Annotated in this window: 94 protein-coding genes, 1 tRNA gene, 3 rRNA genes, 1 pseudogene and 2 riboswitches; of the genes and pseudogenes, 67 read left to right on the top strand and 32 right to left on the bottom strand. The window is 53.8% G+C overall.

The window, feature by feature from the left end; translation table 11 throughout:
• The 3 genes from D6M16_RS00505 to D6M16_RS00495 all read left to right on the top strand — a co-directional run.
• Positions 1-89: ribosomal RNA gene (locus D6M16_RS00505) — 23S ribosomal RNA — on the top strand; the annotation flags it as partial.
• A gap of 241 nt (positions 90-330) precedes the next feature.
• Positions 331-446 (top strand): 5S ribosomal RNA (gene rrf / locus D6M16_RS00500).
• Between the two features lie 253 nt (positions 447-699).
• Positions 700-776 (top strand) — tRNA-Trp (locus tag D6M16_RS00495).
• Between the two features lie 339 nt (positions 777-1,115).
• Here the strand turns inward: D6M16_RS00495 and crcB are convergent.
• On the bottom strand, positions 1,116-1,499 hold the full coding sequence (gene crcB / locus D6M16_RS00485; RefSeq protein WP_120510114.1) for a fluoride efflux transporter CrcB: 384 nt from the start codon (positions 1,497-1,499) through the stop codon (positions 1,116-1,118).
• Between the two features lie 130 nt (positions 1,500-1,629).
• On the opposite strand from crcB, the gene D6M16_RS00480 reads away from it, so the two are divergent.
• From D6M16_RS00480 to thiH, 7 genes are all read left to right on the top strand, one after another.
• Positions 1,630-2,070 carry a universal stress protein gene (locus tag D6M16_RS00480; protein ID WP_240435498.1) on the top strand — a complete coding sequence of 147 codons (441 nt, stop codon included), beginning with the start codon at positions 1,630-1,632 and terminating at the stop codon, positions 2,068-2,070.
• 60 nt (positions 2,071-2,130) lie between these two features.
• A riboswitch (TPP riboswitch) is annotated at positions 2,131-2,228 on the top strand.
• Between the two features lie 125 nt (positions 2,229-2,353).
• The gene (thiC, locus tag D6M16_RS00475; RefSeq protein ID WP_120510113.1) at positions 2,354-4,282 is read left to right on the top strand and encodes a phosphomethylpyrimidine synthase ThiC; all 1,929 of its coding nucleotides are present in this window, start codon (positions 2,354-2,356) and stop codon (positions 4,280-4,282) included.
• Complete coding sequence (thiE, locus tag D6M16_RS00470) at positions 4,279-4,920, top strand: thiamine phosphate synthase (protein ID WP_205576810.1); 642 nt, start codon at positions 4,279-4,281, stop codon at positions 4,918-4,920. The genes thiC and thiE overlap by 4 nt, the downstream gene beginning before the upstream one ends.
• A gap of 2 nt (positions 4,921-4,922) precedes the next feature.
• The gene (locus D6M16_RS00465) at positions 4,923-5,681 is read left to right on the top strand and encodes a HesA/MoeB/ThiF family protein (protein WP_120510112.1); all 759 of its coding nucleotides are present in this window, start codon (positions 4,923-4,925) and stop codon (positions 5,679-5,681) included.
• Positions 5,678-5,887 (top strand): sulfur carrier protein ThiS, encoded by a 210-nt coding sequence (thiS, locus tag D6M16_RS00460; RefSeq protein WP_120510111.1) that lies wholly within the window; start codon positions 5,678-5,680, stop codon positions 5,885-5,887. Before D6M16_RS00465 ends, thiS begins: the two co-directional genes overlap by 4 nt.
• Before the next feature lies 1 nt (position 5,888).
• Positions 5,889-6,659, top strand: coding sequence for a thiazole synthase (locus tag D6M16_RS00455; RefSeq protein WP_120510110.1), 771 nt, complete (start codon positions 5,889-5,891; stop codon positions 6,657-6,659).
• Positions 6,660-6,668: 9 nt separating this feature from the next.
• Positions 6,669-7,790: a 2-iminoacetate synthase ThiH gene (gene thiH, locus D6M16_RS00450; protein WP_120510109.1), complete on the top strand. Its 1,122-nt coding sequence runs from the start codon at positions 6,669-6,671 to the stop codon at positions 7,788-7,790.
• Positions 7,791-7,859: 69 nt separating this feature from the next.
• On the opposite strand, the gene D6M16_RS00445 is transcribed toward thiH, so the two are convergent.
• The 3 genes from D6M16_RS00445 to D6M16_RS00435 all read right to left on the bottom strand — a co-directional run bounded on the left by D6M16_RS00445 (position 7,860) and on the right by D6M16_RS00435 (position 11,869).
• The gene (locus D6M16_RS00445) at positions 7,860-8,795 is read right to left on the bottom strand and encodes a hypothetical protein (RefSeq protein WP_120510108.1); all 936 of its coding nucleotides are present in this window, start codon (positions 8,793-8,795) and stop codon (positions 7,860-7,862) included.
• A gap of 203 nt (positions 8,796-8,998) precedes the next feature.
• Complete coding sequence (locus D6M16_RS00440) at positions 8,999-10,786, bottom strand: aminopeptidase P family protein (RefSeq protein WP_120510107.1); 1,788 nt, start codon at positions 10,784-10,786, stop codon at positions 8,999-9,001.
• A 123-nt stretch (positions 10,787-10,909) separates the two neighbouring features.
• Positions 10,910-11,869 carry a LysR substrate-binding domain-containing protein gene (locus tag D6M16_RS00435; RefSeq protein WP_046221816.1) on the bottom strand — a complete coding sequence of 320 codons (960 nt, stop codon included), beginning with the start codon at positions 11,867-11,869 and terminating at the stop codon, positions 10,910-10,912.
• A gap of 122 nt (positions 11,870-11,991) precedes the next feature.
• On the opposite strand from D6M16_RS00435, the gene D6M16_RS00430 reads away from it, so the two are divergent.
• Positions 11,992-13,194, top strand: coding sequence for a multidrug effflux MFS transporter (locus tag D6M16_RS00430; protein WP_120510106.1), 1,203 nt, complete (start codon positions 11,992-11,994; stop codon positions 13,192-13,194).
• A 126-nt stretch (positions 13,195-13,320) separates the two neighbouring features.
• On the opposite strand, the gene D6M16_RS00425 is transcribed toward D6M16_RS00430, so the two are convergent.
• The gene (locus D6M16_RS00425; RefSeq protein ID WP_120510105.1) at positions 13,321-14,226 is read right to left on the bottom strand and encodes a DMT family transporter; all 906 of its coding nucleotides are present in this window, start codon (positions 14,224-14,226) and stop codon (positions 13,321-13,323) included.
• 209 nt (positions 14,227-14,435) lie between these two features.
• On the opposite strand from D6M16_RS00425, the gene rmuC reads away from it, so the two are divergent.
• From rmuC to hemB, 9 genes are all read left to right on the top strand, one after another.
• The gene (gene rmuC / locus D6M16_RS00420) at positions 14,436-15,959 is read left to right on the top strand and encodes a DNA recombination protein RmuC (protein ID WP_420812187.1); all 1,524 of its coding nucleotides are present in this window, start codon (positions 14,436-14,438) and stop codon (positions 15,957-15,959) included.
• Positions 15,960-16,006: 47 nt separating this feature from the next.
• Positions 16,007-16,759, top strand: coding sequence for a bifunctional demethylmenaquinone methyltransferase/2-methoxy-6-polyprenyl-1,4-benzoquinol methylase UbiE (ubiE, locus tag D6M16_RS00415; RefSeq protein WP_120510103.1), 753 nt, complete (start codon positions 16,007-16,009; stop codon positions 16,757-16,759).
• 7 nt (positions 16,760-16,766) lie between these two features.
• Positions 16,767-17,393, top strand: coding sequence for a ubiquinone biosynthesis accessory factor UbiJ (locus tag D6M16_RS00410; RefSeq protein ID WP_120510102.1), 627 nt, complete (start codon positions 16,767-16,769; stop codon positions 17,391-17,393).
• 5 nt (positions 17,394-17,398) lie between these two features.
• Positions 17,399-19,036 (top strand): ubiquinone biosynthesis regulatory protein kinase UbiB, encoded by a 1,638-nt coding sequence (gene ubiB / locus D6M16_RS00405; RefSeq protein ID WP_120510101.1) that lies wholly within the window; start codon positions 17,399-17,401, stop codon positions 19,034-19,036.
• Positions 19,037-19,092: 56 nt separating this feature from the next.
• Positions 19,093-19,338: a Sec-independent protein translocase subunit TatA gene (gene tatA / locus D6M16_RS00400; protein WP_120510100.1), complete on the top strand. Its 246-nt coding sequence runs from the start codon at positions 19,093-19,095 to the stop codon at positions 19,336-19,338.
• Between the two features lie 3 nt (positions 19,339-19,341).
• Positions 19,342-19,749, top strand: a complete 408-nt coding sequence (gene tatB, locus D6M16_RS00395; protein WP_120510099.1) for a Sec-independent protein translocase protein TatB — start codon at positions 19,342-19,344, stop codon at positions 19,747-19,749.
• 9 nt (positions 19,750-19,758) lie between these two features.
• Positions 19,759-20,508 carry a Sec-independent protein translocase subunit TatC gene (gene tatC / locus D6M16_RS00390; protein WP_120510098.1) on the top strand — a complete coding sequence of 250 codons (750 nt, stop codon included), beginning with the start codon at positions 19,759-19,761 and terminating at the stop codon, positions 20,506-20,508.
• Positions 20,509-20,626: 118 nt separating this feature from the next.
• On the top strand, positions 20,627-21,415 hold the full coding sequence (tatD, locus tag D6M16_RS00385; RefSeq protein WP_120510097.1) for a 3'-5' ssDNA/RNA exonuclease TatD: 789 nt from the start codon (positions 20,627-20,629) through the stop codon (positions 21,413-21,415).
• 80 nt (positions 21,416-21,495) lie between these two features.
• The gene (hemB, locus tag D6M16_RS00380; RefSeq protein ID WP_120510096.1) at positions 21,496-22,542 is read left to right on the top strand and encodes a porphobilinogen synthase; all 1,047 of its coding nucleotides are present in this window, start codon (positions 21,496-21,498) and stop codon (positions 22,540-22,542) included.
• Between the two features lie 46 nt (positions 22,543-22,588).
• Here the strand turns inward: hemB and asnC are convergent, their stop codons facing one another.
• Complete coding sequence (gene asnC / locus D6M16_RS00375; RefSeq protein ID WP_027251479.1) at positions 22,589-23,050, bottom strand: transcriptional regulator AsnC; 462 nt, start codon at positions 23,048-23,050, stop codon at positions 22,589-22,591.
• A gap of 115 nt (positions 23,051-23,165) precedes the next feature.
• Between asnC and D6M16_RS00370 the strand changes: the two genes are divergently transcribed.
• The 3 genes from D6M16_RS00370 to D6M16_RS00360 all read left to right on the top strand — a co-directional run bounded on the left by D6M16_RS00370 (position 23,166) and on the right by D6M16_RS00360 (position 27,783).
• Entirely contained in the window at positions 23,166-26,309 is a 3,144-nt protein-coding gene (locus D6M16_RS00370) for a bifunctional diguanylate cyclase/phosphodiesterase (protein WP_120510095.1), read from the top strand.
• A 187-nt stretch (positions 26,310-26,496) separates the two neighbouring features.
• Entirely contained in the window at positions 26,497-27,267 is a 771-nt protein-coding gene (locus D6M16_RS00365; RefSeq protein ID WP_120510094.1) for a class I SAM-dependent methyltransferase, read from the top strand.
• 42 nt (positions 27,268-27,309) lie between these two features.
• The gene (locus tag D6M16_RS00360; RefSeq protein WP_120510093.1) at positions 27,310-27,783 is read left to right on the top strand and encodes a hypothetical protein; all 474 of its coding nucleotides are present in this window, start codon (positions 27,310-27,312) and stop codon (positions 27,781-27,783) included.
• A gap of 360 nt (positions 27,784-28,143) precedes the next feature.
• On the opposite strand, the gene D6M16_RS00355 is transcribed toward D6M16_RS00360, so the two are convergent.
• The 4 genes from D6M16_RS00355 to hemC are packed head-to-tail and all read right to left on the bottom strand — an operon-like array spanning position 28,144 to position 32,180.
• A complete protein-coding gene (locus D6M16_RS00355) occupies positions 28,144-29,331 on the bottom strand; it encodes a heme biosynthesis protein HemY (RefSeq protein ID WP_120510092.1) in 1,188 nt (395 codons plus the stop codon).
• Complete coding sequence (locus D6M16_RS00350) at positions 29,328-30,491, bottom strand: uroporphyrinogen-III C-methyltransferase (RefSeq protein ID WP_120510091.1); 1,164 nt, start codon at positions 30,489-30,491, stop codon at positions 29,328-29,330. The genes D6M16_RS00355 and D6M16_RS00350 overlap by 4 nt, the downstream gene beginning before the upstream one ends.
• 4 nt (positions 30,492-30,495) lie before the next feature.
• Positions 30,496-31,248: a uroporphyrinogen-III synthase gene (locus tag D6M16_RS00345; protein WP_120510090.1), complete on the bottom strand. Its 753-nt coding sequence runs from the start codon at positions 31,246-31,248 to the stop codon at positions 30,496-30,498.
• Positions 31,245-32,180 (bottom strand): hydroxymethylbilane synthase, encoded by a 936-nt coding sequence (hemC, locus tag D6M16_RS00340; RefSeq protein ID WP_120510089.1) that lies wholly within the window; start codon positions 32,178-32,180, stop codon positions 31,245-31,247. Before hemC ends, D6M16_RS00345 begins: the two co-directional genes overlap by 4 nt.
• Positions 32,181-32,569: 389 nt before the next feature.
• On the opposite strand from hemC, the gene D6M16_RS00335 reads away from it, so the two are divergent.
• A complete protein-coding gene (locus D6M16_RS00335) occupies positions 32,570-35,167 on the top strand; it encodes a class I adenylate cyclase (RefSeq protein WP_120510088.1) in 2,598 nt (865 codons plus the stop codon).
• A gap of 72 nt (positions 35,168-35,239) precedes the next feature.
• Here D6M16_RS00335 and cyaY read toward each other — a convergent pair whose 3' ends face one another.
• Positions 35,240-35,551, bottom strand: coding sequence for an iron donor protein CyaY (gene cyaY / locus D6M16_RS00330; RefSeq protein ID WP_046221835.1), 312 nt, complete (start codon positions 35,549-35,551; stop codon positions 35,240-35,242).
• A gap of 76 nt (positions 35,552-35,627) precedes the next feature.
• On the opposite strand from cyaY, the gene lptM reads away from it, so the two are divergent.
• The 6 genes from lptM (at position 35,628) to yigB (ending at position 40,287) form a co-directional block, all read left to right on the top strand.
• Positions 35,628-35,747 carry an LPS translocon maturation chaperone LptM gene (gene lptM, locus D6M16_RS00325; protein WP_036758963.1) on the top strand — a complete coding sequence of 40 codons (120 nt, stop codon included), beginning with the start codon at positions 35,628-35,630 and terminating at the stop codon, positions 35,745-35,747.
• 28 nt (positions 35,748-35,775) lie between these two features.
• Complete coding sequence (gene lysA / locus D6M16_RS00320) at positions 35,776-37,026, top strand: diaminopimelate decarboxylase (RefSeq protein WP_046221836.1); 1,251 nt, start codon at positions 35,776-35,778, stop codon at positions 37,024-37,026.
• A 20-nt stretch (positions 37,027-37,046) separates the two neighbouring features.
• Positions 37,047-37,877, top strand: coding sequence for a diaminopimelate epimerase (gene dapF, locus D6M16_RS00315; RefSeq protein WP_120510087.1), 831 nt, complete (start codon positions 37,047-37,049; stop codon positions 37,875-37,877).
• Positions 37,878-37,954: 77 nt separating this feature from the next.
• On the top strand, positions 37,955-38,653 hold the full coding sequence (locus tag D6M16_RS00310; RefSeq protein WP_240435497.1) for a DUF484 family protein: 699 nt from the start codon (positions 37,955-37,957) through the stop codon (positions 38,651-38,653).
• Entirely contained in the window at positions 38,650-39,558 is a 909-nt protein-coding gene (gene xerC / locus D6M16_RS00305; RefSeq protein ID WP_027251490.1) for a tyrosine recombinase XerC, read from the top strand. The genes D6M16_RS00310 and xerC overlap by 4 nt, the downstream gene beginning before the upstream one ends.
• 12 nt (positions 39,559-39,570) lie before the next feature.
• Positions 39,571-40,287: a 5-amino-6-(5-phospho-D-ribitylamino)uracil phosphatase YigB gene (gene yigB, locus D6M16_RS00300; RefSeq protein WP_120510085.1), complete on the top strand. Its 717-nt coding sequence runs from the start codon at positions 39,571-39,573 to the stop codon at positions 40,285-40,287.
• Between the two features lie 2 nt (positions 40,288-40,289).
• On the opposite strand, the gene D6M16_RS00295 is transcribed toward yigB, so the two are convergent.
• From D6M16_RS00295 to D6M16_RS00280, 4 genes are all read right to left on the bottom strand, one after another.
• The gene (locus tag D6M16_RS00295; protein WP_120510084.1) at positions 40,290-40,748 is read right to left on the bottom strand and encodes a DoxX family protein; all 459 of its coding nucleotides are present in this window, start codon (positions 40,746-40,748) and stop codon (positions 40,290-40,292) included.
• Positions 40,749-40,813: 65 nt separating this feature from the next.
• On the bottom strand, positions 40,814-41,566 hold the full coding sequence (locus tag D6M16_RS00290; RefSeq protein ID WP_120510083.1) for an HvfC/BufC N-terminal domain-containing protein: 753 nt from the start codon (positions 41,564-41,566) through the stop codon (positions 40,814-40,816).
• Entirely contained in the window at positions 41,547-42,419 is an 873-nt protein-coding gene (bufB, locus tag D6M16_RS00285; protein WP_120510082.1) for an MNIO family bufferin maturase, read from the bottom strand. The genes D6M16_RS00290 and bufB overlap by 20 nt, the downstream gene beginning before the upstream one ends.
• A gap of 2 nt (positions 42,420-42,421) precedes the next feature.
• Positions 42,422-42,679 (bottom strand): BufA1 family periplasmic bufferin-type metallophore, encoded by a 258-nt coding sequence (locus D6M16_RS00280; protein ID WP_120510119.1) that lies wholly within the window; start codon positions 42,677-42,679, stop codon positions 42,422-42,424.
• 278 nt (positions 42,680-42,957) lie between these two features.
• Between D6M16_RS00280 and uvrD the strand changes: the two genes are divergently transcribed.
• The gene (uvrD, locus tag D6M16_RS00275) at positions 42,958-45,129 is read left to right on the top strand and encodes a DNA helicase II (RefSeq protein ID WP_120510081.1); all 2,172 of its coding nucleotides are present in this window, start codon (positions 42,958-42,960) and stop codon (positions 45,127-45,129) included.
• An 84-nt stretch (positions 45,130-45,213) separates the two neighbouring features.
• On the opposite strand, the gene ggt is transcribed toward uvrD, so the two are convergent.
• Positions 45,214-46,959 carry a gamma-glutamyltransferase gene (gene ggt, locus D6M16_RS00270; RefSeq protein WP_120510080.1) on the bottom strand — a complete coding sequence of 582 codons (1,746 nt, stop codon included), beginning with the start codon at positions 46,957-46,959 and terminating at the stop codon, positions 45,214-45,216.
• Positions 46,960-47,073: 114 nt separating this feature from the next.
• The gene (rarD, locus tag D6M16_RS00265) at positions 47,074-47,985 is read right to left on the bottom strand and encodes an EamA family transporter RarD (protein WP_120510079.1); all 912 of its coding nucleotides are present in this window, start codon (positions 47,983-47,985) and stop codon (positions 47,074-47,076) included.
• A 199-nt stretch (positions 47,986-48,184) separates the two neighbouring features.
• On the opposite strand from rarD, the gene recQ reads away from it, so the two are divergent.
• The 4 genes from recQ to D6M16_RS00245 all read left to right on the top strand — a co-directional run bounded on the left by recQ (position 48,185) and on the right by D6M16_RS00245 (position 51,970).
• The gene (gene recQ / locus D6M16_RS00260; protein WP_120510078.1) at positions 48,185-50,032 is read left to right on the top strand and encodes an ATP-dependent DNA helicase RecQ; all 1,848 of its coding nucleotides are present in this window, start codon (positions 48,185-48,187) and stop codon (positions 50,030-50,032) included.
• A 293-nt stretch (positions 50,033-50,325) separates the two neighbouring features.
• Positions 50,326-50,643 carry a DUF3630 family protein gene (locus D6M16_RS00255; RefSeq protein ID WP_120510077.1) on the top strand — a complete coding sequence of 106 codons (318 nt, stop codon included), beginning with the start codon at positions 50,326-50,328 and terminating at the stop codon, positions 50,641-50,643.
• A 156-nt stretch (positions 50,644-50,799) separates the two neighbouring features.
• The gene (locus D6M16_RS00250) at positions 50,800-51,477 is read left to right on the top strand and encodes a 7-cyano-7-deazaguanine/7-aminomethyl-7-deazaguanine transporter (RefSeq protein ID WP_120510076.1); all 678 of its coding nucleotides are present in this window, start codon (positions 50,800-50,802) and stop codon (positions 51,475-51,477) included.
• Between the two features lie 58 nt (positions 51,478-51,535).
• Positions 51,536-51,970, top strand: a complete 435-nt coding sequence (locus D6M16_RS00245) for a GNAT family N-acetyltransferase (protein ID WP_120510075.1) — start codon at positions 51,536-51,538, stop codon at positions 51,968-51,970.
• A gap of 507 nt (positions 51,971-52,477) precedes the next feature.
• Here the strand turns inward: D6M16_RS00245 and elbB are convergent.
• Positions 52,478-53,128: an isoprenoid biosynthesis glyoxalase ElbB gene (elbB, locus tag D6M16_RS00240; RefSeq protein WP_120510074.1), complete on the bottom strand. Its 651-nt coding sequence runs from the start codon at positions 53,126-53,128 to the stop codon at positions 52,478-52,480.
• Positions 53,129-53,454: 326 nt separating this feature from the next.
• On the opposite strand from elbB, the gene polA reads away from it, so the two are divergent.
• Positions 53,455-56,241: a DNA polymerase I gene (gene polA / locus D6M16_RS00235; RefSeq protein WP_120510073.1), complete on the top strand. Its 2,787-nt coding sequence runs from the start codon at positions 53,455-53,457 to the stop codon at positions 56,239-56,241.
• A gap of 197 nt (positions 56,242-56,438) precedes the next feature.
• Positions 56,439-56,483, top strand: a pseudogene (gene spfP, locus D6M16_RS22755) (small protein SpfP); the annotation flags it as partial.
• A gap of 753 nt (positions 56,484-57,236) precedes the next feature.
• Here the strand turns inward: spfP and yihA are convergent.
• The gene (gene yihA, locus D6M16_RS00230; RefSeq protein WP_120510072.1) at positions 57,237-57,911 is read right to left on the bottom strand and encodes a ribosome biogenesis GTP-binding protein YihA/YsxC; all 675 of its coding nucleotides are present in this window, start codon (positions 57,909-57,911) and stop codon (positions 57,237-57,239) included.
• Positions 57,912-58,069: 158 nt separating this feature from the next.
• Between yihA and D6M16_RS00225 the strand changes: the two genes are divergently transcribed.
• The 5 genes from D6M16_RS00225 (at position 58,070) to hemN (ending at position 62,056) form a co-directional block, all read left to right on the top strand.
• On the top strand, positions 58,070-58,687 hold the full coding sequence (locus D6M16_RS00225) for a c-type cytochrome (protein ID WP_120510071.1): 618 nt from the start codon (positions 58,070-58,072) through the stop codon (positions 58,685-58,687).
• Positions 58,688-58,853: 166 nt separating this feature from the next.
• A complete protein-coding gene (locus D6M16_RS00220) occupies positions 58,854-59,498 on the top strand; it encodes a class I SAM-dependent methyltransferase (protein WP_120510070.1) in 645 nt (214 codons plus the stop codon).
• Positions 59,495-60,031, top strand: coding sequence for a Der GTPase-activating protein YihI (yihI, locus tag D6M16_RS00215; protein WP_120510069.1), 537 nt, complete (start codon positions 59,495-59,497; stop codon positions 60,029-60,031). The genes D6M16_RS00220 and yihI overlap by 4 nt, the downstream gene beginning before the upstream one ends.
• Before the next feature lie 3 nt (positions 60,032-60,034).
• A complete protein-coding gene (locus tag D6M16_RS00210) occupies positions 60,035-60,517 on the top strand; it encodes a DUF2489 domain-containing protein (RefSeq protein WP_120510068.1) in 483 nt (160 codons plus the stop codon).
• A 165-nt stretch (positions 60,518-60,682) separates the two neighbouring features.
• Entirely contained in the window at positions 60,683-62,056 is a 1,374-nt protein-coding gene (gene hemN, locus D6M16_RS00205; RefSeq protein WP_120510067.1) for an oxygen-independent coproporphyrinogen III oxidase, read from the top strand.
• Between the two features lie 84 nt (positions 62,057-62,140).
• Here the strand turns inward: hemN and add are convergent, their stop codons facing one another.
• From add to glnA, 4 genes are all read right to left on the bottom strand, one after another.
• Positions 62,141-63,142: an adenosine deaminase gene (gene add, locus D6M16_RS00200; protein ID WP_120510118.1), complete on the bottom strand. Its 1,002-nt coding sequence runs from the start codon at positions 63,140-63,142 to the stop codon at positions 62,141-62,143.
• Positions 63,143-63,305: 163 nt separating this feature from the next.
• The gene (gene glnG, locus D6M16_RS00195) at positions 63,306-64,721 is read right to left on the bottom strand and encodes a nitrogen regulation protein NR(I) (protein ID WP_120510066.1); all 1,416 of its coding nucleotides are present in this window, start codon (positions 64,719-64,721) and stop codon (positions 63,306-63,308) included.
• A gap of 75 nt (positions 64,722-64,796) precedes the next feature.
• A complete protein-coding gene (glnL, locus tag D6M16_RS00190; RefSeq protein WP_120510065.1) occupies positions 64,797-65,861 on the bottom strand; it encodes a nitrogen regulation protein NR(II) in 1,065 nt (354 codons plus the stop codon).
• A 422-nt stretch (positions 65,862-66,283) separates the two neighbouring features.
• Positions 66,284-67,693, bottom strand: coding sequence for a glutamate--ammonia ligase (gene glnA, locus D6M16_RS00185; protein ID WP_046221862.1), 1,410 nt, complete (start codon positions 67,691-67,693; stop codon positions 66,284-66,286).
• Between the two features lie 556 nt (positions 67,694-68,249).
• On the opposite strand from glnA, the gene typA reads away from it, so the two are divergent.
• On the top strand, positions 68,250-70,079 hold the full coding sequence (gene typA / locus D6M16_RS00180) for a translational GTPase TypA (RefSeq protein WP_120510064.1): 1,830 nt from the start codon (positions 68,250-68,252) through the stop codon (positions 70,077-70,079).
• Positions 70,080-70,173: 94 nt separating this feature from the next.
• Here the strand turns inward: typA and D6M16_RS00175 are convergent, their stop codons facing one another.
• Positions 70,174-70,815 carry a DUF2959 domain-containing protein gene (locus D6M16_RS00175; protein WP_120510063.1) on the bottom strand — a complete coding sequence of 214 codons (642 nt, stop codon included), beginning with the start codon at positions 70,813-70,815 and terminating at the stop codon, positions 70,174-70,176.
• 199 nt (positions 70,816-71,014) lie between these two features.
• On the opposite strand from D6M16_RS00175, the gene D6M16_RS00170 reads away from it, so the two are divergent.
• The 3 genes from D6M16_RS00170 (at position 71,015) to D6M16_RS00160 (ending at position 73,486) form a co-directional block, all read left to right on the top strand.
• On the top strand, positions 71,015-72,007 hold the full coding sequence (locus D6M16_RS00170) for a virulence factor BrkB family protein (protein WP_240435499.1): 993 nt from the start codon (positions 71,015-71,017) through the stop codon (positions 72,005-72,007).
• The gene (gene dtd / locus D6M16_RS00165) at positions 72,004-72,441 is read left to right on the top strand and encodes a D-aminoacyl-tRNA deacylase (protein ID WP_120510061.1); all 438 of its coding nucleotides are present in this window, start codon (positions 72,004-72,006) and stop codon (positions 72,439-72,441) included. Before D6M16_RS00170 ends, dtd begins: the two co-directional genes overlap by 4 nt.
• 124 nt (positions 72,442-72,565) lie before the next feature.
• Entirely contained in the window at positions 72,566-73,486 is a 921-nt protein-coding gene (locus D6M16_RS00160; RefSeq protein ID WP_120510060.1) for a bifunctional GNAT family N-acetyltransferase/hotdog fold thioesterase, read from the top strand.
• Here the strand turns inward: D6M16_RS00160 and D6M16_RS00155 are convergent.
• The 4 genes from D6M16_RS00155 to hslR form a co-directional block, all read right to left on the bottom strand.
• Positions 73,441-75,459 carry an AsmA family protein gene (locus D6M16_RS00155; RefSeq protein ID WP_162940887.1) on the bottom strand — a complete coding sequence of 673 codons (2,019 nt, stop codon included), beginning with the start codon at positions 75,457-75,459 and terminating at the stop codon, positions 73,441-73,443. The genes D6M16_RS00160 and D6M16_RS00155 overlap by 46 nt on opposite strands.
• A 253-nt stretch (positions 75,460-75,712) precedes the next feature.
• Positions 75,713-77,347, bottom strand: a complete 1,635-nt coding sequence (gene pckA / locus D6M16_RS00150) for a phosphoenolpyruvate carboxykinase (ATP) (RefSeq protein ID WP_120510058.1) — start codon at positions 77,345-77,347, stop codon at positions 75,713-75,715.
• A 309-nt stretch (positions 77,348-77,656) separates the two neighbouring features.
• Positions 77,657-78,535 (bottom strand): Hsp33 family molecular chaperone HslO, encoded by an 879-nt coding sequence (gene hslO, locus D6M16_RS00145; RefSeq protein ID WP_120510117.1) that lies wholly within the window; start codon positions 78,533-78,535, stop codon positions 77,657-77,659.
• A gap of 26 nt (positions 78,536-78,561) precedes the next feature.
• Entirely contained in the window at positions 78,562-78,966 is a 405-nt protein-coding gene (gene hslR / locus D6M16_RS00140; protein WP_036758979.1) for a ribosome-associated heat shock protein Hsp15, read from the bottom strand.
• A 561-nt stretch (positions 78,967-79,527) separates the two neighbouring features.
• Here hslR and gspC point away from each other — a divergent pair.
• The 14 genes from gspC (at position 79,528) to cysQ (ending at position 92,341) form a co-directional block, all read left to right on the top strand.
• On the top strand, positions 79,528-80,451 hold the full coding sequence (gene gspC, locus D6M16_RS00135) for a type II secretion system protein GspC (RefSeq protein WP_120510057.1): 924 nt from the start codon (positions 79,528-79,530) through the stop codon (positions 80,449-80,451).
• A gap of 38 nt (positions 80,452-80,489) precedes the next feature.
• Positions 80,490-82,508 carry a type II secretion system secretin GspD gene (gene gspD, locus D6M16_RS00130; RefSeq protein ID WP_120510056.1) on the top strand — a complete coding sequence of 673 codons (2,019 nt, stop codon included), beginning with the start codon at positions 80,490-80,492 and terminating at the stop codon, positions 82,506-82,508.
• A complete protein-coding gene (gspE, locus tag D6M16_RS00125) occupies positions 82,508-84,004 on the top strand; it encodes a type II secretion system ATPase GspE (RefSeq protein WP_120510055.1) in 1,497 nt (498 codons plus the stop codon). The genes gspD and gspE overlap by 1 nt, the downstream gene beginning before the upstream one ends.
• Positions 84,004-85,224: a type II secretion system inner membrane protein GspF gene (gspF, locus tag D6M16_RS00120; protein ID WP_120510054.1), complete on the top strand. Its 1,221-nt coding sequence runs from the start codon at positions 84,004-84,006 to the stop codon at positions 85,222-85,224. Before gspE ends, gspF begins: the two co-directional genes overlap by 1 nt.
• 23 nt (positions 85,225-85,247) lie before the next feature.
• The gene (gene gspG / locus D6M16_RS00115) at positions 85,248-85,685 is read left to right on the top strand and encodes a type II secretion system major pseudopilin GspG (RefSeq protein WP_120510053.1); all 438 of its coding nucleotides are present in this window, start codon (positions 85,248-85,250) and stop codon (positions 85,683-85,685) included.
• 8 nt (positions 85,686-85,693) lie between these two features.
• Positions 85,694-86,266: a type II secretion system minor pseudopilin GspH gene (gene gspH / locus D6M16_RS00110; protein WP_120510052.1), complete on the top strand. Its 573-nt coding sequence runs from the start codon at positions 85,694-85,696 to the stop codon at positions 86,264-86,266.
• Positions 86,266-86,643, top strand: a complete 378-nt coding sequence (gene gspI, locus D6M16_RS00105; RefSeq protein ID WP_120510051.1) for a type II secretion system minor pseudopilin GspI — start codon at positions 86,266-86,268, stop codon at positions 86,641-86,643. Before gspH ends, gspI begins: the two co-directional genes overlap by 1 nt.
• Complete coding sequence (gene gspJ / locus D6M16_RS00100) at positions 86,633-87,298, top strand: type II secretion system minor pseudopilin GspJ (protein ID WP_120510050.1); 666 nt, start codon at positions 86,633-86,635, stop codon at positions 87,296-87,298. The genes gspI and gspJ overlap by 11 nt, the downstream gene beginning before the upstream one ends.
• The gene (gene gspK / locus D6M16_RS00095) at positions 87,295-88,314 is read left to right on the top strand and encodes a type II secretion system minor pseudopilin GspK (RefSeq protein WP_162940886.1); all 1,020 of its coding nucleotides are present in this window, start codon (positions 87,295-87,297) and stop codon (positions 88,312-88,314) included. Before gspJ ends, gspK begins: the two co-directional genes overlap by 4 nt.
• Positions 88,283-89,581, top strand: coding sequence for a type II secretion system protein GspL (gspL, locus tag D6M16_RS00090; RefSeq protein ID WP_120510049.1), 1,299 nt, complete (start codon positions 88,283-88,285; stop codon positions 89,579-89,581). The genes gspK and gspL overlap by 32 nt, the downstream gene beginning before the upstream one ends.
• Positions 89,578-90,054 carry a type II secretion system protein M gene (locus tag D6M16_RS00085; RefSeq protein WP_046221877.1) on the top strand — a complete coding sequence of 159 codons (477 nt, stop codon included), beginning with the start codon at positions 89,578-89,580 and terminating at the stop codon, positions 90,052-90,054. Before gspL ends, D6M16_RS00085 begins: the two co-directional genes overlap by 4 nt.
• Positions 90,055-90,056: 2 nt before the next feature.
• Positions 90,057-90,815, top strand: coding sequence for a type II secretion system protein N (locus D6M16_RS00080; RefSeq protein ID WP_120510048.1), 759 nt, complete (start codon positions 90,057-90,059; stop codon positions 90,813-90,815).
• 131 nt (positions 90,816-90,946) lie between these two features.
• Positions 90,947-91,495 carry an ADP compounds hydrolase NudE gene (gene nudE, locus D6M16_RS00075; protein WP_120510047.1) on the top strand — a complete coding sequence of 183 codons (549 nt, stop codon included), beginning with the start codon at positions 90,947-90,949 and terminating at the stop codon, positions 91,493-91,495.
• A gap of 12 nt (positions 91,496-91,507) precedes the next feature.
• A complete protein-coding gene (gene cysQ / locus D6M16_RS00070; protein WP_120510046.1) occupies positions 91,508-92,341 on the top strand; it encodes a 3'(2'),5'-bisphosphate nucleotidase CysQ in 834 nt (277 codons plus the stop codon).
• A 69-nt stretch (positions 92,342-92,410) separates the two neighbouring features.
• Here the strand turns inward: cysQ and D6M16_RS00065 are convergent, their stop codons facing one another.
• Positions 92,411-93,286: a LysR substrate-binding domain-containing protein gene (locus D6M16_RS00065; protein ID WP_120510045.1), complete on the bottom strand. Its 876-nt coding sequence runs from the start codon at positions 93,284-93,286 to the stop codon at positions 92,411-92,413.
• Positions 93,287-93,454: 168 nt separating this feature from the next.
• Here D6M16_RS00065 and D6M16_RS00060 point away from each other — a divergent pair, with 168 nt between their 5' ends.
• Positions 93,455-94,306 (top strand): bifunctional allantoicase/(S)-ureidoglycine aminohydrolase, encoded by an 852-nt coding sequence (locus D6M16_RS00060; RefSeq protein ID WP_120510044.1) that lies wholly within the window; start codon positions 93,455-93,457, stop codon positions 94,304-94,306.
• Between the two features lie 88 nt (positions 94,307-94,394).
• Here the strand turns inward: D6M16_RS00060 and sthA are convergent, their stop codons facing one another.
• Positions 94,395-95,810 carry a Si-specific NAD(P)(+) transhydrogenase gene (sthA, locus tag D6M16_RS00055; RefSeq protein WP_120510043.1) on the bottom strand — a complete coding sequence of 472 codons (1,416 nt, stop codon included), beginning with the start codon at positions 95,808-95,810 and terminating at the stop codon, positions 94,395-94,397.
• Positions 95,811-96,109: 299 nt separating this feature from the next.
• Between sthA and fabR the strand changes: the two genes are divergently transcribed.
• Positions 96,110-96,742: an HTH-type transcriptional repressor FabR gene (fabR, locus tag D6M16_RS00050; RefSeq protein ID WP_027251541.1), complete on the top strand. Its 633-nt coding sequence runs from the start codon at positions 96,110-96,112 to the stop codon at positions 96,740-96,742.
• 20 nt (positions 96,743-96,762) lie between these two features.
• Positions 96,763-97,146, top strand: a complete 384-nt coding sequence (locus D6M16_RS00045; RefSeq protein ID WP_120510042.1) for a YijD family membrane protein — start codon at positions 96,763-96,765, stop codon at positions 97,144-97,146.
• A gap of 68 nt (positions 97,147-97,214) precedes the next feature.
• Here D6M16_RS00045 and trmA read toward each other — a convergent pair whose 3' ends face one another.
• Entirely contained in the window at positions 97,215-98,321 is a 1,107-nt protein-coding gene (gene trmA / locus D6M16_RS00040; RefSeq protein WP_120510041.1) for a tRNA (uridine(54)-C5)-methyltransferase TrmA, read from the bottom strand.
• Positions 98,322-98,468: 147 nt separating this feature from the next.
• A riboswitch (cobalamin riboswitch) is annotated at positions 98,469-98,694 on the top strand.
• Between the two features lie 43 nt (positions 98,695-98,737).
• Here trmA and D6M16_RS00035 point away from each other — a divergent pair.
• The 3 genes from D6M16_RS00035 to murI all read left to right on the top strand — a co-directional run bounded on the left by D6M16_RS00035 (position 98,738) and on the right by murI (position 102,142).
• Positions 98,738-100,552 (top strand): TonB-dependent receptor domain-containing protein, encoded by a 1,815-nt coding sequence (locus D6M16_RS00035; protein ID WP_162940885.1) that lies wholly within the window; start codon positions 98,738-98,740, stop codon positions 100,550-100,552.
• 39 nt (positions 100,553-100,591) lie between these two features.
• Complete coding sequence (locus tag D6M16_RS00030; RefSeq protein ID WP_120510039.1) at positions 100,592-101,284, top strand: adenine nucleotide alpha hydrolase; 693 nt, start codon at positions 100,592-100,594, stop codon at positions 101,282-101,284.
• Positions 101,285-101,347: 63 nt separating this feature from the next.
• The gene (gene murI, locus D6M16_RS00025; RefSeq protein ID WP_120510038.1) at positions 101,348-102,142 is read left to right on the top strand and encodes a glutamate racemase; all 795 of its coding nucleotides are present in this window, start codon (positions 101,348-101,350) and stop codon (positions 102,140-102,142) included.
• Here murI and D6M16_RS00020 read toward each other — a convergent pair.
• A complete protein-coding gene (locus tag D6M16_RS00020) occupies positions 102,117-102,566 on the bottom strand; it encodes an RNA recognition motif domain-containing protein (RefSeq protein WP_120510037.1) in 450 nt (149 codons plus the stop codon). The genes murI and D6M16_RS00020 overlap by 26 nt on opposite strands.
• Before the next feature lie 569 nt (positions 102,567-103,135).
• Here D6M16_RS00020 and D6M16_RS00015 point away from each other — a divergent pair.
• Positions 103,136-103,490, top strand: a 16S ribosomal RNA gene (locus tag D6M16_RS00015); the annotation flags it as partial.

The following is a 103,490-nucleotide window of genomic DNA, read 5'->3' as shown; positions in this document are numbered from 1 at the left end:
GTTCGAGACTAGAACGTTGATAGGCAGGGTGTGTAAGCGTTGTGAGGCGCTCAGCTAACCTGTACTAATTGCCCGTGAGGCTTAACCATACAACACCCAAGGGGTTTTACGGACTCCATAAGCACTTGAATGATGTGCTGAGAACAGACTAGTTACTTTCCAGAATTGTGAAAATATCCCCCTGCTCAGGCAGCGCCGGGATAAAGTTCGATAGCAAGGCAAGTTGTGAGTCGAGAGAGGGAGTTTAGTACGCTAAATGACCGAACGAGAGAGCAACTTAACGCTGATAGCGAGCTTTATAACCAGCGGGATATTTTCAAACAGAATTTGCTTGGCGACCATAGCGTTGCGGACCCACCTGATCCCATGCCGAACTCAGACGTGAAACGCAGCAGCGCCGATGGTAGTGTGGGGTCTCCCCATGTGAGAGTAGGACATCGCCAGGCTCCCTATTAAAGAAGGCCACCCTAATGGGTGGCCTTTTTGCTTTTTAATCATTGTTCCAGTGACGTTATCTTTGCTGTTGTTTTTAGAAAATTGCACTTTAGTGATTGTGCAGTAACAGGACAGACATCAGCAAAGAAGATAGGGCTCTTGAATCTACTGATGTTTAAATAAGCGGTTGATCAGGCTGTAACTCATTTTAAGTCTCAAAGACTGGTAATTCTCGTTCAGCTGTATACAATACTTACCAATTCTAGGGGATTAGTTCAGTCCGGTAGAACGTCGGTCTCCAAAACCGAATGTCGGCGGTTCGAATCCGTCATCCCCTGCCACTTTTCAAAAGCCTCGTCATCTGACGAGGTTTTTTCGTTTCAGAAGGTCAGTGCGTTGTGCTGATGTCGGCGGCTGGTTCGCCAGCCCGGTCGATCCGTCATCCCCTGCCACTTTCAAAAGCCTCGTCATCAGACGGGGCTTTTTTGTTTCAGAAGGTCAGCGCGTTGCGCTGATGTCGGCGGCTGGTACGCCAGCCCGGTCGAACCGTCATCTCCTGTCAGTTCCAAAAACCTCGTCACTAGGCGGTTTTTTATGCCTTAATTTCAGTGGCGATAAGCATCAGTAGGGATGTAAAGTGAATCTCACGCCCTTTAAGACATGATTGATCATTCAGCTGCCTATCCACGCTGGAGCAATTGAAATCCAACGAAGCAAGCAAATAGGCTTAGTGTTAAGTTCAGGATTATATTCATACCAGCCTTGATATAGGCACCCTGCTGAAGCAGTATCAGGTTATCCATGGAAAACGTGGAAAAGGTCGTTAAGGCACCCAGCATGCCAAGTCCTATCAACGGGCGCCAAGGCGTCGCCTCTATCATGCCTTGGTTAAGTGCTGAGCTCAGCATACCCATAATCAAGGATCCGATGATGTTTACGGCCAGTGTCCCGTACGGAAACCCCTTGCCCAATAAAATCACCGAGAGTTCAGCAATCAGGTAGCGTGAACAGGCTCCTACCGCCCCGCCAATGGCTACATAGCCCAGAATAATCAGTTGGTTCATAGAAAGCCCAGATGGTGACAGAATCATTGCATGCTATGGTGAAAAGACAGGGTTAAAGCCTGATACCACAAAGCGGCGCGCTTTTTCACATGAAGGTTTACATTGTGCACTAATCCTAGCAGGAGTAGAGATGATTATGGGTATGTACCATACCATTTTACTGGCAATCAACCCTGATGATTTGAATGTAAAACAGGTGGTTGCAAAAGCCGGTGTGATTGCCATGCAAAATAATGCTGATTTGCATCTGGCATATGTAGAGCCGGGCGTAGGGAATGTCAGCTTTCTGGATATCGATTTACAGCTCGACGAGGCGCATAACGAGCAGGAGCTGAGAAGAATGGCTCAGTTGGCTGATCTGGCAAAGCATTCACCACGGCCGATTACGGCGATTCATCTGGCCGACGGTGATATTGCTCAGCACCTGATTGCGCTGGGGAAGACGATTAAAGTCGATTTAGTGATCACGGGTAGCTATAAACCCGGAATACACTGGCTGGGTGATATACGTTATGAGCTGGCGCAACATCTGAAGTGTGATGTGCTGATCTGCCAGCAGAAAACGCTGTAGTTGTGACGGGATGAAAAAGACGACTTGCTGAGCGGGTGATGCTTCCTTATACTCTTTGATTGAAACTTGTCGGAGTGCCAACTGGCTGAGACCGCATTGCGGGATCCGTTGAACCTGATCAGATTAGTATCTGCGAAGGGAACAAGAGAAAATCTTCTGCCTAGCTGTACCTTATTTGTACTGCTGCTGTATCAGACGATGCGACACGCCCTACATGTGTCCGCCTCTTGTTTACGCGCCCATCCGTCAAGCAACTTCCCTAACATTGAAAAAGGAAATTGCTATGTCGAATCGCAAGCAAGCGAGACTGGAAGCGAAACAATTCATTGATTCACTCACCACCCAAGCCTACCCTAATTCACGAAAACTCTATGTTACCGGCAGTCGGGATGATATCCGTGTCGGTATGCGTGAAATCGCCCAGGCCGATTCCCTGGTCGGCGGTGATAAAACTAATCCTATCTTTGAGCCTAATGAACCGATTCGAGTTTATGACACCTCAGGCTTTTATACCGATCCTGATCAATCCATTGATATCTATAACGGGTTGCCAAAACTGCGTGAAAACTGGATCGAGGAGCGTGGCGATACCGAACTGCTGGATGAGCTGAGCTCTGCTTATTCTAAAGAGCGTCTGGCCGATGACACTCTGGACGATCTGCGTTTTGCCCACCGAGCCCGCGTACGCCGTGCTAAAGCTGGCCAGTGTGTGACACAGATGCACTATGCCCGGCAGGGCATTATCACCCCGGAAATGGAATATATCGCGATCCGTGAAAATATGGGCCGCGCTCAATACCGTGATCAAGTGTTAACTCAGCAGCACCCGGGGCAGAACTTTGGTGCCAATCTTCCCAAAGACATCACCCCTGAGTTCGTGCGGCAAGAAGTCGCGGAAGGCCGTGCAATTATTCCGTCTAACATTAACCACCCGGAATCCGAGCCGATGATCATTGGCCGGAATTTTCTGGTTAAGGTCAATGCCAATATCGGTAATTCAGCCGTGACCTCTTCAATCGAAGAAGAAGTGGAGAAACTGGTGTGGTCGACCCGTTGGGGCGGCGATACCGTGATGGATCTGTCAACCGGTCGTAATATTCACGAAACCCGCGAATGGATTATCCGTAACAGCCCGGTCCCCATTGGTACTGTCCCTATGTACCAGGCGCTGGAGAAGGTGAATGGTGTTGCTGAAAACCTGACCTGGGAAGTCTTCCGGGATACTTTGCTGGAGCAAGCAGAACAAGGCGTTGATTATTTTACTATCCACGCCGGTGTATTGTTACGCTTTGTCCCTATGACCGCCAAACGTGTAACCGGGATTGTTTCCCGCGGCGGTTCTATCATGGCGAAATGGTGTCTGGCGCACCATAAAGAAAGCTTTCTGTATGAGCATTTCCGTGAAATCTGCGAGATATGCGCCCAGTACGATATCTCTCTGTCGCTGGGTGACGGTCTGCGCCCCGGCTCAGTCGCTGATGCCAATGATGAAGCCCAGTTCAGTGAGCTGCGTACTTTAGGCGAGCTGACTAAAGTAGCCTGGGAGTACGATGTCCAGGTGATGATTGAAGGCCCGGGACATGTGCCCATGCACTTGATCAAAGAAAACATGGATGAACAGCTCAAGCACTGCCATGAAGCGCCATTTTATACCTTAGGCCCGCTAACAACGGACATTGCCCCGGGTTACGACCACATTACCTCTGGTATCGGTGCGGCGATGATTGGCTGGTTCGGTTGCGCCATGCTGTGCTATGTCACCCCCAAGGAGCACCTTGGCCTGCCTAACAAAGACGATGTCAAAACCGGCCTGATCACCTATAAGCTGTGTGCCCACGCTGCTGATCTGGCCAAAGGCCATCCTGGCGCGCAGGTACGTGATAATGCGTTGTCCAAAGCCCGTTTCGAATTCCGCTGGGAAGATCAGTTCAATCTCGGACTGGACCCGGATACTGCGCGCGCCTTCCATGATGAAACGCTGCCGCAGGAATCGGGTAAAGTAGCCCACTTCTGCTCTATGTGCGGACCGAAATTCTGTTCCATGAAGATCTCTCAGGAAGTACGGGACTACGCCAAAGCGCAAGAGGACGCCCAGGTGATTCAAATGCTTGATGATCCGCTGGAAGGGATGCGCCAGAAAGCGGAGGAGTTTCGTGACAAGGGCAGCGAGCTCTACCATCAGGCAAAAACCCACGAGGAAGAGAAGGCATGAGTGGTGTGATGCAACAGTCATTTCCTGCTATGGAGGGCGGCATCGGGCCGCTCTATCCGGTTGTTGATGATGTCCGCTGGATTGCCAGATTGCTGCCTCTGGGGGTGAAAACCGTTCAGCTGCGGATCAAAGATCCGGCCCACCCTGAGCTGGAAGCGCAGATTATTGAAGCGATTCGCTTGGGGAGGGAGCACAACGCCCAGGTGTTTATTAATGACTACTGGCAGCTGGCGCTCAGGCACGGTGCTTACGGTGTGCACCTGGGGCAGGACGATCTGGCTAGCGCGGATCTTGATGCGCTGCGTCAGGCAAATATCCGCCTGGGGGTGTCGACCCGAACGGCAGCTGAGTTGCAACGCGGCCTGGCACTGGCGCCCAGCTATGTGGCGATCGGCCATATTTTCCCGACCCCGACCAAAGACATGCCGACCCCACCACAAGGGATCGCTCAGTTAAAAGAGCACCTGGACACTGTGGCCGGCCGTTACCCGACCGTTGCCATTGGCGGTATTGATCTCACCAATGTTGCCGGTGTCTGGCAGACAGGTGTGTCTTGTGTGGCTGTCGTGCGTGCCGTGACAGCCGCTGCGGATACCGAGCGGGCGCTGGCGGCATTTGCGGACAAGCTGGTGAGGTAGTCATGCTGACAGACGAGTCTTTCTTGCGCTACCAGCGCCAGGTGCAACTACCGGAAATTGGAGAGCAGGGCCAGCAGGCCCTGCAACAAGCCAGGGTGCTGATTATCGGTGCGGGCGGGCTTGGCGCACCCGCGGCGTTATATCTGGCGGCGGCGGGCGTTGGCAGCCTGGTGATTGCCGATGGCGATCGTGTTGAGCGCTCCAACCTCCAGCGCCAGATTATCTACCGTGATGATAATCAGGGTGAGAGCAAAGCGCAGGCCGCCGTGGCCCAGGTTAAGGCGCTCAATCCGTTGATCCGTGCCCGCGCAGTGACGGCCAGACTGGCCAAGCTGCAACTGGCGATGGAAATCAGTCTGGCGGACGTCGTGCTTGATTGCACCGATAACTTTGCCAGCCGCCATGCCATTAATCAGGCCTGTTTCGAACATGGCAAACGGCTGATTTCTGCCGCGGCAATTCGCTGGCAGGGACAACTGATGAGCTTTGATTTTCGCACACAGCAGGGACCTTGCTACCACTGCTTATTTCCTGAAGGGGAAATGCAAGCGCCGCAAAATTGCAGTGAGAGCGGCATTGCCGGACCAGTTGTCGGCATTATGGGAACTTTTCAGGCGCTGCAAGCGGTGAAAGCCATCACCGACAGCGGTGATCTCTGTGTCCGCCAGTTCCGCCAGTTCGACGGCCTCACCCTGCAATGGCAGCAGTTTGTCTTGCCTGCTAACCCGCAATGTCCTGTATGCAGTAAGGAATCTCTATGACCACGATAACCGTTCTGGTGAACGACAAAGCCATATCGCTGGCGGCGGAAAGTTCGCTGCAGCATCTGCTGGAGCAACTGGCCCTGCCGCTGGATGCGACGGCCGTTGCACTCAACCAGGCCATTTTGGGCCGCGAGTTCTGGGCCGGGCAGCGGCTCAATGACGGCGATGAAATCGCCTTATTTCAAGCGATAGCAGGAGGCTGACATGCTGACCATTGCCGATAAAACCTTTTCATCCCGACTTTTTACCGGTACCGGCAAATATGCCGGCCGGGACGTGATGGCAAAGTCAATTATTGCATCCGGTTCTGAGCTGGTGACCATGGCATTGAAGCGGGTAGATATTGATAACCGAGATGATGACATTCTTGCCCCGTTGCGTGAGGCGGGAGTCAACCTGCTGCCGAATACCTCGGGAGCCAAGAATGCAAAAGAGGCGATTTTTGCCGCCCAGCTGGCCCGTGAAGCGCTGGGAACCAACTGGCTGAAACTGGAAATCCACCCGGATCCGAAATACCTGATGCCGGATCCGATTGAAACGCTGGCGGCGGCAGAAGCGCTCGTCAAGCAAGGTTTCATTGTGCTGCCTTACTGCCATGCCGATCCTGTGTTGTGTAAACGCCTGGAGGAAGTAGGCTGTGCCGCCGTGATGCCACTGGGCGCTCCCATAGGTTCCAATAAAGGGCTGGCCTCGCGTGATTTCCTCGACATCATTATTGATCAGGCCCGGGTGCCTGTGATTGTGGATGCCGGGATCGGCGCACCTTCACATGCGGCTGAAGCCATGGAACGAGGTGCCGATGCTGTGCTGGTGAATACGGCGATTGCGGCAGCGGCGGATCCGATTGCCATGGGGCTGGCCTTTAAACTGGCAGTGGAAAGTGGCCGGATGGCCTACGAAGCTGGCCTGGCCGGCACAGTCAGCCATGCCGTAGCGTCAAGCCCGTTAACGGCGTTTTTAGACGCCAGCGCATAAGGAGACGCCATGAGCTATGTCGATGTATGGCGGCAGCTGGACTGGGACGATGTCCGGATGTCGATCTACAGTAAAACGGCCGCGGATGTGGAGCGGGCACTCAGTAAGCGCAAGCGTGATCTGGAGGATTTCAAAGCGCTGATCTCGCCTGCGGCAGAGCCGTATCTCGAGCAGATGGCGCAGCAGTCGGCCGCACTGACGCGGCAGCGTTTTGGCCGGACAATCGGGTTTTATGTCCCTTTGTACCTGTCGAATCTCTGTGCCAACAGCTGCACCTATTGCGGCTTTACCATGGAAAACAAAATTAAGCGCCGAACCTTAAATCTTGACGAGATTGAGCGCGAATGCGCGGCGATCAAGGCGCTCCAGTTCGATAACGTGCTCCTGGTCACCGGTGAGCATGAACGCAAGGTCGGCATGGCCTATTTCCGCGAATGTGTGCCGGCAATTAAGCGTCACTTCAGTTATCTGTCGATGGAAGTGCAGCCGCTGGATCAGCACGAGTATGCCGAGCTGAAAACCCTGGGACTGGATGCGGTCATGGTGTACCAGGAAACCTACAGCGCCCCGACGTACGCCAAGCACCATTTGCGCGGGAATAAAATGGATTTTGAATACCGGTTGGCAACGCCGGATCGGCTGGCACGTGCCGGGGTCGACAAAATCGGTATTGGTGCTCTGATTGGATTGGAAGAGTGGCGCACTGACTGCTTTTTTACCGCCAGTCACCTGGACTATCTCGAACGCACTTACTGGCAGAGCCGGTATTCGATTTCCTTCCCGCGTCTGCGCCCCTGCACAGGCGGCCTGGAGCCCAAATCCGTGATGAGCGACCGCCAGCTGGTGCAGCTGATTTGTGCCTACCGGTTGTTTAATCCTGAAGTCGAGCTGTCGATGTCGACCCGGGAGTCACCCCATTTTCGCGATAATGTGCTGCCGCTGGGCATTACCAGTATGTCGGCGGGCTCCAAAACCCAGCCTGGCGGCTATGCCGATGATGAGCCTGAGCTGGAGCAGTTTGCGATCAGTGATGAACGCGCCGTGGCCGAGGTGGCAGACGCGGTGAAGCAGCACGGTTTTGAGGTGGTGTGGAAAGACTGGCATCACGCTTATTCCGGACTGTCGTTGTAAGTCGGCATGTAGGTAGATCTGTGATGGTCAAATCAGGCTGATGTATCTATCAGCCTGATTTTTATTTATTTATTCGGTAAAGACCGCATTGACTTTAGCGTCAAAGCGGGCAGTGATACCGGAGGAGTAATGACTGGCCGTCAGCTCCACTTTCAGCGTCTGGACTTCAACCGGCTGGTCAAAAAAGACCGACAGGTTACCGGAGGGATATTTCAGGTAGGTGGGATAAATACGCTCATTATTTTCGTTGTAGAAGAAGGCTACCACAGACTGACCACGGGCATTGGCTGTGGTATCGACCATCAGCTCCAGTGACTTCACTTTCTTATTGTTGTAAGGCGTGATTTCCAGCCATTTGGTGACAGGTTTACCAAAACTGGCATAGATTGAAGTGCCTGCAGTCAGCGTCTCATCAAAATCGATCACCGGGTCGTGATCCGGGAAGCTGCTGGCGTCGTTGGGTTTGCTGTTACCGAAATATTCCTGCATCAGAGTGAAGCCGTCACCGTCGTAGTCGGTATAGGCATCCAGTCCGACAACCTCATAGGTTTTTTTCCACCAGGTAGGCAGGCGATCATTGTCTATGCTGCTGCTTTCGCCAAAGTTAAAGCGGAAGTTACCGTCAAAGTGCTGGCTCGGTTTGCTGAAATCGGCGTTATAGAGGGAAATAACGGCACGGTAGCCATTCTGGTAATACTCATTGGGTGTATCAAAATGTATTTCGCCCCAACCCGGACGACAGTCCAGATAATGCAGTCGCTGGCTGGCGGCATTGTAGATGCTGATTTTACAGTCCATGGCGTTGGGCTGGTTGTTATCAAAGCCCAGTGTGACCAGATGGCGTCGGTCAGCAGGCAGGGAAAAATTAACGGTAACGTTGACACGCTGGCCTTTGCTTAACGTCTGGCTGACCGATTTGGTATAGCTGTCCAAGTGCGGATTGGTATTGGCGAAGGCTGTAAAAGATAACCAGCCTAATGCGGCAGTGAGAAGATATTTTTTCATAGCATAACCTTATGAGCTTTAGTGAGTATAATTTCATCAGGGATGCTAATGGCATTATTATGTTGTGAAAACAATCAATAGCGGTGGTTGTTACTGATTATCCGGCGTTTTTATGTTTGATTAACTGAAGTGTGACTCGGGTAGTGATAAAAAAGCCCAGCACACAGAGGGCTGGGCTCAGAGTATAAAATCGCGTGACCGGATTAACGGCTGAGCGGTGCCGTGGCTTGTTGCAGCCAGCTCAGATCCTCGCCCTGCAGCGAAGGGCCGATGACATCGAATACGGTTTGATGGTAACGATTCAGCCAGTTGAGCTCAGCGTCTGTCAGCAGGCTGAGATCCACCAGGCGACGGTCAATCGGGGCACGGGTCAGCGATTCGAAGCCCAGTACCGTCATGTCGCCATTGGTTTCGACTTCAACCACCAGTTCCAGATTTTCGATGCGGATACCGAACGCATCGGCTCGGTAGTAGCCCGGTTCGTTGGACAGCACCATGCCCGGCAGCAGGGCGGTCGGGTTCGGTGCTTTCGAAATACGCTGCGGTCCTTCATGTACATTGAGGAAATGGCCGACACCATGGCCTGTGCCATGGTCAAAATCAAAGCCATGGGCCCACAGGTGCTGACGAGCCAGGGCATCGAGCTGCGAGCCTGTGGTGCCGCGAGGGAAGCGGGCGGTCGCCAGCGCGATGTGGCCTTTAAGCACCAGGGTAAAAGTCTGCTTCACTTCGGCGTCAGGATTGCCAATGGCAATGGTACGGGTGATATCGGTTGTGCCGTCCGGATACTGACCGCCTGAATCGACCAGGTAGACATTGTCCATTTGCAGGACGCCCGGCTCAGGCTGGTTGTTGTGATTATAGTGACACATGGCTGCGTTGCCGCCGGCTGCAGAAATGGTGTCAAAGCTGACATCCGTACAGCTTGGTTCTTCTATACGGAACTGCCACAGCTGCTCGGCCAGTGTTGCTTCGTCCAGCAAGTTGCCGGCGGCGACCTGGCGGTCGACCCAGGCGAGGAATTTGGACACAGCGACGCCATCACGGATGTGGCTGGCTTTCATGCCGGCCACCTCAGTCGGGTTTTTTGCGGCTTTTGGCAGCATACAAGGGTCGGCACCTTCGATGATGACCGCCCCGGCGTCGTGCAGTGTCTGTCCGGCCCAGGCATTGCTGGTGGCCGGATCGAGCAAGACCCGCTTGCCGTTCAGGGCTTCCAGGCTGTGTTTGAGGGTTTCCGGTGCCTGAACGCGAACACCTTCACCAACGTGTGCTGCAAATTCGGCTGGCAGGCGGGCCTGATCAATAAAGAAATCGACACTGGCGTCCTGGTGCAGAATTGCAGCCGACAGCAGCACAGGCAGGCAGTGCACATCGCTGCCGCGTACGTTGAGCAGCCAGGCGATACTGTCGAGCTGGGTCAGCAGCACGGCATCGGCTTTTTGTTTTTGCAGGCTGGCAGCAATTTGAGCACGCTTCTCGCTGCTGCTCTGACCGACATAATCCAGGCCCATCAGTCTGGCATCGGATAAGGTGGGCGCCGGACGGTCCTGCCACAGGTTGTCGATCGGATTGCTGTTGATAAGGACCAGCTCCAGATCGTTATCGAGATTTTGCTGGATGCGTTTGAGCCAGGCGCCGCTGTGCAGCCGAGGGTCTACCGCGATTTTACTGCCGGCCGGCAAGTGCGCTTGCACCCAGTGCATAGGTGGCTCTTCAATCAGATGACGGTATTCAAACACATCGCCCGGCACTTGCTTGCGAACCTGAACTACATAGCGGCCATCAACGAACATGGCTGCTTTATCACGGCCGATCACCGCCGCCCCGGCAGAGCCGGTAAAGCCGGTGGCCCAAAGCAGACGCTCGTTGTGGTCGGGAATGTATTCGCCCAGGTATTCGTCTTCATGCGGAATCACCAGGGCGTCGAGCTGTTCCGCTTCCAGCCACTGGCGAATCTGTGCCACGCGTTGTGAGATCACTGATTGCATCTGTATCTATTCCTTTCTGTTGTTGTCATCCGAATGGGGATGATCCAAACCTGCCCCTTGGTCACCCTGACGGCAGCAGCAGGCCGATCCGGTAACGGTAGCGCTTTTAAAGAGAGGCTGCAATTATCGACTGGACAATTCGCGGCATCCGTTAATGATTATCTGCCGCAGCCAGCAATGGCCAGGATCATTCTCTTGATGCTGCGGCCAGAACAGGGTGTAGGCCATTGCCGGCAGCGGGGTCGGCAGCGGCAGTACCACCAGGTTGAGCTGAGCGGCGACATAGTCGGCAAAATGGCTCGGCGCAGTAAAAATCAGATCCGTATGGGTACATAAGCTTGCGGCACTATTAAAGTCTGGCACATACATGGCAATGTCGCGCTGCAGGCCTTGCTCTGCCAGTTTGTAATCCAGCAGCCAGCGGTCATCACGGCCACAGCGCACCTGGATATGGCGTTGCAGCAGATAATTGGCCTGAGTCCACTCACCTGCCTCAACCAGCGCCAGCACAGGGTGACCGGGGCGGACGATACAGCGCTGGGTATCACGGTGAAGTTCCTGAAAAATGATCCCTTTGGGCGGCATCAGAGTGAGCTGGGCGTCGTGTGGATTAAGATCCTTGCCGGTAATGCCAAAGTCGATTTCCCCGCGCAGCATCTTGTCGAAAGTGTCCGGCTCCCAGGCGTGGGTATCGAGCAGTATGTTGGGGCCCTGGCTGAAGATTTCCCCGAGAAAACGTGGCATGAGCAGCGGGTAGGCACTTTCTACCAGCGACATTTTGAAGTGGCGGTGGCTGTTTTGCGGCACAAACTCAGTCGGTTCGGTCAGGTTTTCAATATCCTGGAGCAGTTTTTCCAGCACCGGCTGCAGCACTTTGGCGCGCGGGGTAGGCAGCAGACCGTGGGCACTGCGGACAAACAGCGCGTCGTCGAACTGTTCGCGCAGCCGGGCCAGACTTTTGCTCACCGCCGACTGGCTGAGAAACAAACGCTGGGCTGCCCGGGTCACGCTGCATTCCTGCAGCAGGACATGGAGGCAGACCAGCAGGTTGAGATCGAGGCGGGCTAATTTATCCACAGTCATATTGCGTCCGTCATGTTAACAGTGATATTCCGGTATGGAATTTTAGTAGTGAATATAAACCATTTTGATTCATATCACTAAGGCCTTAGACTGACGCCGTCTTCTGATAGGAAACCGAGTGAATGAAGCCTGAACCGACAACGTCTCACCGCCGTATCGTGGCGTTAATGGTCCTGCTGGTGCTGTTCAGCCCGCTGGCCATCGATATTTATCTGCCTGCTTTGCCTGCGATGGCTGACAGTTTTGCCGTCGACCCGACTCTGGTGCAGGACACAGTCACCTGGTTCATGTTCAGTTTAGGACTGGGACAGGTTTTTGCCGGCCCGCTGGCGGATCGCTTCGGCCGTCGCCCGATAGCGCTGGCCGGTGTCACTGTCTATGCCTTCAGCTCGGCACTGGCCTATACCGCCCAGTCGCTGGATATCATGCTGCTTGCGCGATTTCTGCAGGGCTTCGGCGCCTGTGCCACCTCAGTGGCAGCGTTTGCGGCAGCCCGTGACAGCTTCGGTCCGGAACGCAGCGGCCGGATGATCAGCTACCTGAACGGGGCAATTTGCTTTATTCCGGCGCTGGCGCCTTTGCTGGGATCCTGGCTGACCCATGAGTTTGGCTGGCGTGCCAACTTCAGCTTTATGGCCGGTTTTGCGCTGGTGGCAGGTGGTTTGCTGAGTGTGTTCTTCCGCGAAACCCGTCCGGCGGATACCTTTGTCAGCGGTGCTATGTTCAGCCCGTCACGGTATTTTTCCGTCTTGCGCGAGCCGGTTTTTGTTTTTCATGCCTCGATGTCTATGCTGGCAATGGCGGTGATCCTGGCGTATGTGACCTCTGCCCCTATGTGGCTGATGGTGCATCTGGGCCTGGATATGGGACAGTTCACGGCCTGGTTCGGTGTGAATGCAGTGCTGAACATTATTGCCTGCATGGTAGCGCCGAAATGCATGGATAAGATGGGCTCCCGCCGCACCCTGATGTCGGGGCTGGCGATGCTGGTGGTCTCGGGCGTGATGATGCTGGCCCTGAAAGATATCGCAGCGGCCTGGGCCTTTATGGTGCCTATCTTTATGAGCTCATTTGGTTTTGCTTTTGTACTCGGCTCGGCGGCCGGTAAAGCGCTGGCGCCGTTTGGTGACAGAGCGGGTACCGCCGCGGCGATGCTGGGTCTGTTTCAGATGAGCGGTGCCGGCCTGATGGTCAGCCTGACCCAGCGGATGGAGCTGTCACCGCCGTTATTGCTGACCTTTCAGATGCTGCTGCTGCTGCCCGGGCTGCTGATTTTGTTATCACGCAAAGGCCGCCAGTGGCATCCGGCGCCGGCGCAGGATTAAACGGCAGCGTTCGATTTTTCGCTCATAACTAGACGCCGCAAAGGCGCAGGGTCTCGACAACCCTTTTGAACTCTCGCTTGGCCTGTTACTGCTGTGACAGGCCTTTTTTTCGTTTGCAGATAAGGGTCAGCACGAGGCGCTGGCGTCGTTGGCTTTGGCTTTACCCCGCCATTGCTGGATAAGCAGGCCTACGATGATCATCACCAGGCCGATCAGAGTCGCCGGATGAATGGTTTCACCGATAATGGTCGCCAGCAGGATCAGCGAGATAAAAGGCGACAGGAAAATCAGATTGCTCAGCTTGGCGGTATTGCGGGTCAGTTTCATGGCATTGAGCCAGAGTACAAAAGTGATCCCCATTTCAAACAGACCGACATAACTGACCGCCAGCCAGCCTTGCCACGGAATGGGCTGCCAGCCGCCAGTGTACAGACTCAGACCGATAGAAAAAGGCAGCGACAGCACAAAGCCCAGCAACACACTGACCACAGGATCGGCCTGGTTTTTGGTATTGAGAATCCAGAACAGCGCCCATAACAGGGTGGAAACCAGCGCCAGCGCCACTCCCAGCGGACTGTCGAACTGCAAGGCCATGATGTCGCCTTTGGTGGCAATCACCACCACTCCCAGATAACCAAACAGGCAGGCGACCCAGTCCTGCGGGCGAATTTTCTGGCCGAGAAACAGGGCGGCCATCAGCGTCAGTGTGATGGCCCAGCTGTAGTTGAGCGGCTGAGCCTGAGAGGCCGGCAGCAAATCATAGGCTTTGAACAACACCAGATAATAGATGCAGGGATTGATCAGCCCGAGCATCAGGTAATACAGCGGACGGGCGCGCAGGGTCGGCAGCAGCTGGCTTAGTTTGCCTTGATAAGCGGCGATGACGAGCAAGGCGATGGTTGATACTGTACTGGCCACCGCCACCATCTGGATCGGCGAAAAATAATCCAGGGTAATTTTAAAGGCGGTGGCGACGGTCGACCATAAGAGCACGGCGGCGAGGCCGAACCCGATCGCTTTCTTTTCCTGCATACTGCGGCTTCCTGCTGCTGGTGTCAGTGTCACTGGCAGGATGAACGCCTGCCCGTTATAAAGAGGCCAGTTTATGCCATTTGCGCTTACTCAGCCAGCCTGAACTTCGGTATCAGCGTGCCTTAATTGATGACAATATCTGGACATTTATCCAGTATCTTTTTAGCCTTATTGTATAAATACAAAAGCATGCAGGAAACAGATCTATGATGGGTGAATGGCTCAGTGATAACGGCCAGTGGCTGGCGGCTGCGATTGCCGGGGCGACCACCGCTGGCGGTGCCACGGCCCTGTGGTTTCAGGGACGTCTACGGCAGCAGGCGGCGATCTGGCAGCAGCAGCTGGCGGCAGAAACCCGGCTGGCCCAGCAGCAGGAACAGCAACTGCGCCACGATCTGCAAGAGCAGCAGCAGGAACTGGATAGCCTGGATGTCGAGCGCGATCGCCTCAGTAATGAGCTGCGGCAGATGCATGCCCGGCTGGCAGCGGCGGTAGAAAAACTGCGTTATCTGGAAACCCTGCGGCAGGAGAACCTGACACTGGCTGAGCGGCTGGAAGCAACCCGTCAGGCGGAATCCGCTCTGGCCGCCGATTTGCGGGAGCTGCAGACCCGATACCGTGAAGAGCAAAAGGCTGCACAGGAAAAAATCACTCTGCTGGAAAATGCCGAGAACCGTCTGCAGCAGCAGTTTGAGAGTCTGGCCAACCGTCTGTTCGAACAAAAAAGCCGCAGCGTGGACGCGCAGAACAAGCTGAGCCTGGATGGCCTGCTCAGTCCGCTCAAAGAGCAACTGGAAGGTTTTCGCAAGCAGATCAATGACAGCTTCAGTCATGAGGCCAGAGAGCGGCATACGCTGGTCCACGAAATCAACAGCCTGAAGCAGCTCAATGAGCAGATGGCCCGTGAGGCCGTCAATCTGACCCAGGCACTGAAAGGCGATAACAAAGCTCAGGGTAACTGGGGGGAAGTGGTACTGGCCCGGGTGCTCAGTGAGTCCGGTCTGCGGGAAGGTCACGAATACCACACTCAGGTGAATCTGGAAGACAGCAGCGGTAAGCGTTATCAGCCGGACGTGGTGGTACACCTGCCGCAGGATAAAGACGTGGTGGTAGACGCCAAAATGTCGCTGGTCGCCTATGAGCGCTATTTTCATGCCCAGAGCCAGGAGGAGCGCGATAAAGCCCTCAGCGATCATCTGGTCTCGCTGCGCAGCCATATTCGCGGCCTGAGCCGCAAAGATTACCATCAGCTGGATGGCGTCCGCAGTCTGGACTACGTGCTGATGTTTATCCCGGTGGAACCGGCGTTTCAGGCCGCCGTCGAAGCCGATCCTGCGCTTATCCGCGACGCCATGGACAGTAATATTATGCTGGTCAGCCCGACCACATTGCTGGTGGCTTTGCGTACCATCAATAACTTGTGGCGCAATGAAAGGCAAAATCAGAATGCCAAACAGATAGCGGAACGGGCCAGCAAGCTGTATGACAAGCTGCGGCTGTTTGTCGCCGATATGGACAATATCGGCACGGCGCTGGAGAAAGCCAGCCATAGCTATCAGGGAGCAATGAACAAGCTGGCGAGCGGACGGGGCAATATTATCCGTCAGGCCGAAAGCTTCAAGGAGCTGGGCGTGGAGGTGAAACGGGATTTATCGGCATCGCTGACCGAGCGGGCGCAGCGTGACAGTGATACTGCCCACATGCTGGCCGAGACGGTGAATGACACACCTTAGCGCTTCAAGTAAACTACGGCAATTAGATGAGAATTGATGGAACGAGCATGACTGAACCCACACAAACCACTGATTTTGGTTACCGTAAGGTCGCTAAAGATGAGAAAGCGCAGCTGGTCGCGGAAGTGTTTCACTCGGTAGCGGACAAGTACGATCTGATGAACGACCTGATGTCTATGGGGATACATCGCATCTGGAAGCGTTTCACCGTGGACTGCAGTGGCGTACGCCGGGGTCACCGGGTGCTGGATCTGGGTGGCGGCACCGGCGATTTAACGGCCAAGTTCTCGCGCATGGTCGGTGAAGACGGTCAGGTGGTGCTGGCGGACATCAATAACTCCATGCTCAAAGTGGGCCGCAGCAAACTGCGTGATCGCGGTATCGTCGGCAACGTGGCCTATGTGCAGGCCAACGCTGAAGAGCTGCCGTTCCCGGATAACTACTTTGACTGCATTACCATCAGTTTCTGTCTGCGTAATGTCACTGATAAAGACAAAGCGCTGCGTTCCATGTTCCGCGTGCTCAAGCCCGGGGGTCGCCTGCTGGTGCTGGAATTCTCCAAGCCAGTCATCGAGCCGCTGTCAAAAATTTATGATGCCTATTCGTTCCACATTTTGCCTCGCGTGGGTGAAATGGTCGTGGGTGATGCGGACAGCTACCGCTATTTGGCTGAATCTATCCGTATGCACCCGGATCAGGCCACGCTGGAAGCGATGATGCAGGAAGCCGGTTTCGAGCAAACCAGTTTCCATAACCTGACGGGCGGGATTGTTGCCCTGCACCGTGGTTATAAATTCTGAGGTCCGGATGCCAGTTGATGCGTTAGTCACCGGAGTGGTGGAAACCACCCTGAATGCTTTGCTGAAAGATGAAGAGGCCAGCCAGCGCCGCTTGGCGCGTCTGCGTGGCAAAGTGATCAGCGTGCAGATAAATGATTTCGGCAAGCAGCTGTTTTTTGTCTTCAGTCAGCAAATTGACGTGCTGGCCGCGTATGAAGGCGAGGCGGACTGCCGCCTGGCTCTGAGCCTGGCCGCACTGCCTGAACTGCGTGAGCAGGCCAATCTCACCCAGCTGATCAAAGCCGATAAACTGGCACTGGAAGGGGATATTCAGCTTGCTCAGCAGTTTTCTGCGCTGCTCAGCGGCCTGAAGCCGGATGTGGCGGAACGTTTGTCGCGTTACTGCGGGGACGTGGTGGCGCATACGGTTGTGAGTGGCGCCAGGCAAAAACTGGCGGGACTGCAGCACTCGCTGGGCCAACGCCGTCGCGATCTGGGTGAAATCGTCACTGAAGAATGGCGGCTGGCCCCGCCAGCGCTGGAGATTGCCCATTTTGCCGACCAGGTCGACGAAGCCGCTTCACAGCTGGCCCGTCTGGAAGCCCGGATTCACAAGCTGGCTGAACGGCTGGCGCAACCCATTACCCCATCCTGATAGCCATGAGCCGTTTTTCCGAAATTAAGCGCCTATACCAGATTACTGCCGTCCAGCTGCGCTACGGGCTGGACGATTTACTGCCGGACGATCCGCGTACCCGGCTGCCGAAACTGATGCGAAAGAGCCTGTTCTGGATCCGTAACCAGCATCCGGACAAACCTTTGGGTGAGCGTCTGCGGCTGGCGCTGCAGACCCTGGGTCCGGTGTGGGTGAAATTCGGTCAGATGATGTCGACCCGGCGAGATCTGTTTCCGCCGCATATCGCTGATCAGCTGGCGTTGCTGCAGGACAGGGTTGCTCCCTTCGACGGTGCCCTGGCCCGGCATCAGATTGAAAAATCGTTAGGCGGGCCGCTGGATACCTGGTTTGCTGATTTTGATCAGACGCCGCTGGCCTCGGCATCCATCGCTCAGGTTCACACTGCTACACTGAAAGAGAACGGCCGTGAAGTGGTGATTAAGGTGATCCGTCCGGATATCCTGCCTGTGATTAAGGCCGACATCAAACTCATGTACCGTATGGCCCGTTTGCTGTCTCGATTTATGCCAGAGGCGCGTCGCCTGCGACCGGTTGAAGTGATCCGGGAATATGAAAAAACCTTGCTCGATGAGTTGGATCTGATGCGTGAAGCGGCCAATGCCATTCAGCTAAGACGTAACTTTGACGGCAGTGACTCACTCTATGTGCCTGAAGTTTTTACCGATTATTCGCACAGTAATCTTCTTGTCATGGAACGCATCTATGGTATCCAGGTTTCTGATGTCGAGGCGCTGAAAGCCAACGGCACAGACATGAAACTGCTGTCGGAAAAAGCCGTGAATGTGTTCTTCACTCAGGTTTTTCGTGACAGCTTCTTTCATGCGGATATGCATCCGGGCAACATTTTTGTGTCGTACAAGAACCCGGTTGATCCGCAGTGGATTGCGCTGGATTTTGGTATTGTAGGTACCCTGAACCGGGAAGATAAGCGCTATCTGGCTGAAAATCTGCTGGCGTTTTTTAACCGGGATTACCGCAAAGTGGCTGAGCTGCATGTGGATTCAGGCTGGGTGCCGGCCGATACCAATGTCGACGAATTTGAATTTGCGATTCGTACCGTGTGCGAGCCGATATTCGAGAAACCGCTGGCCGATATTTCTTTTGGTCACGTGCTGCTGAATCTGTTTAACACAGCACGGCGCTTTAATATGGAAGTCCAGCCTCAATTGGTACTGCTGCAGAAAACCCTGCTGTATGTTGAAGGGTTAGGGCGGCAGTTATATCCGCAGCTGGACCTCTGGGATACCGCCAAGCCGTTTCTGGAAGACTGGATGTCGCGCCAGGTCGGGCCGAAGGCCATTATTGGTGCAGTACGGGATAAAGCGCCCTTCTGGGCAGAGAAGTTACCTGAATTACCGGAACTGCTTTATGACAGTTTGCGCCAGGGCAAGATGATGAATCAGCGGATTGATAAACTGTACGACAATTTCATGACCAGCCGTCGTCAGCAAGCCCAGGCCAGGTTCTGTTTTGGGGTTGGGGCGACGCTGATTATATGCTCTGCCATACTTTTTGGTAATCAGGTGGATGTTTATCCGGTCGTATCGGCCACTGCCGGTGCGATGTTCTGGCTGTTTGGCTGGCGGGCTTACACAAAATAACGGCTGTGCTGCTGTGTGGCATGGCGTTTTATACATCATATTGAGGAAAGGTAAACATGGGTGGAATCAGTATCTGGCAACTCTTAATTGTTGCCCTGATCATCGTCTTATTATTCGGAACCAAGAAGTTACGCTCAATGGGCGGCGACTTGGGGTCGGCGGTCAAAGGCTTTAAAAAAGCCCTGAGTGACGACGACGAAGCAAAAAATAAGGCCGATGCCGATTTTGAGCAAAAGTCGCTGGCGGATAAAAAAGACGCCGCTGAGCCACAGAAGACCCCGAAAGATAAAGAGCAGGTTTAACGCGTGTTTGATATCGGGTTCTGGGAGCTGATATTAATTGCCATAGTCGGTCTGGTCGTTCTTGGGCCGGAGCGGCTGCCCGTGGCGGTACGTTCAGTGTCTCGGTGGATCAATGCAGCCAGAAATATGGCCAGTGCGGTGAAGACTGAGCTGTCTCAGGAACTGAAAATTCATGAACTGCAACAGGACTTGAAAAAGGCCGAGCAGGCGGGAATGAAAGATCTGTCTCCTGAGCTGCAAAAGTCAGTCGACGAACTGAAAGAGGCCGCGGCATCAGTACAGCGCCCTTATGCTAAGGCGGAGCCTGAGAACGCCCCTGAGAGTGTTACGGCAGAGGACCCTCAGCCGGCACCGTCTCATCAGGATGGCTCAGTGCAGCCGCATTCAACTTCATCGCAAAAACAGGATTAATTACGCCTCATGTCGAGTGTGGAAGACACCCAGCCCTTGTTCAGCCACCTGCTGGAACTGCGTAACCGGCTGCTCCGTTCTATCCTGAGTGTCCTGGTGGTATTTCTCTGCCTGGTGTGGTTTGCCAACGACATTTACAGTCTGCTGGCTGCTCCACTGGTGGAAAGGCTGCCGGAAGGCACCAGCATGATTGCCACCGATGTGGCTTCTCCTTTCTTTACGCCGATTAAACTGACTCTGGTCGCTTCGGTGTTTCTGGCTGTGCCTCTGATCCTGTATCAAATCTGGGCCTTTGTTGCGCCCGGGTTATACAAGCACGAACGCCGGCTGGTCATGCCACTGTTGTTTTCCAGCTCGCTGCTGTTCTATTGCGGTGTGGCCTTTGCGTATTTTGTGGTGTTCCCGTTGGTGTTCGGCTTCTTTACCAGTATTGCCCCGGAAGGGGTCCAGGTGGCGACTGATATCGCCAGCTACCTGGACTTTGTGCTGGCGCTGTTCCTGGCTTTTGGTATTGCCTTTGAAATTCCGGTGGCGATTATACTGCTGTGCTGGACTGGCGCGACCGATCCGCAGAGCCTGCGTCAGAAGCGGCCTTATATCATAGTGGCGGCGTTTGTCGTGGGTATGCTACTGACCCCGCCGGATATAATTTCTCAAACCCTGCTGGCGATCCCCATGTGCCTGCTGTTTGAAGTCGGGTTGTTTTTCTCGCGATTCTATATCCGCGCGCATGAACAGGCGCCGTCCGAAGAAGACTGAGTCTCTTTTTGCTGATTGCTGATAAACAGCCGCCCGGTGCGGCTGTTTTTGTCTCCGCGGTTTTTCTTTGTCACCATCCGGTGTGTAGAATGGTTTCTTTTTTGCGGATAGCACAGTGATGATAGATATTGGCGTCAACCTGACTAACAGCCGTTTTGATAAAGACAGGGCAGCTGTCATCGCCCGTGCGCAGCAGGCCGGTGTTAAAGCCCTGATCCTGACCGGCACCAGTGAAGACGAGAGCCGGCAGGCGCTGGCGATGGCACATCAGTGGCCAGGCTACTGCTTCAGTACCGCCGGCGTGCACCCGCACGAGGCCAAATCGGTGTCGGACTTATCTTTACCCGTGATTCGCGAACTGGCGTCTGACCCGGCTGTGGTTGCGGTTGGCGAATGCGGCCTGGATTTCAACCGTGATTTTTCGCCGCGCCCACAGCAGGAAGCTGTCTTTGAGGCGCACCTGGCGCTGGCGGCGGAGCTGCAAAAACCCGTGTTCATGCACTGCCGGGATGCCCATGAGCGCTTTCTGGCGATACTCAAACCCTGGCGCGATAAGCTGCCGGCCGCTGTGCTGCACTGTTTTACCGGCAGTGAGCAGGAGCTGAGAGAGTGCCTGGCGATGGATCTGCATATTGGTATTACCGGGTGGATCTGCGATGAACGCCGGGGAAACGAACTGCGTGATATCGTGCAGCATATTCCGGATCAGCGGTTGATGATAGAAACAGACTGCCCTTATCTGCTGCCGCGCGATCTGCGGCCCAAACCCAAATCCAGCCGCAATGAACCGGCGTATTTGCCCCACATAGCACAAGCGGTGGCAGCGTGCCGGCAACAGCCGCCCGCGGATCTGATGGCTGCAGTATCGGCTACCAGCCGGGCATTTTTTCAGATCGAGCCAGCGTAAAGCTTTGTTCGATGATAATATGAAACGCAACTGTGATTGACTGCGGTACGCGTGGCCGCATAACCAACAAGGAGTGAGCAGTGTCTGTATCTATTCAGGGGGCATTTCCGGCCCGTCGTATGCGCCGTGTGCGCAAGCAAGATTTCAGCCGCCGACTGACGGCAGAGAATCAGATTTCAGTGAACGACCTGATCTATCCCATGTTTATCCTGCTGGGGAAAAACCGCCGGGAGCCGGTGGAATCCATGCCGGGAGTGGAGCGTCTGTCGATTGATCTGATGCTGCTGGAAGCGGAGTACTTATCCAAGCTGGGTGTACCGGCAATTGCTTTATTCCCTGTGGTGTCGCAGGACTTCAAGAGTGTTTGCGCCGCCGAAGCCTATAACCCTGAAGGCCTGGTACAGCGTGCAGTGCGTCTGCTAAAAGAGCATGTGCCTCAGATGGGGGTGATCACGGATGTGGCACTGGACCCGTTCACCACCCATGGCCAGGACGGCATCATTGATGACAACGGCTATGTGATCAACGATGAAACGACTCAGGTATTGGTTAAGCAGGCGCTGTCGCACGCAGAAGCCGGCGCAGATATTGTTGCCCCGTCTGACATGATGGATGGCCGTATCGGTGCTATCCGCGAGGCGTTAGAAGAAGCCGGCTACATCCATACTCAGATCATGGCGTATTCGGCCAAGTATGCGTCTAACTACTACGGCCCGTTTCGTGATGCGGTCGGCTCGGCAAGCAACCTCAAAGGCGGCGACAAGAAAACTTACCAGATGGATCCGGCCAACACAGACGAAGCCCTGCACGAAGTGGCAATGGATGTGCAGGAAGGAGCCGATATGGTAATGGTGAAACCGGGTATGCCGTACCTGGATGTGGTGCGCCGGGTGAAGACAGAGCTGCAGGTGCCGACGTTTGCCTATCAGGTGTCGGGGGAGTATGCCATGCACATGGCGGCGATCCAGAATGGCTGGCTGAAAGAAAAAGAAACCGTGATGGAATCGCTGCTGTGTTTCAAGCGTGCTGGTGCCGACGGTATTCTGACGTACTTTGCCAAATCCGTGGCCGAATGGCTGGCGGCGGAAGCCGCAGAACGTCAGGCCAGTGTGGCCGACAGAAAGTAAACGCTTCAGAAAAGCGAGCCTGGCTCGCTTTTTTCTTGCATGAAGATCAGGGCTTAACGTTGCGATTGATCGGGTTTTGCAGCGAGATCAGGGTTTCTGTCGATTGCACCTCATCAATGGCCTGAAGCTTGTCGATGAGCACATACTGCAACTCTTCAATCGAGCGGCACATCAGCTTGACGAATATGTTGTATGCCCCTGTGGTGTAGTAGGCTTCCACCACTTCGTCGAGCTCATTCAGTTTTGCCAGAGCGGAATGATAATCTCTGGCCGCATTCAAATTGATGCCAATAAAGCAACAGACGTCATATCCCAGAAGCTTAGGGTTGATAATCACTTCAGTTCCAGTAATGATGTTGGCAGCGCGCATTTTTTCGACACGGACATGGACGGTGGCCGGGCTGACATTGAAGCGTTTGGCCATTTCGGCATACGGGATCCGGGCATCGTGCATCAGGGCATTCAGAATATCTCGGTCTAAATCATCAAGACGAGGTAGCGGGGTCATGGCATCTTTCCGTGGTAGTTCGCAACTACTGCATCATATACTGGCTTGACTCATGACGCACGGATTAGGATTGGCTCACAATCACAGCACAAATAAAGGATATCACTGTCTCTTCATGCGCTTAGTTCTCTTGCTACTGGTAATTCTCATACCCAGATTGGCGCTGGCTGAAGCTAATGTACTGGTGATTCATTCCTATCATCAAGGCATGCAATGGACGGATGCCCAGCAGGCCGGGCTGGAAGCCGCCCTGCGTTCAGAGTCGGTGCATCTGCAGGTCGATTATATGGACAGCAAACGCTACCAGTCGCCCTGGTATCTGGATCAGCTGGTGGATTTGTACCGTGCCAAACTCAGCAGTGAAAAGTTTGATGCCATCCTGGTGACCGACGATAACGCCCTGTGGCTGGTCAATCAGCTGTCGGATGAAATTGGCCAGACACCTGTGCTGATGTCCGGCATCAATACCTACAAGCCTGCCAAACATGCCAATCTGACCCGGATCGGCGGTGTACTGGAAGCCAATGATATTTCGGCCAATATTAATTTAATCCAGACCATTCAACCTGATGTCAGGCAGTATTACTTTATTACCGATCACACCGCAACCGGCCGTGAGCTCTGGCAGGATGCCCAGCGCTATCTCAGCCAGCATCCTGAACTGGATTACACTTATCTCAATCCGCAGTCGTTTGCCGACTTGTTCGAGGTGGTCGGCCAGCTACCGCCTCATTCTGCGATTGTTTTCCTCAGCTATTTTGTCGATGGTAACGGCGTGTATATGTCGAGCCGAGAGCTGATGCAGACCCTGACTCGCAAGGCCAACGCGCCGGTTTATGTCTCTTACCGCTTTCTGCTTGAAGGTGAGGCGCTGGGAGGGGTGGTCAGCCGGGGTTACGATCAGGGTATGATACTGGGGCAGTTGTTAAAGCAGGTGCTGCACGATGTGAATACTCAATACCCTGTGTTCCTCAACAGTCCCCGCCAGGTGATGTTTAACTACCCGGCATTGCAACGCTGGAACGTGCCGGTAGATAAGGAGCAGGTGTTGCTGGTGAACCGGCCGCTGAGCTGGTTTGACAAGTACGCCGGGCAGGTCAGGTTGTTCAGTCTGGTACTGGCGGTGATGCTCTCTGTGATACTGCTGCTGATTGTCATTATCCGGCGCTTGCGCCGCAGTGAGAGGAAACTGACCCAAAGCCGGACCATGTTTGAAGGGGTGTTTGATCAGAGCTTCCAGTTTATTGCCATCTTACACCCGAACGGTCAGTTGCAATCGGCCAATCTGGCACTGCAGGATTTGCTCGGCCGCTCTGTGATCAAGTATGACCGTCCATTCTGGGACTGGGGCTGTTGGGAACGCTCCAGTACAGAGCAGTTAAAACAGTCCTTCTTTTCGGCAACGCGCAGCCAGCTGGTGAGATTTGAAACCGGCATCAACAGCAGTGAAGACGGCACGCGGATACTCGATATTTCCATCAAACCCCTGCCTCATACTGACGGTGTCGAGGGGCAGTTACTGCTTGAAGCCCGGGATGTGACTTCCCGCCATCATATGGAAGAAAAATTGCGGGAGCGGGAAATCAGTTACCGCCTGCTCTACGAGCAGCAGCCTGTGATCTTGCTGGCGATCAACCAGCATGGCCGCATCCAGTCTGTGAATCAGTTTGCCACCGAGTTATTGGGCTATAGCAAGCGGGAAATGCTGGGCCATAAAGTGACGGATTTTTACCTGGATGCTGAAGACATTCCCCAGCATTTTATCTCGGCCCATCAGGGCAAAGATGAGCAGAACGTCTGGCGGCGCCAATTGCGTTATACCAGTGCCAGCGGCAAAGCGGTCTGGATTCGGGAAACCATACGCTCTTCTTTATCTCAGCATCAGCTGTTGCTGGTCGGTGAAGACATTACCAGCACCCGCGAGCTGGAAGCCAAACTGGAATACCAAGCCAATCATGATTATCTGACCAACTTGTTCAACCGCAGTTATTTCGAGCGCCAGCTCGACGTGTCGTTGTCGGAAGCCAGAGACAAAGGTGCCCGTCATGCCATGCTCTATCTGGATCTCGACCAGTTTAAAGTCATCAATGATACGGCAGGCCATGAAGCCGGCGATGAAGCGCTCAAGCAAGTGGCCTGGCTGCTGCGGGGGATCATGCCGCATAAGGCGACGCTGGCTCGTCTGGGCGGTGATGAATTTGCCATTATTCTCAGTCACTGCGAGGTGGAAGGGGCGCTGCGACTGGGCGCTGAAATCCTGCATTTGCTGGAAGAAAGCGAGTTCTACTGGCAGAACACCCGCTTCAGCCTCAGCGCTTCGATCGGTATCCGGTTGATTGATAATACTGCTGGCTCCCCTCAGCAGGTGCATGCCCAGGCAGATACGGCGTGCTATGCCGCGAAAGATGAAGGCCGCAACCGCCTGCATTTGTACCGACCGGATGATGAAGAACTGCAGCGGCGCGAGCGGGAAATGGCGTATGTTAGCCATATCCGGCGTGCTCTCGATGAACAGCGGTTTGAGCTTTATGCCCAGGCGATTGCTCCGCTGGCCACGGTATCCACCGGCCATCACTATGAAATTCTGATCCGGATGCGCAGCAGCGACGGGGCAATGATACCGCCCGGGCTGTTCATGCCGGCGGCAGAGCGCTACAACCTGGCCCACCTGATTGATCGCTATGTGGTCAATGCGGTTCTCCTTTGGTTGGAGATGCACCCGGAAGCCGTTACGTCGCTCAAGCTGTGCTCGGTTAACCTGTCCGGACAGTCGATGGGCAATCCTGATTTTGTCGATTTTTTGCTGACGCGCATTGGTCAATCCAGCGTGCCGGCCAGCAAGCTGTGTCTGGAAATTACGGAAACCGCCGCGATAGGCAACATGAGTGAAGCCATAGAGTTATTCACCCAACTGAAATCGCTGGGGTGCCTGATTTCGCTGGATGATTTTGGTGCCGGCCTGTCATCGTTTGGTTACCTGAAACGCTTGCCCGTTGATCTGATCAAAATTGACGGTATGTTTGTCCGTGACATTGCTGATGATGAAGTGGATTTTGCCATGGTGAAAGCCATTAACGATCTGGCAAAGAAAATGGGTAAGCAGACAGTGGCGGAGTTTGTCGAAAATGAAGCCATTTTGCGGCGTCTGGAGCAGCTGGGTGTCGATTATGCACAGGGCTACCAATTTGGCAAACCTATGCCGCTGGCGTTGCTGGTCGACAGCCTGAGCCTCACGCCAAACACAGAGACGGTCCTGTGAATCCGCTGTGATACCTGATATCACCTGGCCGGGGTCAGCGGCCACTTTATCTGCCGTCTTGATGCCGCTTGTCTTCCTTATCAAAAAGTAGACCAATAACGGATCCTGATTGGGTATAATCCGCCACAATATATGGATTCCTGTCTGTCTGCCTCATGGCGGGCGAACATTGTTTGCGGAGACGCCCGTGCAAATCGCTTTACTTTGTGATCAACCTGAACGTCACGCCGAGCTGGCTGAGCTGGCTGCCCGGTGGGGGCTGGAGCATAACGCTCAAGCGCAATTTGCGCTGTCTTTGACGCCAGAGCGCCTGGAATTGCTCAAGCAGGATGAACCCAAGCTAGGGGCGGTTTTTGTCGATCTGGCCGGCGGAGCCGCCGCGCACAGACGCAAGTTTGGTGGCGGGCGTGGTCAGGCTATCGCCAAAGCCGTAGGCTTAAAAAGCGGGGTTACGCCGACTGTACTGGATGCCACGGCGGGGCTGGGCCGTGATGCGTTTGTGCTGGCATCCCTGGGGTGCCGGGTTCAGATGGTTGAGCGCCACCCTGTGGTGGCGGCATTGCTGGAAGACGGTTTGCGCCGGGCTTGTGCCGATGTGGAAATCGGTGACTGGGTACGTGAACGGATGAGCCTGCTGCATGCTACCAGCCAGGATGCGCTCACGGATCTGGCGGCCGAACCTGGCTATGTACTGCCGGATGTGGTGTATCTGGACCCTATGTTTCCCCATAAAAAGAAATCGGCCTTGGTGAAAAAAGAAATGCGCGTGTTCCAGAGCCTGGTCGGTGCCGATATGGATGCCGATCAGTTGTTGACGCCAGCGTTAACGCTGGCGAGCAAACGTGTGGTGGTCAAGCGTCCTGACTATGCGCCCTGGCTGGACGGACAGCCGCCGTCAACCGTGATCAATACCAAGAAGAACCGCTTTGATGTGTACGTCAAAGCGGCAATGAAGTAGCTGCTGACGGCAGCAAGCTGTTGCAGGTTGGAGAAAGCCGCCATGACCAGGTCATTGTGTAAGTACCGTCGTTCAGAGATCAGCGAGAAGATTGCCTCTATTGCTGAACTGGTGAGCGCGCCCCAGTATTTTTGTCGTAGCTGCGCCAGGGTGGCCAATGGCAAATCGTCTCTGTGCAAACCGGGACGCTTACCCGTGCAGGGCAAGCGGACAGCAGCGATCATTCCCTCTGTTACTGTAGCGTCTGTGATGACCCCGCAGCCTGTTTCAGGTCAGGATCCGGCATTGCCGCCTGTGGGTGAGCGATTGGAAAGCGGTGGCATGTCGGGGCTGCCGGTGGGGTTGCTGAGTGTGTCGGTGAAGAAGCTGGATAAGCAGCTGCGCAAGCTGGCTAAAAAGAAACGTAAGCGTCTTAAGAAAGCTGACAAGTATCTGAGGAAAGCGGAAAAGTACCGGAAAAAATCCGAAAAAATACAGCGAAAGTTCGACAAGCTGATCTACAAAGCCAGTGCCTGAGCACCCTCGGCAGCCCGATAAAAGAAGCCTCCGTTTGCGGAGGCTTCTTGGTTTCTGGGGGAAATGAATCTATCAGGATTCTTTAATCAGCACTGCTGTCATCAGGCAAGTGATTACCGCAACAATAATGCCAGAAACAATTAACCAAGGGAGCATAGCCTTACTTCCATCTATAGCGCTAAAAGAGGCCACATTGAATAGTTTTTATATACTTCCATCAATAGCAAATATATATGATGAAATGGCTATTAACAGATGGATACAAAAGCGAATTAAATCCTGTTAATGCAATGTTAAATAGGACAAAAAAGCGCCAATTACGGCGCTTTTTTACATTTAGTAACAGGTATGTCTGCCAGCTTAGATTTTGGACGGCAGGGCCAGGGTTAATCCTTCTTTTGATAAGCGGGCAGCGGCAGCTTTATCGTTCAGGGCTTCCAGCACCTCAACCAGGTAACCGTAATCGGCGACAGTCGGGTGCAGTTCAATTGCGCGTTCAAGGTGCGTGCGGGCTTCTTTGGGTTTTCCTTCACGAAGATACAATTGTCCCAGCGCACTGTGTGTAGCCGCATTATTACTGTCGTATTTCAGCAAATCCTGCAGCGTTACAATGGCGGGGTGATAATCGGTCAGCTTCAGCGTCGGCATCAGGCTGATCAAACGGGAGTCAATCTTTTTGCGCAGCGCTTCACGCAGTATGGTATAGCCTTCACTGTCGGCGTTGCGTGCGCACATTTCACGGACGAAACACGCGACCAGCTCAGGGTTCTGTTTGGCTTTGCGGCTCAGGCTGTTCCAGTGTCCCATCAGGCCATCACTGCCGCTGTGCAGGCTGATCTGCGCCATCAAGCCGCACTCGGCCTGTTCTTCTAATTTATCCAGCTGCTCGTCGGTCAGGCTGCCGTACTTTTTCAGCGGAGTGATCAGACCCAGCAGGGCTGGCCAGTCTTCCAGCTGTACATAGCATTGTTTCAGCAGTTCCAGTAACAGCGGATTGCGAGGATGGCTGCTTTTCATCTCCTGCAGCGTAGCCACAGCTTCTTCATATTGATGCTGCTGGCACTGCAGCCTGGCCCGGGTCAGTGCTACCGCCAGGCTGTCGCTGTCCTGTTCGGCGGCCAGACGCAGGTATTCGTCGCGCTGATGCAGCTGTCCCTGTCCCTGCGCGGCTTCGGCTGCGGCGAGATAGTTCAGTAGCGGGGTGTCACTGTGATTGGCAGATTTGATGACCAGCTTTTCCGCTTGCTTCCAGTCCCCTTCCAGTACCTTGACCAGACCGCTGGAGGTCAGCTCACGTGCTTTGCGGGTTTTGCGACCGGAGAACCAGCCGCGGGTGACGCTGCTCAGTGACAGCAGCCACTTCAGCAGATGCTCAAGCAGAAAAAAAGCACCGAAAAGCACAATAACCAGTAAGAGCAGCGTGGTCAGGCTCATTTCCAGTGTCTGGTTAGCGGCGGAGATCAGCACATAGCCCTGGTTGCCGGCCAGCATCGGGCCGACAACGATGCCGGCGATCAGCGCGGCGACCAGCAGGAGAAGTTTAATCATGCCGGATCCTCCTCAGTCTTGATGGGAGCGATCTGTTGCCGCAGGCGCTGGTTAACCAGATCCGCTAACAGCGAAGGTGATTTCAGTTTGTCCGGGTAGCTGGCTTCAATGTTCTGGCTGGCCATCTCATTGAGGCCTTTAATGAAGCTCTGCGTTTTAACATCGTCAGTGTTGTAGAACTGGCTGGCCCAGTCTTTGGCCATGGTCAGAGACTGGGTGTACAGCTCACCCTGTTCGCGATACACCGCTTTAATCGCCGTTTCCAGCTTGGATTTAATGTTTTCCTGCAGGTAGAAATCCTGCTCCGGGGACAAGAGCGGGATGACATTGCCATCGCGCTTGCGGTAAGTCACAAAGTGTTCGCTGAACTGTTTCAGGGACGTCATCAGGTTGGACTGCCAGTCAGAGACAGACTCGCTGACCGTTTCACTCTGCGGCTGTTCCAGTGAATCGGGCACAATCGCGTTGGCTAGCGGTAATCCGGCGACCATCTCTTGCAGGCTGGTCAGGCGCAATACGATACCGTCACGGTCAACACGGGCCACAGCCTTGAGGCTGGTAATGTCATCGTTCATCGCACTGCGCAGTGCCGTCAGGCTCGGATCATTGAGCTGGGCAAGGCGGTTATCGGCGGTTTCCAGTAATACGGTGGCACTGGCCACATCGTGCTCCAGCCACAGCTTGCGGCCCGCCATACGTGTCAGGTAATCCGCTTCGGCCAGTAACCAGTCATTCGGGCGGCGGCCTTTGACTTCCGACATCGCCAGCTGCAGGCCTTTGATGTCATTGCTCTGCTGCTCCAGTTTGCCTGAGGTGCTCAGTAAGCGCTGTTCGACCTCGCTTCTGACATCCTGGGTATTTTTCGCCAGATCGCTTTTCAGGGTATTGAGCTGGGCTTGCAGCGCAGTCACCTGCGCCAGCTGTTCACGGTTTTGCTGGTGGCCGTGATAGTACAGGCCGGCACCCAACAGGATAACCAGTGCGATGGCGACCCAACCTGTTTTGCTGCCTTTGCCTGATTCGGCGGGGGCAGCAGGTTGGCTGGCGGCAGACGATTTAGGGGGCGTGCCGGCAGTGTGTGGCGTTTCCTTGGCCTTGGAAGAGGCATCAGACTGGTTGTCTGTCTTAGGGGTATCGTTATTGGTTTTCTTCTCAGTCATCCGTTTATCCCGTTGTGCCTGTTGTATTTAGTGTAGCAAGCAGTGTGGCATTGCTGGCACTGCCCACAGTCGTTATATGGCAAAAGCCAATGTCCCTGGCCAGATTGGCGATGCGCTCGCTGGGGACCAGCAAGTGGCAGGCTATCAGCCATGGCTTTGCCTGCGCCGGTACTAATCGGTACAGGTATTCCAGTTGCTGACCACTGGTGACTACCAGTGAGTCCACACCCTGTTGTTGCCACTGCCGGCTCAAAACCGCGCCATTGAGGGCCAGCCAGTGTCGGGCATAAGTTTCACAGTAAGAGACACAGGCCTGACGTTCGGTCAGTGTCTCGAAAATCAGTTCGCGGCCGCCGTTGCCGCGTAATATCAGCACATTGCGCCCTGCCGGGCTAACCAGCGCAGGCAGGGCCAGCAGTCCCTCACTGTCTTCTTGCTGCGGTGCATCGACATGCTGTCCGCAGGCGTTCGCCAGAGAGGCGGCCGTTTGCTGGCCGACGGCGAGATAATGAATACCGGCGGGCCAGCAAATCCCTTTTTCTGTCAGGTAAGTATGTGCCATTTTTACCGCATGGGGGCTGACAGCAATAAGACAATCGCCGTTTTTCAGTCTGGCGAGCTGATCACCCAAGCTCAGCAGGCCGGCACCCGGGGCTATGGTCAGCAGTGGCTGAACCAGCGCCTTGATGCCTTTCGCGGCCAATGCTTGTGCCAGTGCCTCGCCGTGCGGGGCTGGTCGGGTGATCAGAACTGTCATTCGGCCTCGTCGTACAGTCGGGTCAGTATCTCGCGTGCCCCGCGATCGAGCAATTCTTCGGCCAGTTGGGTGCCCAGCTTTTCCGCATCCGAAATCGGGCCGCGAATTTCACCGGCGACGATTTGACTGCCATCCGGCTCACCCACCAGAGCGCGCAGCCAGATTTGATCGCCCTCCAGTTCAGCATAGCTGCCGATAGGTACCTGGCAGCCGCCTTCCAGTCGGTTGTTCATCGCCCGTTCACACAAAACGCGGGTAGTGGTGGTGGTGTCACTTAAGGCCTCAAGCAAGCCTCGGATACGGGTATCGTCCAGGCGGCATTCAATGCCCACGGCGCCCTGGCCGACAGCCGGCAGGCTGACTTCAGGGGCGAGAGCACAACGGATACGGTCGTCCATCTTCAGGCGTTTCAGGCCGGCACAGGCCAGCACGATGGCGTCGTATTCGCCTTCATCCAATTTCCGCAGCCGGGTCGCCACGTTGCCGCGCAGGGTTTTAATCTGCAGATCGGGACGGCTGGCCAGCAGCTGGCACTGACGACGCAGGCTGGAGGTGCCGACTACGGCACCTTGCGGCAGCGCGTCCAGATCGGCGTAGTGATTGGACACGAACGCATCGCGCGGGTCTTCTCGTTCACAGATGGTGACCAGTCCCAGACCTTCCGGGAATTCGACCGGTACATCTTTCATTGAATGCACGGCAATATCAGCCCGGCCTTCCAGCATCGCCTGTTCCAGCTCTTTGACAAACAAACCCTTACCACCCACTTTGGCCAGCGGGGTATCAAGAATGATGTCGCCTTTGGTGACCATAGGGACCAGTTCGACAATAATGCCTGGGTGGGCCTGCTCCAGTGCGGCCTTGACATATTCCGCCTGCCATAGGGCGAGTGGGCTTTTTCGGGTTGCGATCCGGATTGGCATCTCAGTCATAGCTTGGGGGTCCATCTAATTGCTCTAAATATACTAATCGTACCACTCCGGTACGGGTAAGGTAATGTAGATGTTGTTGCCGGTGCGGTGAAGCGCATTTGTCCGGTTCTGTGATATCGCTTATGGGAGATATGTCACATTACTGAATGTGATCTGGCTTCCAAAGTCTAAGGTGCTGGCGATTTCGAGTCATTGTACTATTTTGTGGTGATACTCAATGGAATTGAGCATAACGAAGCAGGCTTCCGCTTGATAGACCGTACAGACTTTACGGAATGCCTGAAAAGTGTTAGATTGATCACGTTTTTGCTCACGAATGGCTCACAGAGTCCCCTAACGATGACAAGATTCGGGCCGCTCTGGATGCTGGTAGCTCTTGGAAGAGTAATTTGCAAAATTATATTAATACCTTAATTGGCAGGTTGGATAAGCATAACCACCGTCGGGTTGAACGTGCGCGTCTTGCCATGAACGCACAATCTGAGCAGGTGTTCAGTTTACTGCCTGTGCTGTTGCATGTTAACCATCCCGCATTGCCTGGCTACCAGGATGCCGAAGTACCGCAAGGTATTGCGTCATTTGTTCCTACGTCACGTCAGTCGACGCTGATCCGTGAGCATTTTGCTTTCGATCTTCCCGCTTCTTTCTTTCACGACTCGCCCGATGGTGACATTCTGGGTCTATACGCGATGGGCAGCACCTCGTCGCTGGGCCAGAGCCTGACCAGTGATCTGGATATCTGGGTTTGTATCCGCACCCGTATGCCCTCAGATGAGCGTGAAGCGCTGCTGACTAAGTGTAAAGCTGTGTCCGGCTGGGCGCAGACACAGGGCGTGGAAGCCAACTTTTTTCTGATCGACGATAACCGTTTCCGCCATAACCGCTCGGAAGCCCTGAGTGGTGATAACTGTGGTTCCAGTCAGCACTTGCTGCTGCTGGACGAGTTTTACCGCTCGGCCGTGCATTTGGCGGGGCAGCGCTTCCTGTGGTATCTGGTGCCGCCGGAAATGGAAGAGTGTTACGACGATTACGTCGCTTATCTGGCGGCGAATGGTTATATCAACCGCGATGAGTGGATTGATTTTGGCGGCCTTTGCCGTATTCCGGCCGAAGAATATTTCGGCTCCAGCCTGTGGCATCTGTACAAAAGTATCGACTCTCCCTATAAATCGGTACTGAAAGCCATTTTGCTGGAAGCTTACTCCTGTGAGTACCCCCACACGCAACTCTTGAGCGTGGACGGCAAACGGCGCTTTTTCTCCGAGCAGTCGTCGCACTACGCGATGGATGCCTACTACCTGATGCTGGAAAAAGTGACCCGTTATCTGGAGCGGATTAATGATCACCGTCGTCTGGATCTGGTGCGTCGCTGTTTCTATCTGAAAACCCACGAAAAACTGACTCGTGAGCCCGGTATTGGCTCAGTCGCGTGGCGCCGTGAGGTCCTGGCGGAGCTGACCACTGAGTGGCAGTGGTCACATGAGGTCATTGAAGAGCTGGATAACCGCCGTAACTGGAAGGTGGAGCAGGTCAAGCGCGCTCACAACGAACTGCTTGATGCCCTGATGCTCAGTTACCGTAACCTGATCCTTTTCGCGCGCCGTAACGACATTACCTCGTCTATCAGCCCGGAAGATATCAGTATTCTGGCCCGCAAGCTGTATGCGGCCTTTGAGGTACTGCCCGGCAAAGTGACCCTGCTCAACCCGCAGGTGTCGCCTGACTTGCACGAAGGGGATCTGACCTTTATTCAGGTGCCTGCCGGCCGGACCAATACCGCGGGCTGGTACCTGTATAAGCAGCCGCTGGATCCGTATGCCATTCTTGGCCAGCCGTCGTTAGAGCACAACCGTTATCTGAGCAAATTGGTGGCCTGGGCGTATTTCAACGGTCTGCTGACTGAAACGACCAACTTGCACACTGTGGTGCGGGATTCCGCCATGGATATCGACAAGCTCTACCAGATGGTGAGTGATATCCGCAATACCTTTTCGATCCGCCGTCCCAAGCCAGGCCTGAAGGCCTTATCCAGCCCGTGTGAAATCCGTCAGTTAGGGATTTTCATCAATCTTGAGCAGGATCCGACGGAAGAAATGAAAAGCCGGGCGGTGAAGTTTGATTTCAAGAACACCGATATTTTCAGCTTTGGCCCAGAGCAGACCTGTCTGGTCGGTAGCGTAGATCTGGTTTACCGTAATTCATGGAATGAAGTGCGTACCCTGAACTTCAAGGGTGAAAACGCCATGATGGATGCGCTGAAAACCATTTTGAGCAAGATGCATCAGGATGCTGTTTCGCCCGAATCGGTCGATGTCTTTTGCTACAGCAAGCACATGCGCGGGATGATCCGCAATCTGGTCTACCAGCTGGTGGCCGAGTGCATAGAGATGCGCCTGATGCCGGTGGAACAGCAGGAGAAGCAGCGCCGTTTTAAAGCGATCCGCATTGGCAGCCAGACCCATGGCCTGTTCTTTGAGCGTCGTGGGGTTTCGGTGCAGAAGCTGGAAAACTCGGTCGATTTTTATCGCTGTATTTCCAGTAATAAGCTGCTGGGCAGTGCCAGTGTGGTGATGGGTAAAACCGATGAGCCGCATCCGCCGTCCATTGTCGATGCTTACGCCAGTGAAGGTCTGATCCAGTTCTTCTTTGAAGACTGCGAAAACCACGGCTTCAATATTTATATCCTGGATGAAACCAACCGGATTGAAGTCTATCGCCAGTGCAGCGGTAACATGGATGAAATGGTCCATGGTGTGAACCGTTTTTATACCTCGGCGCAGGACAGGTTCAGTTACAGCTCGAATTTCATCAATTTTAACCTGCCTCAGTTCTACCATATCGTGTATGGTCAGGAAGGGGAGTGCCAGGTGTTACCTTACAAGAGCGGCTATCAGGCGGAGCGTCGGCTGGCCGCCGACAATGAAGCCAATGCTGCGAATGTGAATGTGGAAGAGGCCGGCAAAGGCGGCCAGATGAGTTTGTCTTAAGGCCGTTTGGTCATACCTGGTATCAGAATGGCGGCGCAGCGGAGAATGTTATCTGCTGCGCCGGCGTTGTTTTTACCAGTCGACACTTTCTTCCGCGTGTACCGAGCACTCGCGCTTAATCAGTGCAATCAGCTCTTCGCCGCTCCGGGTGCAGAGCCAGATCCCGTCGTTATATTTAAAATGATACCCGCCAGATTTGGACGCTACCCAGATTTCATGCAGCGGTTCCTGGCGGTTGATGACGATCTGGCTGCGGTTTTCAAACTCCAGTGTCAGCACGTTGCCTGTCGTCTCATATTCGATGTCAGCGCCGGACTGATCGATGCCTTCCTCGATATGCATAAGTACCTGATCAGCCAGTTTATGAAATTCAGTATCGTTCATCCTGTAAGTCCTATTGCTTTTCCTAGTGTGGGTGCGATTATAGAGGGCATTGCAATCATTATCACTGGCTTTAAAAATGCGTACAGGTTTAATAGCAACATTTATTCTGACAGTACTGACATTGGCAGGCTGCGGCCAGAGTGGTCCGCTGTATATGCCTGCTGATGACACCGAACAGGCAGAGCAAACCGAATAACCGCGGCCATAACAGGGAAGAGACCACATTGGATTATTTTAATTATCAGCAAGACGGCCAGCTATACGCTGAAGATATCGCAGTAACTGACCTGGCTGAACGTTTTGGCACGCCGCTCTATGTCTACTCTCGTGCGACTCTGGAACGCCACTGGCGTGCGTTTGACAGTGCGGTGGCCGATCATCCGCATCTGATCTGTTACGCGGTGAAAGCCAACTCAAACCTCGGGGTACTGAATGTCCTGGCCCGACTGGGATCAGGGTTTGATATTGTGTCTGTCGGCGAGCTGGAGCGGGTGATTGCCGCTGGCGGTGATGCCGGCAAAGTTGTCTTCTCCGGTGTCGGTAAAACCGCCGCAGAAATGCGCCGGGCGCTCGAACTGAACATCAAATGTTTTAATGTTGAATCAGAGCCTGAGCTGGAGCGTCTGAATCAGGTGGCCGCTGAGATGGGCAAAGTGGCGTCTGTGTCGCTGCGTATCAACCCGGATGTGGATGCCAAGACGCACCCCTATATTTCCACCGGCCTGCGCGACAACAAGTTCGGTATTGCCTTTGACCGTGCCCCGGAAGTGTACCGTCTGGCGCACAGCCTGCCGAATCTCAATGTGATTGGCATGGACTGTCATATCGGTTCACAGCTGACAGAGCTGACGCCCTTCATTGATGCCACAGATCGCCTGCTGGCCCTGATTGATACCCTGAAAGCGGAAGGGATTGTGATCCGCCATCTGGATGTCGGCGGCGGTCTGGGCGTGACCTACAACGATGAGCAGCCGCCACTGCCTTCAGATTACGCGAAAGCCCTGCTGGAGCGACTGGAAAATCACATGGATCTGGAGCTGATTTTTGAGCCGGGCCGTGCGATTGCCGCCAACGCCGGCGTGCTGGTGACCCGTGTTGAGTACCTCAAGCATACTGAGCACAAAAACTTCGCCATTGTCGATGCCGCCATGAATGATCTGATCCGTCCGACCCTGTATCACGCCTGGCAGGCGATAGTGCCTGTTGTCCCGCGTGACGGCGAGCCGCTGGAATACGATTTTGTCGGCCCGATTTGTGAAACCGGCGACTACATTGGTAAAGAGCGCCTGCTCAAACTGGAGCAGGGTGATTTGGTTGCCGTGCGTTCTGCCGGTGCCTATGGGTTTGTGATGTCATCTAACTACAACACCCGTCCGCGTGTGGCGGAAATTATGGTGGATGGCGATCAGGCTCATGTGGTGCGCGAACGTGAAACACTGAGTCAGTTGTGGCAGTCTGAGCGCCTGTTGCCTTAACCCATAGCGAGAGAACGCCGATGCAGTTTCAATTTTCTAAGATGCATGGTTTGGGCAATGATTTCATGGTCGTTGACTGTGTGACCCAGAACATCTTCTTCTCCCCGGACGCCATCAGGCGTCTGGCGGATCGGCATCGCGGGGTGGGTTTTGATCAGCTTCTGGTCGTAGAGCCGCCTTATGATCCCGAGACGGATTTTCACTATCGCATTTTTAATGCTGATGGCAGCGAAGTGTCGCAGTGCGGTAACGGGGCACGTTGTTTTGCCCGTTTTGTCTCCATGAAAGGGCTGACCAATAAGTACCGTATCGCGGTCAGTACCAAGTCCGGCAAGATGGTGCTGCAGCTGGAGAACGACAATCAGGTGACGGTCAACATGGGCGTCCCTGAGTTCACCCCGGAAAAAATTCCGTTTAAGGCCAAACAGGAAGAAAAAACCTACATACTGCGCGCGGAAGATAACACCGTATTCTGTGGTGCCGCCAGCATGGGCAATCCGCACTGTGTAACTGTGGTGGATGATGTGGACACGGCGGATGTCGAGACACTCGGGCCGTTGCTGGAAAGCCATGAACGTTTTCCTGAGCGGGTCAATGTCGGCTTCATGCAGGTGGTGTCGCGTGCTGCTGTCCGCCTGCGGGTCTACGAACGCGGTGCGGGCGAAACGCAGGCGTGCGGCAGCGGCGCCTGTGCGGCTGTCGCTATCGGGCAGCGTCAGGGGCTGCTGGACAGCAATGTGACTGTCAGCCTGCCTGGCGGCGACTTGCATATTCGCTGGGCTGGTGATGGTCAGCCTCTGTATATGACCGGGCCTGTTGCTCATGTGTTCGATGGCCAAATCACGCTCTGAAGTGTGGCAAGTGGCAAGTTGCCGATGGGGCTGTTTGGCCCCGTTGAGCCTAACCAAACCTGCAAGTGATGACTGAGATGACCCAACTGAACCAACGCCCTGCGGATGATGAAGGTACAGCGATCAATCCGCAGGCGATTGCGGCCTATTTAACTGCCAATCCTGACTTTTTTATCCAGCAGCCTGAGCTGCTGGAGCAGCTCAGGCTGCCCCATGCCGAGCGAGGATCGGTCTCGCTGGTGGAGCGCCAGATGGAGCGGCTGCGTCTTAAAGTGGCGGAACTGGAAAAGCAAATCGATGGCATGATGTCTGTCGCGGCCAATAACAGTGCGTTATTTGCTGCCTTTGCTCGTGCCCAGCAGCAATTGTTTCAGACCCACAATATTTACCAGGCGCTGAGTGTGCTGACCGCACTGGCGACTGAACTGGATTTGCAGGTCAGTGTGCGCCTGTTCGACAGCATGGACGCCGAGCTGTCACTGAGCCGGCAGGCGTTTGAAGGGTTTCGGCGCGCCCGGCTCAACCCGCAGGATGTTTATCTTGGCCGCCTGCGCAGTGCCGAAAGCGAAATGCTGTTCGAACAGCCCCCCCAACTGGGCTCATTTATCGTGCTCAAGCTGGGTGAATCAGAACGGCCTGACGGCGTACTGTGTTTTGCCAGTCGGGATGGCGGCCATTTTCAGCCTGGGATGGACACCCTGTTCGTGTCACAGTTGGCAGATGTGCTGGGACGCTTGATCCGTCACTGGGAATACAGCCGTGAGGTTATTGAATGAGTTTGCCGGCCAGCCTGACCCGCTCGCTTGACCGCTTCTACGAGTACCTGCGCAGTGAGCGGGAACTGAGTCTGCACACCCAGCAGAACTACAAGCGCCAGCTGACCACTGTGGCTGAGCAACTGCTCGAACTGGGGGTCTCCGACTGGCACACCTTAGATGCCGCTTGGGTCCGACAGGTGGCGAGCAAAGGCATGCGGGACGGGCTCAAGGCCAGCAGCCTGGCTATGCGCTTATCCGCGCTGCGCAGTTTTCTCGATTACCTGGTTCATCAGGGAGAGCTGAAGGCCAATCCGGCCAAAGGGGTGTCGGCCCCGCGCAAATCCCGGCCTCTGCCCAAAAACCTGGATGTCGATGAAATGGACCAGCTGCTCAGCGTCGACGAGAATGATCCCTTGTCGGTCCGGGACCGTGCCATGATGGAGCTCATGTATGGCGCGGGCCTGCGCTTATCTGAGCTGGTTGGACTCAACGTGAAAGATATCAGCCTGAGTAAGGGCGATCTGCGGGTGATAGGTAAAGGTGACAAAGAGCGTATTGTCCCCTTTGCCGGCCTGGCCCGGGAATGGGTGGGGATCTGGCTGAAAATGCGCGGACAACTGGCCGCTCCCGGTGAGCCGGCATTGTTTGTGTCCAAGTTGGGCCAGCGTATCTCCAACCGTAACGTGCAGAAACGCATGGCCGAATGGGGCCAGAAGCAGGCGGTGTCCAGCCATATTAATCCGCATAAGCTGCGCCACAGTTTTGCCACCCACATGCTGGAGTCCAGCGGCGATCTTCGCGCGGTGCAGGAACTGCTGGGTCACGCCAATCTCAGCACCACACAAATCTACACCCATTTAGACTTTCAGCATTTAGCCAAGGTGTACGATCAGGCACACCCGCGTGCCAAAAAAACCAAATAAGGAGCCGGTATCATGCAGTTTTACCGCAGTTTTCGTTCTCCCAAAGCGCTTACCTTCGATCTGGACGATACCCTGTACGATAACTACCCGGTGATTCTGCGCGCCGAACAGGCCATGTATGACTGGCTGGCCGCCGCGCACCCGGCTTCCGACGCCCTGAGTCCCGCCGACTGGCAGCGGCTCAAATACCAATTGGCCAAAGATAATCCCATGTTGCGCCACGATGTCACCGAATGGCGCCGGGTCATGTTGCGCACCGGCCTGATCCGGCTCGGCTATTCGCAGAGTCAGGCCTCTGAGGCCACGGAAGAAGGTTTGCAAATAGTACTCACAGTCAGAAATCAGGTCGATGTGCCTGACCTGACCCATGCCGTGCTGAGCGAACTGGCAAAACGGGTGCCGCTGCTGGCCATTACCAATGGCAATGTTGACGCGGATAAAATCGGTCTGGGTCAGTATTTCTCCCGGGTATTGGTGGCAGGGCGTGACGGCCTGTCCAAACCTGAACCGGATTTATTTATCCAGGCTCAGGCGCTGCTGGGAGTGTCTGCGGCGGATATTCTTCATGTCGGCGATCACCTGATCAGCGATGTGGGGGGCGCGCGCCGCAGCGGTTTTCAGGCCTGCTGGTTTAATGATCAGTCACGCCAGATGCATCAGGAGTCTAACGCGGCCTGGTTGCCGGATGTCGAAATCCACACTCTGGATCAGCTGTTGTCACTGGTGTGAGCTTATTCCAGTAAGCGGCTGGGTCGTCGTGCCTGGCCGGACAGATGATCCAGCGATACCAGTCCCGCCCCCCAGAACACATTGATCAGCAGCATCATGCCCCACAGCTGATGGTCAAAAAAGCCCTTCTCCCACAGCAGCGGATAGGACACCACGGCTATGATGTTGAAGACAAACAGCAGCAGCGCCATCGGCCGGGTCAGCAAACCCAGTACCAGAAAGACCGGCACTATCAGCTCTGTCGCCGTACCCAGATAGGCGGCGATTCGCCAGGGCAGCAGGGGAACCTGATATTCATATTCAAACAGATACAGGGTGCTGTCCCAGCTCTGGTATTTGATCATGCCCGAGTTGAAAAAGACCCAGGCGACCCATAACCGGGTGAATAACAGCAGCAGGGGCGTCAGCGGCGCCAGTATACGGCTGAACCGGGTATCAAGATCTTTAATACGGTAGAGCATGTCAGCCTCCTGATCTTCAGTGCAGCGCCGAGGTGGCGTTGATACTGAAGTGCTGAATATTTTGATTACATATCATCAGCATAGTGGATATCGCAAAAAACCTGTGCCGCAATCAGCTCCCCCAGCACGGCCAGCATCTCCTGGCTGGCCTGTTTCAGTGGCTGATGTTGCCGCGCCAGATGCACCAGTGCGATTCCCGCCTGAGTGGTGGCAATCACGGCCGGTCCGGGCAGCACTATGGCAGATTCACGTGTCTGGATGGTCAATCCGTCCAGTTGATCATCGCGTATTGCCAGCCACAGCGAGGCAACCGCATAGTCGCTGTCCAGTAACCAGCAGGCAGGCTGAGGGAGTAATCTGGCTTCAGCCAGACGCTGCTCTGTCAGCCCCTGTAGTTTTTCCAGCGGAAACGGCGCCAGGGCCGCATCGTACATGGACGCCCGGTCGACCAGCCACTCTAAGGCCGCCAGGTCGGTGAGATAGGGCACAGCATCAACCAGTGATGGCTGAGCACAAATCGTCTGGTCAAAACCGCCGCCATAATGGCTGACATCGCCCTGCTCCAACGGTGTGGTCAGAATATGCTGGCGGGCCAGCGCAGAAAAACACGCCTCACCCACCACGGCTTTTACGGCCGGATAGGTGGCTTCCAGTACTTCGCTCAGGCTGATCACAAAGTTGTTGCGGTAGATTTGCAGCCGTTGTTCGGCGCTGAAAAGGTTATCGCTGATCAGGTCGGCGACATCGCTTGGCCGGTATTGTAAGGCCTGGGCAAAATGCGTCTGCAGGGTGGCCAGATCAGGCACGTCGTCTTTCATGCTCGTCTCCGCCAGGGGGGATTTCACGCAGAATCTGGCGGGCCTTGTCGGCTTCGCCCAGCAGCACTTCGAGCGGGGGAATGTCGAGGTCCCATTCGATCAGGGTTGGCACTGAACCGTGCGTTTGCACCCAGTCCCGGTACAGTTGCCAGACGGGGTCACTGACCGGGCGGCTGTGGGTATCAATCCAGATCTCACCTTCATCAAGTTGTTTGACCGTAAAGCCAGCCAGATGGATTTCTTTGACGGCGTCAGGGTTCAGCGCTGCCAGATAGGTGGCACAGTCAAAACCGTGATTGAAACTGCTGACATAAATGTTATTGAGGTCCAGCAGCAGGCCGCAGCCGGTACGCTGCTGAACAAGATCCAGAAAATCCCACTCGGTGTACGTGGCATGGCTGAAGCTCAGGTAGCTGGACGGGTTTTCAAGCAGTAACCGGCGTCCCAGCGTCTCTTGTACCTGATGAATTTTAGCGCAGACCACATTCAGTGCTTGGTCCGTGTAGGGAATGGGCAGCAGGTCGTTGAAATACTGGCCGTTGATTGAACTCCAGCTTAAATGGTCAGACACGGCGATGGGCTGAATATCGTCGATCAGGCGTTTGAGCTGAGCCAGGTGACGGACATCCAGCGGATCAGCCGAGCCCAGCGACAGGCCGATACCGTGGCAGCTGATCGGGGTATGGTCAGCGATGCGGTTCAGGCTGTGGCGCGACGGGCTGTCGGGGTGGAAATAGTTTTCGCTGTGAATTTCCAGCCAGCCCACTTCAGGCGGGTCGATGGCGGTAAACAGACTCAGGTGGGGCGCTCGCAGGCCAATCCCCACCTGTTGAAAAGCATGATCTCGTATCATGGTTAGCTGCTTTGCGTGCTGCCGCCTGCCAGACGATCACACAGGCCTTTGGGTACCATGATAAAGGCGTCTTTCTGAGCATCTGTTTTGGCAGTGCCGGCACAGGAGCCGGTTTTGGTGGCGCAGTCATTTTTACCGGCTTTGGCGACGCCGTAGCATTTTTCTTTGGCCTCGGCGGCGGTTGCGGGTGCAGAGAGTGTACCGGCCAGAATCAACAGACCGGAGACGGCGGTGGCTAAGGCTAAGTGGCTCTTGTTCATCATCATTCCTCTTTCAGTAGACAGTGAGATGTCACAGTGAACGAACGTCCGTCCTGCAGTATCGGCCACCAGTGAGTGGCTCATTTGCAGAGTAGACCCTCTTATAAAGACTAGAAAGGCAGGCGGGCGGATAAATTTCAGCCGGGAGAGATTTATCGTGAAAATCGGCAACAGCTTTGGGTTTTAGCGGGTGAAGAAAGAAGCAGGCGACAGGGCAGGCATTCTCTGTCTGAGCTGTTATAATCACCGCCAGTGTATAAATAACCAGTAGAAAGGCGATGGACGTTTCACTCTTGTTAGATGGTCTTAATGACAAACAACGCGAAGCGGTGGCGGCACCGCTGGGGAATCATTTGGTACTGGCCGGCGCCGGCAGTGGTAAAACACGGGTGCTGGTGCACCGGATTGCCTGGTTGCTGCGGGTAGAAGAAGCCTCGCCTTTCTCACTGATGTCGGTCACCTTTACCAACAAAGCGGCGGCAGAGATGCGCGGACGTATCAATGCGCTGATGCAGGGTAACTGCGCCGGAATGTGGAACGGTACCTTTCACGGCCTGAGCCACCGCATGCTGCGCGCCCATTATCTCGATGCCAAGCTGCCGGAAGATTTCAATATCATCGATTCTGATGATCAGATGCGCCTGCTGCGCCGCCTGATCAAAGCCCAGAACCTGGATGAAAAGCAGTGGCCGGCCCGTCAGGCGGCCTGGTATATCAATGGTAAGAAAGATGAGGGGCTGCGCCCGTCGCATATCGAAACCTTTAACGACCCGGTTGAACAGACCTGGCTGAAGCTCTATACCGCGTATCAGGAAGCCTGTGATCGCGCCGGTCTGGTCGATTTTGCCGAATTGCTGCTGCGCGCCTTTGAGCTGCTCAAATACAACAAGCATATCCGCGAGCATTATCAGGCCCGCTTCAAGCACATACTGGTGGACGAGTTTCAGGATACCAACAATATCCAGTTTGCCTGGCTGCGCCTGATGGCCGGCCCGGCATGCCATGTAATGATAGTCGGTGATGATGACCAGTCTATCTATGGCTGGCGTGGCGCCAAGGTCGAAAATATCCAACGCTTTCTGCGCGAGTTTTCCAACACCTCCAGTATTTTCCTGGAGCAGAACTACCGTTCAACCGGCAATATTCTTCAGGCCGCCAACGCCCTGATTGCCCATAACAATGAGCGGATGGGCAAGAATCTGTGGACCGACGGCAGCGAAGGGGAAAAAATTTCCGTTTACTCTGCCTTTAACGAACTGGATGAAGCCCGGTTTGTGGTGGGTAAGATCAAAAGCTGGCAGGACAGTGGCGGTGCGCTCAATGACACGGCCATGCTGTATCGCAGCAATGCCCAGTCGCGGGTGTTGGAAGAAGCGTTAATTCAGGCGGGTATGCCGTACCGGATTTACGGTGGCATGCGCTTCTTCGAGCGGCAGGAAATCAAAGATGCGCTGTCGTACCTGCGACTGATCGCCAACCGCAATGATGATGCCTCGTTTGAGCGGGTGGTCAATACCCCGACCCGGGGGCTGGGCGAGCGTACTCTCGATACCATACGTATGGCCGCCCGCGATCGCGGGATGACAATGTGGCGGGCCAGTGTCGAGTTGCTGGACGAAAAAGTGCTGGCAGGTCGGGCTGCCAATTCACTGCGCCGGTTTGTCGAGCTGGTGAATGCACTGGAAGACGATACTCGCGACCTGCCGTTGTATCAGCAGACCGATGAAGTCATTCGCGCGTCGGGGCTGCGGGCCATGTACGAGCAGGAAAAGGGCGAGAAAGCCCAGGCTCGGATTGAAAACCTGGAAGAGCTGGTGACCGCTACCCGGCAGTTTGAAGTGCCGGAAGAAGCCGAAGAAATGAGCCCGCTGGCGGCCTTTCTGTCGCATGCCGCGCTGGAAGCCGGTGAAGGGCAGGCCGATGAATTTGATGATGCCGTGCAGTTGATGACCTTGCACAGTGCCAAAGGGCTGGAATTTCCTGTGGTCTTTATGGTGGGGGTCGAAGAAGGGATGTTCCCGAGCTTTCGCACCTCAGAAGAGCATGGCCGTCTCGAAGAAGAGCGCCGTTTGTGCTACGTCGGAATGACGCGGGCGATGGAAAAACTCTACATTACCCATGCCGAAATGCGGCGTTTGTACGGTAAAGACAATTTCCACAAAGTGTCGCGCTTTGTCCGGGAAATTCCGGAAGAGTTTATCGAAGAAGTGCGGATGAAAGCGCAGGTGTCGCGTCCGTCCACCGGCGGCCGTTTCAGCCAGACCCAGGTCAACGATAACTTTAATCAGACCGGCTTTAATCTGGGCCAGCGGGTCCAGCACCCGAAATTCGGCGAAGGGACCATTATCAATTTTGAAGGCAGTGGCGCCCAGAGCCGGGTTCAGGTGGCTTTCAACGGTGAGGGCATCAAGTGGCTGGTCACTCAGTACGCCAAGCTGGAAGCCATGTAAATTCTCATTGATGGCTTGAAAAAAACGCGCCGCTCTCCTGAGGAGACGGCGCGTTTTTGATCCTGCCTGACGAGATAGGGCCGCTTACTGCGCGACCACTTTGCCTTCCCGGCGAGGATCGGCGGCCCCGTTGAGCTGTCCGCGGAACAGGCCGATCGCCTGAACACCTGAGTTGAGCGGCTTGATCTGAACCTCAAAGCCCAGTTTTTCCAGCTCCGGCGCCCAGTGCTCAGCACTGGTTCCCTGCTCCAGCTCGAACGGGCCGAAGCGATTGTTCATGTTGGGCAGATCAATCGCCTGCTGCAGGCTCAATCCCCAGTCGAGGTGAGCTATCAGAGTTTTGGCGACATAGCCGATGATCTGGCTGCCGCCCGGCGAACCGATGGCCAGTACCGGCTGGTCGTCTTTCAGCACTATGGTTGGCGCCATGGACGAACGCGGCCGTTTACCGGGTTCGACCCGGTTGGCAATCGGGACACCATGGTCGTGGCTGCTGAATGAAAAGTCGGTCAGCTCATTGTTGAGCAGAAAGCCGCGTACCATCAGGCGGGAGCCAAAGCCGTTCTCAATCGTGGTGGTCATCGACAGCACGTTTCTGTCTGTGTCGACGACCACCAGGTGGCTGGTGGAGGGGAGCTCAAGCGCATTATCCTGGCCGTAATTCACGGCGTGCGACCAGGGCGGCAATCCCGCACTGACCTCTTGTAAAGCCTGGCTGCTTTTCAGCAGGCCGGCGCGCTGACTGAGGTAATCTTTGTCCAACAGCCCCTCGGTCGGCATAGGGACATAATCGCTGTCGGCCATATAGCGGCCGCGATCAGCAAAGGCGAGACGGGATGCATCGCCGATCAAATGCCAGCTCAGGGCTTTTTGCGGTCCCAGTTCTTTCATCGGAAAATGACTCAGTATCCCCAGGATCTGACCCAGCGTCAGGGCCCCGGAACTGGGCGGTCCCATGCCGCAGACCTCATACTGGCGATACGGTGCGCAGACCGCCGGGCGTTCTTTGACCTGATAGGTGGCCAGATCCATGGTGTTGAGCACCCCGGGATTGCCTTCAGCGTTGCGCACGGTTTTGACTATGTCTTTGGCAATCTCACCGTGATAAAAGGCACTGGCGCCGCGTTCGGCAATTTGCTGCAGGGTATCGGCATAGGCCGGATTCCTCAGGGTTTCCCCGGCTTTCAGCGCCTGCCCGTTCGGGAAGAAGTAGGCTTTGGTGGTCGGCCAGCGCTGCAGGCGTTCGCTGTCTTCCTGCACTAATTGCGCCAGTCGCGGGCTGACGGTAAAGCCGTCACGGGCCAGGGTAATGGCGGGTTCAAACAGATCTTTCCAGGCCAATTTGCCCAAACGCTGGTGGGTATGCCACATCAGTTTGACTGTGCCTGGTGTGCCGACAGAGCGGCCACCGACCACAGCATCGTAGAAAGCTAAAGGCTTGCCGTTTTCATCCTGGAACAGCTGCGGCGTGACTTCGGCCGGGGCCGTTTCACGGCCGTCGAAGGTGGTCAGGGCTTCTTCTTTATTGTCCCAGTAGACCAGAAATGCCCCGCCTCCCAAACCGGATGATTGCGGCTCGGTCAGCCCCAGCACCAGCTGCGCGGCAATCATGGCATCAATGGCATTGCCGCCTTTGGCCAGCATAGCGGCCCCGGCATCACTGGCATACGGGTTGGCAGTGGCGATCATCCACTCTTTACCTGTGACCTGCGCGTTACGCTGAAAGCCCGTGGCCCCTTCCGGGGCGATGAGATCTGTGGCTTGTTCACTGTAGGCAGAGGCGGAGAGCAAGGCGCAGGTCAGAGCCAGCGCAAGGGAAGTCCTTTTCATGGCTTATCCTTCTGAAAATGGTTTGGAATCAGTCAATAAGATTAGGTGTTTTTAACACAGATTGCCCACGGGTGTGAGCAATCTGTGTGTGAAGTGGCAAGCGGGCGGGCAGCGTCAGGCGATTTGGGCTTTCTTGCGGCTCTGGCGGTGACCCTTGATGCCATCGTAGCTGAACAGCACCAGCGCAACCCAGATGCAGGCAAATGTCAGGCTCTTGTCGGCACTGAATTGCTCACCGTACACGGCGACGGCCAGCAGGAACATCAGGCTGGGACCTATGTACTGGAAAAAACCCAAGGTCGACAGCTTGAGCTTGGTGGCCGCGCCGGTAAAGCACAGCAAGGGCAGTGTGGTGACTATACCTGCCGCCATCAGCAGCAGGTTGGTATCCAGGCTATTCAGCGTCCAGTTTGAGGTCGGGCTGCTGGCGAACAGCAACACATAACCCAGTGCCAGTGGCAGCAGGATGCTGGTTTCCATGAACAGGCCGGTCTGGGCATCCAGATTGACCTTTTTGCGCAGCAGGCCGTAGACACCAAAACTGGCCGCCAGCACCAAGGCGACCCAGGGCAGGGAGCCGAAGTGGATTAACTGTACCAGTACGCCGCCGGCGGCCAGCACCACAGCCAGCCATTGCAGAGGGCGCAGGCGCTCGCCCAGAAACACCATACCCAGCAACACATTCAGCAGCGGATTGATGAAATAGCCCAGGCTGGCATCGAGCATATAGTTGCTGTTGACCGCCCAGATAAAGATCAGCCAGTTGGCCCCTATAATGACTGAGCTGGCGAGCAGCATCAGCAGGACTTTGGGTTGTTTGAGCACCTGGCGGACTTTGCCCCAGCCCTTGCCAAGAAAGAGTAATCCCGCCAGAAAAAAGAAAGACCAGAGAATGCGGTGGCTGAGGATTTCCAGCGGACTGACGCTTTGCAGCATCTTAAAGTAAATCGGTGCAATGCCCCACATGGTGTAGGCGGCGATCGCCAGTATGACCCCGCGTTGGGTCGTTTTTGCTTGCTCGTCCATGCTATTCCAGTACGTTATGGTCAATATTGAGAGGAAGGTATGGGCATTGCGCTAGATATGCCCGGATGGGCAGTATAATGCCAGCCAGATCAAAATGACCAGCGACTTCTTTTGCTGGCGCGGTTACCGTGAGGCTGGCGCTCCCATCCGGGATCTGAATGGTATAGAATAGCCGGCTGTGTCAATCAAGAGTGAAGTCATGTCCGCCTCAACCCCTGATCTCAGCCGTGCCGTTTCATCCGCCAGCAGCGAGCAGATTCTGCAGCAGGTGTTTGGCTACCAGTCTTTCCGGCCCGGCCAGCAGGCAGTGATCGAGGCAGTGGCATCTGGCCGTGATTGCCTGGTGATCTTACCGACCGGGGGCGGCAAGTCGCTCTGTTATCAGATCCCGGCGCTGATGCGTGAAGGGCTGACTCTGGTCATCTCCCCGTTAATTTCACTGATGAAAGATCAGGTCGACCAGCTGCAGGCCAATGGCGTGGCAGCGGGGTGCCTCAATTCCACCATGTCCGCGGACGCAATACAGTCTACCTGGCAGGGGATGGCAGACGGCACGCTCAAGCTGGTGTACGTGTCGCCGGAACGGGTAGTGAGCCGGGATTTTATCGACCGGCTCAGCGGTTTACCGGTCAGCCTGCTTGCCGTGGATGAAGCACACTGTATTTCCCAGTGGGGGCACGATTTTCGGCCAGAGTATGCCTCTTTGGGCATGCTCAAGCAGCACTTTCCCACCATGCCTGTCATTGCCCTGACCGCCACGGCAGACGACACCACCCGGCAGGACATCATGAACCGGCTGGCGCTGGATGCGCCTTTTACGCATCTGGGCAGCTTTGACCGCCCCAATATCCGCTATACCCTGCAGGAAAAGTACAAGCCGATGGCGCAGCTGGTGCGCTTTTTAGCCAGCGTGCGGGGCCAGAGCGGGATTATTTACTGTAACAGCCGCAAGAAAGTGGAACAGGTGGCCGAGAAGCTCACCGAGCAGGGGATACGCGCAGCGGCTTATCATGCCGGGCTGGAACACGACGAGCGGATCCGGGTGCAGGAAGGGTTCCAGCGTGATGACATTCAGGTCGTCGCCGCCACTGTGGCCTTCGGTATGGGGATTAATAAACCCAATGTCCGCTTCGTGGTGCATTTTGATATTCCACGCAATATCGAATCCTATTATCAGGAAACCGGCCGGGCCGGGCGCGATGGCCTGCCCGCCGAAGCTGTGATGTTTTATGACCCGGCAGATCTGGCCTGGTTGCGCCGCTGTCTGGATGAAAAAGAGGAAGGCCCGCAAAAGCAGGTCGAAAGTCATAAGCTCAATGCCATGGGGGCGTTTGCCGAGGCACAGACCTGTCGCCGCCAGGTACTGCTGCATTACTTTGGCGAGCACAGTGAGCACGCCTGTGGTAACTGCGATATCTGTATTGATCCGCCCCAGCATTTTGAGGCACTGGAAATGGCGCAGAAGGCGCTGTCCTGTGTCTATCGGGTGAATCAGCGTTTTGGGGTGCATCATGTGGTCGATGTACTGCGCGGCCTGCAAAATGCCAAAGTCCGGGAGCAGGGGCATGACAAGCTCAGCACCTACGGCATTGGCCGCGAACACAGCCATGAATTCTGGGTCAGTATTGTGCGCCAGCTGATCCACCGCGGCTTCCTGACCCAGAACATAGTCAACAGCTCCACCCTGCAGCTGACTGACAAAGCACGCTCTGTACTGCGGGGGGAGATCAGCCTTCAGCTCGCGGTGCCGCGGATTGACAGCAGCGCGCGCGGCAATAACCGCCAGGACAACCGGCTCAAACGGCAGTATGACAAGAAACTGTTTTCCAAACTGCGGATGGTACGTAAAGCGATTGCCGACGAAGAATCTCTGCCGCCTTATGTGGTCTTCAATGATGCCAGCCTGATGGAAATGGCCGAGCGTTTGCCGACGTCTGAAGGGGAATTGCTGGCCGTCAACGGTGTCGGTCAGCGTAAGCTGGAAAAATACGGCAAGGTATTTTTATCTGTGATCGAAGAGCATTTGCTGGCCGCTGCCGAGTATTAACCGGACCGAGCCTGAGGCAAAAAAATACCGGACAATCCTTGATTATCCGGCAGAGAGTGTAGCAGATACAAAATCCGGGATTTTGTGTACTACAAAACAGCTTGCGTATTGGGGTGAGAATGCAATTCATCACCACAGTGTTACCCGGCTAGGCCTCCTGGCCGTCAAGGCAACCGGGCGATAAGACCACGAATCTTTGCCCATTGCTATGCCTTGCTTATGCTTTGATACGCTAATACACACTTACTTACACCATAACCGCCCGGCAGCGGCGGATATTGGAAGGGCACCCTATGATTTATTCGACTGACATCCGTTTTGGCGTTCGCGAGTTCGACCACGCACAGGGTTGTCTGCATCTGCTGACCCCGGATTTTGACTATGACAGCTTTGCCGATGTCGCGCAGGCGCTGGTCACTGTGCTGGGGGCGAGCGTAGTAGAAAAAGAGGCCAATGCCGATTTACATATCTGGCTGATCGATTTTGAAGGTTGCCGGATGATGCTGAAAGGCGAGCATTACAGTGCGGCGATGTGGCTGGAATTACTCAGCCGGGATGACAGCGACACCCTGGCATTTCTGGCAAGCTGGCTTGAAAAGTTGACTCACTAATCAAATTTTAACAGCAAACGTTTGCCATACCCTGTGGTGTCTTGGCAGTCGGATTGGTTACTGTATAATCAGCGCCTTTGGTGACAGCGCTGTACATAAAATGTGCTGTTGGTGTGTTTGGGTTCCCTCGCCCCCATTTGACAAAAAGGTCTGTTGATGACGACTTCTCCTTTCTCGCCGGCCCAGCAGCGCCAGGCTCTGTGGATTCTGGTACTGTTCCACCTGGTGATCATTGCTTCCAGCAACTATCTGGTTCAGATCCCTTTTACCTTGTTTGGTGTCCATACTACCTGGGGGGCTTTTACCTTCCCGTTTATTTTTCTGGCCACCGATCTGACGGTACGTATTTACGGTGCCAGCATGGCGCGTAAGATTATTACCCGGGTTATGCTGCCGGCTTTGGCCGTGTCTTATTTCCTCTCTGTGGTTTTCTATCAGGGGGCGTTTCAGGGGATCGCGCCGCTGGGCGAGTTTAACCTCTTTGTGGCCCGGATCGCGATTGCCAGCTTTATGGCTTATCTGCTGGGACAGATCCTGGATGTTTCCGTGTTCAACCGCCTGCGCCAATGCAAGCAATGGTGGATAGCGCCCACCTGCTCGACGGTATTCGGTAATGCTATAGATACTATTGCTTTCTTTGCTATCGCCTTTTACCAGAGCCCGGATGCTTTCATGGCTGAGCACTGGGTGGAAATTGCCCTTGTGGATTACGGCGTGAAGCTCATTATCAGCCTGGGTTTGTTCGTGCCTATGTACGGCGTACTGCTCAATTATCTGGTCAAGCGTCTGACCCGGCTGCGGCCTCAGCTTGAGCCCTCGCAGGGGCTGTCATAAACTCAAAGCCGGCAAGCGCCGGCTTTTTTGTGAGCCAAAACTGAGTGTGGGAGCTGTGATGAAAATACGAGAAGCCAGTCTGGCTGAGGCGGCAAGCGTACTGGCCAGAATTCAAGAATTTGATCATCCTGAGACAGAGCACAGCCTGGCAACCCGGGTGCGCGGGCGTTGCCCTTTGATTCTGGTGGCGGAGCAAGAGGGTGAACTGATAGGCGTGAAAATTGGCTATAGCCTGTCGGAAACCTGTTATTACAGCTGGCTTGGCGGCGTGGTCGCCGAAGGGCGTCACAATGGGGTGGCTCAGGCTCTGATGAGCACTCAGGAAGCCTGGGTAAAAGAGCAGGGCTATCTGGAGCTGAGAGTCAAATCCCGTAACCGTTACCCTTCGATGCTGAGATTGTTACTGAGAAACGGTTACCAGATAGAGCATATGGAGAAGAAAGACGGCATTGAGGATTACCGCCTGCATTTCGTGAAAAGTTGGGATAAATAGAGTAAATGAAAATTATTCGCAAATAATGCTTGATCAATAAATGAGAATGGTTATTATTAACTTGCTTTCAGCGAGAAACGAACAGCAAGGCGTTTCTGGTCTGATAGCACGACATTGCTCACATTGCTTCCAGTGTACTTTAGCGAGGGCAGATATTGAGTGTAGGGCTGAATATGCTGTCGACTTTTGCTTAGCGGTGCTTGTTTTCAAGCACCGCTTTTTCTTTTGTATCTGCCAGAAGAGAGCTGGGCAAGTGACAAGCAGATGAAGGTATTGAATTTATTAGTGAATGAAAATTATTATCAATTAATGCTTGCAAAGGTAATGAGAATAGTTATTATTAACTTGCACTCAGCGGGAAGAAAGCAGTAGCAGTTTCCGTATGAAGGCACGACATTGCTCACATTGCTTCCAGTAATACAGCTTGGTCAGGTTTTTGGTGTAGGGCTAAAGACAATGATCTCTTCTGCTGAGCGGCGCTTGTATAAAGCGCCGCTTTTTTCTTTTTCAGGCCATTTTGACCAGTTGCTGCACCAGCTTGTTGATCCCGCTGGCCGCTTCTGAGATTGAGCCTGCCAGCATGTAAGCCGGAGTGCTTAACAAACAGCGTTCCTGATCCAGCACAAACTCATCGACAGGGCAGTCAATATGATCGCCGCCCATGGCGCGAAATGCACTGGCCACTTCTTTTTCATGTCCTATAGTGCCTTTTGCGCCCTTACCATAAATCTGGGGGATCAAGACCGGTGCAATGCACAGATAAGCGGCCGGTTTCTGCGCCCGGGCAAATTCCTGGCAGGCACGTTTGACCTCGGGGTGGATCTGGCAGGATGCGCCGCTGAAGGCGAAGTCTGACAGGTTTTTGGCTGCACCGAAGCCACCCGGCAGCAGCAGGGCATCGAAGTCATGTGCGCTTAATTCAGCCACATCCTGGATCTGTCCCCGGGCAATGCGCGAGGCTTCGATCAGTACATTGCGTGTTTCATCCATGGGCTCGCCGGTAATATGGTTAATCACATGGTGTTGATCCACGTTCGGGGCGAAGCAGTGCCAGCTGGCACCTGCCTGCTCTATGGCGTACAGCGCCAGCACAGCTTCATGGATCTCGCTGCCGTCAAAGACACCGGAACCGCTTAATATCACTGCAACCTTTTTCATCTTGGCCTCCTTTTTGTTCAACCTTGGGGAATTTGACATCGCTTTGACCGATTACACTGCCATCTGATAACTTTTTCCACACTTGATGATCTTTTCAGGATCAAGGGTTATTTTTGGTTATATATTTTAAGTGTATGATTTTTAGTTAATTTAAATCATCTTTCTCAAGTTATTCAAAAAAAGATCATCAGGCTTATTCCAAAAACTCACAAACTTATCCACAGGTGGAGTGAGTCAGGAAGGGAAAAACTTCTGTTAACACTCGGCACATCTCATGGCATCCTAAGACCCTGATCCTTTTATCTTCCAGATACAGACAATCCATTATGGCAACTATTCCAGAAAATCCACTGATCCTGATCGATGGTTCCTCGTATCTTTATCGTGCATATCATGCTTCGCCCAATTTCACTAACTCTGATGGTGAACCAACCGGGGCTGTGTATGGCGTGGTAAATATGTTGCGTAGCATGCTGCGTCAATTTGCGACGGAACATATTGCTGTTGTCTTTGATGCCAAAGGCAAGACTTTCCGCGATGAACTATATCCCGAGTATAAAGCGCATCGCCCGCCTATGCCGGATGATTTGCGTGCTCAGATAGAGCCGTTGCACGCCATTATCAAAGCCATGGGCCTGCCGCTGATTTGCGAGCCCGGGGTCGAGGCTGATGATGTCATCGGTACGCTGGCTCGTCAGGCCTCTCAGGCCGGGATGCCTGTGCTGATCAGCACAGGTGATAAAGACATGGCGCAGCTGGTGGATGAGAATATTACCCTGATCAACACCATGACGGGTGTGGTGATGGATCCTGACGGGGTACGGGAAAAGTTCGGTATCGGTCCGGAACTGATCATTGATTATCTGGCCCTGATGGGAGATAAGGTCGACAACATTCCCGGTGTGCCTGGTGTGGGTGACAAGACAGCCACCGCCTTGCTGACCGGGATTGGCGGCCTGAAAGATCTGTATGACAACCTGGATGCGATTGCGGCACTGGGCTTCCGTGGCTCGAAAACCATGGCCAAGAAACTGGAAGAAAACCGTGAAGCGGCGATGATGTCGTATGAACTGGCGACCATCAAACTGGATGTGGCGCTTGAATTCACGCCGCAGGAGCTGCAAAAAGGCACCCCGGATATTGATGAGCTGACCCGGCTGTTCGGTAAACTGCAATTTCGTCGCTGGCTGGCAGAAATGCTCGACGGCAGCGATGGCCGTATTGTCGCTGATGGCGCAGCCACCATTGCGACTCAAGACAGTGATCCGGCGCCGTCTTCGGCACCGGCCCCTGTGATTGACCGCAGTGGCTATGAAGTGGTGCTGGACGAAGCCCGTTTTAGCGAGTGGCTGGAGATACTCAAACAGTCGGATGTTTTTGCCTTTGATACCGAAACCGACAACCTGGACTACATGGTCGCCAATCTGGTCGGGTTGTCATTTGCGGCGGAAGAAGGCAAAGCGGCTTATGTGCCTGTGGCCCATGATTATCTGGATGCGCCGTCGCAGCTGGACCGCGACTGGGTGATCGCCCAGCTGAAACCTTTGCTGGAGGACCCGACGCAGGCCAAAGTGGGCCAGAACCTGAAATATGACGCCAGTGTCCTGGCGCGTTATGGGGTTGCCATGCAAGGCATACGTTTCGATACCATGCTGGAATCTTATGTGTACAACAGTGTGGTGGGCCGACATGACATGGACAGCCTGTCTCTGCGCTATCTGGAACACAAAACCATCAGTTTCGAAGACATTGCCGGCAAAGGTAAGAAACAGCTGACCTTTAACCAGATCGATCTGGAACAGGCTGGCCCTTATGCAGCGGAAGATGCGGATATCACCCTGCGTTTGCATAACCTGCTGATCAGCAAGCTCAATGCGGACCCTAAACTGAAAAGCGTACTGGAAGATATCGAAATGCCGCTGGTGCCTGTACTGTCTCGCATGGAGCGCACTGGTGTACTGCTTGATGCCAGTAAGCTGACTGCACAGTCGCAGGAAATTGCGGTGCGTTTAGATGAGATTCAGGCGCAAGCATACGAAGTGGCCGGTGAGGAGTTCAATCTCAGCTCACCAAAACAGCTGCAGGCTATCTTGTTTGAGAAAATGGGCTTGCCGGTAGTCAAGAAAACGCCGTCCGGAACTCCTTCGACCAACGAAGAAGTGTTGCAGGAGCTGGCACTGGATTACCCGCTGCCTAAGCTGCTGCTGGAGCACCGCGGGCTGGCGAAACTCAAATCGACTTATACTGACAAGCTGCCGCGCATGATTAACCCGGTTACCAAGCGGGTACATACCTCATACCATCAAGCTGTCGCGGCCACGGGGCGTCTGTCGTCGACCGATCCAAACCTGCAGAATATTCCTATCCGCAACGAACAAGGGCGCCGGATCCGCCAGGCCTTTATCGCACCGGAAGGCTACAAGATTCTGGCGGTCGACTACTCTCAGATTGAGCTGAGGATCATGGCCCACCTGTCCGGGGACAAAGCGCTGCTTGATGCCTTCCGGCATGGCAAGGATATCCATGCCGCGACGGCGGCCGAGATCCTTGGTCTGCCAATCGAAGAAGTCACCAGCGAACAGCGCCGTCGTGCCAAAGCCATCAATTTTGGTTTGATTTACGGCATGAGTGCCTTTGGTCTGGCCAAACAGCTGGGGATGGGCCGGAACGAGGCGCAGCAATACATGAATGTGTATTTTGAGCGATACCCGGGCGTGCTGGAATATATGGAAAGCACCCGTACCCAGGCCAGCGAGCAAGGGTATGTTGAAACCCTGTTCGGCCGTCGTCTCTATCTGCCTGATATTAAATCGCGTAATGCCATTCGCCGCAAAGCGGCGGAGCGGGCGGCGATCAACGCCCCGATGCAGGGTACGGCGGCGGATATTATCAAACGTGCCATGGTGGCCGTCGATAACTGGATCCAGACACAAGACAGCGAACGTGTCCGTCTGCTGATGCAGGTACACGATGAACTGGTGTTTGAAGTGAAAGAATCTGAGCTGGAAAGTGTCGCGAAGTCGGTCTGCGAGCTGATGGAAGCCGCCGCTGAGCTGGATGTGCCACTTATCGCGGACGCAGGCAGTGGTGACAACTGGGATCAGGCGCATTAACCTGCCTTAGCGTGCATTGCTAAACATGTAATTAAATCGTCAAGAACCGGCCAGCAGGCCGGTTTTTTTCAATCTGAATCAGGGTTTATCAAATTTTGTATAATTTAATTACGTCTTGTATGAAAAAAAACTACGAAAAGGGCTTTTTTTCTCTGCACACTTGATATACAGTTAACGGCGTAGGGTACAGAGGTAAGATGTTCTATCTTTCAGACCTTTTGTTTCACGTTATTGGATTTGGCTTTTTTAGCCGCCCTGGTCATTTGGCCAGGGCGTTTTTATTTGTAGCCGGCCAAGTCATTATCCGCTTTCACCTCCCGACAGTTGCTCACCATCTCCAGCACAAATTATCCCTTTACTGACAATATTTGCTGATACTCTGCGCATCTTGGCCAGGAATCGCGGCTAATCTGACTCGTCAGCCCGGCGCTACCGAGGTTGGGGATTATCCGGCAGGCGACTTGATGGATAATAATTAGAGCAATTACTTTAATTATAGTAATGCGGCGTTTATAATGAAGCCTGCTTCTTGTTCATATTTGTCGGGCTGAGTGAATACATTGCCAGCCGACCTATCCATGATCCGGCCACCCGTCTTTTGGGTGGCTTTTTTTTGTCATTTTGCCATGTTTCTGTAATAAAGTTCCAAACTGAAGGGGTCTGAATCTCGCGGATCGACTTAATTTGCAGAATGAAACAATTGGCCGGTCTTTTGGGCTGAGTCGGGCAAAAGTGAATGTTATGTCGGAGGCGAGCTATGGAAAATAAGGAATCAGAGGGGAAAAAACGCCCAGATTTCGTATAAAAAACTTGCGTTGGCTGGTTAAATCATTAATCCTTTCTGAACAAATATAAAAACCTCCTATTTCTCTCCCGTTGCCCCATCGTTCCGGTGGGGACATTTTTATCTGGCGTTTGTAAACGGTCTGATTAGTGCGAAAGTGAGAAAAAGGCGGGTTGATGCCTGATCGGGCGATCAGGCATATTGACTGATATTATTCTGCGTCCGGTTCAATACCGTCCTGTTTACTATTCTCTGCTTCCAGCAGCGCCTGCTGACGGGCCAGTTCCGGGGCAAACCAGGTATCGAGTTTGCGGCGGACCTGATCAACACCTATGCCTTTGAGGGCAGAAAAATTCTCGACTTCCACATCGCCACCAAAGGCCAGTGCGGCTTCGCGAATTTTCAGCAGTTGGGCTTTACGGGCACCGCTTTTGAGTTTGTCTGCTTTGGTCAGCAGCACCAGCACTGGCAGATGGCTTTCCACCGCCCAGTAAATCATTTGCTGGTCGAGATCTTTCATCGGATGGCGGATATCCATTAATACCACCAGTCCCTGCAGGCATTCGCGTTTTTGCAGGTATTCACCCAAGGCGGCCTGCCACTTCTTTTTCATCTCAAGCGGTACCTGAGCGTAGCCATAGCCGGGCAAGTCAATCAGGTTACAGCCGGTTCTGACTTCAAACATGTTGATTAATTGGGTACGCCCCGGCGTTTTTGAGGTACGTGCCAGGCTTTTCTGATCAGTCAGACGATTTAAAGCACTTGATTTACCGGCATTAGATCGGCCAGCAAATGCAATCTCAACGCCTTTATCCAAAGGAAGGTGGCGGATGTCCGGAGCACTGGTAATAAAATGGGTTTGTCTGTAGTTGAGAGGGGAATTCACTGTTAACTCCGTCAAGTCTTCTGGTCGTCGACTAATTACTTTTATGCGAAAGTGTGTAAAATGTACCACTAACCCTGCTTGGTTAGTGGTGCATTGTATACCATGTTGCTAAGCAATACTTGTGGTACTGGAAGCTCAATAATTATAAACGGAATGTCATGAAGAAATTAGCATTGATATTTACACTTCTTGCCAGTTGCACAAGCTGGGCCCAGGGAGATGTTGAAGCTGGAAAAGCAAAAGCAGCGACATGTGCAGCATGTCATGGCGCTGATGGTAAAGGTATCACAGGACAATACCCCAACCTTGCGGGTCAGCACCCACGTTATCTGGAGAAACAGCTGAAGGAATTCAAGCTGGCGATGACGACTGGTGGTGAACAAGGGCGTAATGATCCTGTGATGGGCGGCATGGCGATGCCATTGTCTGAACAAGACATGGCGGATCTGGCGGCTTACTTTAGTTCCCTGCCTGCGATTGAAGGCACGACCACCGAGAGTTCGATCGAAATCGGTCAGCAGCTCTACCGTGTGGGCGATGCCGAACGTGGAATTGCGGCCTGTACGGCGTGCCACGGTCCGCGGGGTAATGGCACCAGCCTGTCTGGTTTCCCGGATATTTCTGGGCAGCCTGCGGAATACATCAAGAAACAGTTGACTATGTTCCGCGAAGGCAAGCGCAACAACGACATGAACGCTATGATGCGTTCAGTGGCGGCGAAACTGAGTGACAAGGAAATCGACGCCTTGTCACAGTACGTTGGCGGTCTTCACTGATCACACACTCAGTATCGCAAGCATCGCAGTGTAATAAAGGCAGCTCAGGCTGCCTTTTTTACTGCCCGGGATTCACCGCGCTGTCCATTTCTCAATCGGCGCAGGTCTGCTATCATACGCGGCTTGATTTTGACCTCGCCGGAATGCCTGGCTCTAGGAGATGCTGATGACGGTTTGTACCTTATGCGACAGTACAGCCATTGAGGTTTATCATCAAGACAACCGGCGGGCCTATTTTCAATGCCGGGCCTGCAGTCTGGTGTTCGCGGATCCGGCCTCGCATTTGACACCGGAGCAGGAAAAAGCGGTCTACGATCAGCATGAAAACCATGTTGATGATGAAGGGTATCGCCGTTTCCTCAGCCGGCTGGCTGCACCGCTTAGCGCACGTTTGCCACAAGGGCCGCTGGCTGGCCTGGATTTTGGCTGCGGCCCTGGCCCTGCTCTGGCAACCATGTTTCGTGAGCAGGGGCATCAGGTCGCTGTTTATGACCCGTATTTTGCCCCGGATACCGGTGCTCTGGCATCTCAGTATGACTTTGTCACCTGTACCGAGGCGATTGAACATTTTTATACCCCGGCCCGTGAATGGCAGTTGCTGCTGTCATTGGTCAAGCCGGGCGGCTGGCTGGGACTGATGACTAAGCTGGCAACCGATGCCGAGGCATTCAGCCGTTGGCATTACAAGAATGATCCCACCCACGTCAGCTTCTTCAGCCGGGAGACGTTCCGTTATCTGGCACAACGAGATGGACTGGCGGTGGAATTTATTGGTAACGATGTAATTATGCTGAGGAAAAATCAGTCATGACCCGTAAGAAAAGAGGCCGTAAACCTGGCTCTGAAGGCCCGGCGCAGTTCGTAGAAAAGAGTGTCAGCCAGCAGGATCTGGATGGCCGAGCCCGTCAGAAAGCCCGAAAGCGTAAAGGCTTGAAAGCGGGCAGCCGTCACTCAGACGCGGATGCTCAGAGTGCGCAGCGTCAGGGACAGGCGAAAGATCCTCGTCACGGCAGTAAAAAGCCGGTACCACTGATTGTCGAGCCGAAGCCAACCAAGCAGGCGCGTCGCATGAGTGCCGAGCAGGAGCTGGCCATGCTGGAGAATGATCCGCAGCTGATGGCGCTGTTGGACCGTCTCGATGCCGGTGAAAAACTGGGTGCCGGCCTGCAGAAGCAGGTTGACCAGAAACTGGATCGTATTGAGCAGCTGATGAAACAGCTGGGTTTGTACGACGACGAGCAGGATGATGCTGAGGATCAAATCGCCGCCGGGGATGCCCGTAGCGAAGAAGATCTGCTCGATGACTTTGAAAATACCCGTTGGGACGATTTCGATAAGGAGTAAGCCTTGCAGGATCTGAAACTCTGGTTGTTAGTGGCAGGAAGCCTGATTGTTGTGGCACTGGCGGTCTATGCCGGTTATCTGCTCTACCAGCTGTATTTGCAAAAGCAGCGCCATAAGGCATTTATTGCCCGCGCAGAGCAGCAGCAGGCCGAAGCAATTGCGCAGCGAAATAGCAATATTCTGGAAAGTGTCTACATCATTGCGGAAGCCGGACGGCAGGAGCAGTGTGACATGTCGGAAATTGCGATTCGTCTGTACAAGTTGATGACAGTCTTACAGGCCGATCGCAGCGTCAACTTTTCCGCTCAGTATCCGGCTTTGTTTGAGCTGTATAAAGTGGTTGAAGAGATGCCGCGCGGCGATGAACGCAAAGCCCTGGCGAAGCAGGACCGCATGAAAGACGACTTGCGGCGAATGAAAGCCGAATCGCGGCTGTTTGATGCGATACAGTCGGAGCTGACTCAGATCCTGGCGCAAAAGGCCTGATCCAGCGCCTGCGAATGAAACGATAAACCCAGTGGCTGGCCACTGGGTTTTTTGTAGGTGGCAGCAGGAATCTGATCGGTTTTTGTTATCGATCAATAATCGGGCTGCGGCCTCGTGCTAGCTTGGCGGATTGACTTGGTAGAGCGCCAGTGAGGTAACGCCGCGATGACAGAGCAGTCCATGATTTGGGATCAGGCACTGATCGAAAAATATAATTACTCAGGCCCCCGCTACACCTCCTATCCGACGGCGCTGGAATTTCAGCCCGACTTTACCGCCGTGGATTTCACCGCTGCCTGTCAGCGCTATCCTGAGCGCCGTTTATCGCTTTATATCCACATTCCTTTCTGCCATACCCTCTGTTACTACTGTGGCTGCAATAAAGTCATTACCCGGCATGCGCATAAGGCCGACATCTATCTGGCGGCACTGGACATTGAAATTCGCCAGCGTGCGGCACTGATGCGAGGCCGGGCAGTGAGTCAGTTGCATCTGGGTGGCGGGACGCCCACCTTCCTGACCAAGTCGCAAATCACCCGGCTGATGGCCCAGTTGCGCGCTTCATTTACTCTGCTACCGGATGCAGAGATCAGTATCGAAGTCGACCCGCGCCGGATGGAACTGGATGTGCTGGATCATTTGCGGGAGGAAGGGTTTAACCGCCTCAGTATCGGGGTGCAGGATTTTGATAAAGAAGTCCAGCGGCTGGTCAACCGTGAGCAGGACAGCGATTTTATTGACGCTTTGGTTAATCGTGCCCGGGAATTGGGTTTCCGCTCGACCAATCTGGATCTGATCTACGGCTTGCCGAAACAGAACAATGCCCGTTTCGTTAACACTCTGGAGCAGGTGCTGGCGATGAAACCGGGGCGCTTGTCTGTGTTTAACTATGCCCATATGCCGTCACTGTTTGCCGCCCAGCGAAAAATTAAAGACGCCGATTTACCGTCGCCGTCAGAAAAGCTGGCGATGTTGCACAGCACGATTGAGACCCTGACCGCTGCCGGTTATCAGTTTATCGGCATGGACCATTTTGCCCTGCCGGAAGATGAACTGGCCGTTGCCCAGCGCCAAGGTAAGTTACACCGCAATTTTCAGGGCTACACCACCCAGGGTGACTGCGATCTACTGGGGCTGGGGGTGTCTGCAATTTCTATGATTGGCGACAGTTATGGTCAGAATCAGAAAGACCTGAAAGCTTACTATGCCGACATTGAATCGCAGCAGCATGCGTTGTGGAAAGGTGTAAACCTGACCGCGGATGATCTGCTGCGCCGCGAGGTAATTAAAACCCTGATCTGCCAGTTTGAGTTGTCGATAACGGATATTGAACAGCACTATGGCATCGACTTTGCTGATTATTTTGCGCAAGACTTGTCACTGCTGCAGACCTTTATTGATGATGGTCTGGTATGTGTGACAAAGGAGCGGATTGAAGTGGCTGCCAAAGGCCGATTGCTGATCCGCAATATCTGCATGTGCTTTGATGTCTATCTGCGCCAGCGTGCCCGCCAGCAGCAATTTTCGCGGGTGATCTGAGCCTTGCGCTGATCAGGTTGAGCCAGAAAAAAGCCCCGCTTGCGATCACAAGCGGGGCTTTTTGCTGTGCAGGCGATGGCGGAATTAACGCTTGGCCGCCATCTCACGCAGGGCGTTCTTCTCGCTGTCAGACAGAAATGCCAGTTCCAGGCCATTGATTTGCGCCTGACGGATTTGCTCCGGTGTCAGACCTGCTTTCGGCGCAGCCACTTCGTACTCGTACGGCAGCTCAATGCCTTCCACGGCCGGGTCATCGGTATTCAGACAGGCCAGAATACCGTGGTCGAGAAACTGCTTGAGCGGGTGACCGGCCAGGCTGGCGACAGTGCTGGTCTGGATATTCGACGTCAGACAGGACTCAATACCGATTTTGTGTTCGGCCAGATAATCCATCAGTCTGGCATCTTCCACTGCTTTGACGCCGTGGCCGATACGCACTGCCCCCAGTTCCTGAATCGCTTGCCACATGCTTTCCGGGCCTGCGGCTTCACCGGCATGCACTGTGACCTGTAGACCGGCATCGCGAACCTGCTTGAAGTGGCCGACAAACTGATCGCCGGGCTGGCCCAACTCATCGCCGGCCAGATCAACGGCCACCAGATGGGCTTTCTGGCTCAGCAGGGCGTCCAGCTCCTGCTGACAGGCCTGGGTGCCGAAAGTCCGGCTCATGATACCGATCAGGTTGGCTTTGATGCCGAAGTCACGGCAACCGGCACGCACACCGTCAACAACGGCTTCGACCACACCGGCAACGGGCAGATTGTGCTTCATCGCCATGTAATACGGTGAGAAGCGCAGCTCAGCGTAGTCAATCTGGGCATTCAGGGCATCTTCGACATTTTCATAAGCGACACGGCGGCAGGCGTCCAGATCGCCCAGTACCGCGACGCCCCAGTCCAGTTTGGACAGGAAAGCGACCAGGCTGGGTTCGGCTTCAACAATCTGAACATGCGGACGCAGCGACTCGAGGTCGTTGGCAGGCAGTGCCATGCCAAACTGCTGGCCCAGCTCAAGAATGGTCTGAATACGGATGTTGCCGTCCAGGTGACGGTGCAAATCGGTCAGTGGCAGGTGTTTGCTTATCATGATCATGGTATCCCGGAAAAACTGTAGCCTCAGTATAAGCAAAGATATCAAGACAATCATTACAGTCAGGGCGAGGATCTGGCCCGATCGTTAAGATCGGGCTGATGTTTACTTCCACTGTTGAAAAAAACAGCAATGCTCTTCAACCGCAGCGGGCGGATAATCAGTCGCTGGCCATGTTGAGCTCTTTGAGTTTCCGGGTCAGGGTGTTACGTCCCCAGCCGAGCAGCTTGGCCGCTTCCTGCTTGTGGCCATGGGTAAATTCCAGAGCGGTATCAAGCAGAATACGTTCAAACTCCGGCATGGCTTCGCCCAGCAGATTCTGGTTGCCCTGCTGCAATGCCTGGCGGGCCCAGTGCTGCAGCGATTGCTGCCAGTGAGGTTCGCTGCCGTCGCCTTTCGGCTGGCTGTCGACCGCGGTCAGTTCGGGCGGCAGATCGGACGGCAGGATTTCGTTGCCGCTGGCCATCACGGTCAGCCAGCGACAGGTATTTTCCAGCTGACGCACATTGCCAGGCCAGGCCAGGCTGGTGAGCAGGGTTTCTGTGTCCGGGTGCAGGGATTTGATTTCCACCCCCAACTCATCGGAGGCCCGCTTTAAGAAATGGCGGGTCAGCTGGGGAATATCCTGCCGGCGGTCTTTCAGGGCAGGCAGATGGACCCGGATGACATTCAGCCGGTGGAACAGGTCTTCCCGGAAATCCCCTTTGGCTACAAGTCGTTCCAGATTCTGATGGGTCGCCGCTATGATGCGGACATCGACATTGATGGGAGAATGACCGCCAACGCGGTAGAACTGACCGTCAGCCAGTACCCGCAGCAGGCGGGTCTGGATATCCAGTGGCATGTCGCCGATTTCATCCAGAAACAGGGTGCCGCCATTGGCCTGCTCAAAACGGCCCTGGCGGATGTTGTTGGCGCCGGTAAACGCGCCTTTTTCATGGCCAAACAGTTCAGATTCAATCAGATCTTTGGGAATGGCCGCCATGTTGAGGGCGATAAATTCTTTTTCCCGTCTGGGGCTGTGGCGGTGCAGCGCCTGAGCAACCAGCTCTTTACCTGTACCGGATTCGCCATTGATCAGCACGGAAATCGAGGAACGGGACAGACGGCCGATGGCACGAAACACTTCCTGCATTGCCGGGGCTTCGCCAATGATCTCCGGGGCCTGTTTGGTGATTTCCTCCGGCTGTTGCTGGCGCTTTTGCTCCTGGCTGTGGGTGACAGCCCGCTCCACCAGGCTCACGGCTTCGTCAATATCAAAAGGCTTGGGCAGGTATTCAAACGCCCCTTCCTGATAGGCGTTAACGGCCGCATCCAGATCCGAGTGCGCCGTCATGATAATCACCGGCAGTGTGGGGTAATCATGATGCAGGTTACGCAGCAGTGTCAGGCCATCCGTGCCCGGCATCCGGATATCAGACACCAGTACATCCGGTACGCTGCGCTCAAGTGCTTCTACGACGCTGTCGGCATCGGCGAAGGTTTCGCAGCGCAGTCCGGCTGCATTCAGGGTGCGCTCCAGTACCCAGCGTATGGAGCTGTCATCGTCGACAACCCAGATTAGTCCTTTGCTCATCGCATGCCCTCCGTTGTGTCCTTGGTGTGCATGCCGGGCGTGTTGGCTGATGTGATTATGTGCCCGGCCGCTTTGTTATTCTGTTGATTGAATGGGTAGATAAATGGAAAATTTTGTCTGCCCTGGCCAGCTCGACACTTCAATTTTGCCGTGGTGCTGGTCAATTAAATTCTGGGCGATGGACAGGCCGAGCCCGTTACCGCCTTCGCGGCCTGTGACCATGGGATAAAACAGGGTGTCCTGTATGTCGGCCGGAATGCCGGGCCCGTTGTCTATGATGTCAATCTTGGCCGCAATCCTGTGCCGCTGACCGTGAATCAGTGCCTGATGTGCGGTGCGTGTCTGCAGTGTGATTAATCCTTCACCCGGCTGCTGGCTCAGCGCCAGTGCGGCATTACTGACGATATTCAGTATCGCCTGCTCCAGCTGCTCCGGATCCATGCTGAAATCGGGCAGGCTGGGGTCATAATCTCGCTGGATGCGCAGCTGTTGTTCCCTGTGATCCAGCGATACCAGCTGGCGCACTTTCTCCAGCACCACATGGATATTGCCTACCGTTCTGATGCCGGGCTTTTGTGGCCCAAGCAGGCGATCAACCAGATTTCGCAGCCGGTCGGCCTGCTCAATGATCATCTGGGTGTATTCGGTATAGCTGGGATCAGGCAGGGCTTTTTCCAGTAACTGTGCGGCACCGCGTAAGCCCCCCAGTGGATTTTTAATCTCATGGGCCAGGCCGCGGACCAGCTCCTTGGCGGCTTGCTGCTGGGCGTGCTGGCTGATTTCCTGACTGATGCGTCTTTGCTGGTCTATAGGTTTCAGCTCCAGCAGGATCAGCACGTCTTTCTGCCAGCTTACCGGGCTGGCATTGATTTCCAGGGTATGGTGGCGGCCATCAATCACCAGAGTCACTTCGCCGTCGGTCAGGCCCTGTCCGCTTTGCACTGTCGACTGAATCAGGCCCAGATCGAGCGAGCTGTGCTGGAGCAGATCCGGAAAGCGACTGCCCAGCAATCGCCGCTGGCTGCAAGACATTAATTGCTCTGCGGCCGGATTGACGTAGCGAATTTTCAGCAGCTCATCGAGCAGTATCACTGCAGTGACCAGGTTGTTCAGGATCAATGGCGTAAAAGCGGCAGTCACAGTCTCATCCTTGTGGTTATTGCCAGTGTGCCCGCTTGCGGAGCAAACACCGCTGGTGCATTGCACTGTTTTGGTGCATTACAGTGTAGCCCGTCTTTTATCACTTGTGCAGCACAAAGTAAGAGAGTCCAGCCTTTTTAGGCTATGAATGACAGCAACCGCTTTGAGACTGACTCATGGCAACGGATAAAGACGGTGAACACTGAAGAACAATGCAATAACCTTGCCGTCTTTTCTGGCACAGTTAAGTCAATGAGCCAGGATGGATTACTGGCAAAGGGGTGAGTCGTTTTGGTGAAAGTGGCTGCGCCAGCCTGGGGCTGTCAGTCGGGGGGCTGAGAAGGTTTGCCCTGCCTTGGTGAAGCAGGTAAAGAAAAGGCCTGCATGCGCAGGCCCTTGTCAGTGAATCTCTGGGGTCAGACTTATACTGAGTAGTACAGGTCGAATTCCAGTGGGTGGGTTGCCATGTTGATGCGCTCAACATCTTTCGATTTCAGGGCGATGTAAGAATCGATGAAATCGTCAGAGAATACACCGCCAGCGGTCAAGAACTCACGGTCCTCATCCAGCGCTTTCAGTGCGATCTCCAGTGACTCGGCCACTTTTGGAATCTCTGCCGCTTCTTCTGCTGGCAGGTCGTACAAGTCTTTGTCCATCGCTTCGCCTGGGTGGATCTTGTTCTTGATACCGTCAAGACCAGCCATCAGCAAACAGGCAAATGCCAGGTATGGGTTGGCTGCCGGATCCGGGAAGCGCGCTTCGATACGGCGTGCTTTCGGGCTTGGTACCACAGGGATACGGATAGACGCAGAGCGGTTACGCGCTGAGTACGCCAGCATCACAGGTGCTTCGAACCCTGGAACCAGACGCTTGTACGAGTTGGTTGACGGGTTAGCGAACGCGTTGATTGCGCGGGCGTGCTTGATGATACCACCGATGTAGTACAGAGCCAGCTCAGACAGACCGCCGTATTTGTCACCGGCAAACAGGTTCTGACCGTCTTTAGCCAGAGACTGGTGAACGTGCATACCAGAACCGTTATCGCCAACCAGTGGTTTAGGCATAAAGGTGGCTGTTTTGCCAAAAGCATGCGCTACGTTATGAACCACATATTTGTAGATCTGGATTTCATCCGCTTTAGAGGTCAGGGTGTTGAAACGGGTCGCGATTTCGTTCTGACCTGCAGTTGCCACTTCGTGGTGGTGTGCTTCAACAACCAGACCCATTTCTTCCATGATCAGACACATGGCAGAACGGATATCTTGTGATGAGTCAACCGGTGCAACCGGGAAGTAACCGCCTTTGACGCCAGGACGGTGACCTTTGTTACCGCCTTCGACGGTAGAACCTGTGTTCCAGGCCGCTTCGATGTCGTCAATTTTGAAGAAAGAACCGGACATATCGGTAGCAAACTTCACGTCGTCGAACAGGAAGAACTCAGGCTCAGGACCAACCAGCACTGTGTCTGCGATGCCGGTGCTGCGCATGTATTCTTCTGCGCGTTTAGCGATAGAGCGCGGGTCACGGTCATAGCCTTGCATGGTGGCAGGCTCAAGGATGTCACAGCGAATGTTCAGCGTGGCATCTTCTGTAAATGGGTCCAGCACAGCGGTAGATGCATCTGGCATCATCACCATGTCTGATTCGTTGATTCCTTTCCAGCCAGCAACCGAAGAACCATCAAACATCTTACCGTCTTCGAAGAAGTCTGCGTCAATCTGGTGAGCGGGGATAGAGATGTGTTGCTCTTTACCTTTGGTATCGGTAAAGCGTAGGTCAACAAATTTAACTTCGTTTTCCTGGATCAACGCGAGTACGTTTTCTACTGACATCTTAAGTAACCTCCGGTGTTAGATTTGGGCAACTGGCCGCAAAAAATTTTGGAAAGGAACAAGCATGTGTTCCGATACAGTAAACTTTGCGAAATCCATGCCAACTTTTTAAATCCCCAAAATTGCCATATTTACGCCCTGTTATGGCGCTCAGTGCAAAAAATCATGGGCTCCATTGCACTGATATGGTGATTTTGTGCACCATAATGGTGCGATTGGGGATTATCTCCCTCTTTGTCACTCCGTTTCACCCGAATGCAAAGACATCGGCTATATTTAGCCCACGCTGATTAATTGTCAATCGTCTGCGTGGCGGATTGCATTCACTTTATTGCACGCCAAAACGCCCGTTGCACAGTCTTGTTTTTAATTGACTGTTTTTATTGATTTTTTATGCTTAATTCTTGTTCTTACTGTCAGTTTTGTTCCGAAGCGATGATATAAATCACATATTTGCTGGGTTTTGACGTAAAATCTGGTAGATTATGAGCCGTTTTTTTAATCAGTGGCTGCCTGTTTTTCAGGGGGTCGCAACATCTGAGTGAATGCCAAATCCATGTCTAATCCACAGATCGATAAATTACGTAATATCGCAATCATTGCGCACGTAGACCACGGTAAAACCACCCTGGTTGATAAACTGCTGCAGCAATCAGGTACCTTGGACTCCCGTGGCGGCGTTGAAGAACGCGTGATGGACTCCAACGATATCGAGAAAGAGCGTGGCATTACCATCCTGGCGAAAAACACTGCCATCAACTGGAATGATTACCGCATCAATATCGTGGACACCCCGGGACACGCCGACTTCGGTGGTGAAGTAGAGCGTATTATGTCGATGGTGGATTCTGTTCTGCTGATCGTTGACGCGGTTGACGGCCCTATGCCGCAAACCCGCTTCGTGACCCAGAAAGCGTTCGCTCACGGTTTGAAGCCAATTGTTGTTATCAACAAAATCGACCGTCCGGGCGCGCGCCCTGACTGGGTTATGGATCAGGTATTCGATCTGTTTGACAATCTGGGTGCGTCTGACGATCAGCTGGACTTCCAGGTGGTTTATGCTTCAGCACTGAATGGCTGGGCGACACGCGAAGAAGGCGAGACTGGCGAGAACATGGAGCCGCTGTTCCAGGCAATCGTGGACAACGTTGCACCACCAGCGGTCGACGTTGACGGCCCGCTGCAGATGCAAATCTCTCAGCTGGACTACAGCTCTTATGTTGGCGTTATCGGTGTTGCCCGTGTGACCCGCGGTTCGGTGAAACCGAATCAGCAAGTGACCATTATTGGTGCAGACGGCAAAACCCGTAACGGTAAAGTCGGCACTGTTATGGGTTATCTGGGTCTGGAGCGTCATGACATCGAACGTGCGACTGCCGGTGACATCATCGCGATCACAGGCCTGGGTGAGCTGAAAATTTCTGACACCATTTGTGACCAGAACGCAGTTGAAGCGCTGCCAGCCCTGAGCGTAGATGAGCCGACCGTAACCATGACCTTCCAGGTGAACACTTCTCCGTTTGCCGGTAAAGAAGGTAAGTTCGTAACCTCGCGTAACATTCTGGAGCGTTTGCAGAAAGAATTGGTGCATAACGTTGCGCTGCGCGTTGAAGAAACGGAAGACCCGGACAAATTCCGCGTGTCAGGTCGTGGTGAGCTTCACCTGTCGATTCTGATCGAAAACATGCGCCGTGAAGGTTTCGAGCTGGCGGTATCGCGTCCTGAAGTTATCGTCAAAGAAGAAAACGGCCAGCTGATGGAACCGTTTGAAACTGTGACCATTGACGTCATGGAAGAGCACCAGGGCGGCATCATGGAGAAAATCGGCCTGCGTAAAGGTGAGCTGAAAGACATGGCGCCTGACGGCAAAGGCCGTGTGCGTATGGACTTCGTGATGCCTTCTCGCGGCCTGATCGGTTTCCAGACTGAATTCATGACGCTGACTTCAGGTTCTGGCCTGATTTACCACACGTTTGACCATTACGGACCGCACAAAGGCGGCGAGATCGGTCAGCGTAACAACGGTGTGCTGATTGCAAACGCCGCGGGTAAAGCGCTGACAAATGCCCTGTTCAACCTGCAGGAGCGTGGTCGTCTGTTTATCGGTCACGGTGTGGAAGTGTACGAAGGCATGGTGATCGGTATTCACAGCCGAGACAATGACCTGACGGTTAACGCCCTGAAAGGCAAGCAGCTGACCAACGTCCGTGCATCGGGTACCGATGATGCGCAGGTGCTGACCACGCCAATCAAGTACACCCTGGAGCAGGCACTGGAATTCATTGATGACGATGAGCTGGTGGAAGTGACGCCGGAAAGCATCCGTATTCGTAAGAAACTGCTGACCGAAACGGATCGTAAGCGTGCGAGCCGTGGTGCGAAGTAAATTCTGAATCTGTGCGCTCTTTGGGCGCACATTTAAAAAATCCCCCGCTGGGTGATCCGGAACGGGGGATTTTTTTATTCAGGCCAAAACACGATTAGCCGCGGTTCAGTTGGGCCACAAAGCGCTCAGACTCACTGATAGCAGCACGCATATCGCTGATTGCCCGCTGGATATCACGTTCAAGTGAGCGGAACTCGCCTTGCAGGGAGCCGATGGCCGCAGCATTGAGGTTGTGTTTCAGGTACAGGCTGTTATCGCGCAAGGTGTCCAGAACCGGTGCCATTTTGGCTTCCGCTCTGTGCATGGCAGCAATCATCTTGCTGTAAGAGGCGCGGGTGGCTTTGAGTTTGGCTTCACTGTCGCGGCGCAGGGCGGCGCTGGAATACAGACTCAGTTCCTCTTGCCATTCATCGAACAAGGCTTGTGAGACATTTTCAATCGCCGCGATGCGGTCGCTGACCTTATCGGCGGCATCGGCACTGGCTTCATACTGCGCATTCACCCGGTTATAGGTCTCTTCCAGCGTCCCCCCCTCAAAGCGGGTGAGTGCCTGTAAAGCGGCCAGCGCTGAGGTAAACTGTTCCTGTGCGTCTTTCTGCGCCTCAGTGGCATCTTCGACGCGATCGACCATGATATCGCGTTTATGAACACCGACCGATTCCATGGCAGAATAGTAGGCGCTCTGGCAACCCGACAGCAGTGTCAGGCTCAGTATCAGGGCAAAAGCATATGGCATAAAAGCTCCTGGCAGGCGACCGGGTTGGTTGTTATTCCCATCCGGACGCACTATGTTGTTGATATACCCTAATATCCATGACACGGCTGTCCAGAACCGGTATACGTCTATTCGAAAGGACTGCAGTTAAGTCTTGTCGCGGGTAGGGTCGTTTGGTAGTTGGACGATAAACAACAAAGATTAATTCAATATGGCTGATATGAAAATAACGTCCGGGCCGGGTTTGCGCCAGACGGTCACAGAACTTTGGCAATTTGCGCAGTATTTGTACCGCCGCATTGATCATGACCGTCTGACGGTGACGGCCGGCTCTATGGCCTATGTGACGCTGCTGTCGCTGGTGCCGATGATCACTGTAGTGCTGTCAGCGCTGTCGAGTTTCCCTGTGTTTGCCTCTTTGGGCGATCAGTTGCAGGCTTTCGTTTTTGAGAATTTTGTGCCGACAGCCGGGGATGTGGTGCAAAGCTACCTCAATCAGTTTGTGGCTAATGCCGGCAAGATGACTGCTGTGGGGATCGGGGCCTTGTTTGTGGTCGCCATACTGCTGATCTCAACCATCGATAAATCACTGAACTATATTTTCCGGGTGCGCCAGCATCGCCGCGTGGTGATCTCTTTTTCGATTTACTGGATGGTGCTGACTCTGGGCCCTATTCTGGTCGGCTCCAGTCTGGCGATCAGCTCTTATCTGGCGTCGCTGAATGTGCTGGGCAGCGAAACCGTGAATGGTTTTGTACAGCAACTATTGCGCGGCCTGCCTGTTCTGATGTCGACCCTGGCCTTTATGGGTCTGTACATGCTGGTGCCTAACACCAAAGTCCGGTTGCGTAATGCGCTGATAGGTGCTCTGATTGCCAGTGCCCTGTTTGAGCTGAGCAAGAAAGCCTTTGCGCTCTACATCACCAATTTCCCGTCTTACCAGCTGATATACGGTGCACTGGCTGTGGTACCTATTTTGTTTGTGTGGGTGTATCTGTGCTGGTGTATTGTGTTGCTGGGCGCAGAAATCACTGCCAGCTTGTGTGAAGAACAGCATTGGCGCCAGCGGGCAAAAACACCGCGCAGTTCAGATGGGGGTGAAAAACAGCACCTGGCCTCAGTGGACACCGAGCATCCGGAAGCGCAGGCATCCCGTGCTGAGCAAACGCCAGAGCGACAAAAAACCGTGAAGACGTACAAGGATACAAAATGATTGCGCTGATACAACGAGTGAGTGAGGCCAGTGTTGCCGTCGATGGTAAAGTGACTGGCGCGATTGGCAAAGGGTTACTGGTTTTACTCGGAGTAGAAAAAGGTGACGATGAAGCCAAAGCCCGCCGGCTGCGTGATAAAGTGCTGGGCTACCGGGTGTTTGAAGATGATGCCGGTAAAATGAATCTCAATGTGCAGCAGGCGGGGGGCAGTGTGCTGGTGGTCTCGCAGTTCACGCTGGCCGCCGATACCAACAGCGGTATGCGGCCCAGCTTTTCGACCGGGGCACACCCGGCTGACGCTGAGCGCTTGTACGACTATTTTGTGGCAGCCTGTCAGGAAAGTGCGGTCCGCACCGAAACGGGGATCTTTGCCGCCGATATGAAAGTGGCGCTTCTTAATGATGGTCCTGTCACTTTCTGGCTGCAGTGCTAGCCTTCATGCTATAGCGTGAACAAGCGGGTTATCTGAATAACCGCCGCCGTTTGCGCCGCAAAGCAGACTAACAGGCGGAGCGTGTGAACGCGCAAATGGAATTGAATGACTGGAGAAGGACGCTATGTTTCGATTGATCACCCCGCAAACTGAGGCGGAACTGGCCCGCTATTTTGACTTTCGCTGGCGGATGTTGCGCCAGCCCTGGCATATGCCAGCGGGATCAGAACGCGATGCCTATGACGCCCTGAGTTGCCATCGGATGATAGTCGATGATGACGGCCAGCCGGTGGCGATTGGCCGGCTGTATATGACGCCTGAAAATGACGGCCAGATCCGCTACATGGCAGTTGATCCTAATTACCGCAATAAAGGCATGGGCGGCTTGCTGCTGATGGCGCTGGAATCGCTGGCCCGGCAGGAAGGGGCCAAGCGGCTGGTCTGTAATGCCCGCGAAGAAGCTATCCGCTTTTATCAGATCAACGGCTTTGCCAATCAGGGAGAATTGAGCGAGGAACGCGGCCCGGTTCGTCATCAGCAGATGCTGAAATACCTGGATCCGTTAACGGAAGTGGTGCGCCATCCGGACTGGTGTCAGGAGCTGCAGGATGTCTGGCAGTCCCACATTCCGATCAGTGAAAAAATGGGCGTCAAAATCAGTCAGTACACAGGGTATAGGTTTGAAGTCAGTGCAGTACTGAACGCTAACCTCAACCCCAGGGCGACCATGTTTGCCGGCAGTATTTTTACCATGGCGACGCTGGCTGGTTGGGGGTTTCTCTGGATGTTGCTGAAAGAGCGCCAGCTTGAGGCCGATATTATGTTGGTTGACAGCCACATCCGTTACTCCGCACCGGTGAAATCACGCCCTCGCGCCGTCGCGGGCGTGGAAACCCTTACCGGCGATCTGGATCGGATCGCCAATGGCCGCAAAGGGCGTATGGTGGTGGAAGTGCAGGTGTTCAGCGATGAATCCCATGCTGCGACCTTCACCGGAACCTATATGCTGTTTCGCTCGCAAGACAAGACTGACATGTCCTGCTGATGGTTGTGCCAGCGCTTGGTGAGCTGCTGGCAGCCATCGCTGGCATTGAGCTCAATTTCACGCCCTGACGGGGTTGCCAGATCCCATTCTCCCTGTAACTCTGCTGTTAACTGCTGGCCCTGCAGAGTTAGCGGCTGCAGAGTAATGCGTCCCCGATCAGCCCGCAGCTTGAGCGGGCTTAGCGTAACCGGTGAGCGCACTGGTGTCTTATCGCTGCTGAGCGGGGTAACGGCCAGTGTTTCGCCATTCTGCCAGCTCTGCAGCAGCGAGGCTTCGCTTGGGATCAGGGCCTGCTGGCGGAATGCCGCATTGAGGTGGCCATCCAAACTGTAAGCCAGCCCGCGGTGGAACTGCCCCAGACCACTTGCCTGGACGCTGATATCCATTTTTCCCTGCAGCGGGAGCGGTAGCCCAAACCAGTGGTGCATCATCTGCGACGGCAGGCTGTCGCCGGTCAGAGACAGTGTCCAGGGCCAGCCTGCTTCGCTGAGCTGGATATCGGCGCTGCCTTCTAACAGGCCTTCTTCAATCGGCAGGTTTAATCGTGTGATTTGCCAGTGTCCTGCCTGGCTGCTCATGGTCAGCAGCGGATCGTGCAGGGTGATTTGACGGACATGGGTGAAACCGGCACCGGCATTGAGTTCACCTTGCCACAGTCCGGGTTGTCCCTGACGCAGCAGCACCAGCCCTGTGCCGTCCAGATTGATATCGTTGATCTGAAAAGGCAGTGGTGCATAAGTGCCGGTCAGCTGACTGTAGCCGACAGAAAGCTGATCCACGGTCAGGGTATCGAGCTTTCGCCACCACTGATCCACATGAGCCTGCAACGGTGTCTGCGGGGTGCTGTCGTGCATCAGCCAGGCCTGGATAGCTTCGGGCATTACCCAGCGAATACCCTTGAGCTCCAGCTGATGCAGCAACATGGCTTCGGGCGTCAGGGTTGCCTCAGCACGCAGGTAGCCTTCAAGCATGCGGGCTGAAAAGCCGTTCAGGCTGATCTGCTCCGGGGTGAAGTGCAGCTCAGTAAGGGGGGCGTCCAGCAGCAGATCATGCCAGCGCAGCGTATCGGCCCCCAGTGACAGACGGGCATCCTGCTGTTGCCAAAGCGTACCGGGCCAGCGCCAGTTTTCCAGCGCCAGATTAGCATTACTGGTACTGTATTCCTGGTGCTCCAGACTGCTGTCCAGGATATCCAGACGGCGTAAATCTACGCTCAGCTCGGACTCGCGTACCTGTGCGCTCAAATCCAATAAGGTTTGGATCGGAAAATCTTGGTCTATCTTCAGGCCGCTGGCGCTGAGTTGATGGATGATCAGGTTATGTGCGTCAGTCTGATATTCGGCCTGGCCGTGGAATCTGGCACCTTGCCAATTCAATGACAAACCATACACAGTCCAGGTCCGTGCATCGCGTTCCCCGTCAATGAGCACCTGTTGCAGGGTCTGATTATGCCAGGTGGCCTGCTCGGCCGACAGACGAAAGTCCCCGCTGAAGTCTCCCCAGGCTTGTGCGCTGTTTTGCCAGTTATCGAGTTCGAGGCGGGCGTTGTCGAGCTGCAGTCCGGGCACCGAGAGTGTCAGCTGGGTGACAGCCAGACGGCGGGCATTGATCAGGCCGTTTTCCAGTTCGAGAGCCGGTACCCGGTTGAGAGTGACGCCTTGAATCAACAGGCTGTCAAAATGCCATCCCCGGCGGTAGAAAGAGGCAGGAGACAGCCAGAGATCAAGCTGCTCAGCAGCTAAGGCGGGCGCATTGTGCTGTTGCCAGCGAGGCTGGATCAGACGTAAATGCAGCGGATCACTTTGCAGAGAATATTGCACAGCGGCAACTTGCGCCCCTTCATAGCCGGCTCCCCTTAAGAGCGTGTTCACCAGGGCGGCGCTGTGGCGGGTATGCAGCAGGATGGCCATAATGGTGGCTGCCATCAGCAGCAGAATAATCAGGGTAGCCAGAATTTTTGCCAAGAAACGCATGCTGAACTCCATATCAGCCGCCAAACCATGTTTAGGCCGCTGCCGGGCAATCGGGCGGTGATGAAAGTCTTGGGAAAAAGGCATGGTCAGGTCGGTGTAAAAAGAGTGAAGGAAATGCGGCTACTTGGCAAGGAATGCGGCTGATTTTTGTCGGCTATTTAGCGTTTAGCCAAGCTTGTTGCACGAGTGTGCGATTGGTTCAGAGACAAGCAAGCCCTGCACTGCAGGGCTTGCTTGGGTTTGACGGCGAATGTTAGTCCAGCTGAGGACCAGCGGCCACCAGAGCAGCACCTTGTTCGTTATCTGTGTATTTTTCGAAGTTGTTAATGAACAGCTTGGCCAGATCGATGGCTTTGGCTTGCCATTCCGCTTCGCTGGTATAGGTATCGCGCGGATCCAGAATATCAGGATTCACGCCCGGCAAGGCTGTCGGCACCGTCAGATTGAAAATAGGCACTTGCTTGGTTTCTGCGTTTTCAATCGAACCGTCGAGAATGGCATCAATAATGGCACGGGTATCCTGGATAGAGATACGTTTGCCTGTGCCGTTCCAGCCTGTGTTGACCAGATAGGCTTCAGCGCCTGCGGCTTCCATGCGCTTGACCAGCACTTCAGCATATTTCGTCGGGTGCAGACTCAGGAAGGCATTACCAAAACAAGCCGAGAAGGTCGGTGTTGGCTCTGTGATGCCACGCTCGGTCCCAGCCAGTTTCGCCGTAAAGCCAGACAAAAAGTGGTACTTGGTCTGCTCAGGCGTCAGCTTGGAGACTGGAGGCAGCACACCGAAGGCGTCGGCCGAGAGGAAGATAACCTTGTTGGCATGGCCACCGCGGGATACCGGCTTCACAATGTTATCAATGTGGTACAGCGGGTAGGATACCCGGGTGTTTTCGGTTTTAGAGCCGTCGTCAAAATCTATGGTGCCGTCATCGCGAACGGTCACGTTTTCCAGCAGGGCATCACGACGGATTGCATTGTAGATGTCCGGTTCGGCTTCTTTCGACAGCTTGATGGTTTTGGCGTAGCAGCCCCCTTCGAAATTGAAGACACCGTTGTCATCCCAGCCATGCTCGTCATCGCCAATCAGTTTGCGCTTAGGATCGGTAGACAGAGTGGTTTTACCTGTGCCGGACAGGCCAAAGAACACAGCGACATCGCCGTTTTCTCCCTGATTTGCCGAGCAGTGCATAGAGGCGATGTCCTGCAGCGGCAGGAAGTAGTTCATCATGGAGAACATACCTTTTTTCATCTCGCCACCGTACCAGGTACCGCCGATCAGCTGCATGCGTTCTGTCAGGTTGAACACGGTGAAGTTTTCAGAGTGCATGCCGTGTTGCTGCCACTGCTTATTGGTGCATTTAGCACCGTTCATCACCACAAAATCAGGCTTGAAGGTGGCCAACTCTTCGTCACTCGGACGGATGAACATGTTCTTGACGAAGTGTGCCTGCCAGGCCACTTCGGTGATCACCCGAATACACAAACGGGTGTCCGGGTTGGCGCCGCAGTAACCGTCGACCACAAACAGACGTTTGCCGGATAGCTGATTGGCGACCAGCGCTTTCAAATCGTTCCAGACTTCTGAACTCAGCGGCTTGTTGTCATTGCTGCCTTGATCTGACCACCACAGGGTATCGCGGGTGGTGTCATCTTTCACTATGTACTTATCTTTTGGAGAACGACCGGTAAAGATCCCTGTGTCCACAGAGACAGCGCCCAGTTCCGTCACTACGCCTTTTTCATAACCTTCCAGACCGGGTCTGGTTTCTTCCTCAAAAAGCACTTCGTAGGAAGGATTACGAAGGACTTCTTTTACGTTATGGATACCGTACTGAGACAAATCCAGCTGTTGGTTGACCTTTTCATCTTCGGCGTGCATGACTGTCATTAGCGACTCCTTGGGGGGTAAGAGGTAGTTAGGCTGTCTTTTTTTACCCTGCGTACAGGGAGGTAACTTTTATAGTAACCACTTACAAAATGTGGTTACTTTCTAGTGTTTTTATCTGTACCTAGCCTAATTTTACCCTGTCTGGAAAGGTTTGTGCCAGTGTAAGTGATTAATATTCCTTGCCAATTAAGCATGAATAAGCTGTGCTTGCATTTCAGAATGCAGCATAAAAGTGTGGAGGAGTTAAAAAAAAAGCCAGCATGTAGCTGGCTTATGTAATTTACTTTCAGTCTTAATAATGGCTGAAAATTAATGAAGCTGCGAATCGTCAGCTTCTGAGCCGGTTTCGAACAGGCTGGTAATATCAAAACTGTCGAAATCGTAGCTGGTACCACAGTAGTCACAATGCAGAGAGACTTTGCCTTCTTCATGCAAAATACGTTCGACTTCATGACGATCCAGCAGTTTAATGGCACCGGCGCTGCGCTCACGGGAGCAGCCGCAGTGGAAAATCACCGGTTGCGGATCGAAGAGTTTCACTTTCTCCTGATGGTACAGTCGGTATAACACGTCCTGAGCAGGCAGGCTGAACAGCTCTTCATTCTTCACCGTCTCAGTTAACTGCTCCAGGTGCTCAAAATCACTGGCATCGCCTTTGCCATCTGGCAGGATCTGCAGCAGCATGCCTGCGGCTTTAGCCTGGCCGTCGGCCTCACCGGTGCGCAGCCAGATGCGGGTCGCCAGTTGCTCTGAGTTGGCAAAGTAGCTTTCCAGACACGCAGCAAGCGTGTCGCCTTCCAGACCGACCACACCCTGATAGCGTTCACCCTGATTTGGCGTGATGGTAATGATCATATGACCTTTACCCATCAGATCGTGGATGTTGCCGTCGGCAACCAGTTCGCCGTCCCAACGAGCGACGCCGCGCATCTGCTGGTTGTGATCGCCATTAATCACCGCCAGTTTCACCGGACCGTCACCTTGCAGTTGTACCGTGATGGAGCCTTCGAATTTCAGAGTGGCAGTCAGCAGGCTGGTGGCGACCAGCAATTCGCCCAATAGGGTTTGCAAAGGCGCAGGGTAGTCCTTGCTGGCAATAATGTGCTGGTAGGTGTCGGTGAGCTGTACGAGTTCACCGCGAACAGACACGTCGTCAAACAGGTAACGGTAAAGATTGTCGCTGGTCATGATTTGGTTTTCTCCGGCACTCACTGTCAGTGATTGCTTTTAAACTTAAGTATATCGCGTCGCTGCTTTTTATCCGGGCGCTTGTCCGGGTGCGGATTGTGCGAATTGAGCTTGCGCATCTGTGCCTGTTGCTCGCGTTGAGTCAGGCTGGCTGCCGTTTCCTGATAAAGGGTTTGGGCTTCTGGTGCGCCTCGGCGTGTACCGGACACTTTGAGGACAGTGACTGTTTTTTCCTCATTGCCCTGCCGAAGTTTGATTTCGGCCCCCAGCTCGACAAGCTTACTGGGTTTGGAACGCTGGCCGTTATAGTGCACTTTTCCACCGTCGATCATATTTCGTGCGATCGAGCGGGTTTTGTAAAAGCGGGCAGCCCACAGCCATTTGTCCAAACGCACTTCTGTTGTATCGGATTCGGAGGGTTGCCGACTCATAAAACAGGCTCCTTACCCAAACGGGCGCTAAAAATATCATAATGGAAATGCCGCGTCAGCTGCATAGGCTGTTTACCTGCCGGATTGTCTCTGAGCGAAAGTGATGGTCATTTGGGGTAGCCACAGATCACCCGCTTCACATTCTGGCTAACGACCCGAAAAGCCTGGGGAAAAATACCCTAGGTTTTGGCTCGAACTGACACAGTGCATTAACAGTATGTGGTTGCTCGGTAGTGCCAAGTGAGTGTCAGACCTTGTTTCGTTGCACAAAAAGTCAGCATTACAGGTACACAGTAGTTATTAAATGGTGATGCCGGATCGCAAATTCAACAATGAATGGGAATTTCCTCACACGAAATAACACACTGCTAAATGAGTAGTATTTTTTCAGTGAGTGGGTTTGCTATATTAACCTGTCATGCAACAAGATGAGCGTCGGGATTGCGGTAAGCAAAAATCCGCTTGAAATAACTGGAACTCAATCCGGGCTTTTCTTGTCATATTATTGATTACAAAGAGTCATGAGGCAGAAAACAGCAAATGGATGTAGCTAGGGTAACAATGCACTGGCGTCAGGCAGTGGCGGGAAAACGTATGCCCTCAATGCAGTCTCTGACCCGAATCGTGACCTGGTGTCTGGTGGTTGTTCTGGCCTGGATGCTGGGGCGTCTTGTGTGGTCGGCATTGCAGCCAGTGGAAGCGCCACCGGCCTGGCAGGCACCCAGCATTAAGTCTGGCGGGGCCAATCAGCAGGGGCTGCAAGTCTCTGAATTACTGACACTTGAGCTGTTTGGCCGTTATCGGGCGGATGCCCCTAAGGTGATTCCCCAGCAACCGGTCAAACAGGATGCGCCAGAGACTAAACTTAACCTGACACTGGTTGGGGTGGTGGCGAGTAACAACCCGCAAACCAGTCTGGCGGTGATCACCAATCGGGGTAAGCAGAATACCTATGGGTTGAATGAAGCCATTGACGGCACGCGCGCGACCTTGCAGGGGGTGTTTGTTGATCGGGTCATTATCCGTAACAACGGGCGCGATGAGACACTGATGCTGGATGGACAAAAGTTTGGCCAGAATGGGTCTTCGGCGTCAGCCCCTTCTACTGCACCGGCTGTACGACAGGCACCCGAGCCGACAGTACAGCCTGATTCTACCGAGTCCGAGGGAGCGGGTGACGATCTGGCGCAGATAAAACAAGAGATCATGGAGAAGCCGCAAAATCTCTTTTCATACATTCGCTTATCTCAGGTAAAGCAGGATGACGAACTGATAGGTTATCGGGTTAATCCAGGGAAAAACCGTGTGCTTTTTGATGCTGTTGGGCTGCAGCCGGAAGATCTGGCAGTGAGTCTTAACGGCAATGATTTGAAAGACCCGGCCGTGATGGCACGGTTGTGGACTGAGCTGTCCTCTGCCACTGAGCTGACATTAACAGTAGAGCGTGACGGGCAGTTACATGACATATTGATAGAGCTGCAATAGCAGCACGAATACATTGCGTACATACGCAGGAGTTTTTTGTGAAGAAATGGATGGGTAAGGGCACCCTGTGGCTGGCGGCCAGCCTGCTGTCGACTCCCCTGATGGCAAGTGAATTCAGCGCCAGTTTCAAAGGAACTGATATTCAAGAGTTTATCAACATTGTTGGGCGTAATCTGCAGAAGACTATCATCGTGGATCCCTCTGTCAGAGGGCAGGTGAATGTGCGCAGCTATGATCTGCTGAACGACGAACAATATTACCAGTTTTTCCTCAACGTGCTGGAAGTGTATGGGTTTGCCGTCGTCGAAATGGAAAACGGCGTACTGAAAGTTATCCGTGACAAAGACGCGAAAATTTCTTCAATTCCTGTGGTTGACAGCAAAACCCAGGCGCAGGGTGACGAAGTGGTGACCCGGGTGGTGGCAGTCCGCAATGTCTCCGTGAGGGAGCTGTCTCCTCTGTTGCGTCAGCTCAACGATAACGCTGGCGCGGGTAACGTGGTGCACTACGACCCGGCAAATATCATCATGATCACAGGCCGTGCGGCCGTCGTTAATCGCCTGGCGGATATTATTGAGCGGGTTGACCGTGCCGGTGATAAAGAGATCGATGTGGTTGAGCTCAATAATGCTTCTGCCGCAGAGATGGTGCGCATTGTCGATGCCCTGAACAAGTCGGCCGATGCCAAGTCGACGCCTGAGTTCCTGCAGCCTAAATTAGTCGCGGATGAGCGCACCAACTCTGTGCTGCTGTCCGGCGATCCTAAAGTTCGTGAGCGTCTTAAGCGCCTGATACGCCAGCTGGATAAAGAAATGGCGAGCTCGGGTAACAACCGTGTCGTTTATCTTAAATATGCCAATGCCGAAGAGCTGGTCGATGTGCTCAAAGGGGTATCCGATAACCTGCAGGCCGAAAAGCAGGGTAATGGTCAGGCTGCTGCGGTTGCTAAGAGCAACGATGTGATGATCGCCGCGCATGCCGACACCAATGCCCTGATCCTGACGGCGCCGCCGGATATCATGCGCGCGCTGGAAAACATTATTGCCCAGTTGGATATCCGCCGCGCTCAGGTGCTGATTGAAGCCATGATAGTGGAACTCTCTGAAGGGGCCGGTATTAACTTCGGTATCCAGTACGGTTCGAAAGAAAATGGGATAGTGCAGTTTAATAACTCCAATGTGCCGGTCGGACAGTATCTGATTGGTCTGGAAGAAGCGAAGGACACCACCCGGACCGAGCAGCGTTTTGACAACAATAACAACCTGGTTGACGTAGAAGTTACTGAAAGCGGCGACTTTTCGACACTGGGCCAGGTACTCTCTGGTGCCAATGGCGCGGTACTGGGCTTGATCATGGGTGACTGGACCATGCTGGTTAATGCGGTGGCCACAGACCGTGAATCGAATATCCTGTCTTCGCCCAGCATTACCGTGATGGACAATGGCGAAGCCTCGTTTATTGTCGGTGAGGAAGTGCCGGTCGTCACAGGCTCAACGGCAAGCTCCAATAACGACAACCCCTTCCAGACCGTGGAACGTAAAGAAGTGGGTATCAAGCTCAAAGTGACCCCGCAGATTAACGAAGGGGATTCTGTCCAGCTCAAGATTGAACAGGAAGTTTCTAACGTACTGGGCGCCAATGGCGCGGTTGACGTGCGTTTCTCCAAGCGACAGCTCACGACCTCAGTGCTGATCCAGGACGGCCAGATGATTGCCCTGGGTGGTCTGATCCAGGATGAGACTAACGAAAATGAATCCAAGATCCCGATTCTTGGCGATATTCCTATCCTGGGCCACCTTTTTAAATCCAACAATACCAGCAAGGGCAGAACCAATCTGATGGTCTTTATCAAGCCGACCATTATTCGGGATGGCGTAACGGCCGATGGTATTACCCAGCGTAAGTACAACTATATCCGGGCAGAGCAGCTGTACAAGGCTGATGAAGGCCTGCGTTTGATGCCGGAGACTAAAACCCCGGTATTGCCGAGATATGGCGAAGACATTTCTCTGCCCCCTGAAGTACGGGCATTCGTATCCCGTCTGGAGGAGAAGTGATGGACACTCTGCGCCCGGCTGATCTGGTGCAGTTCCGTTTGCCGTTTTCTTTCGCCAAGCGTCATAAAGTGGTGCTTGAGACGGGTGAACACGGCAGGGTGCTCTATCATGAAGGCCCGTTAAAAGCGGTGGTGCTGGCGGAAGTGCGCCGGGTGTCCGGCCGCAGTTTCCGCGTTGAAGCGCTGGAGCCCAGCGAATTTGAACAAAGACTGACTGATGCCTATCAGCGTGATTCGTCGGAAGCGCGTCAGTTGATGGAAGATCTGGGCTCTGACAGCGATGACTTTTTCTCGCTGGCTGAAGAATTGCCGCAAACCGAAGACCTGCTGGAATCGGAAGATGACGCGCCAATTATCAAGCTGATCAACGCCATGCTGGCTGAAGCGATCAAGGAAGGGGCGTCGGATATCCATATCGAAACCTTTGAGAAAACCTTATCTATTCGCTTTCGCGTCGATGGCGTGCTGCGCGAGGTGCTGACGCCGAGCCGTAAGCTGGCGCCACTTCTGGTGTCCCGGATCAAAGTCATGGCCCGGCTGGACATCGCCGAGAAGCGTGTGCCCCAGGATGGCCGAATCTCTCTGCGCATCGGGGGCCGGGCGGTGGATGTGCGGGTGTCAACCATGCCGTCCTCGCACGGTGAGCGTGTCGTCTTACGTTTGCTGGATAAAAATGCGACCCGGCTGGATTTACACAGCCTTGGTATGACTCCCCATATTCATAAAAGCTTCCAGTACCTGATTGCACGTCCGCACGGCATCATACTGGTAACCGGTCCGACCGGCTCGGGTAAATCGACCACCTTATATGCCGGCCTGCAGGAGCTGAACAGCCATGAGCGCAATATCCTGACGGTTGAGGATCCGATTGAATTTGATATCGATGGGATCGGTCAGACTCAGGTGAATACCAAAGTGGACATGACCTTTGCCCGGGGGCTGCGGGCGATTCTGCGTCAGGACCCGGATGTGGTGATGGTCGGTGAGATCCGTGATCTGGAAACCGCCTCCATTGCGGTGCAGGCCTCTCTGACCGGTCATATGGTGATGTCGACCCTGCACACCAACACTGCGATTGGTGCGGTGACGCGTTTGCGTGATATGGGCATCGAGCCTTTCCTGGTTTCCTCTTCTTTGCTGGGAGTACTGGCGCAACGTCTGGTACGGACGCTGTGCCCTCATTGCCGCGATCCCTATCAGGCAGACAGTGAACAGAAAAAGCTGTTCGATGTGCAGGAGTATGAGTCATTGACCCTCTACCATGCGGTGGGTTGTGAGCATTGTAATAACAAAGGCTATCGAGGCCGAACCGGGATTCACGAACTGCTGCTGGTGGACGAACAGGTACAGGAGTTGATCCATGCTGATGCCGGTGAGCAGGCGATAGAGAAAGTGATCCGTCAGCACACCCCGAGCATCCGTGATGATGGTCTGGCCAAAGTCCGCCAGGGTATCACCACGCTTGAAGAAGTGATGCGAGTGACCAGGGAGGGCTGATGGCAGCATTTGAATATAAGGCCCTTGATACCAAAGGACGTCAGAAAAAAGGCGTCATGGAGGCCGACACAGCCCGCCAGATCCGCCAGCAACTGCGTGAGCAGGGATTGATCCCGGTTGAAGTCAGCCAGAGCCATGAGCGTGAAAAGCGCAAGGCCGGCGGGCGGATTGCGTTTCGCCGCGGGATCAGCACCAACGAGTTGTCCCTGCTGACCCGTCAGCTGGCCACCTTGGTTCAGGCAGGCATGCCATTAGAAGAATGTCTGCGCGCGGTGGCTGAGCAGAGTGAAAAAGTCCGCCTGAAAAACATGATGCTGGCGGTGCGCTCAAGAGTGGTCGAGGGCTATACGCTGGCAGACAGCATGGCAGAATTCCCGCATATCTTTGATCAGCTGTTTCGGGCCATGGTCTCGGCAGGGGAAAAATCCGGTCATCTGGATACCGTGCTCAACCGCCTGGCCGACTACACCGAAAACCGCCAGAAAATGCGCAGTAAGCTGCAGCAAGCGCTGATTTACCCGACCATGCTGACTCTGGTCGCCGTGTCTGTGGTGGCCTTTCTGCTGGCCACTGTGGTGCCGAAAATTGTGGATCAGTTTGTCCATATGGGGCAGGAATTGCCGCAGATCACCCAAGTGTTGCTGGCCGCCAGTAATTTTGTCCAGCACTGGGGACTGGCTGTCGTGCTGGCCATCATACTGCTGATTGTGGGTATCCGGATGGCGTTGCGTCGTCCGGATTTACGGCTGCGCTGGGACAGACGGATGATGGGCGTCCCTGTGATCGGTAAAGTGGCGCGTGGCCTGAACACGTCCCGCTTCGCCCGCACACTGTCAATTTGTACCTCCAGTGCCATCCCTTTGCTGGATGGTATGAAGGTCGCCTCTCAGGTCATGACCAATACCTGGGTGAATCAGGAAATCCTGGAGGCGGCCGATAAGGTCAGGGAAGGCGCCAGTCTTCGCGTCTCACTGGAACAGACTAAGCTCTTTCCGCCCATGATGCTCCACATGATAGCCAGTGGTGAGCGCAGTGGAGAGCTGGAGCAGATGCTGACCCGGGCGGCCGATAATCAGGACAGAGATTTCGAATCTCTGGTTAACATGGCACTGGGGGTGTTTGAACCCCTTTTGATTGTAGTAATGGCGGGGGTAGTGATGTTTATCGTCATCGCGACCCTGATGCCAATCATTGCCCTGAATAACATGGTGGGCATGTAGTTTTCCCTTTTGGAGGTGTTTTAATGCAACGTCAACAACGCGGTTTTACCCTGCTGGAAGTCATGGTGGTTATCGTGATTCTGGGCGTACTGGCCAGTTTGGTCGTCCCGAACTTGCTGGGTAATAAAGAAAAGGCCGATCAGCAGAAAGTCGTGACCGATATTGGCGCACTGGAGCAGGCATTGGATATGTATAAGCTGGATAACAGTGTTTATCCAACCACAGACCAGGGCCTGGAGGCGCTGGTAACTGCGCCTTCGTCAAGCCCTGAACCCCGTAATTACCGTAACGGTGGCTATATCAAGCGTCTGCCTAAAGACCCTTGGGGTAATGACTATAACTACGTGATGCCTGGTGAACATGGCCCGGTTGATGTCTTCAGCCTGGGTGCTGACGGCCAGGAAGGCGGTGAAGAGGTCAATACCGATATCGGTAACTGGAATATGCTGGATTACCGTTAATTCAGCCTATGAAACGTGCAGCTGCCGGATTTACGCTGATTGAACTGATGCTGGTGCTGGTGCTGTTAGCTACCAGCGCTGTGGCTGTTGTGATGACGCTGCCAGCGCCTAAAAATGAGGTGCTGAAAGAAGAATCTCAGCGATTTTATTATCTGGTGCAGCTGCTGGGTGAAGATGCCATGCTCAATGGCCGTGATTACGGTGTCCGGGTTGATCGGCAGGGCTACCAGTTTTTTGAACTGGACCCTAAAGGCTGGCAACCCCTCAAGGATTCACGGTACTTCAGTGAAGTCACTTTGCCCGATACGCTCGGCATGGAAGTCAAGATAGGCAGCGATGCCTGGCAGGACGACGATCGTCTGTTCGAACCGGGCTCGCTGTTTGACGAAGACCTTTTTGCCAGTGAAGAAGATAAAAAAGCCAAACCACCGCAAATCATCGTGATGTCCAGTGGTGAGTATACGCCTTTTACGGTGTCGTTTGATGCCAGTGGCGAGGGTGATGTCTGGACAGTGGAAGCAGATGAAGTCGGACAGCTGCACCTGCTCGAACCCGGAGCAACCCGAGAGGATTCAGAGTAATGTTATTCTGGCGGAAACCATCGTCACAAGCTGGCTTCACGTTACTGGAAGTGCTGGTTGCTATGGCCATTTTCGCGACAGCTGCACTGGGGGTGATGAGGGCCGTTGGTCAACATATCAATGCCATGGGTTATCTGGAGCAGAAAACCTTCGCTACTATGGTGGCGGACAACGAGCTGGCCCGGATTCGCATTGCAGGCGAACGGCTGACTGCCGAGAAGAAAGGAAAATCCGAGCTCGCCGGACGGCAATGGTATTGGTCGATCAAAAGTACGGCAACAGCCGATGGTTATCTCAGGGCCCTGGATATCGTGGTGGCTACTGATGAGGCACTGAAAGACAGGGCGGCGACCTTAAGGACTTACATTGAGAACTGAGCATCGTCAGCCATTATCACGGCACGCGGGATTTACACTGCTCGAAGTACTGGTGGCCATTGCTGTGTTTGCTATGTTCAGCCTGTCGGCCTATCAGGTCATGAACGGGGTTCAGCGAAGCGATGAACAGTCGCGGGAGCATAACCAGAGGTTACAGGACATTCAGCGCGCCATACTGATGCTGGACAACGATTTCCGTCAAATCATCGGACGTCAGGTCAGGCAGCAGGGCAATAACGAGAGTGGCCCTTTGTTGCAGAGTGGCGAATACCTGCTCGACTCTGCCAGTGATGGCATTATTTTCACCCGTGATGGCTGGCAGAACCCGCAGCAAATGTTTCCCCGTAGTGAAATTCTCCGGGTGGGCTATCGCATTATTGATGACAAACTGGAACGGGTGTGGTTTCGCTATCCCGACACTGTGGTAGGCACTGAGCCTTTGGTGCGTAAGGTGCTGGAAGGTGTGACGGCTTTGTCGTTCAGCTACTATGGCTCGCAAGGCTGGCAGGAAGCCTGGTCAGATAACACGCGATTACCCAAGGGCATTGCTGTCACTCTGACACTGGAAGATCTGGGTAAGATAGAGCGGGTGTATATGCTGCCGGAGGCGGTGTTACCAAACACGGAAAAGCAGGATGAGGACACCGCCTCATGAGACAGTCTCCCGCCAGACAGCAAGGGGTTGCCCTGATTGTTGCCCTGCTGCTGTTAGCCATGATGACTTTGCTGGCGGTTCAGATGACAGATCGACTGCAGCTGAATTTTTATCGGGTTGAGAATCAGGTTTTTAACCAGCAGGCTTATTGGTACAGCCAGGGTATGGAGCAACTGGCCAAAGTGGCGATAGAGCAGAGCCTGGCGGACAGCGACACGGTAAACTTAAGCCAGGTCTGGGCTACCGAAGGCCAGAGCTATCCGCTGGATAATGGCGAAGTGCAGGGAAATATCTATGATCTGCAGGCGTGCTATAACCTGAATGCCTTGTCGGGTCAGGCCCCTGAACAGGATCGCAGCCAGAAGCCGTTCCGGGTACGTTTTCTGCAGGCCCTGCTAGAGGAAGCGGGAGCGGAAAGCTATGAAGCGGAAGTGGCGGCGGATTCGGTGTGGGAGTATGTCGATCCCGACGAGACGGTGTACAGCGCCTACGGTGCGGGCGACAGCAGCTATGAGGGTTTTTCACCGGCGTACCTGCCCCCCAGAAATCTGATGGCCGATGTGACCGAGTTTCGCGCGGTGAATGGCGTGAGTGCCACTATGTACCAGCAGGCTCGTCCTTTGCTGTGTGCGTTGCCGTCGACCGATCTGCTGATCAATGTCAATACGATCCAGCCAGCCCAGGCGGCCCTTCTGGTCGGCGTGTTTAGCCCGGAACTGAGTCTGGATGATGCCCGTCAGCTGATCGAGAACCGCCCTTATGATGGCTGGCAGGATGTGGATGCCTTTTTGGCAGAAGGGGCCATAAATCGGTTGACTGAAGCGGCGCGCAAGCAGGCCAAATCTTATCTGGCCGTAACAAGTGATTTTTTTGAGCTCGATGCTGAAGTGACAGTGGATCGCGCGCGATTGCGAATATTAGCCCTGCTCAAACGAGACGGGGAGAACAAGGTGACTGTGGTACGTCGCCGTTATGGAGGAATGAGTGAGCGAGTTTCTGACGATAAGGCTGAGTAGCCGTCCTGACGGGCCGGTACATTGGCTGGTCTGGTCGCCACAGCAACAGGAAGTGATTGCCTCGGGTGAACTGGCTGACACTGATCAGCTGGGTGAACTGGCGGCATACGGGGAAAACCGGCCTGTGTATCTGCTGGTATCAGGCAGCGATGTACTGTTGAGTCAGGTATCGATTCCATCAGGGTCCGGGCGTCAACTGGCACAGGTACTGCCGTATCTGCTGGAAGAAGAGCTGGCCCAGGATGTTGATGACCTGCACATTCATCTGCTGAAGCGGGAAGCCGACAAGGCGGATGTTGCTGTTGTAGGACACCAGCGGATGCAGCACTGGTTGTCGTTATGTGACGAGGCCGGACTGGCCGTACGGAAAATCATTCCAGACTGTCTCTGTTTACCCGCCTTTGACAATAGCTACAGTGCCGCCGAAATTGATGGTCAGTGGCTATTGCGCCAGTCGGCGACCCAGGGAATTTGCGCCGATGCCGAATGGCTGGCGAGCTGGATGATGGCACAACAGGTGCCACTAATCAGTCAGGTCATGGAAGAGGAATCCCCTGAAGCGCAGAGCGCCGATGCGCAAACCGCTGCCGAGGCGTTGACGGATGACGCGGAAGACTCGGTCAGCCAGCACCGAATTCGTCATTTCACCCCAGCGCCATCCGGCATGCCGGGACACTGGCAGGCTGAAGCGCCTGAGCTGGTGATGGCCTTGTTGGCGAAAGGGGCTGATGATACCAAAGTCAATTTACTGTCTGGCCCCTATAAACTGCAACCGACCTGGCACAAGGCGCTTAAGCCCTGGCGGAAAGTGGGTATTGCCGCTGCGCTGGTACTGGGTGTCTTGGTGGCTGAGTATGTGGTGCGTGTGCAGGGTATGGAAAATCAGGCACTGGCCTATAAAACAGAGAGTGAGCGTATCTTTCGTCAGGTACTGCCGCAATTTAACAATATTCCCACCAGCAGTTATCTGAAACGCCAGATGAATCAGGAACTTTCACGTCTGGGTGGTGCGGAATCGGGTCAGGGTATTTTGCCCTGGCTGATTGAGCTGCGTCCGGCGTTACTGAAAGTGCCGCAGATCTCAGTGCAGAATCTGAAATATGATCACAACCGCCATGAACTGAGGTTGCAGGCGGTGGCGGGTGAATTCCAGCATTTCGAACAGCTCAGGGTTTTGCTGGTGGAAGGGTTTGAAGTTGAACAGGGCCAGCTTAACCGTGACGGCCAACAGGTCAGTGGTGCGCTGGTGCTGAGGAGACGTTCGTGAATCAGTGGTTTAAAGCATTAAGCGCGCGTGAGCAGCGTCTGGTGATAGGTGGCGCTATAGCCTTGGTGATCGCTGTGCTGTACTGGGGGATCTGGCAGCCGATGGCACAAAGGGCGGAATCTGCGGAGCAAAATCTGCAGACCGAGCGTCAGCTACTGAACTGGGTCAGCGAGAAGGCCGACGACATCACGGCTTTGCGGGCGAAAACCGGTGCCACCGGCAGTGTCAGCCCGCAGGGGTTGAATCAGGTTGTCAATGAAACCACGCGCCGTTTTCGTATCGAACTGATCAGAATGCAGCCCCGTGAAGAAGCCGTGCAGGTTTGGGTGCAGCCTTTGCCATTTAACACTTTAGTCAACTGGCTGGCTTTTCTGCGTGAGGAACACGGTATTGAAGCGCAGTTTCTGGATGTATCAAAAACTAATCAGGCGGGGCTGGTGGAAGTGAACCGTTTACAGCTGGGACGAGGCTAAGCGTGAGGTACAAAATATTCTTAGGGCTGAGTTTTGCACTGGCCCTGATAGTCAGCCTGCTGGTGCATTTGCCGGCGAGCTGGGTATGGCAGTACGTGCCCAAGATGCCTGGCCTATCGGTGACTGGTATCAGCGGAACACCCTGGCAAGGAACAGCGAGCCAGGTTCGTTGGCAGCAGTGGAATTTGGGTCAGGTTTACTGGGAACTCAGCCCGTGGAAGCTGCTGACCGCCAACGCAGAATTTGCGGTGCGACTCGGTCAGGGCAGTGATCTGGGGCTCAGAGGACGAGGTTTGGTGGGCGCGGACCTCGGCGGCCTGTATGCGCAGAACTTGCTGCTTTCTCTGCCAGCTCAGCAGGTGGTGCAATATGCTCGTCTGCCGGTACCATTGAATTTGGGTGGTAATCTGGAACTGACGGTGCGTGACTACAGGTTTGCGGTGCCATACTGTCAGTTACTGGAAGGCGGGCTGGTATGGAGTGGAGCCAGCATAGGCACCCCGCTGGGTGATGTGGATCCCGGTCAGGTACTGGCTGAGCTGAACTGTAATGACGGACAACTGGCGGCGAATGCCAATCAGGCCTCAGCCCAGGTAAGCAGCGAATGGCAAGCGGGCTTAACGACAGATCAGCGCTATAACCTGAACGGCTGGTTTAAGCCGGGGGCCGAGCTGCCGTCAGGGTTACAGGAACAGCTGAAATGGCTGGGCAACCCGGATGCCAATGGCCGTTATCCTATTCGATATACAGGTCGTCTGTAAGTCAGTGGCTGTACAGCGACCTTGGTCTGGCGGGTTGAGGGCAATCAAATGTATCTGAATACGTATTTTTCCTTTATTTCATGACCGCCATGCCATTTAATAGCAGACAGACCAAGTGACAGGGAAATACGATGGCGGCAGAGAATAAGAAACCGACAATTCTGGCAACCGAGGTGGTGGCACAATCGCGCCTGTTTAAAATAGAGTCTCTTGATCTCCGTTTCAGTAACGGTGAGACCCGTACCTATGAGCGCATGAAACCCAGCGGCCGGCATGCTGTGATGGTGGTGCCTGTGACGGCCGAGGGTGATCTGTTGCTGGTGCGTGAGTACTCTGCGGGTACGGATCGCTACGAACTTGGCTTTCCCAAAGGTTTGATCGACCACGGCGAAACGGCTGACGAAGCGGCCAACCGGGAAATGAAAGAAGAAATTGGTTTTGGAGCCAGACAGTTAGTGCCAATGAAAGAGGTCGTGCTGGCACCTTCTTATTTTTCCAGCAAGATGACGCTGTTTCTCGCGCAGGATTTATTTCCCGAAAAGCTGATCGGCGATGAACCTGAGCCGCTGGATATTGTGCGCTGGCCATTGTCACAGGCCGAAGAATTACTGAGCCATCTTGATTTTGCTGAAGCCAGGAGCATCACCGCTTTGTTTCTGGCCTTGAAGTACTTATCTTAGCAGGAGTGTGAGATGGAGCTGTCGATGCTAATTCCATCCGTGATAGAAATTGCCCGGGAATCGGGGCAGGTGATCCTTGATATTTATCAGCGCGGTCAGTTTGAAAAACAGATCAAGACTGACAATACACCTGTGACCAGCGCTGATCTGGCCGCTCATAAGCTGGTGCTGGACAGGTTAACCGAACTGACTCCGGATATTCCTGTGTTGTCTGAAGAAGATGCCGCCATTCCGTTGGAAGAGCGTCAGCAGTGGGATCGTTACTGGTTGGTCGATCCTCTCGACGGTACGCAAGAGTTCATCGCCGGCAGTGGCGATTTTGCCACAATAATCGCTCTGGTTGAGAACAATCACCCTGTGATGGGCGTGGTATATGCGCCTGTGTCAGGCGTCGTTTACTATGCCTGCCGCCAGCAGGGAGCCTGGAAAATTACCCCCGAGGGTGAAACGGTCGCCATCTCGACCCACAAGCATGAAGGGCCGACGCGCTCGATAGCGGTGGCTATCAGCCGCCGCCAGGATATCCGGGCGATCACCAACCGGCTGGATCCTGCACTGAATTACGACTTAGTGCCGCTGGGGTCAGCGGCACTGAAATCCTGCCTGGTTGCGGAAGGGGCGGTCGATTGTTACCTGCGTTTGGGGCCGACAGGCGAATGGGACACTGCGGCGACACAGTGCATTGTGGAAGAGGCTGGCGGACGCATTCTCAATACCCACCTGACTCCCTTGTCTTACAATGAGCGCCATACGCTGGAGAATCCGAACTTTATTACGCTGGGTGATGAAAGCCTGCCCTGGGCAGATATTCTGACACCGGACAACCGGATGATGGAAGCCAGTTAATACCTTGTCCTGGCCTCTTTGACAGACAGAGGCCAGGGTACGTTTCCAGCCGTCTGGAAAAATCCGGCATCAGACTTCATGTTCAAAAATGCGATCACAGGTGTTGATGAGTCGCTCTGCCAGGGTTTTGCTCAGCGCCGACAGCTTATCTTGGGTATGCAGGGTGACTTCCATATCCTGCACCGGCGGCAGTCCGTCATTTTCATCCAGAATTCTGTGATGTTCAGTCACCAGCCTTCTGGGCAGCAGCGAAATCCCCAGGCCTGCCTCGACGGCACAGCACACACCTGACAGACTGGTACTCACGTAGGCTAAACGCCAGCTTCTGCCCAGACTGTCAAATGTGTGGGCCATTTCATTGCGATACAGCCCGCCGATAGGAAAAGACACCAGAGGTACCGGCTGCCTGTCGAGGTTGTTGCTGTGTAAACTATCAATCCAGCACAAGGGTTCCGGCCAGCTGGCCAACCCCGGCAGACTGCCCTGTCGCTGTTTGACCAGTGCCAAGTCCAACTCGTTATTCTGAAATTTCCGCCATATGTCGCTGCATAACCCACTTTTCACTTCTAAGCGGATACCCGAAAATTCGGTCGAGAAAGCATGCAGCGTAGGCATAATGGCGTGGGTAGCAAAGTCCTCCGGTACCCCCAGCCGGATTTTTTGCTGTTCGGCGCTGACACTGGTCTGCACAACCGCTTCGCTCATTAACTGCAGAATGCGGCGGGCATAATTGAGTACTCTCTCTCCTTCCAGCGTTGCCGCGATGTAGCGGCCTTTGCGGTGCAGGAGTTCGCAGCCGAGCTGAGACTCCAGTTTGCGGACCTGCTGGCTGACGGTCGACTGAGTGAGGTGAGTGCTGTCGGCAGCCCGGGTAAAGCTGCCGGAGTCAACCACGGCGACGAAGCTGCGCAACAGCACCGGGTCTAATGTCTTGTTCTGATTCATAATCTGTTATCAGTGGCTATTCCACTACTTGGCATTAAGTTATTTAATTTATAAATCAAATAGCCATGATCTACAATCAACACAATTCAGAATTGAAACAGCAGCCTCGTCAAGACTCTGTTTATCCATTGGCGCAGTCATACTGCTTTACATGAAAGGACATATGTAATGGCTCGGAATACTTATTATGCCCCCACAGGTGGCCTGCCACCGCAGACACAGATTCTCTCTGACCGCGCGGTGTTTACCGAAGCTTATGCCATCATCCCTAAGGGGGTGATGAGCGATATAGTGACCAGCTTCCTGCCGTTCTGGGACAATACCCGGCTGTGGGTGATTGCCCGGCCAATGAGCGGTTTTTCTGAAACGTTTTCCCACTACATCATGGAAGTCTCCCCTCAGGGCGGCAGCGACAAACCCGAACTGGATGCGGGTGCGGAAGGCGTGCTGTTTGTGGTAGAAGGTGAGATGACCCTGACGCTGGAAGGCGAGCAATATCAGATGGAAACCGGCGGTTATGCTTACCTGCCGCCATCAGCAAAGTGGAGCCTGAAGAACAATGGCGATGCGCCGGTGCGTTTTCACTGGATCCGCAAGGCCTATGAGTTTGTAGATGGCATCGAGGTGCCAGACGCCTTTGTGACTAATGAGAATGACATTGAGCCAACGCCAATGCCCGACACCAACGATGCCTGGGCGACAACCCGGTTTGTTGATTCGGCAGATATGCGTCACGACATGCAAGTCAATATCGTAACCTTCCAGCCCGGCGGCATTATTCCGTTTGATGAAACGCATGTGATGGAACACGGCCTGTATGTTCTGGAAGGTAAAGCTGTATACCACTTAAATCAGGACTGGGTAGAAGTGGAAGCCGGTGACTATATGTGGCTGCGTGCTTTCTGCCCGCAAGCGTGTTATGCCGGTGGCCCGGGCCGCTTCCGCTACCTGCTGTTTAAAGACATTAACCGTCACATGGTACTGAACCCATCACCGGCGTATCGCGGTAACCGCCGATAAGCTGAGTACCAATCGCAAAAACGGCGCCCTCGGCGCCGTTTTTTTATGGTGTGTACAACTCCCCAGAACTTGCTGCGGAGCGGTGCTTTCAAAACAGACGGTTCAGTCCATTCAGGGCAGCAACCCGATAGGCCTCAGCCATGGTGGGGTAGTTAAAGGTGGTATTCACAAAGTAATCTATGCTGTTACCCCCATTTTTCTGTTCCATGATGGCCTGACCAATGTGAATGATCTCTGAGGCCCGTTCGCCGAAGCAGTGAATGCCTAAAATTTCTTTGGTTTCGCGGTGGAACAGTATCTTCAGGCTACCAACGTCGGTACCGGCTATTTGTGCCCGTGCCAGGTGTTTGAACTGCGCCCGTCCCACCTCATACGGTACTTTCTCTGCCGTTAGCTGCTGCTCGGTTTTACCCACAGAGCTGATTTCAGGAATGGTGTAGATACCGGTTGGAATATGGTCAATCAGCTGCCCCTGAGCCTGGCCGGTTGCGATGGCCTGGGCGACGAAACGGCCCTGATCATACGCGGCGCTCGCCAGGCTAGGATAGCCAATCACATCACCTACCGCATAAATGTTATCGGCATCGGTGCAGTAGTTCTGGTCGACGGATAGCTGGCCACGTGAATCCGGCGTGAGCCCGACCACTTCCAGGTTGAGGCGATCTGTGTTACCTGTCCGGCCATTGGCGTACAGCAGGCAGTCGGCTTTCATTTTCTTGCCGGATTCCAGGTGCAGGATCACGCCGTCTTCTGTGCCTTCAATCTTGCTGTAGGCTTCTCCGCTGCGGATCATCACACCGTTGTTCCACAGGTGGTAAGACAGCGAGTCAGAGATCTCGTTATCGAGAAATTCCAGCAGGCGCTGGCGGGTGTTAATGAGATCAACCTTTACCCCCAGACCGCGGAAGATAGAGGCATATTCACTGCCGATCACCCCGGCACCATAAATAATAATGTGGCGCGGGTCGTGCTGCAGACGCAGAACGGAATCACTGTCGTAGATGCGCTGGTGGGTGAAGTCGACATCTTTGGGCTGGTAAGGGCGTGAGCCGGTGGCAATCACAAACTTGTCGGCGGTATAAGTGTCATGGCTGCCGTCGTGATTACGCACACGTATGGTGTGTTTGTCGACAAAGCTGGCTTCACCGGCAATGATGGGGCAGCTGTTGCGATCATAAAAGCCCTGACGCATTCTCGTTTGTTTACTGACTACTGTCTGCGCGTGACCCAGGATCTGGCTGAAAGTGCTGTGCAGTGTGGTGGTATTCTTGCTGTAGAGCGGGTTTTTATTGAATTCGATAATACGGCTGACCGCATGGCGCAGTGCTTTAGACGGGATGGTGCCCCAATGGGTACAGCCGCCGCCTACACGACTTTCACGTTCAATGATAGCGACGCTGAAACCCGCTTTGGTCAGTCCCATGGCGGCCCCTTCGCCTCCGGGTCCGCTGCCGATAATAATCACATCATAGTGAGAAGGAGTCGTGGGGTGTTGAATGCTCATGGGCCGCCTTAATTATCCGATTGTTTCTGTGGTGCGGAGTGTAACGTTTTCCCATCGAAGGGAAAATCGCGACTCCCCGATAGAGCGCGTAGGATCACGTTGTGGCAGAAGAAACCCCCATTTTTATCTCTGGCAGGCAGCAGTTTGTGAGCCGGCGGGGAAAATGACGTTTGTGATTTTGCTTCCACCGTACAGGGCCGTTAGTATTCCCAGCGGCAAAGTGTGGATTGACGCTGATCAAGTGGCTGAAAGCGGGTATAGTGAGACTCAAACTGGCAACTTAACAGAAGCAGGAACCCATGGGGATCAGGGCCCAACAAAAAGAAAAAACCCGGCGTTCACTGATTAACGCAGCCTTTAACCAGCTCAGTGCTGAGCGCAGTTTTTCCAATCTCAGTTTGCGCGAAGTTGCGCGTGAAGCTGGTATAGCGCCCACATCTTTTTATCGTCACTTCAAAGATATGGATGAACTTGGACTAACATTGGTTGATGAAGGTGGCTTACTGCTTCGCCAGCTGATGCGTCAGGCTCGCCAGCGAATTGCTGAAGAAGGCAGTGTTATCCGCACTTCTGTTGAAACCTTCATGGAATTTATTGAAAGCAGCCCGAACGTGTTCCGTTTGCTGTTACGGGAACGCTCAGGCACTTCGCCGGCATTCCGTGCTGCTGTGGCGAGAGAAATTCAGCACTTCGTGGCGGAACTTACTGAGTATCTGGAAGCCAAAGGCGGTAGCCGGCACGAAGAAGCTTATATCCAGGCTGAAGCGTTAGTGACTTTGGTGTTCAGTTCAGGAGCGGATGCTCTGGATCTGGACAGTCAGTCGCGGGCAGAACATGCAGAGCGCTTAATCATGCAACTGCGGATGATAGCCAAGGGAGCTTACTGGTATCGTAAAGAGCGTGAGCGCAACACGCTGGCGCATAAACCTTAATTGAGTATGTTGGTGAAGATATGGACAAGCAACAAGTTAAAGCAGAACGCAAGACCTTAATCCTGTCACTGTTAGCAGGACTGTGCGGTAACGCCACGCTGGCAGTATTTACCTCCAGTGCCGTCGCTTTTTCTATTTTTCCGGTGATTGCTTTTGTGATGACTGTGTATTGTATGTATCAGGACTACCTGACCCGCCCGATGGCGGAAGGGACCCCGGCCATAGCCTTTGCTCTGTTTCTGGTCGGCGCCTTTGGCTATTCTGCCTTTCTGCGAGCGCAGGCACCGGATATGGGCTCTAACTTCCTGCCGTTGATGATCTCTTTGGCACTGCTGCTGTGGGTCGCTTACCGCATGGGGGTAATGAAGCCTAAGTCAAAATCCAAATCTCAGGATGATGCATAACACCCCGGCATTGAAAACAAAAAAGGCGCCTCAGGCGCCTTTTTTGTTTGTGCCGCTTTCGCACGGGATTATTTGCGCTCCAGCATCACCCCTGCTTCCATATGGTGGGTGTAAGGAAACTGATCAAACAGCGCAAAACGGGTAATGCGATGGGTGTGACCAAGAATCTCCAGGTTGGCTTTTAAGGTGTCCGGGTTACAGGAGATATAGATAATACGCTCATAGGCCTGGACCATACGACAGGTATCCTCGTCCATGCCTGAGCGGGGCGGATCAACAAAAATGGTGTTGCAATTGTAGCTGCTGAGATCAATGTTGTTATCTTTCAGGCGTCTGAACTCGCGCTGCCCTTCCATCGCCTGAGTAAACTCTTCAGCAGACATACGGATGATCTGCACGTTATCGATCTTGTTCGCCGCAATGTTGTACTGTGCCGACTCTACCGACGGCTTGGCCAGTTCTGTGGCCAGCACACGGTCAAAATTCTTTGCCAGAGCCAGCGAGAAGTTGCCATTGCCGCAATACAGCTCCAGCAGATCACCTTCGCTGTCCTGGGTACAGTCGACCGCCCACTCCAGCATTTTTTGCGCCACTTCACCGTTAGGCTGAGTAAAACTGTTTTCTACCTGCTGATAGGTCAGTGTTTGATCGTGAACCGTCAGTTTTTCAATCACATAATCCTGATCCAGCACGATTTTCTGTTTACGTGCACGACCGATCAGGTTGAGATTGAACCCTTCATCATTCAGCCTTTGCTTCAGGGCTTTCGCTTCTGCGACCCACTCTTCATTCAGCTGTCGGTGATAAAGCAGGGAAACCAGAATTTCTCCGCTCAGTGTGGACAGGAAATCGACTTGAAACAGTTTATGGCGCAGTGCACGGTTCGGTTTCATCGCATCAACCAGCAACGGCATCAAATCATTGATCAAACGGCTGGCTTGCGGGAACTGATCGACACGGTATTTCTCGCGGGTTTCCTGATTGAACATGATGTAATACAGGTCTTCCCCTTCATGCCAGACACGGAACTCAGCGCGCATACGGTAGTGTTGAGCAGGAGAAGCGAACACCTCCAACTCCGGGGTGTCTACGTCAGCAAACAGCGCTTGCATACGCTCGGCTTTTTCGTCCAGTTGTGCTTGGTAGGTGGCGGGGTTGATAGGGGTTGCTGCCATGGTGTTGCCTCAAAACTGCTCAAAATAAGAGCGCAGATTTTATTGCATTGCTGACTGATGTCCAGTGAAAGGGGGGAGAAAAATGCCAGCCAGATAGATTTGTCATGACTAATAGCAAACTAAACTAGACAATTCCGACCGGGAAAACTAGCATTCCGCTGCGCTGGTTTGCCTGTTAGCAGGCGGGGAATACGGTGAGAATCCGTAACTGACGCGCAGCGGTAAGAGAGAACGAAAGACACAGGGCTGATAGCCAGACACTGTTTCAATAGGCAAGCGCAATGCCGGCCAGTCGAAATGGGAAGTCGTTGTCCTAGGCGGTTGTTCAACCATGCTCTCAAGTCCGAAGACCGACCAGCGAGACAGGCAGTATGGAGACTGCCCAGATTTCAACGCGATTTAAGGTATCCATGACAATGAAAAAAACGCTTTTAGCCGTGGCGTTGGCACCTTTGTGTCTGCAATCCTCGCTCGTTTCCGCCCAGACTACCACTGATGAGACCATGGTGGTGACCGCCAACCGTTTTGAACAGTCTACAAAAAATCTCATTGCACCTGTTTCAGTGGTTACTAAAGCTGATATTGATGCTATGCAGGCGAACAGTTTAACGGAAGTATTACGAACTTTACCGGGTGTGCAGATTAGTACCAATGGTACTTACGGTCATCTTGGCCGCACTTATGTTCGCGGCAGTGACAATGTTCTGTTTTTGTTAAATGGTGTGCGTATTGGCAGCGCCACTACAGGTTTCACGAATGTTGGACAACTTCCGTTAACAGGCATTGAGCGCATCGAGTTCGTGCGTGGTAATCGTGCTGCTGTGTATGGTGCCGACGCAACCGCTGGTGTCATTAATATCATTACCGACTCGCAGCCTAAGAAGATGTCAGGTGAAGTGAAAGCCGAATTTGGCTCAGAGAAATATCAGCAATTAACCGGCAGTGTCGCCAATCGTCTTGGGGATCGGGGATGGGTGAAGGTAGCTGCGAATTTTGAGCAGGCTGAGGGTCAGGATGTTGCCTCTTTTGGTAGCAACGATGACGATGGTTTTCGTAACCGGGATGGCCTGATTGATGCTGGGATTCATCTGAATGATAACTGGACCCTTGCGGGCAATGCATACTACCACGAGGGCAACATCGAGTTTGATGACTCTTTTGGTGGCTCGGAAGAAACCGATAACTTACTGTACAACGTATCTGGCCGTTTGGTTTATGACAACGATCAGTTCAGCTCTGAGTTGATCCTTGCCATGAATCGGGATGAAGCTGAAAATGCGGATCCTTCAGTGACGGGCAGTAAGATTGTTACGGACAGGAATGTTATCAGCTGGCGAAATACAGTACTGGTTCAGGCGCAAACCTGGCTGGGAGCGGGCCTGGAGTATACCGATGATCAAGTTAAAGATTCGAACCTGTGGGATAGCTGGAACCAAGTGTTCAACAGTTATGACAAAGGAGATCGTGATAATAAAGCGGCTTATGTCACTGTCAATCATGATGGTCAGCAGGCTCAGGCCGAGGCCAGCGTCCGTGTTGATGATAACGAGCAGTACGGCACTGAGTTTACCTGGCAGTTGGGTGCAGGTTGGCGCTTCAGTGATGCACTGCGTCTGACGGGTAATGCCGGTACAGGTTTTCGCGCCCCAACGTTTAACGATTTATATTGGCCGAATTTCGGTAATCCGACTCTGGAGCCTGAGGAATCGAAAACCGTCGAAGTCGCATTCGATGGTCAGCTTAATGCGGTTTATTGGCGACTAGCTGCGTATCAGAATGACATTGATAACCGCATTTCCTGTCAGTCAGGAAGCTGTCAGAATGATGATGCACTCATCAAAGGCATCGAGCTGGTGGCCGCTTTTGAAACAGGCGCGTTTGATCATCATCTTTCCCTTGAATACCTGGATCCAAAAGATAAGAACTTGAATCAACCCTTGTCCCGTGTAGCGAAACAAAATGCCAAGTGGAACATTGTTTATAACGCGGCAGATTGGCAGGCTTCATTGAACTATCTTTATCAAGGTGAACGCCAAGAAAACCTTTTTGGTGGCGGTGTCTACGAAATGGGTGGCTACTCACTGTTTGATGTCGCGGCCAGTTATTATTTGTCTGAGCAAGTGACGTTGAGCGGCCGTGTTGCGAACCTGTTTGATAAAGAGTACGAATTGGTTCAGAACTACAATACTCAGGAAAGAAGTTATTACGCTTCTGTGACTTACCAGTTCTAACCTTTAGCCGCCTCCGGGCGGCTTTTTCGTGAGGCGACAATGAAACCGAAGAAAGTGATCGTCAGCTGGTCATCCGGTAAAGACTCAACCCTGACGTTATTACGTTTATTAGAAAACGCTGACTATGACGTGGTTGGCCTGTTTACTACCTACGTGGGTACTGAAGTGCCGTTTCAGGCAACACCCATTGATGTGGTTCGGTCGCAGGCCAGGCTGACAAGCCTGCCTTTGGTTGAAATACCACTTCCTGAGGTATTTCCTCCCAATGAGGTGTATCAATCACTGGTGGTGGAAGCGATTCGCAACAGCGGGCTGGCCGTTGAAGCCGTGGCATTTGGCGACATGTTTTGCAACGGTATTGAGGCTTATCGTCGCAGCTATATCGAGCCGGCCGGCTGGCAATGTGCCTTCCCTTTGCTGGGCGAGAACAGCCAGCTGCTGGCCGAGGAGATTCTGCAACGGGGGATAAAAACGATTCTGACCACAGTGGATACCAGCCAGCTCAGTGGTGAGTTCTGCGGTCAATGGTTTAATCACTCTTTACTTGCCCGGTTGCCTGATGAGGTGGACCCTTGTGGAGAAGACGGCGAATTCCATACTCTGGTGGTTGATGCCCCGTGTTTTTCAGGACAATTGGTGATTGAACCGCTGCATATAGACAATCAAGGACGGTTTCATCATCTTCGCTATCGGATCTCAGTACCAGACTCACAGCAAACTGACGGGCGATAGTTGGCTTTTGCCTGTCAGTCAGTATGATGAGAGTTTCTATTCCGGAGCAGTCAGAAAGACGTTGTGAAAACCATCCTTATTTTTGATTCTGGTGTGGGCGGCCTCTCCGTGTATCAAGAGATATACCGCCAGTTGCCACATTATCAATATATCTACGCATTTGATGATGCGGCTTTTCCTTATGGTGAGTTGGACGAGGCGGTATTGGTTGAGCGTACCCTGCATATTGTGTCGTCTCTGACCACCAAACATAACGCAGATCTGGTGGTGATTGCCTGTAATACCGCAAGTACTATCGTCTTGCCTCCTCTGCGCGCCGCACTGAGTTTGCCTGTGGTTGGGGTTGTGCCTGCAATCAAGCCTGCAGCATTACTGAGTAAAACGAAAAGCCTGGGCGTATTAGCCACACCGGCTACGGTAAAACGCCAGTATACCCAGGCTCTGATTCAGGAGTTTGCTTCAGATTGCGAGGTCCACTTGCTGGGCAACACGCGCCTGGTTGAAATGGCAGAGATGAAACTACGGGGAGCTAAGGTCGATCTGGACGAGTTGACGGGGATATTGCAGCCTTGGTTCCAAACGACAATCGATACGGTTGTACTCGGATGTACTCACTTTCCGCTGATAAAAGAGGAAATCAGTAAAGTGTTTGTCCAGGCCACGAATGTGATTGACTCCGGTAGCGCAATCGCTAGCCGGGTCAATTCACTGTTAGGAGACATAGCCAATGAAAGGTCACCGCAGCGGCAGAATTTTACCTATCATACTGATGCGAGCTCCAATGTTGTGACATTAAATCACAATCTACTGGCTATGGATCTGGGGCAGGTTATCAGTCTTGACTATCCTCGTTTTTAGGATCATTGGCCTCACGCACTTTTAATGTGCGCTGACCAAATTCTTTCTCATTAAGTTTGCTGACGGCGTAGTCAGCATCTTTACTGCTCATGACTACAAAACCGAAACCACGTCTTTTCCCTGTTCGTTTATCCTTCATCAAGCGAACGGCAAAGACTTCCCCGTACTCTGAGAATAAATCTTTGACTTCACTCTCGTTAGCACGATAGGGGAGATTTCCGACATAGAGGGTTTTACTGCTCTGGTTTTCATCACCCGTCATACTTTTATCCTGATTAGTATTCAGGTAATGGTTGGCAAATCCGGATAATACGGCACCCAGTGCGAAAGCTATCGCAGCGGTAGAAGAAATGAAGCTAAATATGATGGCACCAATAAGAGTTATCAGCGCAATGATCATAGTGTGTGAGTTGGAAAATTTCATAGGCAAGCTACAGTGTCATCGATTGAAAAGTTAGAAGGCGATTTATTTAACAAATTAATCACAATAATAGTACGTGCATAGTTTTACGATTACCAGAAAGTGAATGTATTGATCGTATAATGTTGACTTAAGGCGCATATTTTCACATTAGTTGAAATTATGACCGGTTAAACATTTTTTATTAAGAAAAGGGTTGTCAGTCTTTTCCAAGTCTCTATAATGCCGCCTCACCAAGACGGGAACGGATGAAAACATCAGTTCGGTTTTGATGAAAGGCGGCACAAAGAAAGCAAATAAAAAATTGTTTGACTACTTTGTTTGATTCGTTAGAATGGCCGCCCTGTCCAAGACAAGCCAACGGCAAGTCTGGAAAAGCTCTTTAACAATTTGACCATGCAATCTGTGTGGGCACTCGACAATGATACAGTCATAAAAGATTTATCAGTGAACTGAGTGACCAAATGGTAGCGCTTTTTCGAAAGGGTTACCGGCACAGTCAATTCGTTTCAACTTCGGTTGGAACATCAGTAATCACTGAGCCGCCTTTCTTCGGAAAGGCAACAAAACTTTAATTGAAGAGTTTGATCATGGCTCAGATTGAACGCTGGCGGCAGGCCTAACACATGCAAGTCGAGCGGCAGCGACATGAACAATCCTTCGGGGGCGTTCATGGGCGGCGAGCGGCGGACGGGTGAGTAATGCCTGGGAACATGCCTTAGTGTGGGGGATAACCATTGGAAACGATGGCTAATACCGCATAATCTCTACGGAGCAAAGCGGGGGACCTTCGGGCCTCGCGCGCTAAGATTGGCCCAGGTGGGATTAGCTAGTAGGTGGGGTAACGGCTCACCTAGGCGACGATCCCTAGCTGGTCTGAGAGGATGATCAGCCACACTGGAACTGAGACACGGTCCAGACTCCTAC

Source organism: Photobacterium salinisoli, from assembly GCF_003614885.1.
Lineage (GTDB): Bacteria > Pseudomonadota > Gammaproteobacteria > Enterobacterales > Vibrionaceae > Photobacterium > Photobacterium salinisoli.
The sequence above is the reverse complement of the archived record's forward strand: the minus strand, read 5'-3'. Positions and strand labels throughout refer to the sequence as shown.

Excerpts from the sequence above, each read along its gene's own strand:
- crcB (WP_120510114.1), bottom strand. The coding sequence starts at position 1,499 with ATGAACCAACTGATTATTCTGGGCTATGTAGCCATTGGCGGGGCGGTA.
- D6M16_RS00480 (WP_240435498.1), top strand. The coding sequence starts at position 1,630 with ATGATTATGGGTATGTACCATACCATTTTACTGGCAATCAACCCTGAT.
- thiC (WP_120510113.1), top strand. The coding sequence starts at position 2,354 with ATGTCGAATCGCAAGCAAGCGAGACTGGAAGCGAAACAATTCATTGAT.
- thiE (WP_205576810.1), top strand. The coding sequence starts at position 4,279 with ATGAGTGGTGTGATGCAACAGTCATTTCCTGCTATGGAGGGCGGCATC.
- D6M16_RS00465 (WP_120510112.1), top strand. The coding sequence starts at position 4,923 with ATGCTGACAGACGAGTCTTTCTTGCGCTACCAGCGCCAGGTGCAACTA.
- thiS (WP_120510111.1), top strand. The coding sequence starts at position 5,678 with ATGACCACGATAACCGTTCTGGTGAACGACAAAGCCATATCGCTGGCG.
- D6M16_RS00455 (WP_120510110.1), top strand. The coding sequence starts at position 5,889 with ATGCTGACCATTGCCGATAAAACCTTTTCATCCCGACTTTTTACCGGT.
- thiH (WP_120510109.1), top strand. The coding sequence starts at position 6,669 with ATGAGCTATGTCGATGTATGGCGGCAGCTGGACTGGGACGATGTCCGG.
- D6M16_RS00445 (WP_120510108.1), bottom strand. The coding sequence starts at position 8,795 with ATGAAAAAATATCTTCTCACTGCCGCATTAGGCTGGTTATCTTTTACA.
- D6M16_RS00440 (WP_120510107.1), bottom strand. The coding sequence starts at position 10,786 with ATGCAATCAGTGATCTCACAACGCGTGGCACAGATTCGCCAGTGGCTG.
- D6M16_RS00435 (WP_046221816.1), bottom strand. The coding sequence starts at position 11,869 with ATGACTGTGGATAAATTAGCCCGCCTCGATCTCAACCTGCTGGTCTGC.
- D6M16_RS00430 (WP_120510106.1), top strand. The coding sequence starts at position 11,992 with ATGAAGCCTGAACCGACAACGTCTCACCGCCGTATCGTGGCGTTAATG.
- D6M16_RS00425 (WP_120510105.1), bottom strand. The coding sequence starts at position 14,226 with ATGCAGGAAAAGAAAGCGATCGGGTTCGGCCTCGCCGCCGTGCTCTTA.
- rmuC (WP_420812187.1), top strand. The coding sequence starts at position 14,436 with ATGGGTGAATGGCTCAGTGATAACGGCCAGTGGCTGGCGGCTGCGATT.
- ubiE (WP_120510103.1), top strand. The coding sequence starts at position 16,007 with ATGACTGAACCCACACAAACCACTGATTTTGGTTACCGTAAGGTCGCT.
- D6M16_RS00410 (WP_120510102.1), top strand. The coding sequence starts at position 16,767 with ATGCCAGTTGATGCGTTAGTCACCGGAGTGGTGGAAACCACCCTGAAT.
- ubiB (WP_120510101.1), top strand. The coding sequence starts at position 17,399 with ATGAGCCGTTTTTCCGAAATTAAGCGCCTATACCAGATTACTGCCGTC.
- tatA (WP_120510100.1), top strand. The coding sequence starts at position 19,093 with ATGGGTGGAATCAGTATCTGGCAACTCTTAATTGTTGCCCTGATCATC.
- tatC (WP_120510098.1), top strand. The coding sequence starts at position 19,759 with ATGTCGAGTGTGGAAGACACCCAGCCCTTGTTCAGCCACCTGCTGGAA.
- tatD (WP_120510097.1), top strand. The coding sequence starts at position 20,627 with ATGATAGATATTGGCGTCAACCTGACTAACAGCCGTTTTGATAAAGAC.
- asnC (WP_027251479.1), bottom strand. The coding sequence starts at position 23,050 with ATGACCCCGCTACCTCGTCTTGATGATTTAGACCGAGATATTCTGAAT.
- D6M16_RS00370 (WP_120510095.1), top strand. The coding sequence starts at position 23,166 with ATGCGCTTAGTTCTCTTGCTACTGGTAATTCTCATACCCAGATTGGCG.
- D6M16_RS00360 (WP_120510093.1), top strand. The coding sequence starts at position 27,310 with ATGACCAGGTCATTGTGTAAGTACCGTCGTTCAGAGATCAGCGAGAAG.
- D6M16_RS00355 (WP_120510092.1), bottom strand. The coding sequence starts at position 29,331 with ATGATTAAACTTCTCCTGCTGGTCGCCGCGCTGATCGCCGGCATCGTT.
- D6M16_RS00350 (WP_120510091.1), bottom strand. The coding sequence starts at position 30,491 with ATGACTGAGAAGAAAACCAATAACGATACCCCTAAGACAGACAACCAG.
- D6M16_RS00345 (WP_120510090.1), bottom strand. The coding sequence starts at position 31,248 with ATGACAGTTCTGATCACCCGACCAGCCCCGCACGGCGAGGCACTGGCA.
- hemC (WP_120510089.1), bottom strand. The coding sequence starts at position 32,180 with ATGACTGAGATGCCAATCCGGATCGCAACCCGAAAAAGCCCACTCGCC.
- cyaY (WP_046221835.1), bottom strand. The coding sequence starts at position 35,551 with ATGAACGATACTGAATTTCATAAACTGGCTGATCAGGTACTTATGCAT.
- lptM (WP_036758963.1), top strand. The coding sequence starts at position 35,628 with ATGCGTACAGGTTTAATAGCAACATTTATTCTGACAGTACTGACATTG.
- dapF (WP_120510087.1), top strand. The coding sequence starts at position 37,047 with ATGCAGTTTCAATTTTCTAAGATGCATGGTTTGGGCAATGATTTCATG.
- D6M16_RS00310 (WP_240435497.1), top strand. The coding sequence starts at position 37,955 with ATGACCCAACTGAACCAACGCCCTGCGGATGATGAAGGTACAGCGATC.
- xerC (WP_027251490.1), top strand. The coding sequence starts at position 38,650 with ATGAGTTTGCCGGCCAGCCTGACCCGCTCGCTTGACCGCTTCTACGAG.
- yigB (WP_120510085.1), top strand. The coding sequence starts at position 39,571 with ATGCAGTTTTACCGCAGTTTTCGTTCTCCCAAAGCGCTTACCTTCGAT.
- D6M16_RS00295 (WP_120510084.1), bottom strand. The coding sequence starts at position 40,748 with ATGCTCTACCGTATTAAAGATCTTGATACCCGGTTCAGCCGTATACTG.
- D6M16_RS00290 (WP_120510083.1), bottom strand. The coding sequence starts at position 41,566 with ATGAAAGACGACGTGCCTGATCTGGCCACCCTGCAGACGCATTTTGCC.
- bufB (WP_120510082.1), bottom strand. The coding sequence starts at position 42,419 with ATGATACGAGATCATGCTTTTCAACAGGTGGGGATTGGCCTGCGAGCG.
- D6M16_RS00280 (WP_120510119.1), bottom strand. The coding sequence starts at position 42,679 with ATGAACAAGAGCCACTTAGCCTTAGCCACCGCCGTCTCCGGTCTGTTG.
- uvrD (WP_120510081.1), top strand. The coding sequence starts at position 42,958 with ATGGACGTTTCACTCTTGTTAGATGGTCTTAATGACAAACAACGCGAA.
- ggt (WP_120510080.1), bottom strand. The coding sequence starts at position 46,959 with ATGAAAAGGACTTCCCTTGCGCTGGCTCTGACCTGCGCCTTGCTCTCC.
- rarD (WP_120510079.1), bottom strand. The coding sequence starts at position 47,985 with ATGGACGAGCAAGCAAAAACGACCCAACGCGGGGTCATACTGGCGATC.
- recQ (WP_120510078.1), top strand. The coding sequence starts at position 48,185 with ATGTCCGCCTCAACCCCTGATCTCAGCCGTGCCGTTTCATCCGCCAGC.
- D6M16_RS00255 (WP_120510077.1), top strand. The coding sequence starts at position 50,326 with ATGATTTATTCGACTGACATCCGTTTTGGCGTTCGCGAGTTCGACCAC.
- D6M16_RS00250 (WP_120510076.1), top strand. The coding sequence starts at position 50,800 with ATGACGACTTCTCCTTTCTCGCCGGCCCAGCAGCGCCAGGCTCTGTGG.
- D6M16_RS00245 (WP_120510075.1), top strand. The coding sequence starts at position 51,536 with ATGAAAATACGAGAAGCCAGTCTGGCTGAGGCGGCAAGCGTACTGGCC.
- elbB (WP_120510074.1), bottom strand. The coding sequence starts at position 53,128 with ATGAAAAAGGTTGCAGTGATATTAAGCGGTTCCGGTGTCTTTGACGGC.
- polA (WP_120510073.1), top strand. The coding sequence starts at position 53,455 with ATGGCAACTATTCCAGAAAATCCACTGATCCTGATCGATGGTTCCTCG.
- D6M16_RS00225 (WP_120510071.1), top strand. The coding sequence starts at position 58,070 with ATGAAGAAATTAGCATTGATATTTACACTTCTTGCCAGTTGCACAAGC.
- D6M16_RS00220 (WP_120510070.1), top strand. The coding sequence starts at position 58,854 with ATGACGGTTTGTACCTTATGCGACAGTACAGCCATTGAGGTTTATCAT.
- yihI (WP_120510069.1), top strand. The coding sequence starts at position 59,495 with ATGACCCGTAAGAAAAGAGGCCGTAAACCTGGCTCTGAAGGCCCGGCG.
- hemN (WP_120510067.1), top strand. The coding sequence starts at position 60,683 with ATGACAGAGCAGTCCATGATTTGGGATCAGGCACTGATCGAAAAATAT.
- add (WP_120510118.1), bottom strand. The coding sequence starts at position 63,142 with ATGATAAGCAAACACCTGCCACTGACCGATTTGCACCGTCACCTGGAC.
- glnG (WP_120510066.1), bottom strand. The coding sequence starts at position 64,721 with ATGAGCAAAGGACTAATCTGGGTTGTCGACGATGACAGCTCCATACGC.
- glnA (WP_046221862.1), bottom strand. The coding sequence starts at position 67,693 with ATGTCAGTAGAAAACGTACTCGCGTTGATCCAGGAAAACGAAGTTAAA.
- typA (WP_120510064.1), top strand. The coding sequence starts at position 68,250 with ATGTCTAATCCACAGATCGATAAATTACGTAATATCGCAATCATTGCG.
- D6M16_RS00175 (WP_120510063.1), bottom strand. The coding sequence starts at position 70,815 with ATGCCATATGCTTTTGCCCTGATACTGAGCCTGACACTGCTGTCGGGT.
- D6M16_RS00170 (WP_240435499.1), top strand. The coding sequence starts at position 71,015 with ATGAAAATAACGTCCGGGCCGGGTTTGCGCCAGACGGTCACAGAACTT.
- dtd (WP_120510061.1), top strand. The coding sequence starts at position 72,004 with ATGATTGCGCTGATACAACGAGTGAGTGAGGCCAGTGTTGCCGTCGAT.
- D6M16_RS00160 (WP_120510060.1), top strand. The coding sequence starts at position 72,566 with ATGTTTCGATTGATCACCCCGCAAACTGAGGCGGAACTGGCCCGCTAT.
- D6M16_RS00155 (WP_162940887.1), bottom strand. The coding sequence starts at position 75,459 with ATGCGTTTCTTGGCAAAAATTCTGGCTACCCTGATTATTCTGCTGCTG.
- pckA (WP_120510058.1), bottom strand. The coding sequence starts at position 77,347 with ATGACAGTCATGCACGCCGAAGATGAAAAGGTCAACCAACAGCTGGAT.
- hslO (WP_120510117.1), bottom strand. The coding sequence starts at position 78,535 with ATGACCAGCGACAATCTTTACCGTTACCTGTTTGACGACGTGTCTGTT.
- hslR (WP_036758979.1), bottom strand. The coding sequence starts at position 78,966 with ATGAGTCGGCAACCCTCCGAATCCGATACAACAGAAGTGCGTTTGGAC.
- gspC (WP_120510057.1), top strand. The coding sequence starts at position 79,528 with ATGCACTGGCGTCAGGCAGTGGCGGGAAAACGTATGCCCTCAATGCAG.
- gspE (WP_120510055.1), top strand. The coding sequence starts at position 82,508 with ATGGACACTCTGCGCCCGGCTGATCTGGTGCAGTTCCGTTTGCCGTTT.
- gspF (WP_120510054.1), top strand. The coding sequence starts at position 84,004 with ATGGCAGCATTTGAATATAAGGCCCTTGATACCAAAGGACGTCAGAAA.
- gspG (WP_120510053.1), top strand. The coding sequence starts at position 85,248 with ATGCAACGTCAACAACGCGGTTTTACCCTGCTGGAAGTCATGGTGGTT.
- gspH (WP_120510052.1), top strand. The coding sequence starts at position 85,694 with ATGAAACGTGCAGCTGCCGGATTTACGCTGATTGAACTGATGCTGGTG.
- gspI (WP_120510051.1), top strand. The coding sequence starts at position 86,266 with ATGTTATTCTGGCGGAAACCATCGTCACAAGCTGGCTTCACGTTACTG.
- gspK (WP_162940886.1), top strand. The coding sequence starts at position 87,295 with ATGAGACAGTCTCCCGCCAGACAGCAAGGGGTTGCCCTGATTGTTGCC.
- nudE (WP_120510047.1), top strand. The coding sequence starts at position 90,947 with ATGGCGGCAGAGAATAAGAAACCGACAATTCTGGCAACCGAGGTGGTG.
- cysQ (WP_120510046.1), top strand. The coding sequence starts at position 91,508 with ATGGAGCTGTCGATGCTAATTCCATCCGTGATAGAAATTGCCCGGGAA.
- D6M16_RS00065 (WP_120510045.1), bottom strand. The coding sequence starts at position 93,286 with ATGAATCAGAACAAGACATTAGACCCGGTGCTGTTGCGCAGCTTCGTC.
- D6M16_RS00060 (WP_120510044.1), top strand. The coding sequence starts at position 93,455 with ATGGCTCGGAATACTTATTATGCCCCCACAGGTGGCCTGCCACCGCAG.
- sthA (WP_120510043.1), bottom strand. The coding sequence starts at position 95,810 with ATGAGCATTCAACACCCCACGACTCCTTCTCACTATGATGTGATTATT.
- fabR (WP_027251541.1), top strand. The coding sequence starts at position 96,110 with ATGGGGATCAGGGCCCAACAAAAAGAAAAAACCCGGCGTTCACTGATT.
- D6M16_RS00045 (WP_120510042.1), top strand. The coding sequence starts at position 96,763 with ATGGACAAGCAACAAGTTAAAGCAGAACGCAAGACCTTAATCCTGTCA.
- trmA (WP_120510041.1), bottom strand. The coding sequence starts at position 98,321 with ATGGCAGCAACCCCTATCAACCCCGCCACCTACCAAGCACAACTGGAC.
- D6M16_RS00035 (WP_162940885.1), top strand. The coding sequence starts at position 98,738 with ATGAAAAAAACGCTTTTAGCCGTGGCGTTGGCACCTTTGTGTCTGCAA.
- D6M16_RS00030 (WP_120510039.1), top strand. The coding sequence starts at position 100,592 with ATGAAACCGAAGAAAGTGATCGTCAGCTGGTCATCCGGTAAAGACTCA.
- D6M16_RS00020 (WP_120510037.1), bottom strand. The coding sequence starts at position 102,566 with ATGAAATTTTCCAACTCACACACTATGATCATTGCGCTGATAACTCTT.